Genomic DNA, 115,343 nt, shown 5'->3' on the forward strand with positions numbered 1-115,343 from the left:
CCGCTTTATTCAAATTTATTTAAATTATTGCATCGACCGACTATTTTTTACACAAATAGGGCTGAAAATGTGCGATTTGGTCGATTATTTGCTCAGTTTTATTTTTTTCTTGCCAGTGTAACGGCCTGCAATCAATATATTCACAGTATCCAGTGCCCTCATAGTTTTCATTTCCCCATAAGAGTTGATAGTGAAAGCTGCCCACATAGCCTGCAGCCAAACCGAATTTATAATCGCCCCGACTTTGGGCTTTCAATTGAAAGACAACGTCATCCTTTTCCGAATATTGCCAGATAAATTCTCGCGGTAAATACATGTCACGTCCATTCGGTGTTTGCACCTTTGGATAAACACGGCTGACATCAAAAATCACTTGATGATCATAAAGTACCGAATGTTGTTCATTCGACTGAATTTCAATGCGAGAAAAAATGATGTTATTCCATTGATTTCTAAGTTCGGACAAGATGATCTGAAAGTCTGAATTTACCTGAATAATTTGATAGGTAAAAAAGTGAAAAGCAATAAAAGGTAAATAGATGGCTCGGGCATGTTTTAAAACTCCTTGCGCCTCAATTTGATATTTTTGTTTTTTATAAATGATTTCACCTTCACATTGGCAACGCACATACCAGTAATCCCCGACTCCCCATTGCAAAGCCGAATGGTTTTCAATGTCCTTGCCAATATTTACTTTGAGTTGGCAACTAAATTCTTCATCATTACGCTTAAAATAATAATTAGGGAAATCAACCTGAATATGATCGACATCCAAAAACTGATAACGATCTTGCTCTAATTGACACTGCTCTTTAGCGCTATAACTTTTAAGATGTCCAACAGTGGATAAACTACTGGCAACTAGAACCGTCGCAGTGTCGATTGCAGTCGTAGTAATGGCACTGGCGTTATAACAAATCGGAATACGGGGTTGCCCAATCAGGCTAATGAAATTTAAGTAATGAAAAGGTTCAGGCAAATTGGGCAAGATCAACGCTTGATAGACGATCTTAAATAAGCCTTTAGGCGGGTGAAACGTTAAAGCATCTGACTTATTGAGGTTCAGCTGCTTTAATTGATTGTTATTCATCAATATTGGCATACTGAACCTCCATATTTTAAGTTGTTATTTTGGCATCATTCTTTTTGGCAAATAGTGTCGTTACAAATCCTGAAAGGGCATAAAGGATACAAACAATCAATATCCCTACAGGAATGTTGTACGTGATTGCAGCAAAAATCAAGACCACAGGTAACATCACGACGAAAGGTACACGCTTACGATCCATTTGTTTAAATGAATAGTACTTGATGTTGGAAATCATCAATAAACCCACCGCAACCATGACCACTGAGTTAATCACCTGAATCACAATATCTTTTAAATCAAAGATGAATGGGTAATCACGCCCTACCCAGACCAATGAAATCACGGTCACCGCTGCAAGTGGACTGGCGATACCAATAAAGTACCGCTTATCGACCACACCAATCTGTACATTAAAACGCGCTAGGCGGAACGCTGCACAAGCCGTATAGATAAAGCAGCAGGCTAAACCGATACGTCCCAGATCATGCAAGCTCCAGCTATACATCAAGATCGCAGGAGCAACACCAAAGGCCAACAGGTCAGAAAGCGAATCATATTGCTCACCGAATGCACTTTGTGCACCAATGGCACGTGCTACACGACCATCTAAACCATCCAGCAATGCAGCCAAGAAAATGGCATAAATCGCTTGGTTAAAATTTCCATTCATGCTGGCAATAATGGAATAAAAACCAGAAAGCAGTGCAGCCGTTGTAATGAGATTCGGCCATAAATAAATACCACGGCGTTTCACTTTTTGTCCTTCGTGCGTATGCTCTTCTTCTTCTACTTCAAAAGTGATTCCATCAAAAGAATGATCATCTTTATTTAACTCAGAATCAGGTTTAAGAGAATTTGTCATTATTTTCAATTCCTCGAGAATATTTGGATGTTGATGGGTTATTCACCCACCAACCAACGCACAGCGGCATGTCCACCAGTTTCATTCATACGTAGATGTGGAAATAACCATTGTAATGCTTGATCCGCATCTTCCGAGAATTTCCAAGGCGGGTTAATTACCAATAAACCACAACCATTTAATCCAACTGGCGTGTCATCTGGCCATACACAAATTTCACAAATCAACTGACGGCGAATTCCAGTTTTAAGCATTTTCTTTTCAAAACGCTCAATCATCGCGCGATCTTTAATTGGATACCATACGGCAAATACACCCGTTGGCCATTTTTTATGTGCAGCCTGGAGTATTTCAACCAATTGTGGGAAATCTTTACGCTCGATTTCGTAAGGAGGGTCGATCATGACCAATCCGCGCTTTTCTTTAGGCGGAATAACGCCCATCAGACCTTCATAAAAATCACGTTCATGTAAGCCCGCACGTTTATCGCGAATATTAAAATACAGCTGTTGAAATACATCACGCTGCATTTCAAATATAGTCGCTTTATCCATCTCACGCATGCCTTCAAGAGCAAACCAAGGTGAACCTGGATAAGCACCTTTACCCGAACCTGCTCGCATATCTTCAACAATTTTAAGATATTGTTTTACACCTTCAGGCGCATTGCGTTTAATCGAATCGTCAAGCTTGACCAAACGATGGATACCCGTTAAAAATTCACCTGATTTTTGTGCTTCAGACGTAGATAAATCATATTTACCTGCACCACCATGGGTATCGATATATCGATAAGGTTTATCTTTAGCATTTAAACGAGCGAGTAGTTGAAGCAAAAGTACATGCTTCATAACATCGGCAAAGTTACCCGCATGGAAATGGTGACGGTAATTCATGTTAACAATTATTCCTCAATTCAGCGGGTAGTTTAACATGAAAGAAAAAAGTATTCTTTAGCGTTGATGTGATCGTCTAAAATTGTCCTGTAATCAAACCGATGCCACTGGAGTGCCATGCAAGCAACCTCTTTTCCCCAAGCATTCAATCTTCAGTCTTGGAATTTGGACCACGTCCTGAATGATTTAAATGAATTTGGTTTTGCCTTGATTGATCAAGTGTATTCAGATGAATACGTACATGCACTTGCACATGAATGTAGCGCTCATCTTGCCGAATTCAGAGCAGCAGGGATACAAAATGGCGTAGTCAGCCATATCCGCAGTGATCACATTTTATGGATTAATGAGCAACTCCCCATTGCACAGCAGCATTTACAAACTTTAGAACACTTATCGCAAGCCTTGAATCAGGCCTTCTATTTAGGTATTCAAGAAGTTGAGGCCCATTTTGCCTGTTATAACGCAGGTGAGTTTTATGCTTTGCATCGAGATAATCCACAGCAGAAAAATGACCGAATGATTTCCACCGTGTTCTATTTACATGAATGCTGGCAAGAGGAATGGGGTGGGCAATTACGCTTACAAGATAAGCAGGATCAATGGCATATTATCCAGCCACAACCCAATCGTCTGGCTATTTTTCAAAGTGATGTTTTACACGAAGTGTTGCTTTCCAAACAGCAACGCCTGTCAATCACCGCGTGGTTACGTAGTGGCAGTTCAATCTGGAATAACTAGGCTGTATTGATATTTCAGCCTTTAAATTGCTAAAAACAGCCTTATATACCTCGCATAACTGACGATTTTGGATCAATACATGTCGAATGAAACTAAACAAGTGATTGCTCGAATTGGTGAAACTGACCAACGCTTTTTAGAGGGCAATACACCTGAACTTGCTTTAGAACGTGCAGACCTGCGTTTACAATTGGTCATGCTCAGTCATGTTCGTCAGGAACAACTGCATTTCTTACAAGAAGCAATTGTGCTGCTTGAACAGGCGCGCATCGAATATGAGGAAATGCCGTTAAGCTTATATTTAAATCTGTCGTTATATTTAGCCAAAGCCTATATGATTTATTTCGAGCTGACCAAGGAACAGCGTTTTGCGCTGATCACTCAGCAAATTTTAAAGCCTTTGGCGCACCATGAGCATTTGGATGTCTATTTCTTTTTGGCTTATGCCTCTGCAACCAAACAGGAACAAGCATTAACTCGCCACTGGTTAAAGAAATATACATCTTGCCTAGACCACGATCTGGAGTTACTACAGCTTCATCCTGCGTTTATTCAACTTCGTCAGGAAGACTGGTTTAAAACCCTCATTCAAAATAAAGCTCACTAATGTGAGCTTTATTTTTGCTTGGGCGAATCAATTATCGGGTACTGTCCACATGGAGTTGCTGATTCAGTTCATCAATCACAATCGCCCACTCATCATCTTTATCCCAATGACTCTTGAGAAAATCACGCTGCCCCACACTCCAAAATTCAGCTTCATGCAACTTTTGGTCGGCACTCAGTTGATGAGTTCTCACAAAGTTTTCGATTGCTGCCTCATCTGCTCCAAGCCCGAGTTGCTCAAATAAAAGCTCAAGTGTCGGTTGCTGTTCAAACATTGTTATTCTCCAAGTGATGTCCTTTATCAAAATAATCTAACAGTAAATCACCTAGGTATGCAGCGCTAGGTCCATATTTTCTTGTTGTTTTTTGTTTTAACCAGCATAAAAAAAGCACTCTCATCGAGAGTGCTTTTCAATTTATCCAAAAGATAAATTATTTAACCATGTCAGCAATTGCTGCACGTTCTTCTTCAAGCTCATTCAGCGTGAAGTTGATACGCTCACGGCTGAACTCATCAATTTCTAAGCCTTGAACGATTTTGTATTCACCGTTTTCAGTCGTCACTGGGAAACCGAACATTACGCCTTCTGGAATACCATAAGAACCATCAGATGGAATACCCATGGTTACCCATTTGCCGTTAGTGCCCAACGCCCAATCACGCATATGATCGATTGCAGCATTTGCAGCTGAAGCCGCTGAAGACAAACCACGCGCTTCGATGATCGCAGCACCACGTTTACCAACAGTTGGAAGGAACACATCTTTGTTCCATGCTGCATCGTTGATTTTGTCTTTTAAGCTTACGCCATTTGCAGTTGCAAAACGGTAGTCCGCATACATTGTTGGAGAGTGGTTACCCCAAACAGTCATGTTTTCGATGTCAGAAACTGCCACACCAGCTTTTTGAGCAAGTTGAGTCAAAGCACGGTTGTGGTCAAGACGTAACATTGCAGTAAAGTTTTTCGCTGGAAGATCTGGAGCAGATTTCATTGCGATGTATGCATTGGTGTTTGCCGGGTTACCAACAACCAATACTTTAACGTCACGACTTGCAACTTCATTGAGTGCTTGGCCTTGACCGATAAAGATTTCGCCATTCACTTTTAACAAGTCCGCACGTTCCATACCTGGACCACGTGGGCGAGAACCAACCAATAACGCGTAGTCAGCATCTTTGAATGCAACTTTAGGATCATCAGTCCCGATCATGCCTGCCAATAATGGGAAAGCACAGTCATCAAGTTCCATCATCACGCCTTTAAGCGCTTGTTGAGCTTTCTCAAAAGGAACTTCAAGCAATTGTAAAATTACTGGTTGATCTTTGCCTAACATTTCACCGCTTGCGATACGGAATAATAAGCTATAACCAATTTGACCAGCAGCGCCTGTAACGGCAACACGAACGGGTTGCTTCATGTGATATTCTCCAATGAGATGCGTTTGCACGATTGAACGCTATTATTATTCAATCGAATTATCATAAACGGCAAAGATTGTACTCTAAAGCGAATACAGATGCATGTAAAAGAGAATGAATTTCAACGAAAGTCTAATAGAAAATACAAATCAAACTAGGTAAATACCTAGTAACTGCCTTTAATTGTAAATTCACTTGGACAGCCTGTTACAATATGGCTTGCGCATTGTTTATATTGACCATTTTTCTGATAACACACCCGAATTTCGGTCAAGACCGAATCAAATCTCGATGACTGACAAGTAAAGCGAATTCCATTCGGTGGTAATGAAGGATTCAATTTGACAAATTGCTGTCTAAGATTTTCTTTCTGTACTTCAATCGTATTGGGGCTGGTCAAATCTGCCGGTATTTTCAAACGTTCTGCAAAATTAATAATGGTTCGAAAATATTGGCTGGCATTCATCGGCATACAACCACCCACATCTTGCCATAACTGTATGCGCGCATTTTCATCAGGCATGACACGTGCAACTACTTTTGCCTGCAACGGTGATAACTTGGCCGAGGTTTTCGTTGAGCAATCCCGGTTTAAAGGTACTTCAGGCAATAGGCTGGCAATGGTCAGTGAATAACCTTCCAGACATTTACGTTGCTTTTGTCTTGACGAGTCAAAAGAGCATGCTGCCGGTGTCATTTGTACATGCATGACATAACCAGCAACATCAGGATTACTCGCAGCGTGCGATGGCGCAGTAAAAGAGAAGATTGCAGCACAGCTTAATATCTGTGCCACGCTCATCAACTGCGTTTTGAGTAACTGGATTGATTTCATCAAATGCAAAAACTTCATTGTTTCACTTAAACATCTGGCTGTGTCTTAAGGCCCACTGCGTACCGGAATCGTGCTCATGCGTTTTTCCAACGATTGTGCACCTTGCCCTAATACCACACCATAATGGGTAGCATTGGTCATGACATGTTTTACATAGTCACGTGTTTCCAGTAATGGAATGGTTTCTGTGTATTGATCCGCTGCCATATTCTGGGCATCAGGTTGCCAGCGACGTGCACGATTTGGGCCCGCGTTATAACCTGCTGTTGCCAATACCGCATTACCGCTCAACTGACTTTGAATCATTGAAAGATAATAGGTGCCATAACGAATATTGGTATTCATCTCACTCAAGGCTGCCGGGTTATAAGTTTCACCCATTTGTCTTGCTATCAGTTTGGCAGTGTTCGGCATAATCTGCATTAAACCTCCTGCCCCAACATGAGAACGTGCAGAAGTGACAAAACGGCTTTCTTGGCGCATTAAACCATAGGCCCATGCTGGATCAATACCGGCATTGTAACTATGGCTAGTCACATTGCTACGATGCGGTGTGGCAAAACGATAGGTGTCATTATGCCGCGATGTGGTACGATCAGCGGCATAAATGGCACGATCATACCAACCCATATCATGCGCACGTTTTGCAGCGGCTAAAAGCAGACCATCGTCGTGTTGCAAATACGCTTGACGCACTGCCCAGTTCCATTCACGGTTGGTATAGTTCGCAGGTGCATTCACATCTCTAAGGGCAAATGCACGTCTAAAATGAATATTTTGATTTAAACGCTGTGTATCTTGCGTACTTGGTTGTTCGTTATATGGCTGATGATTATAGCGCTCACCTAAGCGGTCTTTTGCCAACAGGTTATGGTAATCATCGCCACCCTGTGCCAGTTTGCGATAGATCTGTTGCGCTGCCTGTTTTGACCCACCGTCAGAACGTTGCTCCGATGCACGTGCTAACCAATACTGCCAACGATCTTCCTGCTTTTGCGTGACTGACATGGCATCAATCGCACGAATCAAACTTTCCCAAGCGCCAAAGCGAATCGCCTGACGTGCATAAATTTCTGCTTCTTCTGGACTTAATGGATAACCATAACTTTGGTCGTAGGCATTTAGGACTTCACGATTAAAGCCATTTTTCATTACGGTAGTACCACCAACATAACCAATGGTACGATACAAATATTGCTGGACTGGCTGCGGCACACCTTGAGCAGCACGCTGTACATTGCCCAAAGCATTGGTTAAATCGCTATCTGCAACACGGCCTAAAGCAAAAATCAAATAGGCATAATCGGCATCATTTGATTTCGGTGCACTCCACAAATAACCCAATGGATTGGCTTGAATTTGATTGAACTGTGCCAAAGAAAGGTTCAAACCCATGGTTTGAGCAGTGGCAATCGCAGGGCCTGATTGCCCTGCTCGTAGTTGTCCCCAAAGTCTTTGTTGACGATCTTGAGTAGTCATTAAAGGACTAGACAACATCAAGCGACCTAAACCATTACACGCTTCAGGCTGAGAATTAGTGGTAAGCCAAACGTCTTTATATTCAGCAAAAACCAGACTATCGCCTGTTTTGGCACGGACTTGCGCAACAGCACAACTTTCTTCTTGGTCTGGATTGGTGACATAACTCAGTACAGGCTTGGCATCAGCAAAGCTACCAAGTTTGACTTTTTCTTCGACATAATCCGCAGAGAGTTTTTCTGCCATCGCCGATTGTGGATAGCGCTGCGCATAGCTAATAATTGAAGATGCAGGTTGAAAACCCAGATTGGTATTGAGTTTCCAATATTCAGGGTAGTAACCTAAAACATCATTTTGCATTTCAAATTGGTATTGATCGAGCAATGCCGTATTATTGGCATTAGCAGCACGCAATGCATCATTAAATTGTTCATCTAAAGCATAGACAGACGAGCAGGCGATCACTCCCCCCACTGCAATAAAACAACGGAAGCTCTTCTTGTTATTCAATTTATGAGTTAGGGTTGTTCTAAAATCACGCTGCTTTTTCATCTTCATCAATATCTATGCCTAATTTTGCCCAGCCATTATAGTGTAATAAGTCTCGCCTTCCACTATTGTTGTGTTATGTAAATTACTGATTCATATTCATTAAAATTCACACAATTTTATTCACAAACTGTCCATTTTTGTCAGTTTTTTATTCTCTCCGTTCCGTTTAAAATACTGCTATAATCCGCCGTTTATTTAAATCCACCCTGTTTAGGAGCCTGCATGACGGTTCAAACATTCATTCCCAGTGCTGTAAAAGCTGCTTCAGAAAACACTGTTACCCAGCCAATGCACACCGCTGATGTTTCAATCAAGAAATTGTTTATTGAAACTCAAGGGTGTCAGATGAATGAGTATGACAGTCATCGTATGGCAGATTTATTGGGTGATTCACATGGCTATGTGCTGACTGACAATCCAAATGAAGCAGACATTCTGCTGATGAATACCTGCTCAATTCGTGAAAAAGCACAAGAGAAAGTATTCAGTGGCCTAGGCCGCTGGCGCAAATTGAAAGAACAGAATCCCGACCTCGTGATCGGCGTGGGAGGATGTGTTGCTTCTCAAGAAGGTGACAACATTCAAAAACGTGCCCCTTATGTGGATATGGTATTTGGTCCACAAACCCTGCATCGTTTACCTCAAATGCTGGATCAACACCAGGCACAAGTGGAAAAACCAAAGAAAGAAAAAATCAAATTGGTTGATATTTCTTTCCCCGATATTGAAAAGTTCGACTTTTTGCCAGAACCACGTGTCGAAGGCTTCAAGGCATTCGTTTCCATCATGGAAGGTTGCTCGAAGTACTGTTCATTCTGCGTAGTTCCTTATACCCGTGGCGAAGAAGTGTCTCGTCCATTGGATGATGTGTTGGCAGAAATCGCTGGCTTGGCTGAAAAAGGCGTGCGTGAAATCAGCTTACTGGGTCAAAATGTAAATGGTTATCGTGGCGAAACCTTTGAGGGTGAAATTTGTACCTTCCCTGAATTATTGCGCCTCGTTGCAGAAATTCCAGGGATTGGTCGTCTACGCTATACCACTTCTCATCCACTTGAGTTCTCTGATGAGCTGATCCAATGCTATCGTGATTTACCACAGATGGTTTCTCATTTACATCTGCCGGTACAAAGTGGTTCAAATGACGTACTTCAAGCGATGAAACGTAACCACACCATTGATGTCTATATCGATAAAATTGCCAAGTTACGTAAAGTCCGTCCGGATATGCATTTATCCAGCGATTTCATTATCGGTTTCCCAGGTGAAACAGATGCACATTTTGCTGAAACCTTACAGTTCATTAAAGATTTAGATTTCGACCACTCTTATAGTTTTGTCTATTCTAAGCGGCCAGGTACGCCAGCTTCTGACTTACCAGACAGCACGCCTGAGCAAGTGAAAAAAGATCGTTTGGCTCAAGTACAGGAAGTGATTAAACGCTCTAGTATCGATAAAACAGATGCCATGCTCGGTAAAATTGAGCGTGTGCTGATTGAAAAGGTTTCTGATAAAGATCCAAATGTTTTAATTGGTACAGCAGACAATACACGTTTAGTGACATTTATCGGTGATGCCGCGTGGATTGGGCGTTTCGCAGAGATTGAGATCACGGAAATTAAAACTTTAAATTTAGTTTACGGAGAACTCTTGAATCTTGAACCTGACGTGGCGTAATGTAAGGGTATTCCTACAGAGCAACAAAAAGGGTTTATCTTGACTGCAGCGATTCGACGTACAGTAACGTTCCCTGAGATTCAATTGGAACGTTTGAAAAGCATGCTCGGTGCGTATAACGGGCATTTAAAACAAATCGAACAACGTTTAGATGTCAAAATTACTCACCGTGGCGATGCCTTTTATCTCGATGGTGATATAGAAGCGGTCGAAAGAGCCGAAGCACTATTGCAACGGCTCTATCAAGAATCAGAAATTTCCTCACAAATTAGTGCCGATGTGATTCATTTGATGATCCAAGGTTCACAGACAGATCGTGAACTGATGGATGATTCAGATCAGGAGCATACTGGTGTCGATAGCGTTTGGTTACAGACCCGCAAAGGGCGAATTAATCCACGCGGTGCCAATCAAAAACGCTATGTACAACGTATTTTACAAAGCGATATTTCCTTCGGTATTGGCCCAGCCGGGACAGGTAAAACTTATCTGGCGGTTGCTGCTGCGGTTGATATGCTGGAACGCAATGAAATTCAGCGGATCTTACTGGTTCGTCCAGCTGTTGAGGCGGGTGAAAAGCTCGGTTTCTTACCTGGTGATCTTACCCAGAAAATTGACCCCTACTTACGCCCGCTTTACGATGCGCTGTATGAAATGCTGGGCTTTGAAAAAGTCGCCAAACTGATTGAACGTCAAGTGATTGAGGTTGCTCCACTCGCCTACATGCGCGGACGTACCCTGAACCACTCATTTGTCATTTTAGATGAAGCACAAAACACCACTCCTGAACAGATGAAAATGTTCCTGACCCGTTTAGGTTTTGGTTCACGTGCCGTGATTACGGGTGACGTGACGCAGGTTGACTTACCGCGTGGGCAACAATCAGGTTTAGCACAAGCATTACGTGTCCTTGAAAATGTCCATGAGATTCATATCACCCGTTTCCATTCACGTGATGTAGTTCGACATCAATTGGTACAAAAAATTGTTGAAGCTTACGAAGGTTGGGACAGTGAACAGCAACGCCTGTCTGCTGAAGCCCGTGCCGAACGCAAAGCCAAACAAGAAGCGCTGATCGCAGAAAATGATGAGAAAGCGGATGCTCAGTATTAAACAATATTGACCTAATTCGATACTCGGAACCGTCATTCGCAACCTGAGCGAAGATAAACTAAGCGATGCTTTGTCTGAGCGCAAGATGAACAGCTATGCTGTGAAGGAAGGATGCGGATCTGACCTTATAATCATGTAAAATCAGGTTTTACCTACTTTTGCCAAAACAAAAGTAGGTCACGCCGAAGGCTTATCCCAAACATGGATAAGCATGTGGCAGGATTCCACCGTGATCTTTATCTACATTTTTAGATTCAATCTAAGAATGTAGATGTCATTTATATCTAAGGATCTACTTTGAAAATCAATTTAAGTCTTCAACAAGACTTTCAAGCTGCTGAATTGCCACTCAAACGTGGTCAAATCAAAAAAAATATTGAAACTGCACTGCGTCACGTCGGTTTTGATGTCAATTGTGAAATTGGAATTGCCTGTGTTGATCTAGCTGAAAGCCATGAGCTCAATCTGCAATATCGCGAAAAAGATAAACCGACCAATGTACTGTCTTTCCCTAGTGATATTCCGGAGGAAATGCTCAGCTTACTCGATGCAGAGCCTTTAGGTGACTTGGTCATTTGTATTCCTGTGGTTTTACAAGAAGCTGCAGAACAACAAAAAATACCAAGTGATCATTTCACTCATCTACTGGTTCATGGCATTTTACATTTACTCGGTTATGATCATGAAACCAGTGAAGCTGAAGCAGAAGAAATGGAAGCTTTAGAAATTGAAATTCTAAAAAAACTCGGCATTGCCAATCCTTACCAAGCCGATGAAAACTAATTTAGGCTTCTATGTATATCGTTATTTTTAAAGCCACCATCAAACAGCTTGATGCAACTTACTCAGACATGGCTCAGAAGTTGAGAAATAAGGCTCTGAGTGAGTACCACTGTATCAAGTTTGAAGCCTGTAATGAAAATGGCTTTGAAATTGCGTTGTCTTACTGGAACAGTCTTGAAGATATCAAGCAGTGGCAACGCGATGCAGAACATCTGGTTGCTCAGCGCTTAGGTAAAGAAAAATGGTATCAGGATTTTAGTGTCGAAATCTGCACAGTTGAACGTGCTTATTCAAGTCAAAATGGCTTGTGAATAAACGCAAACTTATCCACACATTAAATAAAAAACGGCTAAATCTAGCCGTTTTTTTATTTCTCAAAGTCGAAGAAAGACCAAATGCTCTATGCTACATCACCCTTCAAGAATGCTATTAATGCACTTCAAACTCAGCATCCACAGGATCAAAACGCCAGGTCCGAATAATCCTCAACTCAGAAATATCTTTTTTCATGGCCGCATCAAATGGACCAAAGGGTGCACCACGACGCACAGAAGCCTTTGCCGCCTCATCTAAAATTGCATGACCCGAGCTTTCAATTAAACGAATGGCCCGAATACCCCCTTCAGCATTGAGAATCACCATCAAACGAACCTCACCTGCCAAGTGCTGCTGTTTCGCCTCATCTGGATAGTAACGGTTGCCATAAAGTTCGACTTTTTGACGGAATTTATCCAGATAAGCGGCGGATGCATCTTGCTTGGCTTGAATGCCATCGACGGTTTTAATGCGCTGTTTACGGCTAAAATTCTGTTGGCGTTGTAAATATTGAGCTTCCAAGCTCGCGACCATGGCCGCTTTAGCTTGAAACTGACTTTGTAAATCATCCAAGGTCTTTTTACGTTCACTCTGTTCTGCTTGTTTTTGCCAGCTTAAAACCGTCATCAACACTTTTTCTTCAAATTTTAATTCTCGTTTTTGCTGAATTTTTTCCAGACTTTCTAACTCTTTCTCACCCGCAGTCGCATCGGCTTGCATCGGCGTAGGCATATCACTCGACATCCGATGCGCTTCGCGAAAGTCACCAGAACCGTGTTGATCGGCTTGTGCTAAAAAATCAGCCTCTTTGACTTTTTCTTGGCTCGGACGAACGGTTACTGCAATTTCTTTGGTTGATGTATCAGATGGCGATGGCATGGTAAATTGGATGGCAAGCACAGCAGCATGCATTAGCATCGCTAACAGCACCGCCCCAATAAAAATGGGATCTTGCCACCAAGAAGGAGACAATTCTGAACGAAAATTTATTTTATTCCACATGGTATTTAAGCGACAAAGAATGTCCCATCCCCAACGGTAGCACCGTACAAAACCCAACTAATATTCAATTTTTTACAAAAATGTGATCCACTTATGGTTACAGTGTTTCCATACCATCATTTTATGAAAATGTAGCAATTAATTTTGCTACACTGCAAGTCAGAAATTTATTTTTTATTTTTTAGTGAATACAACGATTGCGGCATTACATGGCTCATCAATTCACTTTCTGGAACAACTTTTATGCAAACGCTAATTTCATCCGTTGCTAAACGTCTACGTAAAGTTTACCAAAAAGCAGAAGAATTCATCGAAGAAGAAAGAGAATTTTCACTTTCCCAAGTTTTTGTAAATGCGACCATGGAGCGTTATGTCACCGAAAATGTTGGCATTATGCAAGACCTGCATGCCGATCTATATGATGGCTGGTTACGTTTATATACCACTTTAGATGTGAAAGGTTTGCATACCACGCTTTCGGTCGATTTGAAGTTGATTCAAATGGAAATGAATCAAAATGTCCAGCTAATGGTATTCGAGCAAATCAGTAACACGCAAGTGATTGAAGCCAAATTCAAAAATATCTTGCAGAAGTGGGGCTTTTATGTCGCGATCTGGTACTACCAAAAATTTCGTGAAGAAGATCCACTCGGTAAAATATTAGAACACTTTGAAGTGGTCAAAGTGAAAGATGACTTGCTTTATCTTGACCTAAACCGCTGGCTGGGTAAAAAAGCCAGCATTATTGAAACGCTGAGCAAAGTCCATGTCAATCGTGCCAGAGTTCGTCCTGCCGAGCTGATTGTTTGGGGCAACGTCAATCTCGCTGCAATTTTATCGCCCTCCAATGAAGATGACCTTGATGAGGATGACTTATCAGACAGTGAAGTCACACCTATCCAGCAAAAAGACGGCAAAAAGTAAATTCGATGCGTTGTGGCATATCTTCAAGGTGCACAATATGCCACTGAAAAATACACATCTTCATGATTTATACGAAAAATTAACACGCGCTTAGTAAAAAACCTGATCTTTTCTACATAATCTACAGGCATAATATCTCTAAATCGTAATGATAAATGAGTGGTTCACTTATCACATCACTCAAAGGATAAAGTGTTATGACAAAGAAATTAATGAAAGTACTGGGTATTACTTCCGCAACCCTTCTCAGTGCAGGCTTATCTAGTCATGCACTGGCAATGGCACCCTTCCAAGCCAGCTATCAATTCAGCTACAACAATAAAAACCTAGGTTCAGCAACACGCACCCTGTCACAGCAAGGCAATAACTGGACCTATCAATTCAGTGCCAAAGCAGGAGGTATCGCCTCTGCTTCTGAAACCAGCCAATTTAGTTTTGCTGACAATAAAATCAACTCCCAAAAATTTAACCGTAGCAGCAAAATCCTGATTCATAGCAATAGCATGAGTATTAATTTCAACCCAAGCACCAAGGTTGTGAATACCAAAAAAGATGATACGGCGCGCTCATTTGCATGGCAGGCTGGAGCGCTGGATGAGCTGAATGCAGAGTTGCAAATCCGTGAGGACTTGAAAAACAATTCGCTGAAAACCAAATATCTGATTGCCGATGCCAAAGCTATTGATGAACGTCGCTTTGTGAAACAAGGTACTGAAAACATCAAGACCCCTTATGGTACATTTAGCACCATCAAAGTGGTGATGCAGCATGATAAACCTGAGCGCAATACGGTGTTCTGGTTAGCACCAAAACTTGACTATTTACCCGTCAAAATGGCGCATAACGATGGAAAATCATCATATGGTCTGCTTTTAACAGGCTATTCAGGTAAAACAAACTAAGCATCTGGTCAATTTTGGCTTGCATTTTTTTTGATGCTTTTTAAAATATGCCTTTGCTTGAACAAGCATCCGTTTAGAGGATTCTCCCGTGTACGCTTTAGAACAGAAAATCTTAAATGAAGGTATCGTTCTATCTGATCAGGTTTTGAAAGTTGATGCTTTCTTAAACCACCAAATCGATCCTGTGTTAATGCAGCTGATTGGTAAAGAGTTTGCCGCTCGCTTTAAAGATGCAGGTATTACTAAAATCATTACTATTGAAGCTTCAGGTATTGCACCTGCAATCATGGCAGGTTTAGAACTTGGCGTTCCTGTCATTTTCGCGCGTAAGTACCAGTCATTAACACTGAAAGACGACCTTTACCGTTCTAAAGTGTTCTCGTTTACCAAACAAACTGAAAGTACCATTGCCATTTCAAACAAGCACATCAGCTCAAGTGATAAAGCACTGGTGATTGATGACTTCTTGGCCAATGGTCAAGCAGCACTTGGTTTAATCGACTTGATTCACCAAGCCAAAGCAGAAGTGGTGGGTGTCGGTATCGTGATTGAAAAATCATTCCAGCCAGGCCGTGACGTACTGCTGGAAAAAGGCTATCGCGTTGAATCCTTAGCACGCGTTAAATCACTGGAAGGCGGCAAAGTTACTTTTGTTACTGAATAAGATTTAAGACCAATCAAAAAAGCGGATGATTACTCATCCGCTTTTTTATTTAACAACAATCCCAGTTATACAGCACTTTGGAAAAATCTCGTTTCTTTAGGTCTTCAGGATGAATAAAGAAATTCCCCACGCCTGAATCTCCCCACATAATCTCGTTTTCCGCATCATCAGTATCCAGCTGGAACAGCAGCACATAATCTTGAACTTTTTCATTATATTGACGTGGATCAGTTTGGGTAAAATAAGGATAACCGCCTAAACGATGCCCACTTGCGGAAGCGACTTCATCATAAGGTTCGATAAAATCATCTTCGAAATCACCACCTTCAAATTGATCTTCAAAATCATAAAGGTCTTCAACCCCTAAAATTTTCGGCGCAAAAGCAAAATCACCCAAACTGATCGACTGAGTGCTTAAAACAAACTCAATCGAGTATTGTCCCGTAAAGGGCAAATACTCATCTTCGCCCAACTGAACTTCAGCGAAGTCTTGTTTTAATTGTGACGCATCCTCAAGCACTTGATCAAAGTACAACACTTTAAAACCCGATTGCTGCTGTTGGTCATCAAAGTTCATTCCATACAGATCATCAGCAGCGATATAGAACTGTAAAATCCCCTGATCTGGGAAATTGGGCAAACTTGGAATTTCGGCAAAATTAAACTGCGCCAATAAAGCCAATGGCTTGCCATTCGAATCGACTGGATAAGTCGCATCCAAAGGCAAATAAGGCACTCCTCCCACCTTGCTTTGCCATACACTCAAATTATCGTTAGCGGTGAGTTGCATGGTGACGGTAGGTTGAATTGTGGCCGAAATTTTTTCTAGATATGGCTGCAAACTATTCGGCAAAGCCTCTGCTTTAAAATTCATTCTGTTGGTGATCACTCTACTTATTTATAGAATCTACTATAAAACAACTAAATAAAATCAGATAGCAGCCAACCTGCTTCCCACGACAAAAGCTGACGCGTAATTGCAGCATTATTTCTGCCATAAATTCTGATAAGATGAGCCCAGGCAAAATCTGCGGTAGGAATGACAATGCGTACATATTTAGACCTTTTACAACATATCTTGGACAATGGCGGCGATAAAGGTGACCGCACAGGCACAGGTACACGTTCAGTATTTGGTCATCAGATGCGTTTTGATCTTTCTAAAGGCTTTCCACTGCTCACCACCAAGAAAGTCCACTTCCGTTCGATTGTGATTGAGTTGCTTTGGTTCCTCAAAGGAGATACCAACGTTCAATATCTCAAAGACAATAAAGTAAGCATTTGGGATGAATGGGCAACTGCTGAGCAAACCGCACGTTTTGGTCGTCCTGAGGGTGAGCTTGGGCCAGTGTATGGTCATCAATGGCGTAACTTTGGCGCAACTCAAAATGAAGATGGTAGCTATCAACAGAATGGTTTTGATCAGATTCAATGGTTGATCAATGAAATCAAGACCAATCCAAATTCTCGTCGTTTGATCGTGTCTGGCTGGAACCCCAATGAAGCAGGCAAAGTGGCCTTACCACCTTGTCATACCTTGTTCCAGTTTTTTGTGCAAGACAACAAACTGTCATGCCAGCTCTATCAACGCAGTGCCGATGTATTCTTAGGTGTACCGTTTAATATTGCCAGCTATGCCCTGCTGACTCATATGATTGCACAAGTCTGTGGCTTAGGTGTGGGGGACTTTGTCTGGACAGGCGGAGATACTCATCTCTATGCCAACCACTTTGAGCAGGCACAATTACAGCTTAGCCGCGAGCCACTACCGTTGTGTCAATTAAAACTCAATCCTGAAATTACCGATATTTTTGACTTTAAATTTGAAGATATTGAAATTGTAGGTTATGAGTCACACCCTGCAATCAAAGCACCTGTCGCAGTTTAAATTGCTTAGTTAGAGAGAATATAAAAATGGCATGGCAAGGCACTGAAGTAGTCCACGTAGTCGCAATGGATAAAAATCACTGTATCGGCAAAGGCAATGCTTTGCCGTGGCATATCTCTGCTGATCTGAAGCACTTTAAAGCCATTACCCAAGGGGGTGTGGTGATTATGGGACGTAAAACGCTTGAGTCAATGGGCCGTACCCTGCCAAATCGCGTAAATTGGGTGATTACCCGAGATCCCGCTTGGCAATTTGAAGGCGTTAAAGTTGCACATAGTATCGAAGCCGCACTCAATGGCGCACTTACAGACGTACAACATTCAGAAAAAGCCGCCTTATTTATTATTGGAGGTGGAGAGATTTTTACTCAAACGCTGGCCATTGCCGATCGTCTCGAGTTGACCCATGTGGATCTGGATGTACAAGGTGATGCACACTATCCAAAAATCTCTGAAGATTTTCATAAAGTAAACTCTGAACAGCACAACGATGAAAAATCAAATATTGCCTTTGAGTTTGCAACCTACCAAAAATAAAAACGGATCGCACTTGCCATGCATAATATTGGATCACGTGAATTTTTTATTGCCTTAGGTGTTGGACTATTACATAGCCTATTTACCTTATTCGTGGTTCTTTCCAGTGTATGGCTCTGTCTTGCCTTATGGATTCAGCAGCCACTCGGCACATTGTTTAGCCGAGTCAGCATTATTCTGTGGAGCCTATTTGCACTCAGTTTGCTTGGTGTTTATGTGAGTGGTCATCTGGTCAGTCGCCGCACCGATATTATCATCTACTGTGTTGCGTTTGCCTGTTCACTGATTTGGTATTTCTCCCTCGAAGCCCGACAAGACCGGGACTGGAACCCTGAGGTTGCCGAACAGCTCAGCTATGAAAAGAATGGTGATCTTGTACAACTCCACAATGTGCGTAATTTTAACTGGCATGCGGATGGCAGCTACGACATTCACTGGGAAAATCGCACAATTGATCTGAATAAAATTACCGGGATCAATGTCATTACCTCCTACTGGATGGGACCACAAATTGCCCACACCTTAGTTAGTTTTGATTTTGTCGATCAAAAACCGTTGGTATTCTCGATTGAAATCCGTAAAGAAAAAGGCGAAGACTTTTCCGCGATTGGTGGCTTTTTCCGTAAATATGAGCTCAGTTTGGTGGCTTCAGATGAAAAGGATATCGTGTATACCCGTAGCAATATTCGCCACGAACAAGTCTACCTCTTTCCAATCAGAATGCCTGCAGCTGAACGCAAAGCCCTGTTTATTGAATATCTGCATAAGGCCGATGAACTGCGTGCAGAAGCCAAATGGTACAACACGCTCACCAGTAATTGCACCACACTGGTCTTTGATATGGTACAGGCCATTAATCCACAACGCTTACCCAAAGATTACCGTTTATTGGCCTCAGGTTATCTCCCCAATTACCTCTATGACTTAAAAGCACTTAATCAAAACTACAGCATGAAAGAATGGTATCGCTTGGCGCATATCAATCCACGCGCCGAACAATATGAGCAGCAAGCCAACCAGAGTAGCGAATATTTTTCAACGGACATTCGTGCCGGGATTCCAAAAAATGAATAATATTTCTACTCATTTTATTAAAAACACCTGAACATTTACAAAAGGATACGCAATATCCTGTTCCACTCCATGTTGTTTTATTCTAATACCAAACATAGAAACACAATGATTTGGACTTAAATTTTATGTTAAAGCCTTTTTTAACAACATGTACTTTGGCAATTGCGGTCGCAATGACGGGCTGTGCAACCACAGAATCGCTCCACACCTCACCGAATGCCTCACAAAAAGAAAGCATCGGCCTCTATAACCGTAATTGGATTGCAACCCAGATCAATGGTGTAGAGATTAAGAGCAATGATCTTTCTGGCAAACGCCCTGCAATTCAGTTCGATGCCAAAGGCAAACGTTTCTTTGGTGCAGACGGCTGTAATCAGATTCAAGGTAGCTTTGAAAGCCAGGGTTCTATCTTACGCCTAGGCCCAATTGCTTCAACCATGATGGCCTGTATCGGCAACGACAACAGCACCCTCTCTCGCCAATATGCTAATGCTTTGGCTAGTACCACAAGCTATGAGCTCAAAGGTCATGAGCTTAAATTCATGGATCCATCAGGCAAGGTTCTGGTGAGCTTTGTTACGGTGATTCAACCACTGCCGTAATTTACAGATCACAATAAAGTAAAAGCTCGTTGCAAACACGGGCTTTTACTTTTTAAGCACTTCGTTTACTTTAATAACATTGTTAAAATTAAAAATTGGGGAGTTGTATGCAACAGGCACTATTTGGTGGTGGATGTTTTTGGTGTGTCGAAGCCGTATTTCTACAACTCAAAGGTGTAGGAAAAGTTGTTAGTGGTTATGCGGGTGGAGTCAGTCAAAACCCGACTTATGAACAGGTCTGCCAAGGCACGACTCAACATGCTGAAGTCGTTCTGATTGATTTTGACGAGCAGCAGATCAGCTATACACAATTGTTGAATGTGTTCTTTACCACACATGATCCAACCACGCTAAACCGTCAGGGCAATGACATTGGAACGCAATACCGCTCTGTGATTTATTACTTCAATGATGAACAAAAGCAGCAAGCTGAGCAGGTGATTCAAAGTCTGGAAAATGAAGGACTAAATATCGTAACTGAGCTCAGCCCAGTACCAACGTTCTACCCTGCGGAAGAGTATCATCAGAACTTCTTTGCACGTAACCCGTCACAAGGCTACTGCAACTTTAGTATTCCGCCTAAGCTGTCTAAACTCCGTGCCAAATATCTTGACCTGCTCAAAGATGAATAAGCATAAAAAAAGCAACTCACCGAGTTGCTTTTTTATGGGCTATGTTGTCTTAGTTTTCACTGACAAACGCAATATCACTTAAACCTGCTTCACTAGCACGCGACATGACTTGTGCAACCGTATCATATTTTGATTCTTTGTCAGCACGTAACTGAACCGTCGGTTTTGTCTCAGCCTGACCCGCTTCCTGGAAACGCTTCTCTAGCTCATCCAAGCTAATGATTTGCGCATCCCAAGCCACTTCACCTTTACTATTAATACTGATGGTAATGGCTTTTGGTGGCGGATCAACAATTTCAGCAGTTGTTTTTGGTAAACTTAATGGAATTGATGGGTTAGCAACCGTTGCTGTGACTAAAAAGATAATCATCAATACCAACATAATATCGATCAGAGGAATGAGATTCATCTCATTCATGCCACTGTCGTGGTCTTCACCCAATTGAAAGCCCATCTTAAGCTTGACCTCCAACTAAACTTTGTTGAGTCGCTTTAGTTTCTGTTTTTGTCGCTGTTTCTTGCTGCAACATGGTATCAATTAACAGGCCATGCGCTTGATCTTGTAAATCATGTGCCAAACCACGGTTAAAACGTACACAAATGTTATAAGCCATTACCGCTGGAATCGCCACTGCAAGCCCTAGCCCCGTCATAATCAAGGCTTCACCTACGGGTGTTGCAACCTGAGCTAAACCAGCCTGTCCGCTTTTACCTACTGCAACCAGCGCATGGAAAATTCCCCACACAGTACCGAATAAACCCACAAACGGTGCCAGTGAAGCAATTGTTCCAAGCACAGAAACGCCTTTTTCTGCTTGAGATTTCTCAGCAGAGATCTGGCGAAGCAAGGCTTGTTCAGCCACAGCTTTACGTTGTTCAAACGATAAAGGTTGTAACTTTGATTTAAGTGCCGCCAGCGCTTGCACAAGTTGGTTATAAGCCTGTTGTTTTAATTGGCGTGTTCCTAAAATGCGCAGAATGAAAATAGTCCACGTTGCAATCGACATTGCTAATAGGATGAAATACAGTGTTTTACTTACTGCATCTGCATGTTGCCAATAAACTGAAAAGTTCATATACGAACTCCTGATTTAATCTGTCGCAAGGACTCAAATTTATTAAGGACTAAGATCAAACGGTTGCTCTGCTCGAATTGGGTAAGCAACACCATTTTCCATATACGGTTTAAATTTCGCACTTCTGACAGCACGTAAAACTTTTTCATCTAAACTCGGTAAACCACTGCTACGAGTTACCCGAGCATTGGTAATTTTACCTTTTTCATCCGCTTCAATCAGTACCATCACGGAACGTGCCTGATTATCTAAATCTTTTGCTGTTACAGATAATTTCGGTGAACGACTCCACTGTACGCCTGAACCACCAATCGATACACGTTTTGGAGATGGATCAGCAGCTGGTTGCGGTTTGGCAACTTCCTGAACAGGTTGCGGTTTTTCAACCACTTTTTCAGTTACTGTTGTCGTAATTTTGGTTTCAACTTTTGGTTCAACCTTGGGTTCAGTTTTCTGAAGCACAGGTTTTGGCGCTTCTTTAACCTGTTGCACCTTTTCAATTTTTTTCGGTGGTGGCAACGGTTTTTCAACAACCTTCACTTCCTTCACTTCTTTTTTAGGTTCAGGCTTTGGCTTTTCTTTCGGTTTTGGTGGTTCTGGCTTAGGTGGCTCTTTAATTTTAACGAACTTTACCTTAAGCGGCTCTTTCTCGACTGGTTTTAACTCAATCGTTTTCATGTGGCTCACCGCCCACAGAACGCCTACATGTCCAATCACAACTGCAACTAAGGCAGCGATGATCTTCTTTTTCATCGGGTGTGGCGTGTTGAATGTAGCAGGAGATTGACTCATAAGAATCTAAGTACCTAATAGATGGTGACGCTTTGAAAAAAACGATTTCACTCATCGGATAGAACAATGAAAGTGCCGTAATAATAAATGAGAAGTGTTTTCATTTGCAACCGTTTTTTCTTGTATATTTGCTAAGCTTTTAAAAATAGACATAAAAAAACATGCCTTTCGGCATGTTCTGTTTAAATAGAATCAAGGCAGCGATTTAGAAAACAACGGTCTTGTTTCCGTCGACAATAATACGGTCTTCTAAATGCCATTTCACAGCGCGCGCCAAGACATTACGCTCAACGTCTTCACCCAATTCACGCAGCTGTTCAACGTTGTAATCATGGCTCACACGTTCTACATCTTGCTCAATGATCGGGCCTTGATCGAGATCAGCCGTGACATAATGTGCTGTCGCCCCAATCAACTTCACCCCTTTCTCATAGGCTTGCTTATATGGATTTGCTCCTACAAAAGCCGGCAAGAATGAATGGTGAATATTGATAATTTTCATTTCCCATTGTGATACAAAGTCCTCACTCAGGATCTGCATATAACGTGCCAAGATCAACAGGTCATTGCCTTGCATCATCTCATTGATCTGTGCATAGGCTTCAACTTTATTGTCTTTATTGACAGGGACCACATGGAATGGGATACCAAAATTTTCAACTGATTCACGTAAATCTGGATGATTTGAAATCACTTGGGTAATTTCACACGGCAATGAACCACGTGCATGGCGCCATAACAACTCCAAGAGTGCATGGTCAACTTTAGAAACCAGAATACCAACTTTTTTCAGTTCACCGACAAAATTTAGTTTCCATTGCATACCATAGCGTTCAGCAACATTTGCAGCAAAGGTCTGCATTAATGCTTCTTTACGCGATTGCAAATGATCAAGTTCAAACTCAACACGCATAAAGTAACGCCCGCCTTGAGCTTCTGTCGCGTACTGATCAAGTGCGGTAATGTTTGCTCCCTGATGATACAAAAAGCTCGATACGGCTTGCACGATCCCCGGCTTGTCTTCACAAGTAATCAGTAATCGTGCTGTGTGGGCTGTAGTCGTGTTCATTTGGTTAATATCACTTATTCGAATCAAATTAAAATCAAGCCGAGCATTCTAACCCTTTTTTGCGGTTGACTAAATAGCTGCTGTCGATCTATTCATCATCATTTTTAAGATTAGATAAACTGGCAAACAAATCTGATGGTCCCAGTGATTTCAGTAATTGCTCATAAGTTTGACGGCTTTCACCCATTAAATATGGACCTTCCAAGAACACCATTTGGCGTAAGGCCTGCCAGACCCACTTTTCTTCAAGACGATTGTTATCGCTAATATGCCCCGACATATATAAGAAGTTGGTCCAGTTAGTCAGTACAATCCACAAGTTGATGATCAAGGCTTCAATTTCCGAGTCAGTCATGTTCATCAAACCGGCATCCACGAAGGCACGATAAATTTTCTGACCCTGCTGCATGACCTGACCAGCAAAACGCGGGTAAATCTTCCGAAAGTCGTCATTATTTTCAACAAGATGATAAACATCACGGTGAATAAAGCGGTAAGCCCAAAGCTGATTACTCAGCACCTGAAAATAACTGATTTTATCGTTGGCATTTAACGGACGATCTGTTGGTAAAGCCAACATTTCCAAAGTTTCAGCCTGATACTGCTGTGCCAGTTCCTTAATAATTTCCTGCTTATTACGGAAATGATAGTACAGATTGCCAGGACTAATCCCCAACTCAGCCGCAATGTGATTGGTTGTAACCGAACGCTCTCCACGCTCATTAAACAACTGCAAACTGATTTGCAAAATTCTATCTTTTGTTTTGTTAGGTTTAGCGTGCGACATTGATTGTAACCATCTATAACATTATCAATAGGTTATAAAACAAACCTATAAAGCGACTTGACACTTTAGAGTATTTACTCTAAAAATTAAAAAATAATAAGCTTTCTTTTGGTCCACTCCTATGAACAGTCAAACAAAAACAACCGCTATGACACCTCATGCTGATGTGAAACGGCTACATGATTTGCTTGAGCAGCAAAAAGCAGCTTACCAACGCCATCCTGTGCCAAGCGCCAAAGAACGTATTGAACGCTTAGCTCGACTTAAAAGTATCTTGGTAAAATATCAAGATCAATTTGCTAACGCAATTAGCCAAGACTACGGCAATCGCGCCGTGATGGAAACCAAAATTGGTGAAGTTCTGACGTGTCTAGAACATATTAAATACTATAGCAAGAACTTAACCGAATGGATGAAACCATCTAAACGCCATATCAGCATGTTACACCAACCAGCAAAAGGGTGGGTAGAATATCAACCGCTGGGCGTGATCGGCATCATTGCACCATGGAATTATCCTTTATTACTTTCATTGGGCCCGTTGATTTGTGCCTTGGCTGCAGGCAACCATGCCATGATTAAAATTTCGAGTGCATCCTCAAACTTTGGCTATGTACTTGAAAATGCATTGGCAGAAGCCTTTCCTCAAGAGTTGGTTGCGGTTGTCAACGGTGGTGGTGTCATTTCAGATGCATTCAGCCACCTTGCTTTCGATAAAATGATTTTCACAGGCTCAACCTCGGTGGGGAAAACTGTGATGGCTGCGGCAGCAGAGAATCTTGTCCCAGTGATTTTAGAATTAGGTGGCAAGTCCCCTGCACTGGTTCATTCGGCCATGAACATTCGTGATGTGGCACAACGTATTGCTGTCGGTAAACTCTGGAATGCGGGTCAAACCTGTGTTGCACCAGACTATATGTTCCTGCCTAAAGGCAAAACTGCCGAGTTCACCAAGCATTATAATGACTTTGTGACCACCATGTATCCAAGCCTACGTGACAATAACGACTATACTTCGATTGTGAATGACAAGCAGTACAACCGACTACAAGGCTATTTGGAAGATGCGCGCGATCAAGGTGCGACCCTTGTTGAACTGAATGCCAAAAATGAATCTTTAACTGAAGTTCGTAAAATTGCACCAACCTTATTAACCGGTGTGACCACGGAAATGGAGATTATGAAGAATGAGATCTTCGGTCCAATTCTGCCTATTTTAGAGTACGAACATATCGAAGAAGCACTTCAATTTATTAATCATCGTCCACGTCCACTGGCTTTCTATTATTTTGACATTGATAGTGCGCGTGCAGATTATGTGGCTAGCCGTACCCATTCAGGGCACTTCGGGATTAACCAAACCCTGACTCATGTGGCACAGGATGACCTCCCATTTGGCGGCATTGGTGCATCAGGTATGGGCAAATATCATGGTAAAGAAGGGTTCTTTAGCTTCTCACATGAACGCTCAATGATGTCGAATCCAGTCAGCCCTAAACTTTACAGTTTAAAATTCATCCTTCCGCCGTATAATAAAGCCACACATAAACTGCTTTTGAAAACACTATTTCGCTAAGCTGGTTAAGGCATGAGCTATCACACCAGTTCATGCCTTGTTTTTACCAAATTCGCTTGTCTTTTAATCGTATTTTTGGTATAAAACGCCCCTTGAATGATTTCATCCGTTTACTTGAATGGCTAGTTGCACGAAATTGTGCTGTATAAACTAGCAATGGAGTTCACCATGTCTAAGGTTTGCCAAGTTACCGGCAAGCGTCCTATCGTTGGTAACAACGTGTCGCACGCAAACAACAAAACCAAACGCCGGTTCGAGCCGAACCTGCACCACCACCGTTTTTGGTTAGAAAGCGAAAAGCGTTTTGTACGTCTTCGTTTAACCACTAAAGGTATGCGTATTATTGATAAATTGGGTATCGAGAAAGTTGTTGCTGATCTCCGTGCTCAAGGTCAAAAGATCTAAGGAGTCTGAACAATGCGTGATAAGATTCGCCTCGTTTCTACAGCTGGTACAGGTTATTTCTATACCACTACTAAGAACAAACGTACTATGCCGGAAAAAATGGAAATCAAAAAATTTGATCCAAAAATCCGTCAACACGTCATTTTCAAAGAAGCTAAAATTAAATAATTTTAGTTCTTTAAAAAAAGCGGCTTCATTTGAAGTCGTTTTTTTTGCCTAAAAAAACAGCCATAATAAAAAACATGAAAGCACGATTTACATGATTTTTTTTGATAAATAAAAAAATTGTCATCAACAAATTCGATTTTAGTTGCTACACTTTATTCGCTGTTTTCTTGGCATGTTTTATGCTCATTTATTTCTACCTTAACCGCAACGATTAAGGAGCTCGAATGCCACATGATGTTGATTTAATTATATTACTTGCTGTTGGTTTTGGTATGGCCCTTATTTTTGGCTATATCGCAGCACGTTTACGCTTACCTCCTTTGATTGGTTACCTCGTTGCAGGCATTATTATTAGTCCAAATACACCTGGTGTGGTTGGTGACATCCAACTCGCTAACCAGTTGGCTGAACTCGGGGTCATGTTCCTGATGTTCGGCGTAGGGATGCACTTCTCCCTCAAAGATCTACTGCAAGTACGCCGTATTGCCTTACCTGGCGCCATTTTGCAAATTGCGGTTGCAACACTGCTCGGTATTGGCGTGTCAATGTTTTGGGGCTGGAGCTTTGGCTCAGCGTTAATCTTTGGCCTCAGCTTATCCTGTGCCAGTACTGTAGTGCTGCTGAAGGCATTGGGAGATCGCGGTTTACTGGACTCGGTGAACGGCAAGATTGCGGTTGGCTGGCTCTTGGTTGAAGATCTGGTGATGGTTCTGGCCTTGGTGCTTTTACCTGCAACAGCCGTGTTACTGGGTGGACAAGCACTACCGGGCACAGATACCTCACAAAGTATCTGGATTACCATTGGCATCACCTTGCTTAAAGTCACAGGCTTTATTGCCTTTATGCTGATTATTGGTAAACGCTTAGTACCAATCATCATGCAATTTGTGGCTCGTTTAGGTTCGCGTGAACTATTCACCCTTACTGTCGTTGCCGCTGCAGTATCCATTGCCTACGGTTCTTATGCCGTGTTTGGGGTTTCAATGGCACTGGGTGCCTTCTTTGCGGGAATGGTGGTCAAAGAGTCAGACTTTAGTCATCGAGCGGAAGAAGAAACCCTCCCCTTACGTGAAATCTTCGCGATTCTATTCTTTGTTTCGGTTGGCATGCTGTTTGATCCGAGCATTTTAGTTGAAGAACCATTACGTATTTTAGCCGTGGTTGCCATCATCATGGTCGGCAAAACGCTAGCAGCCATGGCACTGGTGCTGTTCTTCCGTTACCCGATCAATACCGCCCTGACCGTTGGTGCGAGTTTGGCACAAATCGGTGAGTTCTCCTTTATTTTGGCAACATTGGGCTTATCACTTAGTTTACTGACACCTGATGCTCAAAACCTGATTCTTGCCGGCGCCCTATTCTCAATTACCCTAAACTCATTTGTGTTCTCTGCAATTGAGCCTGCGCAACGCTGGATTCGTGAGCGCTCGCATTTGGCCCGTTTACTAGAGCGTAGTGGTGACCCACTGGCCATGCTCCCAGATGAGGTCGATCAGGCTTACCTGCGCGATCAGGTGGTGATTATCGGCTATGGTGGCGTTGGTCGACGTATCAGCGAAAATCTGATGCAACAGAATATCAAAGTGGTAATTGCCGAAGAAAATCGTGAAATCGTTGAAAAATTGCGTGCCGAAGGCATTGCTGCTGTGAGTGGTGAGGCAACCGAACCGAATGTCTTGATTCAGGCCCACATTCAACATGCTCGTCTGCTGGTGATTTCACCAATGGACATTTTGGATATTCATCGTATTGTCGATATTTCCAAACAGCTTAATCCCGAAATTCAGGTGTTGATCTGCGCAGAAACGAAAGAAGAAGCAGCGGTGATTCGAGAAGAAAATATTGGTGAAGTCTTCTATGCCAAAGAAGAAATGGCTAAGAATATGAGTCATCATATTCTGAACCAGATCGAATTGGCGCATCAGTCAGAAACCCACTAATTCATTGTGGAAACATAAAAAAGCGTACTTCAAATACGCTTTTTTTATGTGTTTGAATTAGCTCAAATGAGTCGGCTGTTCGTCCATGACTTCCGCTTGCCATTGGTTCATCTGCTTTTCTAAAAGACCAAACAAAGCTGCCTGAATCATGTGTTGCGCAACCGTTGGGGTCTGATCACCCAAAATCGCTTTCACTTCATCACTAAACTGAATCTTGACTAAAGGCTCATTTTCTTCAGAACCCGCATTGCGCAAAGCCAGCTCACCACCCTCGAGTTGAACCAATTCAAGAACGGCTTCTTGATTACCAAATAATTCTTTTAACTGTTGCATTGACATAAATTTTCTCCATGCTTCAACATGGTGGCAAAGTATTTTGCGCTCACGTCTTATTTATATAAGTACTGTTGGCAAAGATTTCAAGTCATCTTCAAGATTTGACTTAGAACTCCACCATTTCATTACGAAAACCATCAATTAAATGACTTAACTCGCGATGCCATTCACGTAGAATTTTGGCATCCGGCAACCACGCCTGTGGGCTTTGGGTCACTTTAATAATCAGATTGGAAGAAGTCTCGTTTTCTGGTTCTGGCGCTGTCGGCTCAGGCGCATATTGGCACATACGATAAGCACGCTTCAATTCAGCCACAAAACCATCTTTTGCCAATTGCTGCAACACCAGCACCTCAGGTGACACCTGCCCTTTATCTGCCATGTGCTCTTCAATGGACTTAAAGGTTGGCTGTAAGTCATTGAGACGGTAATAGCGTACCAATTCTTGTAAGAAAGCTAAAATTGCACCATGTAAATGAAACACTGCTGCTTCACGATAAGCTTGTGCCTGCTGGATATGTTCAGTTTGCTCCGCTTGTTGACATGCCAGACGAGCAAAATACAGTTTTTGATTGGTGCGATCAGCATGGTAACGAGCAACACGGGACATAATATTTTCCTTCAAGATCCTTTCGCTTGGATAGCTTAAGATTAAATGCTTTAATGATAAAATCAATATCTTTTGAGCCTGCCCATGCGTCATATTCAACAAGCCATACTGAGCTTAATATGCTGTATGGCTATTCCCGTCTCGCATAGCTGTGAACCTACAGCCTTGGATTGGGACAAGCTCTATGCCGATTACGATCTCAATCATGATCAAATGATTGATCAAAATGAATGGAAACAACTGATTCACTTAAAAGACCAACCCGTTTCTTGGCAGAAAAAAGCTTTCGCAATTGACCCCAACCGAATGAAAATTTTTAAAGCACTCGATCAAGATCATAATGGTTTAATTGACCAACAAGAAATCAACAATATATATGGCTATTTCATCAATCCTTGTCTAGGCTGGGGTTCGACTTGGGGTAAATGAGACAAGGTCCATGAGCGAATCTCAAGGATTTTAAGCCCTTATACAATCCGCTCAGCACTTGGAGCGACAATTCGATAAAGCCTTATATTGCTTGCGCATTTAAACTTAAGCGTTATCTTCTGCTATTTTCACACGGATGCCATAACCTTTGACTTTCAAAGTATTGAGACCTTTCACTGCTTTGATCGCTTCACGTGGATTTGGCATTTCAACAAAACCAAAGCCCTTGGACTTACCTGTTTCAGCATCTTTGACCACCACGCAAGACTCGACTTTGCCATAGGCTTTGAATAAATCGAGAATCTCCGCATCAGTCACGCTACGATCTAAATTACGAACTAAAATTTTCATGCTAAAACCTAAAAGATGATTCATTCTGTCATGGAAGAGTGCTGTATTTACTGCCCCACAACATCAATCAAGAAATTGAATCTGCTTAGTCTAATCGAAATCAATGCCAAAACCTAAATTGATTGCGGTTTGATGCGAACGCTTGGCTTGCGCATAAGCACGTGGGACATCGCGATGGATCTGCGTATCCACTAAATGTTGAGGTAAATCATTTAGAAAATAGCTTTCTATTTTTCTACCCAGTTCATCATATTGATCATGTGACCATAAATTTAAATTTTGTTTGGTCAAAATCAATTCATTCTCGGCACGGGTTAAAGCCACGTACAGTACACGGCGTTCTTCTTCGACATCATCAAAATCACCTTGCGCACGTGCATGTGGATATTGATTGGGAGAGACATGCGGTACATAACAGACTTTTTGTTCCGCTCCTTTGGCGGAGTGGATGGTAATCAACGTCACTAAATCTTGATCAGGGGTTTTATCAATTTCTGACACTGAAATTGGATCGAGCACATACTCTTCTAGAAATTCACCAAGTGAATTGTGTTTGCGTGCCAGTTGCTTGACCAGATCAAAGTCTTTGATCCGACGCGTCCAGTCTTTGGTCTTATAGTTATTTTCTAACTGCTCGTTCAAGGCATCCAAGGCTAAACCAATACAGGCTTCAACATGTTGCTGCAGCACATCCAGTTGCATCAAGATCAAAATTGCCTGTTGTGGTACTTTGCCATGTCGCTCTAATCGCTGACAACGTGCCTCAATATCAGGCAGTTGAATCAGCTCCTGTGCCAACTTGCTGGCACCAACATCCCCTACGCCATCCCACAGCGTCAGAAAACGCATCCAAGCCAAGTCATCCTGCGGATTGACACTGACCCTGAGCAAGCTCAAAACATCTTTAACATGCGCTGATTCTAAAAGCTTCACCCCACCAATAAACCGATAAGGGATATTCGCGGCAATTAAAGCCCCTTCCAAATAGCGACCACTAAAACCTGAGCGCAGTAACACCATATGTTCTGCCCAAGCCGCACCGTGCATATGGCGCCGATTCAAATCTTGGATAATCCAATTGGCCTCTTCAAACTCATTGCTCAGAATATGCAGTTGTGGTTTTAAGCCTGTACCACGATAAGCTTGTAGATGCTTGTCATATTCAATCTGACTTTGATCCAGCAACCAATTGGATAAATCTAAAATGCCTTGCGTAGAACGGTAATTCATTTCTAGCGTCAAGACTTCAGCATCAGCTACACGTTCTTTAAAATGATGGATATTTTCAAAATCTGCACCGCGGAAACCGTAAATCGACTGTGCATCATCTCCTACACAAAACAGTTTCACCTTCCCCACCAAGGGCTGTAAGAGTGCCCATTGCAAAGGGTTGGTATCCTGCATTTCATCGACCAATAGCGCCGAACAGAAACTGGTGACCCACTTCACTAACTCAGGTGAATTCTGCAAATGCACTGCCACGATAGACAGGATGTCATCATAATCGAGAAAATTACGTTCTTGCTTACGTTGCTCGTATGCTTTCATCAACTCGGCAATCTGCGCCTTATACTCCACTGCTTGCGGTAATTGCTCAAGCAAAGCATCCGACAATTTGGTTCTGGTATTGCGCGCATAGGAATAGAGATCGCACAGCTCCGCGGCTTTCGGCAACACATTGCCCTTATCTTTGCCACGCAACAGACGGAACATCAACAATTGATCATCTCGATCAATAATACTGAACTGACTCAGACCAAAAGCAGTTGGGTTGCGACGTAATAGATACATACAGAAAGTATGAAAAGTTGAAGCACGCAAGCCTTTGGCCTGTGATCCCATATGCTGTTCAACACGGGTAACAATTTCACTGGCCGCCCGACGGGTAAAGGTCAAAATTTGAATCTGCTGTGCAGGCAAGCCCTGATCAATTAAATAGGCTGCTCTGGCCACAATGGTCTTGGTTTTACCACAGCCTGCCCCTGCCAAAACCAGACAATTCTGTGCAGCCGTTGTGGCTGCTTGTTTTTGTTGTGGATTCAGTTCATCAATTAGCTTGGCAAGCGTCATACAATCGGTCAATTAGAAATGAACCGCTATTTTAGCAGACTCCAGCGATTGAATTGTTCTCGACTACAAAAACAAAAAGAGCATGTAAATACATGCTCTCAGGTTTAAACCAAGACTTTAGACTGTGGTTGAACTATGCGGCAACTGTTTGATTGCACCTGCAAAAGTAAGATAGTTAATCCCTTGAAACAAAATATCAATCGCAAGGAACATGCCCAACACCCAAAATGGTGAATCAGGCGATGATAAAATCAGAATACCGGTTAATAGAGTCAAGATCCCTGAAAACAGTACCCACCCCCAACCTGAAATCGGTCTCAGGATAAAGGCATTTACGGTACGAATAATTCCGGCAACAATTAAGGCAATGGCCAAGAAACTGGTGAGCACCACCGCAGTAATCACTGGTGTGGTAAAGGCAAAATAACCCGCGGCCAGATACAACACACCAAATAGCGCCCACAACCACCGTGTGCCCCCTTTAAACACCATAAATGCGGCCACAAAATGCAGAATACCACCCAACATCATCAATACACCAAACAACAAGACTGCTGATAATGTTGCAAATGGTAAGGCGGCTAAAAGAACCAAGCCGAAAATCACCAAGAGTACGCCTAAGAACAGATACCATTTACGATCGGCATGCAGTTGGTTGCGAATCAGATCATTACCCACTGTTTTCATCATTATTTACTCTTTTATCATCAATGTTATATCTCTATATTGATCGTGTTTATCCGCAAGTTCTGTATAAGGCATGTTGAAAATTAATGACGGAATGTCAGAAAACAGATGTTTTATTTGATCTTTTTTCAGTTGAATGATTTTTTCAAAGATAGGGATAAGTCAAAACTTATCCACAATTTACTTGATCCAGCCAACTTCTTTTGCAGTCAGTGTACCAATAAGTGTTTGTTCTAAATCATCGGGCATTTTACTTTTATGTTCGGACAGCGCAATCCGTCCACCCATAATTTCAGCTTCGGTTTGCGGATAGAGCGGCTGTTTATCTGCCTGTGCATAGCCAATCGGGAAAATAGGCTCGCCATTGACTAAGTTATATTTGTCAGTCGCGCCAAAACCATGCAGTAACTCATGTACCAATACCACATTATTTTGTTGGGCCTGTTTGACTGAAGCAAATAAATTAACGGAACCGATCCGCCCACGTTCCAACGCAGTGGAATGCTTGAGTTCCCGGCTTTGCTTCGGATCATAGTAATTCAGATACAGGGTTAAACTTGGCGAGCCATCGATCGATTGATGTTGTTTCCATGCATAGAATCTAAACTTTAAACTCCATAGAATATTATTCAGAATACTGGATTGCTCTGACATCTTCGGCGGTGCTTGATTTAACTCACGCCCGATTTCAATGATAAAATAGCTACTCTGTCCGCGATATTGCTGACTATTTTTTTCCAGATATTGTTTCACCCCAACAAAATCATCTTGCTGTAAGTGCTGAATATACTGTTGCGTAGCGGCTGAACCATCGGCATTAATCGGATGCAGCAGAACACGAATCGGCTGATTCCAATCCTGATTCTGATCCCGATAGGCATTGATCGCAACAATCAACAGCACCACCAATAAGCAGGCAATTCGGATATTTTTCCACATGTTGCTCCCCCATTTAAAAACCATTGTTGTTTTTCTTTCTTCAATAAAAAATGCCAGCAATCGCCAGCATTTTTTCAAACTTAAAGGGTTAAGCCTCTACCCATTTTCCATCTTGGAACACCAGACTCCACTTGGTTTGTTTACCTTCAGCGGTCTCTGAACCTACATATTGCGCTTGGTTCTTACGGCTGAATTTCACGACCGTTGGGTTGCCTTCAGGATCCACATCGGGTGCTTGCAACAAGAACTGATATTTCGGATCAAGTTGCTCTGCCACACTGCGTAGTTCAGCGACCTTCGGTGCACGTGTTTCACGAATTTTCGGGAATTTGCTTGCAGCCAAGAATAACCCTGCCGCACCATCACGTAACACAAAGAAATCATCATGTTTAGCAGAACGGAGATGTTCCATTTTGATTGGATCCACACGTGGCGGCGCAGGTTGCCCACTCTTCAATACTTTACGGGTATTGTCACAGCTTGAACAAGCGAAATATGGACCAAAACGCCCTGTCTTCAACTGCATTTCACCATCACATTTATCACATGGAATGGTTGGACCATCATAGCCCTTGATCTTGAATTCGCCTTCTTCAACTTCGTAGCCATCACAATCTGGGTTATTACCACAGACATGTAATTTACGACCACCATCAACCACATAGCTGTCCATTGCGGTACCGCACTTAGGACAACGATGTTTCGACATGAGGTCAGCCGTTTCAGCACCATCATCATCAGACAAAGCAGCCAAAGACTCGACTGGGGTTAAGTTGAGGGTGCCTTTACAACGTTCTTTCGGTGGCAAGTTATAACCTGAGCAACCCAAGAATACGCCTGTCGTACCGGTACGTACCTGCATTGGACGTGAACATTCAGGACACGGCACATCAGGCACTTCCACAGGCTGATTGCGACGCATGCCGCTTTCACCCTGTGCGTTGGTTAAACGATTTTTGAAATCCCCGTAGAACGTATCCAACAGCTCTTTCCAGTTTCGCTCACCCATCGCAACGCGGTCGAGCTGACCTTCTAAATCCGCAGTAAATGCATAATTCATCAGGTTATTAAAACTTTCATCCAGACGGTCAGTGACAATCTCGCCCATCTTCTCGGCAAAGAGACGACGGTTTTCCAGTTTGACGTAACCACGTTCTTGAATGGTCGAGATAATCGCCGCATAAGTTGACGGACGACCAATGCCTTTTTTCTCTAATTCTTTCACCAAAGACGCTTCGGTAAAACGCGCAGGTGGCTTGGTAAAATGCTGACTTGGATCAAGTTTTTCCAGCTTAAGCACTTCACCCACTTTCACCGCAGGCAATAAAATATCATCATCGGACTTGTTGGCCCCGCGCACGCGAGTAAAACCATCAAATACCAAGGTACGGCCTTTGGCCTTTAATTCAACATTTGACGCTTCAACCGTTAAGGTTGAAGACAGATATTCAGCGGGTGTCATTTGACAAGCAACAAACTGACGCCAAATCAAATCATATAAACGCTGTGCATCGCGCTCTACGCCAGCCAGCTTGTCACCGGTTAAGCCAACATCAGATGGGCGAATCGCTTCATGGGCTTCTTGTGCCCCCGCCTTATTGCCGTAACGATTTGGCTTGGCTGGTAAGTATTTATCACCAAAGTTTTGCTGAATATGATTACGCACCATATTCACGGCGTCATCGCTCAAAAACGTTGAGTCGGTACGCATATAAGTAATAAAACCACCTTCATACAAACGCTGCGCCAACATCATGGTTTTCTTGACTGAGAAACCTAAGCGTGTACTGGCCGCTTGTTGTAAGGTTGAAGTGATATAGGGTGCACTTGGATTAACCTTGGTTGGTTTATCTTCGCGTAATGCAACTTTATATTCCGCATCTTTTAATACGTTCAATAACGCATCAGTTTCTGCTTTATTTTTTAGTTTAAGGGTTTTGCCCGCTTGCTTAACCGCTTCAAGGCGAATGTCATCTTTCTTGGAAATCGTGTCTGCAAACACTTGCCAGTATTCTTCAGGGATAAAGGCACGGATTTCACGTTCACGCTCGACCACCAGTTTCACTGCAACCGATTGCACACGACCTGCCGATAATCCACGAGCAATTTTTTCCCAGAGCAATGGCGAGACCATAAAACCCACTACACGATCAAGGAAACGGCGTGCTTGCTGTGCATTAACTCGGTTTAAATCGAGGCGTGTGGGCTGTTTAAAGGCTTCCTGAATGGCATTTTTGGTAATTTCGTTAAACACCACACGATGGTATCGGCTGTCATCACCGCCAATCACTTCTCTTAAATGCCAAGCAATGGCTTCCCCTTCTCTATCCAAATCCGTTGCGAGATAGATGGCATCGGCATCTTTGGCGAGTTTTTTGAGTTCAGCAACCACATGTTCTTTGCCCGGCAGTACTTCATAATGCGCAATCCAGTCATGCTCTGGATCAACCCCCATACGGTTAATCAATGCAGACTGTGCTTTTTCAGCCTTCTGTTCATCGGTCAGTTTGGCGCGGGTTGCGGGCTTCTTTTCAGTGGATTTTGCCCCGCCTCCTGTAGGTAAGTCACGGACATGCCCTACAGATGACTTCACCACGAATTGTGAACCCAAATATTTATTAATTGTTTTCGCTTTTGCAGGCGACTCCACAATCACTAAGGCACGTTTCTTTGCAGCAGATGCGGAAGCTGCTGTGCTTTCTGAAGCAGAGCGTGGAGTTTTCGCCATAATAAATCATTTTTCCTGTGTTCAATCAAATAATTAGCGTTGTGCCAGTTCATGTAAATAAGCTTTCATCGCTTCAAGCTGTGTGGCTTTTAAGTCAGTTTCTTCATCCCAATATAGCCCGACACAGTTTGCCTGCATATCAATAGCATAAACTCCTTTTAATGCAATGGTTAAATCATTAAATTTCTGATCACCTTGCACCACCTGAAGCTTGCCATCAATTACTCTTGCGCGCATTAAACTTAAACGAGCATCTGGAATCAATACACTATAATAGGCCACCATGCTGGCACGCTTTTCCGAGGCCATTGGGATCTTGGTCCATTCTGGCGCGGCAATTAAACGTGGATGCAACCCCATCTTGCGAGCTTGATCACGCATCATGCCCAATGCTTTTTCTCGTGGACTGACACGTAAGCCAAAAATTGAGCCAAGTACAAACAGTACAATCGCAACTGTGATCCAAATTCCAATATTACTCATAAGGCCGTCCAAAACTTCCTTTTATTAGCGTTACATAAGTTGAATCCAAAAGGCAAGTTTTCCTTACATGTAGCTATTCAGGACATTGGTTTAAAATTCAAACTTGAATATATCGCCATAATCTAACCTTATTATTCTAAAGTTTAAAATATTATTCATACCTTAAATACATAATAAATACATCACTTAATTTTGACTGTAAACCATTCATCAAAACAGTCACAGTTTGAATGGCTTAATAATGCGGTGGTTTATCACTCATTGGGTCAAACGGAGCAATACCTTCGGATAAATCTGAAGCCTCGACCCGTTGATAAAGTATCTGCATTTGTTTTTTCAAATCTGCAATCTCTTTGGCCTGAATCGCAAGTTGATCATTCAATTGTTCAACTAATTCATCCAAAAATGCAATTCGGACTTGCAAATCTTCAATGGGTGCGGAAAATGACGCGTGATCATCAAAATTTTGTGGTTTAGTCATTTCAGACCTCATCTGAACTTTTAGGAAACATTATGGCCTATATTACTTTAAGGGATGTCCATCTCGCATTCGGCGGACCTGCCTTACTCGACGGCGCGAACTTTAACCTGGAACGTGGCGAACGAGTCTGTTTAATTGGTCGTAATGGCGAAGGTAAGTCTACTTTATTAAAACTGATTGAGGGAAGCTTGTTACCCGATAACGGTGAAGTTTCGATTCAAAATGGTTTAACTGTTTCAATGTTAGCCCAAGACGTGCCAATGGACTCGGGCAAAGTTGCCGACATCGTTGCCGATGGTGCCGGTGAAGCTGCCATTGTGTTAAAAGAATACCATGAAGCAAGTGATGCCTGTGTCCTCGGTGATATGGATGCTTGCGACCGTATGGGGATGCTACAGCACAAACTGGATCAACTGGATGGTTGGGCATTAGAAAACAAGGTTAACTCCATTCTAAGTAAAATGGGACTTGATCCCAATGCCGATTTAGCCGATCTCTCAGGCGGTCGTAAACGCCGTGTACTGTTGGCGCGAGCCCTGCTCACGCAGCCAGATGTGCTGTTGCTGGACGAACCAACCAACCATTTAGACGTTGAAAGTATCGAATGGCTAGAAAAGTTCCTGCTCGATCAAAACAATCTCACGTTATTATTTATTTCGCATGACCGCTCATTTGTGGACAGTATTGCGACCCGCATTGTCGAACTTGATCGTGGTATTTTACGTGGCTACGAAGGGAACTATTCGCGCTATCTCGAACTGAAAGCACAGCAAATGGAAGCAGAAGAAAAACAAAATGCTTTATTTGATAAAAAGTTAGCGGAAGAAGAGGCTTGGATTCGTCAAGGGATTAAAGCGCGTCGGACCCGTAATGAAGGTCGTGTCCGAGCCTTAAAAGACTTACGTGAGCAGTCTAAAGCCCGTCGTTCACAACAGGGCAAAGTCAGTATGGCAACGCAAGAAGCCAACCGCTCTGGTAAGTTGGTGTTCGAGATTGAAAACCTAAGTGTCGGTTACGACAACAAAGTTCTGATTCATGATTTCTCTGCAATCGTGTTACGTGGCGACCGTATCGGTCTGGTCGGTGACAACGGTGTCGGTAAAACCACCTTGATCAAAGCCATTTTAGGCGAGATCGAACACGGCGGGTCAGTGAAAACTGGTACACAACTGGAAGTTGCCTATTTTGATCAGTTGCGTAATGCACTCGACCTGGAAAAAACCGTGATGGCCAACGTGTCGGAAGGGTCTGACTTTGTCGATGTAAATGGTAACCGTCGTCATATCTATAGTTATCTGCAAGACTTTTTGTTCTCACCAGAACGTGCCCGTACACCGGTTAAAGCCCTATCAGGTGGTGAGAGAAACCGTATCCTGTTGGCAAAACTATTACTCAAGCCATCAAACTTGATCGTGATGGATGAACCAACCAATGACTTGGATATGGTGACACTTGAGTTACTTGAAGAAATGTTGTCTGACTACAAAGGTACTTTGCTACTGATCTCGCATGACCGTGCCTTCATGGACAATGTTGTGACCTCAACTTGGGTATTTGATGGTAAAGGTCAGATTGATGAATACATCGGTGGCTATCAAGATTACTTGGAACAGCGTCCTGACCAAAAAGTAGTTGACCAAAAAAGTGATGTAAAAAAAGCACAAGCCAAAGCTGAAGCAGCAGCACCGAAAAAAGTGAAGCTCAGTTATAAGGATCAGCGTGAGCTTGAACAACTGCCAGCTGAAATTGAAAAACTGGAGACTGAACAAGCAGCATTATCAGAAAAACTAGCGGATGGTTCATGGTTTGTTTCGGATGCCAATGCAGCCACAGCAGCCAGTCAACGTTTAGCAGAAATTGAAGAGTTACTGCTGGAAAAGCTAGAGCGTTGGGACATTTTAGAAAATATGTCGAAAGGCAGCTAAGCAGAGTAAGCATTTATCCTTTCGAGGGTAAATGCTTATTTCCCATATATTCGATTTACTCTAAATTAAAATCATCTTTAATTTGTTGGTAAATATTCAAGTTTTCATCATCAAAACAAACAAAAATCACCTCCTGTACAAACTGGCTTTGACTTAATTCTTTACTGATTGTAGTTAAGGCAATTTGAGCAGCAAGTTGCTTAGGGAAACGATAGATTCCTGTTGAAATATTTGGAAAGGCAACATGCTCCAGTTCCAACTGCTCTGCCAATTTAAAGCAATTCCGATATGCATTTTCGAGCAATCTGGCTTCCTGATGTTGTCCATCTACCCAAGTTGGCCCAACAGTATGAATCACATATTTTGCAGGTAAATTCCCAGCCGTCGTCACCACAGCTTCTCCAACAGCACAGCCCCCTTGCTTAGCACGAATCTTCTGACAATCAGCCAAAATTGCAGCTCCACCCTGCCGATGAATCGCCCCATCAACACCCCCACCGCCTAATAGTGAAGTATTCGCTGCATTGACAATCGCATCGACAACAATTTGAGTAATATCACCTTTTATAATATTGATGCTTTTCAATCTTTTCTCCTTTTATTTTAGCTAAACAATTATAAAAACAAACTTCATTTAATATGACATTTAAAGTCGCCACCCACACTTCATGCTACACTGCTGCAAAATTCAACGTTATTCATTTTTCGCATTTATGAGTCAAAAACAGCCTTATCCCCCTGGCGAATTTCAATGGGAATTTCTCTTACCCAAGTATTGGAAAATCTGGATCGCCATTACTTTTTTAATGCTATTGGCCGTCTTACCTTGGGCAATTCAGTGGCGCTTGGCTCATGGCTTGGCGGCTTTGTGTTGGCGCCTCCTTAAATCACGCCGTAAAACCACACTTCGGAATTTAGAACTCTGTTTCCCAGAGTGGTCTCCTGCGGAAGTTGAAGCACAAGCCAAACAGGTGTTTGTGGATATGATGCTGGGGGTATTTGAAACCCTGAATGCATGGTACTGTCCAAAGTGGTTTAAAGGTCGCCACAGTGTTGAAGGCTTAGAACATATCACCCATGCACAGGCACAAGGCAAAGGCGTATTATTACTCGGTACACACAGTACTTTGCTCGATGCAGGCGGTTATATTTCAGCTCAATACTTTGAACCTGATGTCGTATACCGACCACAGAATAATCCGCTGTTAGATATGCTGATTTATCGTTGCCGCGCGACGATTTATCAACATCAGATTGACCACGATGACATGCGTGGCTTAATTCGTCGCCTCAAAGACGGCGGTGCAATCTGGTACAGCCCAGATCAGGATTTTGGTTTAAAACAAGGCGTGATGGCGCCCTTCTTTGGTGTGCCGGCAGCAACCGTAACGGCCCACCGCCGTTTGTTAAAAATATCAAAAGCCGTCGCAGTTCCCTTGTATTTTTACCGTTATGGCGATATTCGCAATCCGCAATATAAAGTGTTGATTGAGCCAATGGTGGAAAATATGCCAAGTGAAGATGAAGTGGATGATGCAGTTCGCGTCAATCAGATTATTGAAGCACAACTGCGCATCGCACCCACCCAATGGATGTGGTTCCACCGTCGTTTTAAAACCCGTGCCGAAGGTTACGACAAAATTTATTAATGCATTAATGCAAAAAGAGCCGCTTCATTCTTTAATGAAGCGGCTCTAGATTCAATCAAGAACAACAATTAATTCGGGAAAATCACACCGGTATTTAAATCAAAATAGGTTGGCGTGTTGCTATACACTGAACCTAATTTAACATTAATGAACCAGCCTAAATTGCCCTGATCTTGTAAACGATTTTGGACTTCACTTGGCAGATCCAGTTTATAAATCGCATCTGCTTTAAAAACTTTTGATTCAATGCTGGTTGTGCTTTCACTATCGCGTTCAAATAAATAGCCTTTGGTATTGAAGAACTGAATCGCATTGTCCTTATCAATTAGGTGATAACCTTCAGCAGCTTGTTGCTTCAGCAATACATCCAGCTTGGTTGGATTGTCATCATAAAATCCCGCATCGGACTTGGGCATTTCAAAATAACGATAACTATAGGTTCCATTATGGGTACTACTGTTGACACAGGTAGGTACATAGAATGTTCCTGTGGTCGTTCCATTATTGGTAAAAGTACTGCCTGCATAAATTAACTTACAACCTTGCGCTCCGAGTTCATTGAAGGCTGCCAAAATATTGGTGCGATTTGCATTACTATTCAGAATAAAGCGATTATCATAACTATAGGTTACTGATTTTTTGTCGTTTTTCACGAATAGATATTTATAATTATTGCTTGGGTCTTCACCTAATGAAGACTTATAGGCAAAACCAGACTCGCCTTGCTTTTTAATTTCAGCCAACCAGAACAAATAAACATTGGCGACCACATTGGTTTTAACATCCGCAATTTTATAGCTATAGGTATCGGTTGAAGCATTATTTTTTATATATAAATTCTTCGGCTCAGGGAAATCACTATTGGCTTTTTTCACATCCAAAGAGCTACCCGCTAAGGCAAAACCTTGCCCCCCCTGCTCATTGGCTTGCGCCAAGAAGTTTGTCCACGCCGCTTGATTATCGAGTAGACGATAACTTGCGGTTGCCTTAGCCAGCGTCGGTTTTAATAAGCTATAGCCTTCAACATTGGTACGGGTATAACACGTGACAACTTTAGATGGATCGACTGAATCCATATAGGTTTGAATATCTTTGATACTCGCTGTTTCACTCACAGCACACATGCCGTCACCTTTAAAGGCATAAGCTGAAGCAATCCCATTTGGTCGGTAGCGATCACTATATTTCACTCGGTTCGCTGTGGTTGTGCCGCTGGTTTCAGTCGGAGCAATCTCGGTAATCAATGCATCATCTGTAGCAACTGCATAGGTTTTAATGACCGCCCCTGTACAGTCCTGTTTTTCGAACTGACGGGTTTCCGTGGTAAAGCGAACACTATTATCTGAAGCCTTATAGACCGTCAAATTTGAACGACGCCCTTCAAAACAAAAGCCTCCCAACCAAGATCCCACAAAACGATCCGCCACAACAGGCGTTGGAGTCGGTGTTGGGGTTGGCGTGGGAGGCGTTGGGGTCGGTGGTGTCGGCGTAGGTGGTGTTGGGGTTGGTGGCGTTGGAGTTGGGGTTGGGGTTGAATCCCGATCATTATCAGATCCACAACCAACTAAAAGTGCGCAAGTTACGCTAAGTGCAAGTTGAGTCCATATATTTTTCATTGCATCACCCTCTGTGTGATTTTTTCACATATTGTGTATGTGAAAATTTAACACTTTTATTCTTGAGTGCAAATATGTTTATGCGTAAATTAATAACGAAAGGTCAAAATCATTTTGTATGGATGGTTCGAATGTATGGATACTCAACAGAACTTAGCAAGACAATTCAGTGCTTTACCTGAAGCATGGCGTGCATGGTTAGAGGAGAATTTAGCGCGCGGTTGTGCTCCGATCGACTTAGTCAATATTTTGTTGCGTGAAGGTTTAATTGACCTGAATAAAGATTTCTCTACTTCAACACAGGCTGAAGAGCAACATTACAGAGAACTTGAACAGGCCGCAGTAGCAAACCCAACCCAACCCAACAGTGTGTTTCCTCCTGAACAAAAGAAATGGCTGGCTCAGGCGGTACTCGATGGTTTAAGTAAAGCGGATATTTATCAAACTTTAAGCCAACAAGGACTGAGTGAAATTGATATTGCGCTGGAATGGGTGCAACTCAAGCAACATCCTTATTTTCAAATTGCTCAAGAACAACATTTTCTGCTCAAAAAACGCAATTGGCTCTTGGATACCCTCGATCGTTTTGCCCGTTTAAATCCTGACTATCAGCAGATTAAGCGAATTTCAAAACCTACCTTCTCAGAATTTATTCAAGATTATTACAGCCGTAACCTCCCTGTAATTTTGACCGATGCCATCCAACATTGGCCTGCTTTGCACAAATGGTCGCCCCAATATTTCAAACAAACTGTCGGTACACAAGAAGTCGAAGTCCAATTCAATCGGGAACAAGACCCTTTATTTGAACGAAATTCAACTCAACATAAAACCAAGATGCAGATGCATGACTTTGTCGATTTAGTCGAGCAGAGCCAACATTCCAATAATTTTTATATGACCGCAAACAATGCCAAGGCCAGCCACGCCAGTCTGGCAGCTTTGTTTCAGGATATTGATCATTTTCATGGCTATACTGACCATACTCAGGTCTATGATCGTAGCTTCATCTGGTTCGGGCCCAAAGGGACATTTACGCCTCTACATCATGACTTAACCAATAACGTTCTGGTGCAAATTTATGGGCGGAAAAAAGTTACCCTGATTCCAGCCTTACAAACACCGCATCTCTATAATGATGTGGCCGTATTTAGTAGAATTGCCGATCCTCATCAACCCAATTTAGTTGAAGCATTCCCTGATTTTATCCATAGCAATAAAATCGAATGCATCCTGAACGAAGGGGAATCCTTGTTCATTCCGCTGGGTTGGTGGCATTGTGTCGAAAGTCTAGATATTTCGATGAGTGTTTCTTTTACTCATTTTAATATCGATAATGGGGGCGCTGAATCGTTCCCATCTCCAAGCTGATGCTTAAAGTAATTTATGTCGAATCCATTGTTAAGGTGATTTAATGGTCAAACCCGCAGCCCCAGTCATAATAAACAATGAGCAACCTCTGCCGAATGCATCTGGCGTGATTCCACAAGATGCAGAAACCACATTGGAAAGCATTTTTCCAATGATGCAACATATTGCGCGTTGGCTGATTCATTCGGGGGTCGGCTATACTGATTTTGTTGCTGCACTGAAACCGATTTTTTATCAACAGGCATTGGCTGAGTTAGAACGCATCAAACAAAATAAAACCGATTCAGCGGTCAGTTTATTATCAGGGTTACATCGCAAAGATGTCAGTGCCTTTAGACAGCAAGCCAATCAAGCCAGCACTGAAGCCCCTAATTTTGCCATTAGTGTCCCTGCCCGTGTGATTGCACGCTGGATTGCCTTGGATCTTCCTCATCAAATTCCAATCTCTGGTGAGAAAAATAGCTTTGAGGCGTTGGTGAAACATATTTCTACTGAAAAACATCCTCGTTCAATTTTATTCGAATTACAACGCTTAGGTGTCGTTGAGCAAATTGATCAGCAAGTTGTATTACAACAAAATAGCTTTACTCCAGATAATCAGATGCAAGAAAGCAAAGCCCTCTTCTCTGCAAATCTCAGCGACCATTTGGCCGCAGGGGTTGATAACTTTATTAGTGAAAAACCTTTTACCCATCTAGAACAAGCCGTACATGCCGAAAAATTAACAGCAGCATCGGTTGAAGCACTTCGACAGTTGAGTATCCAACTTTGGCAAGACATGGCAAAACAACTCTTAAATGCGGCGATCCAGCATTGTGACCAAGACCAAGAAAAAGATGATGCGGATTATCAATTTCGCTTTGGTGTCTATCAGTACGATACTCAGATAACGCTACAAGTGCCTTATATTTTTAAGGATAAATAACAATGAGAAGCTTATTGCTCGTTACGGTTTCTTTCATTTCAGTGGTTGTGTTAACTGCGTGTGGAGAAAACTTTTCTGTTGCCAATGTCAGTCTGGGTGGGAGCGGTTCCGGTACACAAAAACCATTGCCTGGTGGTGGCAATGGTGGGGGTTCTAATCCTTCGACCGGCGACAAAGATGAAGCTTATGAATATGTGGTCACTGTTCCACAAGAAACCCAAGATACCTGTATGGGAATACAGCGCAATTTGCGACTGATCGATGCAGAGTCAAAACAACCTCTGCCTCTTGGTCATGTTCAGCCACTCAACATCACCCCACTACAAATCGAAATTAAAAACACCACACCGAATTATGTCTATCAATTGACTCCGCTCTGTCGTCCAATTGAATATCAAATTGATCAAACTACAATGTTTCATGGTCAAGCTCTACGGTGTGGCGCAGATCAAGACGAACTTCAAGTCTTGCGTCCATATGAAACACGTATATATGAGCTCGATCTTAACTTTGCACAAACCGAACTTCCCTTCACTGTAAAATATAATGCTTTTTATCAGACTGAATTGCCGAAGAATGATATCCCTTGGGAAAAATGTGATGTAGCCAAAATTACTGTTCCTATTCACAAACGCCGTATTTCAAAAGATATTGGAACAGAGCAACCTCCTATCACACTTCCTGAAGTGCCAAATGGTGAACACCCTGAAATACCGAAGGGAGAAAAACCCGAATAGAATATTGTCATATCACAAAATTAAAACCCGAGTTCTGCATCCTGCAAAACTCGGGTAAATGAGGTTGTGCTTTCACTTTATTTTTATTTTCCTGCGTCCATCGCATGCATCATATCCATGATGACTTTTCCATCTCAGCGTTGCTATCCTTAAACGGAAATCCATTCCTGCATCCTTGTGCTGATGTATTTAGAATAAACCTTTTAGGCATGTCCGACTATTCGTTACAGACTTAAATCTATGTACGAAATAACGTACATTAATTAGTTAAACTTTAAAATCAAGCCATTGCCCAAGTCCCTCTCGGATAACATCAGTTTTGCATGCGTTGCTTATGCGGTTGAGCTAAAGAATCGGTCACTGCTTTCTCTTCTTGTTCAGCCTTTTCAATCCCCTCCTGTATCGCTTCTTGCGCCTCTTGTTCATCCTCAACAGACTGCTCCAACGCCTGTTGCTGCTGCTCAAACACCCGCCCCGTCTGTAAGACCACATATACGGGAAAATGATCTGAACCAATATGAGCGACACGTTTCATTTCCACTAAACCAAAATCAGTGCTATGAAAGATATGATCCAGCGACCATCTCAATAACGGATAATCTGCATGAAAGGTATTTATAAAATAACGCCCGACGCGTGGATCAAGCAAACCACTGATGCGCTGAAATAAACGGGTTGTTCTGGACCACGCCACATCATTTAAATCTCCCATCACGATACAGCTCTGATCAATATCTTTGATCTGATCCCCTACAATCAGCAACTCGGCATCTCTTAAAGTTGAGTCTTTGGCTTCTGTTGGACTCGGTGGTTTGGGATGTAAACAATACAACTGCACTTGTACGCCAGAAGGCAATGTCACCGTGGTATGAATTGATGGAATTTCATCACTCAGAATAAATTTAACTTCCGTATCATTTAAGGGCAAACGACTATACAGGTGCATGCCATATAGATTTTCTAAAGGTACAGGGACACGGAAGGGATAATCAGCTTCAATTGGACTAAGGGCTTGCTGCCACGCTGAATTCGATTCAAGCGTCAGTACCAAATCGGGTTTCAAGCGATTAATCTGCTCAATCAAAAGATGGTATTGATGGTTTGGGGTTAACACATTCGCCACCAGTAAAGAAATTTGTTGCTCAGGATTGAGTTGTGCCTTTTTGACTTTCTTCACCTGTTTGCGCCATAACGGTGTATAAGGCAATACCATTTTGAGTTGATAGGCAATTGCCGCCACCAAGCCTATAAACAGCAACTCGGTACTTAAAGTCCAATTGGGGAGTACAAATAACATCAGAAAAAATACGATGATCCCCAATGCCAATATTTGTAATCTAGGAAAATCTGCTCCTCGAATCCACCATTCATCTCGGGGAATCAAGGACCAAAATGAAAGCCATATCACCAGCACCGCACCAATCTGAATCCCGATCATGTTGTTTTTTCTCTTTGGGGTAGCATACATTTACAATAAAGTTTTCGCTTTATCAATTTTCTATCTAATATAAACAAGTTATTTCACTCAATAAACGCACTGTTTTATTTCAGTAAAGCTTGCAGTTGTGGGCACTTTTGATACACTCAAACCCCTTTTAATTTTTTTACATACCGAGGCACAATGACATGAAAGTAGGTCTGGTCGGTTGGCGTGGGATGGTGGGTTCTGTCCTGATGCAACGTATGGTTGAAGAGAATGATTTTGCTCATATTGAGCCATTCTATTTCTCTACCAGTAATGCAGGTGGTGAAGCACCTTCATTTGGTGGTAAGACTGCCCCAGCACTTATGGATGCAACGGACATTAACAGTCTGAAGCAAATGGATGTCATTTTAACCTGCCAAGGTGGTGATTATACCTCTGAAGTTTTTCCTAAGCTGAAAGCTGAGGGTTGGAATGGTTACTGGATTGATGCAGCATCAACACTGCGTATGGCAGATGATGCGATTATCGTTCTTGATCCAGTCAACTTAAACGTGATCAAAGATGGTTTAGTCAATGGCACTAAAACTTTCGTGGGCGGTAACTGTACCGTTTCATTGATGTTGATGGGCTTAGGTTCACTGTTCCAAAATAATTTAGTGGAATGGGCAACCTCAATGACCTATCAGGCTGCATCGGGTGCAGGTGCGCAAAACATGCGTGAACTGATCACAGGTATGGGCTATTTGTATAACAATACTAAAGAATTATTGGATGATCCTAAATCTGCAATTCTTGATATTGACCGTCAAATCGCAGATTTGCAACGTGGCGAAGGCTTCCCTAAAGCTAACTTTGGCGTGCCACTGGCAGGCTCATTGATCCCTTATATCGACAAACAACTCGAAAGCGGTCAATCGAAAGAAGAATGGAAAGGTCAGGTTGAAACCAACAAGATCTTAGGCAACCAGCAGATCGTTCCGATTGATGGTCACTGTGTTCGTATCGGTGCAATGCGTTGCCACTCTCAAGCGATTACCTTGAAATTGAAAAAAGATGTTGCGCTTGATGAAATCGAAGACATGATTCGTCATTCAAGCCAATGGGCAAAAGTGGTTCCAAATACCCGTGAAGCATCAATGACTGATCTGACTCCTGTTGCCGTTACCGGTACTTTAACTGTTCCTGTCGGTCGTTTACGCAAACTCAATATGGGTAAAGAGTATCTTGGTGCATTTACAGTCGGTGACCAACTGCTTTGGGGTGCTGCTGAGCCACTACGTCGTATGCTTCGTATTCTGGTGGAATACAAGAACGCTTAAGCAAAAAATTGCTAAAAATCAAAAGCCGATCACATTTGATCGGCTTTTTTCATGTGATGAAAGATGAATAATTTACAATTCATTTACATCACGGTAATGTATACTTTTTCCAGACCATAACATCACTTTTTCATGGATCGAGATGACTGTTTATAACAAATTAAAAATTGCCATTTTAGCCATACTTTCATCGCAACATCTTTATGCAATTACACTTGATCCATTACAAATCCAGTCTGCACCTGGTGAATTACTGTATGCGGAAATGGGCTTTCACCAAGCCGATAACAACTCGAAATTAGAGGTGAGTCTGGCAACCCCAGAAGATTTACTGATGCTTGGTGCTGCACATCAGCCCCCCTCTAGTCTTAATTTTTTTACCCGTCGAAATAATCAGGGTGAAGGTGTGATTGTGATCACCTCTTCACGCCCCATGACGGATACCGAACTGAATATTATTGTAAAAATTCAAGAAGGTGGCGCATCTCATTTAAAACATATCCGCCAGCCGATGCGTCAAATTGCAAAAGCACCCTTAGCCAAAAATACCAATGAAAAATCACTGACGCCTCAATTTATTGTCAGTGAAAAAGACATCGCCTTAAATCTACCGGAAAGTACCCGCTTTAATGTCGCAAATGCAGGTCCCCAAGAAGTCAATAAAAAACAAGAAACACTTTTAAATGCCCCATTTGCACTCCCCCCTGTATTAGAAACATCAAAATCTTCTGCATCGGTACCTGAAGTGAGTGCTGTTTCAATTGCCGCACCTGTTCAAGTCCAAACAACCGCACATTCTACAGCTGTACCACAGCCAGCAATGCCAGCCCCAGACAAAGTAAAACAGCAACCAGAAGCAGCCCCTCTCAAGCAAGAAACCGCTCAGACTGCGAATGCTGCAACCCACAGCAAACCCAATACGGCATTGGATGAAGAACTGAAAGCAGCTCCAATCAAGCCAACGGAAACCAAAGAAAAAAATAAAATAGCAGATCAGGTCAAAGAAACGGCCAAAACGGTCAAAAAGAAGACTCCTGCAACCCCAGCACCAGACACTGAAAAAAATCAACAACATGTGGTGCAGCGTAATGAATCGTTATGGAGTATTGCTCAACGTATTGCAGGACAAACGCAGCAGCCTGTTGCTCAGGTGATGAACCAAATCAAACTACAAAATGAGCATGCCTTTATTGGTGGCAATGCCAACCGACTCAGACAAGGTTCTCATTTAAACTTTAATCTTAGCGCAACATCTGCTCAGCAAAATAAAAACAGCAATCAAATTGCAGCACAAACACAGCGTCCTGTCACAGGAAAAGCCAAATATCGTTTGCAACAGGCAGAAATGTCATTGGTTGCAGAAAGTAATCAAGATGCGAGTACTGGAAGTGCCAAAAAAGACACATTACAGCAAAAAACCAGTGCTGACTTATCATTAAAAGTTATGACAGCACGGGAAAAAACCGTTACATTACAAAGAAACGTAACACAGTTAGAATCGGCACTACGTCAGAAGGAACAACGTATTCAGCTGTTAAATGCCCGGCTTGCCGAGTTACAAGATCAGTTGAAAGCGCAGCAACAAACTAAAAAGCCAACACACTAGGTTACGAGAAGATTCTCATAAATTTGCTTAAAAGCGGCTCTATCTTTAAGGGGTATAGATCATGTCAACGATAATTATTGTACTGCTGGTCATTGTACTGGTCGTTGCGATCGTTTTAAAAAAACGTGAAAGCAGTCAAGCCAATACAACACCGAAAAAAGGTGCGACGAAAGCCACTAAAAAAACCGCAACAAAAACGGCTTCACGCACCACGCTGGTTCGTGAGGAGCAAGAACTTGCCCCTCAAGTCACAACTGCAATTTCTGAAAGCCTACGCCAACAACTTGAACAGCAAATTCAAAGTGGTCATTTTCAGTCTGCCGAAGCACAAATCAATCAGGCTTTAAAACAAGATAACTCTCAGCATGAGCTCTATCTGTTTTTATTGGATATCCATTTAAAGCAAAAAGATGATCTCGCAATCGATCAGTTGATCAAGCACATTCATGCCTTAAAACTAGAAGATATTGCACAAGCGGCTGAAACAAAACATCGAGAATACGAACAGAATAAACAACCCGATTCACTCGAATTTAATTTGCCTTCACATAGCTTTCAACAAGCACCTGCTTCACCAGAACCTCAGGTGCAGAGTAAGGTCGCTGACTTCGATGCTTTAGTGCAAACACCCGCAACACAATCATTTGACAACTTACAGTCAGAATATGTTGCTCCCGCAATCGAAGAACCCAAGCCAGCCGAGCCTGTGCCAGAAGTGCAGCCGCTGGACTTTAATTTTTCCTTCGAGCAGAAAACAGCTGTTGAGCCTGCGCCTACGTCTCCTGCTGAAACACCTGAAAGTAAAGCACAGCAACCACTTGAGTTTTCTTTTAACTTAGAACCAACATCGCCCAATACGGAAGAAGCGAAAGTTGAGGAAGCAAAACCTGAACTGGATTTTAACTTTGCCAATTTAGAGCTGGCATCACAACACACTGCAGAAAAAGCACCTGTTGAAGAAGCTGCGCCAAGTTTAGATTTTAATTTTGAACCTGCCCTAGAAAAAACTGAACAACCCGCGCCACTTGAAACAACAGAATTTTCATTTGACCTTGCAGAACCTGCCAAAGTTGAAACACAACCCGAGGTTATCGCTGCTGTTACTGCACCTAGACCTGCCACTACGGTTCACGACCCATTGGCACAGTCATTCCCTGATCTGCAACAGCTTGATGAAGCACAGCTGAATTTAGAACTTGCAGCGCAGTATATTGAACTGGGTGCTTATGACTCTGCCCGAGAATTATTAAAAAACACACCGTCGTTGAATTCAGCGCAACAACAACAGGCAGAAAATTTACTGAATAAAATAGCTTCCTGAATTTGATCAGTCTAATATAAGCAGTCTCTCAGACTGCTTTTTTTATGATGAAAACAATCGCTTTAATTTATATGGGTGGGACGTTTGGTTGTATTGGTGAACCGCTGATGCCAATGCCTGAACACGATTTTTTGCCTTTATTAAGTAAGGTGATTCCGCCTCATTTACAAGTGGAATGTTTTGCTGCACCCAGCATTCAAGACAGTAGTGCATGCACAGCAACAGATTGGTTAAAACTGGTACAACAAATTCAACAATTACAGCTGCAAGGTTTCCATCATTTTGTGATTATTAATGGAACCGATACCTTAAGTTATGCCGCAGCGACCTTAGCACGTTTCCTTGGACACTCTTGCCATGCCATTATTACAGGTAGCCAATATCCCTTATTGAATATTGAAGGCAATGATACCCGCGATTTCACCGACGCCATTGGCAACCTCTATCTCGCATTGGAACAAGTCCTTGCCTTGCCAACGGGCGTTTATCTCGCCTTCCATGAGCAGGTCTTTCATGCACAAACGACGTTAAAAGCCCACACCACTGAATTAGATGCCTTCGTTGGCGTTAAAGCAGAGCAAAGCTGTGATACCGCAGCCGATTCTTTTATTGTCCAAAATGAACACATTGAGCAAGCCGCTCGACTTAGTATCTTGAATCTGATGTTGCAGCCAATCGCAAAAGAACAGCTCATTTTACAGTTAAACAATATTTTACTTGCCCCACCCAACTTTCTCGTCTTACAGGGTTTTGGTACCGGGAATATTGCCGTAAATGACGAAATACTCGAATTATTCGAGGCATGCTATCAAAAACAGTGTCTGCCAATCATCAGTACGCAAGTCACTTTTGGACAACTTGATCAACGCTATGCCGTGAGCTCATGGATTCAATCTGCTAAAGTTTTGGTCAATGATAGTCATAGCCATGCTGATTTGTATGCAAAAGCCTTGCAAATGTATTTAAAATACCCGACCCATGAACAATGGTTCGAACATTGGCATCAACACTAATTTTTGAGGTTAAAACATGCAACGTTATGCAATTGGTATTGAATTTTGCGGTACTCAATACCGTGGTTGGCAAACCCAACAGGCTGGCGTTGTAACTGTTCAGGAAACCCTAGAACAAGTCCTGAGCCGCATTGCCAATGAGCCGATCATTTTGCATGGCGCTGGACGAACTGACGCAGGCGTACATGCAACCAATATGGTGGCGCACTTCGACACCGAAGCCATTCGCCCGGAACAGGGCTGGATTCGTGGTGCCAATAGCCAACTGCCCAAAGATATTTCAATCCAGTGGATCAAGCGTATGGATGAAAATTTCCATGCACGCTTTAAAGCCGTGGCACGCCGCTATCGTTATGTGGTGTATAACGCACCAACTCGCCCAGCCTTAATGTACAAGCAAGTCACCCATCTTTACCAAACCCTTGATGTACAAAAGATGATTGCGGCAGCTGCAAAATTTGAGGGTACGCATAATTTTGAGACCTTCCGCGCGGCAGCCTGTCAGTCCAACCAACCTGTACGCCATGTAAGCCACTGTCGTTTATTCGAGCATGGCCGCTATCTGGTCTTAGATATTCAAGCGGATGGCTTCTTGCACCATATGGTCCGCAACATCATGGGCTGTTTACTTGAAATCGGACAAGGTCAGTATGAAATCGACCATATTGATAGCATGTTTGCCGCTGAAGACCGGACGGCTGCAGGTATTACCGCCCCACCTGATGGCTTATATTTTATTCAGTCTTATTATCCAGATGAATTCGACTTACCACAGCTGCCTTTGGGTCCACACTGGTTGAATCTGTCTGAATAAAAAAAAGCCTTATCAGATCGATAAGGCTTTTTCTTTAGAAGCATTTAACGTTGTTTACGCTTACGATATTCAACAGGTGTTTCATTGGTCCAACGCTTAAAGGCGCGATAGAAAGTACTTGGCTCAGAGAAACCAGTTAAATAGACAATCCGCTCTACACTTTCATTGGTATTCGCCAATAGCTTTTTCGCCAAACGGCAGCGATAATCGGAAAGAATTTGCTGAAAGCTAGTATTGGCTTCACTGAGTTGGGTTCTTAAACGACGTGGCGTGATATTGAGCTGTGCTGCAACTGTTTCTAACGTGGTTTCACCACTTTCCAGTGTTGAACCAATGGCACGGCGTACTTCACCTACCAAGTCATAGCGCGCCAATTCTTGTAATTTTTCAATCGCCAATTGCTCATGCAATTGTAGTAATTCTGGCTCTGCTTGCCACAATGGATAATCCAGCACCGCCGCATCAAAATAAAGGCGGGTTTCTTTTTGTCCTAGACTAACAGGACAGCCATAGACACGGAAGTATTCATCATCCGTCGCGCCTTCATGGAAGTTAAAGTCGATATAAATGGGATGAAACTGCCCTTCAGTAATAAATTTAAAGAAGCGTAAAATGCCTGACATGGCACATTCAGAAAAATGGCGGTTCACCAGATTATCAGGCCAATACTGCTCACCATTACTTAAATAACAGCGACCATCCTCAATCACCAATTTGGCATCAAAGGCATCACTAATCAGACGTTGATAGGCCAAGGCACGTTTCAGGCCTTCACCAAAAGTCTCACTGCTGATAAATAGATGTTCAATCACCTGGCCACGATAAAGCGGTAAGTGTTCACCGAGATGAAGTCCAATATCAGGATCATTACTAACATCCTGTGCAGCAATCCAGAAGGCATTCTGTGCACTTAATGGCGTTCTTGCATTGGTATCTACCTGATTTAATGCAACCCCTGCCTTTGTTAAAATCTCTTCAGTTGGTAATCCTGCTTTACGAATTGCCTGATAACCAAAGCGCAATACAACTGATGCATCTGTTAGCTGACCCACGCAATGCCCTTCCCTGTAGATACGTTATTATGACAATGAACAACAATTTTAGATTAACGTTGATTGACCAAAGTGACAACAATATTCTGCTTATTTTGTTAAAAAAATTCCTAAATTGTCTGACAGTTTCTTTCGGTTAATATCTGACAGCCTCTCACCGACTTGATCTTGTAAATTTTAAATAAATTGACTATAATTTGCGCCTTCCCAATTTGATCATCAGGTAGGCTATGGCCAATAAAGAGGAACTCATTGAGTTCGAAGGCGTTGTCACCGAAACGCTTCCTAATACGATGTTCCGTGTACGTTTAGAAAACGGTCACGAAGTTATTGCTCACATTTCTGGTAAAATGCGTAAACACTATATCCGTATTTTAACAGGTGACAGTGTAAAAGTTGAAATGACTCCTTATGATTTGACCAAGGGTCGTATCACTTATCGTGCGCGCTAAGTCAGATTAGTGAATGCAAAAAAGCCACATTATGTGGCTTTTTTTATTGCGCTTATGCCGATTTATTCACTTAAACGCGTGGTTTTACAGCCGATCGTCTGACACTCACGGATACGCTCCTGTAACCAGTTATTCCGTTCTTGTGTCGTCGTAAGACGGCACTGTACATTGACTGAGCTTCTTTCATCATTGGTGCATTCAGCATCGCGATGGCGAATCCAGGCCAGTTGTGATTTTTTCAAAATTTTTTGTTGTGTTTCATTGAGCTGTTTACGTAATTGCTGATAATTTTTATTTAAATCAGCATCCGCACTGGCATAAATTTTATTGGTACAGTAAATGTCATCATAGGTGTTGCGCGCATTGTCGCAATTATCTGCATAGCTGAATGTTGCGAGAGCCCCACAGATCAAACCAAATATTATTTTGCGCATGAATTTATCCAAATCATTTAGTTATAATTACTATGAAAGCATATTTTTGATCGCTTGAACATTCCCCGAAAGTGGACAAGTTCGTATCTTTTTGTCTTTGCATTATTAGAATGTTCACGTACATTTATCACTGATAAATAGGGAAATTATGATGAAAAATTATAAAATGTATCTCGCTGCTACACTCCTTATCTTGCAGGGATGTGCAACGCCAGGAATGCAATCTGTTCAACTACAGGATTATTTACAACCTTATCTAGGTCAGCCTGCCGACCAGATTCAGCAGAATCTGGATCTTAGAAACTTAGGCTTTCAGACGTTAAAACAACCGCAGAGAAACAATCAAAATTTAATTTTTACCATACTTCGTCCAATTAATATCCCTGTACCAATGAATATGGGGATTTCAGATGGCTCCCGTCTTTCAACTAACATGACTTATGGCCAATCTTATGATGTTAACTTTTACTGCCATATTATTTTCGAGCTTGATCAGCAGCAAATCGCGCGCGCGATTCGTTATGAAGGCAAAGCCTGCTAATCAAAGCAATAAAAAAAACGCAGCTGTTGCTGCGTTTTTTATGATCAGGGCTAGTTAGTTCAATGCCGCAACCACAGCGTCACCCATGGCATCGGTACCCACCTTGGTCATGCCTTCAGACATGATATCTCCAGTACGTAAGCCTTGATCTAAAACCTGCCCCACCGCATCTTCAATGGCTTTGGCCGCAGCTTCTTCGCGGAAGGTATAACGCAACATCATGGCCACTGAAAGTACAGTTGCCAATGGATTGGCAATATTCTGCCCTGCAATATCCGGTGCAGAGCCATGACATGGTTCATACATGCCTTTACCCTGTTCATCCAGTGAGGCTGAAGGCAACATGCCAATTGAACCTGTTAACATTGCCGCTTCATCTGACAAGATATCACCAAACAAATTGCCTGTAACAATCACATCAAACTGCTTAGGTGCACGAACCAATTGCATCGCAGCATTATCCACATACATGTGCGATAACTGGATATTCGGATACTGTGCCTGCTGAAGGTCAGTAACGGTTTGTTTCCATAATTCAGTCACTTCAAGTACATTGGCTTTATCAACTGAACATACTTTGCCACCACGTAATCCCGCCAGCTCAAAAGCCACTTTGGCGATACGCTTAATTTCACTTTCTGAATAAACGTCAGTGTTATAACCTTGCTTCTCACCATTCTCGAGTTCACGAATACCACGCGGTTGACCAAAGTAGATCCCGCCGGTTAATTCACGAACGATCAGAATATCCAGACCAGCAACGATTTCTGGCTTTAGGCTTGATGCATCCGCCAACTGTGGGTAAAGAATTGCAGGGCGTAAGTTGGCGAATAAATTCAATTCACTACGGATTTTTAATAAGCCGCGTTCTGGGCGAATTGAACGTTCGATACTATCCCACTTAGGACCACCAACCGCCCCCAGTAAAATCGCATCGGCTTTTTTTGCCTGCTCACTGGTTACCGCTGGATAGGGTTCACCATGCGCATCAATTGCAGAACCACCGAGTAGCCCATGTTCCCATGTCAAACCTAGATTAAATTTATCATTGACCTTGGTTAAAACTCGTTCAGCAGCAGCTACGATTTCAGGGCCAATGCCATCACCCGCCAAAATTAAAATATGTTTAGACATTTATTGTTCCAGTTTCCCTATGCGCAGCGTTGATACTGCGAGCCGATTAAATCTTTTTCTCAACAAATTCGCCTAAACCTGTGCTGACATCAAAAGGACGGCAGAAACGGCGAATCGTATGTTGCCCTTGTTGTAAATCTACACATAACGGATCAGGCACAGAAACGTTAATTAAACTGCCTGAACGACGTGTTCGGTCTCGGTACATTTTAAAGGTATAGTTCACATGCGGTTTAAATGCATGAATCACATGAAAAGTCTCAGCACGATCAGGAGAAATCGGATAGAAGCGAATCACAACTTCATATTGCTTGGCGGGTACACTCAGGTAAACCTGCTGTTTACGGCTAAATAAGGAACCATGCAAACGTACAATGCCACGTTCCATCGCTTGTTTGCTAATCCGATGATTTTTAGCATCAATGACTGCAATATCACCGATTCGCTCAAACTCACAATTCTCAACACCTGAACAATATAAAGTTGTGTTGTCCGCCTTACTTTCCAATGTGTTTTGTGCGATACGAACCTGATCCACCACATTGGGTGCGTTTTGACATGCAGTCAAAGCCGTCGTAACACCTAGACACAGTAAAATACTGCGAGCGAGTCTTCTTTTCATTATTCAAGCCCAGTCCTCATGTCTTGTTAACATGTAAGCAAAATATTATCCGCTAGCATGTTAACAAGAGTTCAATCTCTGCGCTATGCCTATATTAAAAATGTCCAAAACACAATCTTGTTTCGTTTACCCAAACCTAAGCCTGAATATCTTGAAACACCCATGGACGCGCTTGTTTCGCCTTGGCTTCAAAAGCACGAATATCATCTGCAACCTGTAAGGTTAAGCCAATATCATCCAATCCATTCAATAAACAGTGTTTACGGAAAGGATCTATTTCAAATTGAAAGGCTTCACCTGTCGGGGTTCGTACTTCCTGTGCATCCAGATCGATGGTCAATTGATAGCCTTCGGTCTCGGCACATTCCTTAAATAACTGATCGACCGTTTCCTCAGATAAAATCACAGGTAACATGCCATTTTTAAAACAGTTATTAAAGAAAATATCGGCAAAGCTAGGTGCAATCACCGTGCGGAAGCCATATTCATTCAACGCCCAAGGTGCATGCTCACGGCTTGAACCACAACCGAAATTGCTTCGTGCCAATAAAATACTTGAACCTTGGTAACGCGGTTTATTCAACACAAACTCAGGGTTTTTCGGGCGTTTGCTAATGTCTTGACCCAAATAGCCCTCATCCAAATAACGCAATTCATCAAATAAGTTATCGCCGAAACCTGTACGTTTAATCGATTTCAAAAACTGTTTTGGAATGATTAAGTCGGTATCGACATTGGCACGATCCAAAGGTGCGACAACGCCTTGTTCTATGGTATATTTTTTCATGCTTGTGCTCCCTTAGAATGAACGGACGTCAACAAAATGGCCCGCAATCGCTGCGGCAGCGGCCATGGCTGGGCTGACCAAATGTGTTCGCCCACCATTGCCTTGACGACCTTCAAAATTACGGTTCGAGGTCGATGCACAATGCTCACCTGGTTGTAATTTATCAGCATTCATGGCCAAGCACATTGAACAACCTGGTTCGCGCCATTCGAAACCTGCCTCCAAGAAAATTTGATCCAAACCTTCCTGTTCAGCCTGCTGTTTGACTAAACCAGAGCCCGGCACAATCATTGCCTGTTTAATACTCGACGCCACTTTACGGCCTTTTACCACATCCGCCGCAGCACGAATATCTTCAATCCGCGAGTTGGTGCATGAACCAATGAAAACACGGTCTAACTGAATATCTTCCAAAGCCTGCCCAGCAGTTAAACCCATATATTGATAAGCTCGAGTCCAGTCATTGCGTTGTACATCATCTTTGGCCTGCTCTAATGTTGGCACAGCCTGTGATACTGGAATCACCATTTCTGGAGAAGTTCCCCAAGATACTTGCGGTTCAATCTCTGCACCATTCAATACCACCACCGCATCAAAGACGGCATCTTGGTCTGAATGTAAGGTATTCCAATATTCGACGGCTTGATCCCACTGTTCGCCTTTTGGTGCATAGTTACGGTCTTTCACATAGGCAATGGTTTTATCATCGACCGCGACCATACCCACACGTGCACCCGCTTCAATTGCCATGTTACACACCGTCATACGCCCTTCAATCGACATATCACGGAATACTTGACCACCAAACTCAATGGCATAACCTGTACCACCCGCAGTACCAATTTTGCCAATAATCGCCAACACAACATCTTTAGAGGTTACGCCTTTGCCTAATACACCATCGACACGCACCAGCATGTTTTTCGATTTTTTCTGTACCAAGCACTGGGTTGCCAATACATGTTCAACTTCTGAAGTTCCAATGCCGTGGGCCAAACAACCAAAGGCACCATGCGTTGCGGTATGTGAATCACCACAGACCACCGTCATCCCCGGTAAAGTCAAACCTTGCTCTGGACCAACCACATGGGCAATGCCTTGACGGATATCATTAATCCCAAATTCAACAATATTAAAGCTTTTACAGTTGTCATCTAAAGTTTGGACCTGAATACGAGAAGTATCGTCTTCAATCCCAGCAATGCCCTGTTCGCGCTCTTTTTTAGAAGTTGGCACGTTATGGTCGGGGGTGGCTACATTGGCACTTAAGCGCCAAGGTTGACGGTCCGCAAGTTGTAGACCTTCAAATGCTTGAGGGCTGGTTACTTCATGTAATAAGTGGCGATCAATATAAATTAAGCTTGAACCATCATCACGTTGCTTGACTAAGTGGTCGTCCCATAATTTGTCATATAAGGTTTTGCCTGCCATGTCGTCGCCCTCCATCGTGCTTGCCATCGGACTGGGTATTTTTGATCTTAACTTGATTATAGCGATGCTTTTGCATAAATCTAATTTATCATTTTTATAAATTAACAAACTTTTTGGAATGATAAATTATGCTTTTTAATTACTCTTCCTTTATGAAATTAAAACGATGATAAATCAAGCTGTTCCACTCTATCCTTATTCTTGCATGTGGTTTTTTTAGCCAAATTTAATCAAATCCTCGACTCATTTATAAATTCAATCAGCATAAATCAAAATTTCTTTTTTACATTTTAAATGATAATGATTATTATTTAATTAAATAGCGATTCTGTAGGGTGATCCTCATGTCAAATATTCAACAATTTGTACTCAACAATAAACGGACTTTGAAAAAAACCTTGAGTTATTACATCATGCATATTAGTGTGGCGATGATGGTTGCCTACCTGATTACAGGCAACTGGCTTATGGCAGCCACCTTAAGTTTGATTGAACCCACGGTGCAAGCCTTTGCTTTTTTCTTCCATGAAAAAGTCTGGAATTACTTCTAATTCAAAAATACTGCATATAAAACTAATTTTAAAATCTCCTTGGACAAGCCTGTATGAACCTCGCTGCTTTTGAAGCATTTGTCAAAGTGATGGAAACTGGTTCAATTTCTATCGCGGCAGAACAATTATTTATTACCCAGCCTGCGGTCACCAAACGGATTCATAGCTTAGAAGACTATTTTGGGGTCAAACTGTTTGAATCCGCAGGGCGAGGTATTCAACCCACCCATGCAGCACATTCTCTATTGCCTAAAGTTCGTACATGGCTCAACGAGTTGGGGGAAATCCACCATACCTTGAGTCATGAGCAGGCTCAGGTTCAAGGTCGTTTAAAGATTGGTACCAGTCATCATATCGGCTTGCATCATTTGGCAGAGCCACTTAAAAACTTTGTGCAGCATTTTCCTCAAGTCATTTTAGATGTCCATTTTGTCGATTCAGAACAGGCTCATGAACAGGTCTTGGCGGGTGAACTGGAACTGGCTTTTTTAACCTTACCGCCAGCTGGAGATGACCGACTCAACTATGTCACGATCTGGAATGACCCACTGGTATTTGTGACTGCACCCTTCCACCCCTTAGCCCAGCAAAGCCAACTGAAACTCGAAGACTTAATTGCCTACCCAAGTTTATTACCTGCCGCACAAACCTACACCAGTCAGATTACACTCGCCGAATTTGAAAAAAACAATCTTAAACCCAAAATCACCATGAGTAATAATCCGCTAGAGTCAATCAGGATGCTGGTATCGATTGGCCTTGGCTGGTCAGTCCTGCCGAAAACCTTGGTCAATCGCGATTTAAAACAACTCGATTTAAAACTGAATATGCAGCGCCAGCTTGGTATGGTCTGGCATCCTGCCCGAATTCAGTCCAAAGCCGCTGAAGAACTTGTTCGCATGATGCAGGTGGGCTAATCCCCTCCTCCGCTGCCACAGCTGCTGCAACTACTACAGCTATTGCTGCTACTGCTACAACTCGAAGATGATGAAGATGGCTGAGCCTGCAGATAGTGCATATAATCTTTGGTCATCAATTCAAGATCAAAATACTGGCCATCTTGCCAATTTAAAACCTGATCAACCGCAAAAAGTCGTGGCAATAACAGGGTATTTCTAGGCGGATAAGCATGCAGACCACAACTGACTCGCCATGCCTCAAAAAATTGTTGGGTCTGCTGTTTTGAGGTTGAGCTACCGTCATTGGGCTGATGATGTAAAAATCGGCCTAAGGTTTGCTTACATAGGTCCTGATATTGTTTTGGAAATTCCAGCATGACGTGCCACAAGGCATCAACTGCATCTGAAGGCATGGCATAGGCTTGTTTTCGAATCACATGCAAAGCCAAATAGTCCTTAAAACCAGCCTCGAGCAATTGTTGTTGCTTGAGACTCACCTCTGGATAACGAAATCTAAATCTTTCCCAGAACACAGGATCAAATTTGAATTGATCAATCTTTTGTAATTTTTTAGATTTGGAGCGTGCAATCAAGGCAAGATTCAGCACAATCACTGTCCACATGAACGGCAAGATGACCCAAGCGCTAAAAAACTGTTGCTGCCAACTGTACATGAAGATCAACAGCAAGATCGGAACAGCAATCCATCTGGTTTTGATCATCGGCTGCTGCCGTTTTAACTGTAATAATCCGTCCAGCAAGCGAGCCGTCTGCACGTTCTGATTTATTGTTATTTGCATGCTTTAATCTTAAAAATGAAAGATGACCATCATATGACAAAAAGCGCCCTTTGCAGGGGCATCATTTGTTATCCCCACAGGCGGGTTTGCAGCGACACTTAAAGATCTTGAGCAAGCTGAATCTTGGCATCTGCAATTGCATTCATAAACTGCTGATAATCACTTAAATTACGCTCAGCAGACTGAGTTGCATAATCCTGCAAGATCTGGGTAATGGTATTCCCTTCCCCCAAATAGCCCTTCAATACATCGACGTTACCTGCTTTGGCATGCGCATGAGCCAGCGCAAGACCGCAGCTATCGGCATATTCATAGAAAAATGCTTCATCCATCCCAGAAAGATCAATCGAAATCTTCATATCTCGTAGTTGACGCACTAGATAATGCTGCTGTCCTTCTGTTGAAAAACCTAAGAAGATATCACTTGCCGCCTGCATTAGTTGCTGCCCCCGTACAACCCGCTCACCTTCATGCACAACAGGCTCTGGAAAAAGCGGACTCAAAATCGAAGGCGTCGATTCCTTCATTTGCAAAATCAGCGGATCTCGATCTGCATCTTCAAATAGTGCAATCGCTGCACGTGTCCCAACACTGCCTACACCCACCACCTTGAGTGCGACATCCGTCCGTTGGTAACGATCAAACAGCACTTGTCGATCGTATTTTAGCGAATCACGATATAACTGAAAAAAAGCATCTGCATGCTGACCAAATGGTTCATCCGCTTTGGGATGCCACAATAAGGGTTCATCATCAATAAAATGCCGGAATCCAGATTCACCCTCTTGCTGGGTCAATTTCGGTAATATCGAGGAACTATCACGAGAAGGTGCACTATTTACTTTCTTTTCTAGTTTTTTACGGACTTTTTGATTTTCCGTTTTTTCTAATAAGATCGTCGCATCAATGCGTTCATACCAGATTTGCACAGGAGATAAGGCAGTTTGTTGATCCAGATGCGAGATATAGGCGCTGATCATATTCTGAATGGCTTTCAAGCCTGAACTTTCCTGCAAACCAATCTCTTTCGCTGCAATCACCAGACTGGTCACCAGACGTTTTAAATCCCATTCAAATGGTGCAACCAAAGTTTCATCAAAATCATTAATACCGAATAACAGATTACGCTCTGGGCTGGCAAAACCACCAAAATTACTTAAATGGCAGTCACCACAAATTTGCTGGAATAAGCCAGAATTAGAGGGTTCCCATGCCTGATCGAATAGCATGAGTGCAGGCATTCCCCGATAAAAAGTAAAGGGCGAGACACTCATCCGTTTGGCACGAATCGGTTTAAGTTTCTCCAAACGTCCCTGATTACTCCATTCATAAATAGTCAGTGCCGTGATTGCTTTGGGGCGTTGCGACAGTTGTGCCAGTTGCTCTCTCGGAATTTTTTTACGTTGTGCTTTACCTAAGGCCAAGCCGTCACTCTTGGTCAGTAATTTACCTTGATAACGATGTCTGGTTAAATCGATGCTCTGTTCAGTCCAGAGTTGTTTTGGTAATTTAATGCGTTGTTCTGACATATCACGCTCTCAATCTATTCGTTAATATTTTCTATATTTTTCTAAAATATAATAGGTCATTCAATATTTTTTCTTGTTGTTGATAAATAGCCAAATATTCCCGTTACTCAGGTAATATTTGGCATCCATGCCTCAGCTTATATTGACCAGTCCTGAATCTCCCAAGCCTGCGCTTGTGCCAGTTTTTCCAGACGGTCATCCGGATTGACTGCGATCGCATGCGTCGCATATTCAAGCAGGAAGCGATCATTGATTGAATCCGAGTAAGCCCATGACTCGTTCACCGTTCGCCCAGCCAGCCATTGATCCAAACGTGCGAGCTTGCCCTTTTGATAGCAAGGAATACCTGCTACCTTTCCAGTATATTGCCCATCCTGCACTTCTGCATTGGTGGCAATAATCTCGGTAATACCAAATTCACGGAAAATTGGTGCAGTAATAAAATCACTGGTGGCGGTAATGCCCACAATCGCATGGCCAAGAGCCTGATGCTTTTTAATCGCATCGAAACCTTTGGGGCGCATTTGTGGCCGAATCACCTTCTGCATAAACAACTGATGTAACTCAGTTAAATAAGCATTATCGTGCTGGGTGAGAAATTCAAATACAAATTCATTATAGGCAATCGGGTCAAGCTGCCCAGCTTTATAATCTTCATAAAACTTGTCGTTCATTTGACGATGATGAACTGGATCAACCAAAGCTTCATTGACCAAAAACTCTCCCCATGAATGGTCAGAATCGGTATTTAACAGCGTGTGATCTAAATCAAACAAAGCCAATTGCATAGAATTTCTCGTTTAAACTGAAAATTAAGAAAAAAAATGTAAATCTATCTCCGCTAGTCGATAGAAATTCGTTAAGATCATAGCAATTTTTAAACATTTTACTTTGACCTTTTTCGAGTTGGACAAGAAGAGTGACTGTCCCCGAGATCAAAGTCAACGATATAGATAAAATTTAGGTAGCCAAATGATCGACTCAGAAGGTTTCCGACCCAACGTCGGGATCATTTTGGCAAACGATGACGGACAAGTTTTATGGGCAAAGCGCATTGGTCACAATGCTTGGCAATTTCCACAAGGAGGAATCCAATTTGGAGAAACCCCTGAACAGGCACTTTTTCGTGAACTGAGAGAAGAAGTCGGTTTATTGCCCGAACACGTCCAGATTATAGCGCAAACAAAAGGTTGGCTGCGTTATCGTTTGCCGCATCGGTACATTCGGTCAGATTCAGATCCGGTATGTATTGGACAAAAGCAAAAATGGTTTTTACTGAAGTTAACGGCATCGCCCCATCATATTCAGTTAAACCTGTCAGACCCACCCGAATTCGATGAATGGCAATGGGTGAGTTACTGGTACCCATTGGGTCAAGTGGTCAACTTCAAACGTGATGTTTACCGTAAAGCCATGATGGAATTATGTTTACAATTACCTCAGCGTTAATTGTTGAAAAATCATCATTTTAAGCAATGATTTTTAACAAGAGAGCTGTTATAACTAGGTCTATAACGATTCAATAAATTGGAGTAAACATCCATGTCAAACATGCAGCTCGACACCCTTAGACGCATTGTGCAAGAAATTAATGCGTCCGTCAGTTTGCATGAATCATTGGACATTATGGTCAATCATGTGGCCGATGCCATGCATGTGGATGTTTGTTCTATTTACCTGCTGGACGAACGGAATCGCCGTTATGTGCTGATGGCGTCCAAAGGTTTAAAACCAGAAGCGGTTGGTAATGTCGCCTTAAATGTCGGCGAGGGTCTCGTTGGTCTGGTAGGACAACGCGAAGAAATTGTTAACCTAGACAACGCGCCTAAACACGAACGCTTTGCCTATCTGCCTGAAACAGGCGAAGAGTTATTTAACTCATTCCTTGGCGTTCCTGTGATGTATCGCCGTAAGGTCATGGGCGTGCTCGTGGTACAGAACAAAGAACCTCAAGATTTTAGTGAGGCGGCTGAATCCTTTTTGGTCACACTCTGTGCGCAGCTTTCAGGTGTGATTGCCCATGCCCATGCAGTGGGTAATATCGATGTTTTCCGTAAACCAACGACTGGTTCAACTTATAAAACATTCCAAGGTGTTTCAGGTGCAGGTGGGATTGCTTTAGGCCGTGCTATTGTGCTCTATCCACCTGCTGATCTGACTGTCATTCCAGATCGCGAAGCAGAAGACATCAGTGAAGAATTAGATTTGCTTGATCAGGCGATTGCTGCTGTTCGTTTGGAGATTCAGTCTTTAGATGAAAAAATGCAAGACTCGCTGATGTCGGAAGAACGCGCTTTATTCAGTGTCTTCCTGCGTATGCTAGATGAGAATGCCCTGCCAAGTGAAATTAAAGATCATATTCGTGCCGGCAGTTGGGCTCAGGGTGCCGTACGCAAAGTGATCGACAAGCATGTGGTCCTGTTTGCACAAATGGAAGACGATTATCTGCGTGAACGTGTCTCTGATCTCAAAGACCTTGGTCGCCGAATTTTGGCTTGCTTGCAAGAAAACGATACCAGTCACCGTGAACTGAGCCCAGACAGTATTTTAATTGGTGAGGAAATCAGTACTGCGGCCTTGGTTGAATTGCCCGTGGATAATATTGCTGCGATTGTCACTTCTGAAGGCGCAGCCAACTCCCATATGGTCATTGTCGCGCGTGCGCTGGGGATTCCAACGGTGGTGGGGGTCACTGAATTACCCATCACAACACTGGATGATATCGAGATGATTGTGGATGCCTATCAGGGCCGTGTCTTTGTCAATCCACCACGCCGTTTACGCCAACGTTATAAAGAAGTGCAAAAAGAAGAAGAGCAAATCGCCAAAGATTTAAAGCAATACGAAACCAAAGATGCGATTACCCCAGATGGCGTATCCATTCCGCTATTCGTCAATACAGGTTTGATGATTGATGTGGTGCGTGGTGTACAACGTGGTGCCAAAGGTGTGGGACTCTATCGTAGTGAAATTCCTTTTATGCTACGTGAACGCTTCCCTGGTGAAGAAGAACAACGTGCCATTTACCGTCAACAGCTCAGCCATTTTGCCAACAAACCTGTGATTATGCGCACTCTGGATATTGGTGCGGATAAAGATTTGCCTTATTTCAGTATCGAAGAAGAAAACTCGGCCTTGGGTTGGCGTGGTTTACGCTTCACGCTGGATCATCCTGAAATTTTCTCTGCACAAATTCGCGCCATGCTCAAAGCCAGTATTGGCCTGAATAATTTGCATATCTTATTGCCGATGGTCACCAGCGTCAGTGAAGTTGAAGAAGTGCTGTATCTGCTGGAACGTGACTGGATTGCAGTACAGGAAGAAGAACAGGTTAAAATCACCAAACCGAAAATCGGCATCATGGTCGAAGTGCCTAGTGTGCTGTTACAGATCGATGAGTTTGCTGAATTGGTTGATTTTTTCTCGGTCGGCTCTAACGATTTAACCCAGTATTTACTGGCAGTGGATCGTAATAACCCGCATGTGGCCAACGTCTATTCGCATTTCCATCCATCCATTTTACGTGCGTTAAAACGCTTAGTAGAAGACTGCCACATTCATCAGAAACCCGTCAGTGTCTGTGGTGAAATGGCAGGTGATCCGTTATCAGCAATCTTGCTGATGGCCATGGGCTTTAATACTCTTTCCATGAGTTCGAGCAACATTCTCCGAGTCCGCAAGGCGATTTGTCATGTTCCAATGAGCGACGCCAAAAAACTATTGGATGATGTGCTACAGATGAATAACCCGCTGGTGATTAAAAGCTGGCTGGAACATTATTTCAAAACGCACGGTCTAGCAGATATGGTCAAATCCAACCGTTTGGTGAGTGCATAAAACATCAAGCTTTCAAATACCAAAAGAGCGATTATTTTTTAATAATCGCTCTTTTGGTATGGGGCTGATTTATTATTTTAAATAGATCTGCTGTTTGCTGCGACCTGGCGTGACGCTCGGGAATTTACGATCATAATCAATCACAATCGCATCTTTACCCGTCAAGTTTTTAGCATCCGATTCCCAGGTCACATAATAGCTAATTTCGGCATCATCACGTACAGGGGGCTGAATGCGCTGACGGTGATCTGCTGGAAGGGTAAATTCCACTGAAAATGGCACTTGCGACACTTGTACTTTCTTTTTCTCGATCAAGGTCGCCGGGACATCCGCCATCCGTTTTTCTACGGCGTATAAACTCACAGTACCCTGCTGTTGTGCCACCTGATGTGTACTTGGGCCAATAAACTCAACATTCAATGTTTGTGAAGCATGTACTTTGCTGTGATCGTTATGAGACATCGATGTACAACCTGCGAGAACTGTTAAGGATAACCCGAAGCCCAAAGCTAACTTTTTCTTGTTTTAATCTCTTCTCTAAAGATATACCCAAAATAGCATAACAAATGCTGAAATTCTGATGACTTACATATCTGCTACTGAGTATTATTTTTTTGAAAAAATAATTTAACTACAAATAATTGCATCTATTTGGCCACAGCACCCACCGCCATTCACCACACAGAAAAAACCATTAGAATTAGCTCTACGGGTCTTTTTACATAACTCCAACATGTAAAATAGACATCCTTCAAGAAAAGCATTGTTTTTATTTTACCGAATTCAATCGCCTCTTCAGGTCTAAGCAATACACTAAGTCTTTATTTTTTCATGATCTTTTATCTTTTCTTAACAATTTTCATATCCACAAACACCCAACTCATGTTTAAGATTTAGTCAGCTTCAATCGAATAAAGCATTTATGACATCAACTTTAATCCATTGGAAAAAAAGCTTTCATCAACCTAGAGTAAAAATACAAAGGATGTGAACTCAATCATTGTAAATCGCAACTTAGGCATCTGAAATTTCGATACCCAATTTACATATGAGCCAGTTAAACATTCATATCTTTGAACGGTCAAACAATTAAGGTGACCTAGCTCACAGGTCATCTTGACGGAGATAGAACATGAGCCAAGACGATAAAAAATGTCCTTATAGCCACTTAACTACTGATTTTGGAGCCCCTGTCGTGGATAACCAAAACAGTATGACAGCTGGCGCAAGAGGGCCCTTATTAGCCCAAGATTTATGGCTAAACGAAAAACTTGCTAATTTTGTCCGTGAGGTCATTCCAGAGCGTCGCATGCACGCCAAAGGTTCAGGTGCATTTGGCACGTTCACGGTCACTCATGATATTACTCAATATACCCGCGCTAAAATCTTTAGTGAGATCGGCAAAAAAACAGAAATGTTTGCACGTTTTACCACGGTTGCTGGTGAACGTGGAGCAGCAGATGCGGAACGTGATATCCGTGGTTTTGCTTTAAAATTCTATACTGAGGAAGGGAACTGGGATATGGTGGGAAATAACACCCCAGTATTCTTCTTGCGTGATCCGCGTAAATTCCCCGATTTAAACAAAGCGGTAAAACGCGATCCAAAAACCAATATGCGTAGCGCAACCAATAACTGGGATTTTTGGACTTTGCTACCAGAAGCATTACACCAAGTCACGATCGTGATGTCAGACCGCGGCATCCCTTCGAGCTACCGCCACATGCACGGCTTCAGTAGTCATACCTATAGTTTCATCAATGCAGCCAATGAGCGTTTCTGGGTCAAATTCCACTTCAGAACTCAGCAAGGCATTCAAAATCTGACTGATGCTGAAGCAGGCGAACTGGTTGGTCAAGATCGCGAAAGCCATCAACGTGATTTATTCGATGCAATTGAGCGTAAGGATTACCCAAAATGGACGCTTTATGTACAGGTCATGCCAGAGCAGGATGCAGAGAAAGTTCCATATCACCCATTTGATTTAACCAAAGTTTGGCCACATGGTGACTATCCATTGATCGAAGTTGGTGAATTTGAGTTAAACCGCAATCCTGAAAACTTCTTCCTTGATGTTGAGCAATCTGCTTTCGCACCAAGTAATCTGGTACCCGGCATCAGTGCTTCACCAGACCGTATGCTACAGGCGCGTCTGTTTAACTACTCCGATGCACAACGCTATCGTCTGGGTGTGAATTATCAACAAATCCCTGTTAATGCTGCACGCTGTCCTGTGCATAGCAACCACCGAGATGGTCAAGGTCGTATCGATGCCAACTATGGCGGCTTACCACATTATGAACCTAACAGCTTTGGCCAATGGCAAGAGCAGCCTCAATACAAAGAGCCTCCATTGAAAATCAATGGCGATGCAGATTTCTGGGATTATCGGGAAGATGACAACGATTACTTTAGCCAGCCACGTGCCCTGTTCGAGTTGATGACCCCTGAACAACAAGATGCGTTATTTGGCAATACTGCACGCGCCATGGGTGATGCTTTGGACTTCATCAAGTATCGTCATATCCGTAACTGCTATGCTTGCCACCCTGCTTATGGAGAAGGTGTTGCAAAAGCACTCGGTCTTACGGTTGCAGATGCACAAGCTGCTCGGGAAACCGATCCAGCCCGTCATTTGCCTAGCTTTTTGTAAGTCTTAAATATTGAAATCAAAAGCCATCCTCGGATGGCTTTTTTAATGCCGTTGGGTGACAATTTATTTAATCTCTTATTAGAAAAATAACCATGCAAAAACCATTACAGCAACTGATTCTAAGCCATAACATCATCCTGTTCGATGCAGTGTGCGTACTCTGTTCAGCTTGGGCAGATTTTATGATCAGGCATGATCAACACTACCAATTCAAATTGGTATCGGTACAATCCAGTTTAGGACAACAGCTCCTTGCCTATTGCCATCTTCCTACTGATCACTTTGAAACGATGGTTTTATTGGAAAATGGTCAATGCTATACCGAATCAACTGCTTTTCTCCGTATCATTCAGCGCCTCGATTTTCCGTATTCCAGTTTGAGACATGCCCGTCTTGTGCCTAAAACCATCCGAGATTTTGCTTATCGATGTGTCGCATTAAATCGTTATCGCCTTTTTGGTAAAACTAAACAATGTTATGTGGTGACTCCAGATATTCAGCAACATTTTCTCTTGGATGAGGTTGTCGCATGAATAGCGAAAAACAGACTATTCAACAGATCTTAACGTTTTGTCAGTGGGTGATTGGCAGCCTTTGGATTTATCAGGGATTAATGCCGAAGTTAATTTTTCAGGTGCCAGATGAACAATATCTTTGGCAACAACTCAATATCGCGCCATCTTATATGGCATGGATGATTTCACTTTCAGGTCTCGCCGAAATCATTGTTGGTAGTCTTTTTTTCTGGATCCAGCATAAATATTTGCACTTGCTCAGTATCATCAGCCTAATTGGCTTACTTATTTTGGTTTTACTGATTTATCCAGACAAGATTTATCAGGCGTTCAATCCTGTTGTCATGAATATTGCGTTGGCAAGTCTTTCGGTGATTTCACTTCACTGTATTCAAGCACTACAACATGCTAAGCCCGAATAAAGTGTCCTTCACGGATACAGTAAAAAGGACTCACCAGTTTGGAGGAAGATTTCATGGCCTGCTGCAGTTCATGCTCGGGGGCATCCCGATCTTCATCGGTCAACTGAAAGGTACGGTAATGAATTGCCAGTGAACGATGGGCATGCAAATCCAGATGAGCGTGAAATGCATCCTGCGGATTCATATGCACATAACGCATCAGCAACCTTGGCTCATAAGCCCCGATCGGCAATAAAGCCATTCTGGCATCGCCATAACGTTCATGAATGTGTTTAAAGTGTCCTGAATACCCGGTATCCCCTGCAAAGAAACAATGTCCTGTTTTGGCAAGTAAAGAAAATCCCCCCCACAAGGCGCGATTCTGATCTCGTACACCTCGCCCAGAAGTATGCTGTGCAGGTGTATAGGCAATCTTTAATTCATCATGAAACGGGATTTCCTGCCACCAATCCATTTCGATCACATGTAAATGCTTCGGCATGTAATACGCATTGCCCAGCCCCGTATAAATTGGCATTTCGAATTTTTGATGTAGCCAGTCTAAAGTCGCCAAATCCATATGATCATAATGATTATGGCTCAGCAATATGCCATGAATCGTTGGCAGATGTTCAAGCGCAATCCCTGCGGGGCAAACACGGCGCGGGCCATTGCCCTGTTTCGGGCTGACATATTCACACCAGACGGGATCGGTCAGGAAATTATAGGGGCCAATTTGAATCAGAACAGTTGCATGCCCAACAAACCAAATCTGCCAATCATTGAGATCCGCATGTGGACGGTTTTGTGGCAACTCCAGCATTTGATTACGCAGGTTGGACTCATGGTTATGATCTATCTTCCAGGTAGAAGACTGACGTGTCGCTAACCATTTTAATAAGCCTTTACGATCAAATGGGGTTAAAGGTTTTTCCAGATTATAAAAACGATCAATCCCACAGTGATCAGAAGCCTCATGCGGAAAAGGAGGTTTTGCCCAAGTATGGCTCAAGCAAGATTGTGTCGGCAATTGGTAGGTTAATGTCGGCTTATCTTTCATGTATTTCTTCTTTGCTGGAATCGTATTGCATGAGGTTGCTAAGGTTATTTCGCGTTTAAATCCTAGAGATATTTTGATGCGCGAGTCTTTAAAATCATGATGATTTTTCTACTATTATCGCCTCATTCCAGATTCCTGTAACTGGTCTCTGATCCTAACATAAGCTTATTAGTTATGCTGATTTTCTCCCACAGAGTCAACACAATTTTACCGAACTAATAAGGCTTGATGACAATTCGGTTCAAATTTAAAAAAATGAATACTCTATCTATTTTAATATTTTATAAAAAAGCATATTGTGTATAAAATCATCTTAGCCATAATGCGCCCATCGCATGATGTTCTATTCAGCATAACCAAAAGAACAATAAGACACTTCTGGACCCGTCTTATGGAATTACGTCATTTACGCTATTTCATTACCGTTGCTGAAGAACTGAGTTTTAGTAAAGCAGCACTGAAACTACACACAGCACAGCCCTCACTTAGTCAACAAATTAAAGATCTCGAAAATGATGTTGGTGTACAACTGTTGCACCGGACCAAACGAAAAGTTGAACTTACCGATGAGGGGCAAGTTTTTCTGGAACAGGCTCGTTTAACCCTGATTCAAGCGGAGAAAGCCATCGTCATGGCGCGCCAAGTTGCTGCTGCTAAAGCTCAATGTTTAAGCATTGGTTTTGTTCCCTCGGCAGAAATTCGTATTTTCCCTTATCTATTACCACGCTTGAGGTTCAAATTGCCGAAACTGCAGATTCGAACGCTCAACCTGAAAGAACGGGATCAGATCAGCAAACTCAAAAAAGGTGATTTGGATATTATTTTTATTAATCAAAAATTCGAAAATGAGACTTTTGCAAGCCAATTGGTTTTTAAAGAACCGTTGCTGTTCCTGCTTCCCAAACAGCACCCTTTGGCCCAATGTGTAAACATTGACCTCGCGCAACTGCACAACCTCCCCCTCACGATTTTGACCGCTAAGCTTTCCCCCGCTTTGGCGCAAAGCATTACCCAGTACATTAAGCAGCAACAGATTCATTTTCAATGTATAGATGAAGCCGCAACCATCGCTGAAGCGATTCAAATGGTACAATCAGGTCGACACTGTGCCATTTTGCCTGCCTATATCCAAGCCTTAGCCACCGAGCACGTTGTTATTGGTCATTTAAGTCATGCACTTCCATATCTGGAGGTCTATATGAGCTATCAAAGACATGAACCGAGTCTCGCAATAAAGCAATTACTGACCGAAATCAGCCGTATCTTTGCATTAGACAGCTCATCCACACGTAAACGGACTATTGTAAAATAAAAAAAGCCGAGTTCAGTCGGCTTTTTAGCGCTACACGGACTTAGACATTGCTAAAGAATGCAGCAAATTTTTGGTAGCTTGGACGCTGTTTAACATTATTTAGATAATGTTCAATCGCAGGATGAGATTGAACGTCACCCATTTTCAATTGCCAAAATAACATAGCAGCAACCGTGACATCGGCGGCCGTAAATTGCTGACCACATAAATAGGGATCAACCTCACTTAATCCTTGCAGCAAGGCATTATAGGCATCTTGATAATCGCCATATCCCACCGATACTTTCTGATCTGCTGCCACTTCAACACCCAACTTTTTATTGGTCGATGCTGCTTCCCACGGGCCAGAGATAAAGAACAACCAGCGATAATATATCCCACGTTTAGGGTCATCCAGTGCTGGTGCCAAACCTTTTTCGGCAAATTTATCGGCCAAATACGCACAAATTGCATCTAACTCATATACAACAATATCACCATCCACCAGTACAGGCACTTTGCCAAAGGGATTAATTTTTAGATATTCTGGAGCTTTCATTTCGGTTTGGAAAGCAACTTCAATACGTTCACATTCAATGCCCAATTCAATGAGCAACCAGTCAACCACGACGCCACGCGAAAAATTATTGGTATAAAGTTGAAGAGCCATTTTGATATTTCCTTGTTTGTTGGTCTTATTTCAATTTAATCGTGTTGTTTGTCAGTTTTTGTCAGTAGTCGAACGGCACACCTCCTGTGTCCACCATTGTTGAAAAAGATGTTGTTTGAATTGTGGATAGAGCTCTTGGCTCAAGGTTAATTGCTGTATACGATCAATCCTAAAATGACGAAACCCTTGGCGTAATTCACACCATGCTGCCAACACAATCCGATCATTAAAATAGCCCAGTGCGAAAGGCCATAAAGTACGGGAACTAATTCGTTGCTGCTCATCCGCATAATCGACAACGATTTTGACTTGCTGACGAATCGACAATCTGACTTGCTCCACCAAGGTTTCATTCACGGGTAACCAGACATTGATGGATCTTAAAGTGGTTTGTTGCAGTAAATGCTGACAATGTTGAGGCAAAACGGCATTCAGTTTGGCCAATACCGACGTTGAAGCCGACTTCAATGCCAGATCAGGAATGTCATTCAGCCAGTTTAAAGCCAAATAAATCGCTTCAATTTCAGTTTCATTCAGTGTCATTGGCGGTAACAAAAAATCTTGTTTGAGCTGAAAACCCAAACCCGCTGCCGCATCAATCCCAACCCCCTGTTCACGTAGGCTTTCGATATCACGATAGACACTACGCTGACTAATCTGCAAACGTTCTGCCAAGACCTGCGCAGTCACGGGATAACGGTATTCGCGGAGCAGCTGTAATAAATGAAGTAAACGGATTGAACGACTCATACGGTCCCTATTGTTATTATGTAGAAAGGGAAAGTAGACCTCCCCCTCCTTGTCCTTTCATCTGATTTGAAGCGCTTAACTTTCAGTTAAAGCCGCCACATTGAGCACACGCTGCAAATACACATGCAGATCTTGAACCGTATGCGCGACAGTTAAGGGCTGATATTGCTGCAAAGTCTCAATACTATGCACCCCATAACTGACCCCGATCCGTGGCATCTTCAGGTTTTGCGCCATTTCCAAGTCATAACTGGTATCACCCACCATAATCGCACGATCAGCTGCCACATCCAGTTCAGTCAAAATCTCCTGCAACATCAAGGGATCAGGCTTGGATTTGGTTTCACTGGCCGCTCGGGTAATATCAAACAGCGCAAGACTATTGGTTTGCACGAGCACACGATCTAAACCTTTACGACTTTTGCCTGTGGCAACTGCGAGTTTTAAACCTTGTTGCTTTAAATCAGCCAATAACTCGGCCACACCGTCAAACCAGACATCACTTTTCGAGTTTGCCACATAGTGATCGGCATAACACTGCAATATATCTTGGTGTAAATCTGGAACTTGTGGAAACAGAATTTGCATGACTTCAGGCAAACCCAAACCGATGATACTTTTGGCCGCCTCATCGGTCAGCGGTTGTTCAAACTGTTGCGCCGCATATTGCAAACTTGCCACAATTTGCCCAACCGAATCGAATAAAGTGCCGTCCCAATCAAAAATCACCAACTCGATATTTGGACTCATTTCTGTTTTCTCAACTGTTCAATCACCTGCTGCATATCCTCAGGCATTGGCGCTTCAATACTTGGATAATTGGGGATATCCAAACGCATGGCATGTAAGCACAAACGACGTGCTTCCGGACCTGTATAGGCCGTGTTATGACCATATTTATCATCTCCAACCAGAGGATGACCAATACTGAGACCATGCACACGAATCTGGTGAGTACGTCCCGAGAGTGGTGATGCATGGATCAAAGTTGCTGATTTAAAACGTTCAACGACTTTCCAGTCGGTTTTACTTGGCTTGCCTTCTTTGGTCACACGCACACGACGTTCGCCATTGGCCAATTCATAACGCAGTAAAGGCGCATCAATCATCTGCCGGTCTAAACTGACCTGTCCTTTCACAATTGCGGCATAGGTCTTTTGAATTTTATGTTCACGCAGTAAGTCCTGTAACAGTTTTAAGGTACTACGCTTTTTACTGATCATCACCAGCCCCGAGGTATCACGGTCAATACGATGGATCAGCTCTAGATACTTTTTGCCTGTGGCTGCACGTAGGGCCTCAATCAGACCATAGGCCACACCACTTCCCCCATGCACGGCAATGCCTGATGGCTTATTGACCACCAGTAAACCTTCATCCTCATACACCACACGGCTCAGTAAACTTTGCGCCACATCATCGCTCACGGGTGCAGCCGTTTCATCCTTTTGTTCATAGCGGATTGGGGCCACCCGAATCTGGTCACCAATATTCAAACGGGTTTCTGCTTTTATTCTTTTTTTGTTTACGCGTACTTGTCCTTCACGAATCAAACGATAGATTCGACTCTTCGGTACACCTTTTAATCGGGTGAATAAAAAATTGTCTATTCGCTGCCCGTCTTGATGCTCATCCACGTCAAACCAAGTGACACTTTGCCATTGTTGTGTAGAATTCATACGCTCGATTTATCCAAGATTTGCTAAATATGATTAAAAAATGATCATTTAGCTAAGTTATTTCACAAGAAACCTAAACTTAGCCCATAGGCAGATGCTGCAAGGTTTGATATATTCAGCGCACGGATACCGCCGTAAGTGAGCATCAAATCAGAAATTTTATTTAGATAAAATTTTAAATCGATGAGATATTCACCCACAACTCGGATAGGTCCTAAAGAATTATGCCGACGCCGAAGGCTTATTATATCGGCAAAATGGCAAACTGTTGCGTTTAATTGTGCATCAGCACATACAGTTTGTTCAGAAAAAATATGTCGCCAGCAATTTGCTGGTTATTAAACGTAAACTGATCCACATCAGACAATTTGCTCCCTGATGTCGCATTCAGGCTAAAGCGTTGATGCATTGGAACTGCCAAGCAGAGATACGATGATCATTCCGTATCAAGACTTCCAGATGGATCGACTTCAATGCTTAATGACAGTGAAAGTCACCATCCAATGCACCGCTCACCCGCCAGTGAAGCGTACAGGTAACTTTGATTATGTCGGATCTAGTGATATTTCTCAGATGTAAGACATGCCATGAAATATCAACAGATTCAAGATTGAAGCAATATTGCTGACATCGAAATAACCGAATCAAAACCCCAGCTGGATATTTACAGCCAGTGGTCTTAGAACTTCCTACACAAAGTTGCTTCTGAGTCTTGATCGCGCCAATTTGATGTTTGCTCAACAATATTGGGCTGATTGTTTGTGTGCATCACTATTAGGTGTCACACCCATGAAACGTATGTTGATTAATGCAACCCACGCCGAAGAAGTTCGCGTTGCACTTATCACTGGTAATCGTCTTTACGATTTTGATTTAGAAAATCGTACACGCGAACAAAAAAAATCAAATATTTATAAAGGTCATGTCACTCGCGTTGAGCCATCTCTAGAGGCGGTTTTCGTTGAGTACGGCGCACAGCGTCAAGGCTTTTTATCAATGCGAGAAATTGCAAACTCGTACTTCAAAGCTGACCCTCGTCAAACTTCAAACATCCGTGAACTCATTACTGAAGGTACTGAATTACTGGTTCAAGTTGAAAAAGAAGAACGTGGCAACAAAGGCGCTGCGCTTTCTACTTTCATTTCCCTTGCTGGTCGTTACTTGGTTCTCATGCCAAATAATCCGAAAGGTGGTGGTATTAGCCGTCAGATTTCAGGTTCAGTCCGCGAAGAACTGAAAGAAATTTTAGCATCTTTAAATGTACCGCGTGGCATGAGCGTAATCGTTCGTACCGCAGGGATTGGTCGTACTCAAGAAGAACTACAACTCGACTTGCAACACTTACTTGACCTTTGGGCACAAATCCAAGGTTCAGCAAGCTCTGGCCCATCGCCAATGTTGGTACATCAAGAAGCAGGTGTAGTGACACGTGCGATCCGTGATTATTTACGTGATGATGTGGCTGAAATCCTGATTGATAGCGAACAAGCCTATAACGAAGCGTACAATTTCGTAAAAGCCGTGATGCCGCGTCAACTGGACAAGTTAAAAACCTATACCTTGAATGAGCCTCTATTTGCTCACTTTGGGATTGAAAGCCAAATCCAGACCGCTTATGAACGTGAAGTTAAACTTCCATCTGGTGGTTCAATCGTGATCGACCAAACCGAAGCTTTGGTTTCAATCGATATTAACTCAGCGAAATCAACCCGTGGTCACGATGTTGAAGAAACTGCGTTAAACACCAACTTAGAAGCAGCCGAAGAAATCGCGCGTCAACTGCGTTTACGTGATATCGGCGGTTTGGTGGTGATCGATTTTATCGACATGACCAAAGACCGTAACCAACGTATGGTTGAAGCGAAATTACGTGAAGCGACACAAAGCGATCGCGCACGTATTCAGTTCGGCCAATTATCACGTTTTGGTTTGATGGAAATGAGCCGTCAACGTTTACGTCCTTCTTTAGAAGAAGCGACTGGTTACGTTTGCCCACGCTGTCATGGTACGGGTATGGTGCGTGACTTACGTTCGTTGTCACTTTCAATCATGCGTAAGGTTGAAGAAATTGCTTTACGTGAACGCCAAGGTGAAGTTCAAGTTGAAGTGCCTGTTGAAATCGCAGCGTTCTTATTGAATGAAAAGCGTCACAGCCTAGTGTACTTGGAGCAGACTTCAAATGTTCGTGTGACGGTATTACCGCATCCACACCTTGAAACACCACACTACCAAATCCAGTTCAATCCAGATGGTTTTGCACCTTCAAGTTATGAACGTACTGAAGCTACCCGCTCTAGCGAAAAAGAATTGGGTTATGAATCTTCAGACTGGCATTTGGAAGATGCAGAGCATCACCATGCACCTGCTGCGCAAAACCAAGCTGCTGCACCACAGAAGAAAGGCGCTGCTCAGCAACAGGCCGCTCAAGCAAAACAACCACAAGTAAGTACGCAAAAGTCAGCTAGCCCTTGCGCTTGGTTAGAGAACCTGTTTGTTCAAAAACAAGCACAAACCACTGATCAATCCCGTTCTGCACAAAATGCAGCGGCAGCGATTGAACAAATGGTGAATAACGGTGCAGTAAGCCGTGGCCAGTTTGGTCAGGTGAACGTACCTGTTGTTCCTGAAACTGCTGCACCAGCGGCAAACAATGCCTATATTTCACAGAATCCTGTGAAACAGGAAACGCGTGAGCAGTTTGAGAAAGACGAAAAACCACATCGTCCGAATCAAAACCAGAAGAAGCGTAAGCACAAAGAGCAACGTGAACAACACGCACATGCACATGCACATGAACAACAAAACCAAGTGCATGAAGAAGTGGTTCAGTTGTCACGTCAGGAACAGCGCCAAGAGCAACGTGAACTGAAACGTCAACAAAAACGTCATCAGTCGCAAGAGCCTCAAAACCAGCAACAGCATCATGATGCAGCTCAAGGCAATGAGAATGCGCCATTGCCACGTCGTGATCGTAATCAACAACGTCCAAATCGCCCAAATCGTCATCGCGATCAAAGCGTGTTAAACGAAGCTCCTGCTACCACTGAAGCACCAGCGAATCCACAACAAGTCAAAGTGGATGTGGTGGATGCACCTCGTGCAGAACCGATGAACACGGCATTAATCGTGAACATTGACCAAGGTCAAAGTGAGATTGTTGCACTGAATCCACAACAAGCTACTACACCTAAAGCAAAGGCTGAGGTTGCCCCTGCTGTTGTTGAAAAAGCTGAAACAAAACCTGTTGCACATGCAGAACCTGTCGTTGCGAAAGAAGCACCAGCTGCGGTCGCAGAAGACGCGGTTCAAGCACCCGTAAAACGTGCCAGCAATGATCCGCGTTCGCGTCGTCGTCAACGTGGTGCTCAAGCATCTCAGAAAGCCGCTGCACCAAAAGTTGCACCATCGCAAATTCCAGCGTTGGGTCAATACACATTAGGTAGCTTGATTCGTCATGTCTATGGTGAAGACTGTACCATCTTGATTGAGCAGTTTGGTTTAATCACGACGTTTAACCGTGCCCTACAAAAGTTTGCTGAGCAATATGCAAGCACTCTCGCTGTAGAAACAACGGTTGCAGAAGAAAAGCGTCCTGTAACACGTGATGCTGAACTTCCAAGCAAAAAAGTAACCGAAGAGGCTGAACCAGCGCCTGTGTTAGCATTAACACCGCCTGAAGCAGCAAGCATTCGTGTTGCCAATGACCCACGTGAACGTCGTCGCTTGGCAAAACTTGCCGCTGAACAAGCAAAAGAAGCTCACATTGCCTCGACTGCTGCTCCAGCAGCGGCTGAAAACACAGAACCGAAAGAAGAAGTGAAGAAAGTCGAAGCTGTCGTTGCAGAAGAAACTATCGCTGTAGCACCAGAACAACAGCCATTGGAACTGGCCAATACAGATGCTGCTCCAGCAGAAGTACCGCCAGTTGAAACGGTTGAACCTGCTGTGGTTGCTGAAGTTGAGCCTGTTGTCGAAGCAGCAACTGAAGCCGTTGAAACAGATCAAGCTGTAGAAAAAGCAGAATCTGTTGCAACCGAGGCAGATTCGGAAGATGAAGCAGCGAAAGCGGAAAAAGAGAAATCGAGCCGCCCTCGCCGTCCGCGTGGCCGTCCACCGAAAAAAGCAACAGCCAGCAATGAGTAATTTGCTAAATTGCACTCAATAAGGCTAAGCCTAGTCATTTCGGTGACTAGGCTTTTTTGTTATTTTGTCAAATTAGGTTGATTGCTCTAGGGACTTACCATTACAAAACAGCATCAACGACAATGGTGTGAATGGTTGTGTTCTTACGGATAGCCATTTTTGGATTGATCGAAAAATAAACAGGATTGATATGAGCCAGACTACGCAGACCGATATTATTACCCTTGGTGATGTCGCTACTCGACTTCCAAACTTCATCACTAAAGTACCTCATATCCTTAATGGTCTTAAACAGGCATATTTACGAACGCCATCTTCTCCCGCAGGTCTAGGGATTGCCTTTGAAAAAGCAGTCAAGCGCAACCCTCAAGGCATCGCACTGTTATTTGAAGATCAAAGTTACAGTTACCAGGCGCTAAATGAATGGGCAAACCAGATTGCACATTACTATTTGTCACTCGGTGCGAAAAAAGGTGATGTGATTGCGGTGATGGTTGAAAACCGTCCTGAACTGATCGCCAGCATTGTTGCTTTAGCAAAAATCGGGGTAACCATTGCCCTCGTCAATACTTCTCAGGTGGGTAAAGTTCTCGCACATAGCATAAACTTGGTCAATCCGATTGCTGTGATTGCCGGTGAAGAAGTGCGTGCCGCCATTGATGAAGCACGTCAAGATTTAAAAGTTGCCCAAGATCGTTTTCACTGGTTTGCCGATCAGGAAACCCGTAAAAATGCAGGTACAGCACCAGAAGGCTACGTCAATCTAGCGCTACAAATTGACCAGTTTCCGAAATTTAATCCATCGACCACACGTACCGTAACCGGTAAAGATGGCTTGTTCTATATCTACACCTCAGGCACCACGGGTTTGCCAAAAGCCGTGATTTTTACCCACAGTCGCTGGACACTTGCTTATGGCACCTATGGCCATATCCTGAACTTAGGTAAAGATGATGTGATGTACGTGACCCTACCGCTCTATCACGCAACTGGTGTGGTGGTGTGCTGGTGTGGTGTCATTGCCGGCAGTTCAACCCTGGCGGTACGTCGTAAATATTCAACCAGTGCGTTCTGGAAAGACGTACAGAAGTTTAATGCTTCTGCGATTGGTTATGTAGGTGAGCTCTGCCGTTACTTAATCGATGCACCAGCAACTGAACAAGATCGTGCCCATCGTGTCACCAAAATGATTGGTAATGGCATGCGTCCAAATATTTGGAGCAAGTTCAAAGAACGCTTTGGTGTCGAAGAAGTACTCGAACTGTATGCTTCAAGTGAAGGAAATATAGGCTTTAGCAATATCTTCAACTTTGACAATACGGTTGGCTTCTCTCCAACCCCGTATGCCATCGTTGAATTTGATAAAGAAAAGAATGAGCCAGTCCGTGACAAGAAAGGCTATTGCAAGAAAGTGAAAACCGGTGAAGTCGGCTTACTTATTGGTAAAATCACCAGCCGCTCTCCATTTGATGGCTATACCGACCCTGAGAAGAACAAATCTGTGATCTTGAAAGATGTCTTTACTCAAGGTGACTCATACTTCAACACTGGTGACTTGGTTCGCGACATCGGTTTCCGTCATGCCCAGTTTGTGGATCGCTTAGGTGATACCTTCCGCTGGAAAGGTGAAAACGTTTCGACCACCGAAGTTGAAAACATGGTCTGCGAATATGAAAAAATCGCTGAAGCCGTGGTCTACGGTGTTGAAATTCCAAATACCAATGGCCGTGCTGGTATGGCCGCGATTACCTTGGTCGACGGTGCAGAACTCAATGATGCGGATTTAAGCGAAATGGTCAACGTATTCAAGAAATGCTTGCCCTCTTACGCAATTCCAGTGTTCCTACGTGTTCAAGAAAAAGTCGAAACCACAGGTACATTTAAATATCAGAAAAATAAACTGAAAGAAGATTCGTTTAATCCAGACAAAACTTCTGAACGTTTGCTGGTTTTATTACCAGGTGCAAATCGCTATTCTGATGTAAATGCTGAGATATTTGACAATATTCAAAGCTATCAGTACCGTTTTTAGTTTATTTTTTAGCTAAACAAGAGGAAATCGTGCTTTTTATAAACAATCATGCAGATGTTTTTAAATTTCCTCTTGTGTTAGCTGAATAAGTTGCTAGAATACGCAACATCAAAACGAAGACGCATTTAGAACCAATTAGTTTCTGTTGCGTAGCATGTTTAAACACTTGCTTATGGGTCGTTAGCTCAGCTGGTAGAGCAGCGGACTTTTAATCCGTTGGTCCCGCGTTCGAATCGCGGACGACCCACCATCTTATGTTTTGATCTTCCTGAAAAGGATTGATAACCGAAAGTTATCAAGATTTGTAAGACTACGCGCTTTGCTTGTCTTGCAATAATTTTAGAGTGTTACTCTAAAATTCTTTCAGGGTCGTTAGCTCAGCTGGTAGAGCAGCGGACTTTTAATCCGTTGGTCCCGCGTTCGAATCGCGGACGACCCACCAAATTCTAAAAAGCCTCATCTTAGTTGATGAGGCTTTTTTATTGTCTACTTAATTTCTTTCAGAAAAATGACTATAGCATTTCAATCGCCTGAAGCATCCATGCTGCAAGCATCACGATAGTTTAATTATAGAAATTCTTCTAAAACCGAATTTAAAAAGATATGCCCCTGCTCAGTACAGGCGATCCGACTCGGATCAGCAAGCAATAATTTTTTCTGGCGTAATGGTTTAAGCCGTGCTTCCAACTCACTCAAATCCAATCCGGTACGCTGGGTATAAAGTTCAGCAGCAACGCCTTGATTTAAGCGCAATGCATTCATCATAAATTCAAAGGGCAATTCGTCTGTCTCGATACGCTTCATTTGCACATGTTCCGCAGGCACTTTGGCTAAATAATCCTTCGGCAAGCGGGTTTTCTGAAAACGATAAACGCCATCTGGTCGGGTAACTTTGCCATGAGCACCTGCACCAATCGCCAAATAATCTCCAAATTCCCAATAATTTACATTATGTGCTGATGGCTTTTCCTTACGCCACGCTGAAACTTCATAATTCACATAACCATTGGCTTTTAAATAGGTCTCACCTTGCGCCTGAATATGCTCCAAAATTTCATCTTGTGGCAATACAGGTTGAGTACGGAAAAAAACGGTATTCGGCTCAATGGTAAGTTGATACCAGCTAATATGCGTTGCACCCTGCTCCACAGCCAATCTAAGATCCGTTAACGCCTGTTGTTCCGTCTGTTGGGGCAAGCCATGCATGAGATCGACATTTACGCGCTCAAAGCCAGCCTGACGCGCCTGTTGAATGGCATCCAGTGCATTATTGGCTGAGTGGATACGACCGAGTCGCTGTAAATGTTCAGGATCAAAACTTTGCACCCCCAGTGATAAACGATTAATACCCACCGCCAGATAATCGGCAAATGGATCATGTTCCACCGTACCCGGATTGGCTTCCAAGGTAATTTCACAATCGGTTTCAAAGTCTAAACGAGCTTTAAGTTGATCAAACAGCCATTGATAACCTTGCGCAGAAATCAGTGACGGCGTCCCCCCACCAATAAATACACTATGAATGGCTCGACCTTGTGCCATTTCAATCTGCGTCTCAAAGTCAGCCACCAACGCAGCCAAATATTGCTGCTCCAGATCTATCGACAATTGTCCATCGGGAACAGCGTGCGAATTGAAGTCACAATAAGGACATTTACGTACGCACCATGGCATGTGGATATACAAGGACAGTGGGATATTTGCAGGATTTAACAGACTCAAGATACAAGCTCAATGAAAGAACTTGATCATTTTAACATGACTCGACTCGGCACGGTTGCAGCTTCAATATTGCATACGGCTTATCATCTCGGGTTTATTCAGTTAGACTGAAAGCATAAAGAACAATTAGACCGATAATATGATGAAAATTTCCAGCCAGTTGCTATTGATTCTGCCCCTTGCTTTAGGGATCGGGATTGCAATGGCTTTTCAGACGGCAATCAATGCACAACTTCGCGAATATCTGAATTCTCCGCTACAAGCCGCCTTACTTTCTTTTTTTATTGGCACCCTGATTCTGGCCCTTCTGGTTTATTTTCAAACTGCAAGCAAACCTAGTTTAACGGAACTTTCACAGATCCCCTGGTTTCTCTGGCTGGGTGGCTGCCTCGGGGTTTATGCAATCAGCATGAGCATTTATACTGCACCCAAACTCGGATTTTTAACCTTCTCGGGTTTGGTTATTTTTGGACAGTTGGTGATTTCCATGTTCATTGATCACTTTGGCTGGTTAGGTACTGAAAAAACACCGATTAACTGGCAACGCCTGTTGGGCAGTATTGTGATTTTTATTGGTGTTTTACTCACACTACAACGCTAATCCCCCATTTTAATAAGAGTATTTTTTGTGTCCCATGTCACAACCAAGCGCTTTGAACTGAAACAGCTGTTCCATTTGATGTTTCCAATCCTGATTACCCAGTTTGCCCAAGCTGGATTAGGTTTAATTGACACAATTATGGCGGGGCATTTGTCTGCCACTGATTTGGCTGCAATAGCCGTGGGTGTTGGTCTATGGATTCCCGTCATGTTGTTATTTGCAGGGATTATGTTAGCAACCACCCCTTTGGTAGCTGAAGCCCGTGGTGCAAGAACCCCTGAAAAAATTCCAACCATTGCCCGCCAGTCCTTATGGGTGGCTGTGATTCTCGGGATTGTAGCAATGTTGATTCTGCAAGGTATGCCCATGTTCCTGCCACTATTGGGCGTACCTGAAAGCTTAATCCCGAAAGCAAGCCTGTTCTTACATGCGATTGGCTTTGGTATGCCTGCCGTGATGATGTATGCGGCGCTACGCAGTTATTCTGAAGCATTGGGGCATCCCCGCCCCGTGACCGCAATTAGCTTGATTGCCTTATTGGTCTTGATTCCGCTGAACTTTATTTTTATGTATGGCTTTGGGCCAATCCCGGCATTGGGCAGCGCAGGCTGTGGTTTTGCAACAGCGATCTTGCAATGGCTGATGTTTATCACTTTGGCCACTTATATTTCCAAAGCCAAAGCCTATCAACAGGCACCGATCTTCACCAAATGGGAAAAACTTGATCCCGTTTGGATTAAACGCATTTTAAAACTGGGTTTACCAATTGGTCTGGCGGTATTTTTTGAGGTCAGCATTTTTAGTACTGGAGCGATTGTACTGGGTCCGCTCGGTGAAAATGCCATTGCAGCCCATCAGATTGCCATTTCAGTCACCTCACAACTGTTTATGATTCCGTTGTCCTTAGCGATTGCCTTGACGATTCGTGTTGGCATGTATTATGGCGAACAAAACTGGCATGCGATGCGTCAAGTACAAATTGTAGGACTGATCACTGCCACGATCTTTGCGGCCTTGACCATGACTCTAATTGCACTTGCGCGTCCCCATATCGTGGCGATCTATACCACGGATATCAACGTGATTCCTGTAGCGATGTACCTGCTCTGGTTCGCGATGGCGTATCAATTGATGGATGCATGGCAAGTCAGTGCAGCAGGTTGTTTACGTGGTATGCAAGACACTCAGGCCCCGATGTGGATTACCTTAATGGCCTACTGGGTCATTGCTTTCCCAATCGGCTTATATCTGGCGCGTTATACCATTTGGGGGGTGGCAGGCGTTTGGCTCGGCCTGATCCTTGGTTTAAGTATTGCCTGTGTATTACTGATCGGCCGTTTATATTTAAATAATAAACGTTTAGCACAACGTGCCCTCAATACATAAAAATTAACCTGCATTGAGCGTTACTGATTCAGGGCAGCATGGACGCTGCTCTTAAACTCATCCTCTCATTCAATACCTCCATTTCCCCCCTTCACAGCATACTTACATCACTTAACATTTTGGTATAGGCAATTTAAGTTTTGTCGCCTATGATCAAAGCATCACTTTGAAACTGGATCACCCGAGGTCAAGTCCATATGGCAAAACATGCAAGCTCTCCCAGTAAGCGTTTTTTCAAACTGGCTGGCATGACCGCAAGTATTGCCAGCAAAAGCGTTGCCAACTCCATCCGCAATCTCACCGCAGATGAAGAACAAAAAAATGCAGCGCGCAGCAAACTGTTTCAAGATATTGGTTTACAGATTGCAGACACCTTGGGTGAGATGAAAGGCGCAGTGATGAAAGTCGGGCAAATCGCCTCGCAATATAAGGATATCTTCCCACCAGAAGTGGCGAAGGCGATTGCTAAATTGCAACGCCAAGCCCCCGCCATGCCTTTTACAGCCATTCAGCAACAAATTGAAAAAGAGTTGGGCAAACCGTTAAACCAGATTTTTAGCTCTTTTGAAACAGAACCCTTTGCGGCGGCTTCAATTGGTCAGGTCCATCGCGCGGTGCTGCCGAATGGACAAGCTGTGGTGGTGAAAGTGCAATACCCCGGGGTGGATCAAGCCTGTGAAAGTGATTTAAAACAGGTCCGTCTGGCTTTACGCTTAATGGGTGTATTAAAGATTGATAAAAAGCTGCAAGATCAACTATTTCAGGAAATCCAAGACAGTTTATCTGCCGAACTGAATTATGAAATCGAAGCACAAAACTTAGAGGTCTTTAAAACCTTCCATGAAAAGCTAGATGATCAGATCATCATTCCGACTGTATATAAGGATTATTCATCACGTCGGGTGCTGACCCTGAGTCTTGAACAGGGTGAATCGATTGAAACCGCCAGCACATGGTCGGTGGAAACCCGTAATCAAATCGGTCGTCGCCTGATTCGGGCCCTAGGGCAGGAAATGTTTTTCTTGAAACGGTTCCATTGTGACCCACATCCAGGCAATTTTGCTTTCCGTGAAGATGGTAGCGTGATTATTTATGATTATGGCAGCGTTAAGACCCTTTCACCTGAAATCATTCAGCACTTTAAAGCACTGGTCAATGCCGCTCGCCAAGAGGATATTGCTCAACTGGAAGATTTACTGGTTGAACTGCATTCGATTGCCGAGAAACAAAAATTCCCGACTGAACTGTATACACAATGGATTGAAATCCTGTTACGCCCGTTAAGCACCCATTATGACTTTGCCGAGAACTCATCACATCACGATGGCATGCTGTTGGTGAAAAAATCGTTAAAATACTGGGATGTGTTTAAGCCTTCCCCAGATACCTTAATGGTCAACCGAACCATTTCAGGGCATTACTGGAACCTGATCCACCTCAAAGTACATGATAATCTCAATGATTTATTTGAAGAACTGGTTCCGAACTAAACGTCATAACAATGCCAATCAGATGATTGGCTTTTTTATTTCAGTTATATTCAATAACTTAATCAATTAATAGGCTTATACAAAGCTCCATTTTCCATACTTGCTGATTCATTTTTTACACATAAATTCCAAAAAAACTTGAAATGAATAAGATTGACGGCATGTATTGTTATGTTATAACATTTCTATAAACAATAGGAGTCCTTCAAAATGCGTAAAGATATCCACCCCGCTTATCAACAAGTCTTGTTTCACGATACCAATGCCGATGCTTATTTCTTGATTGGCAGTACGCTTCAGACCAAACAAACCAAAGAATATCAAGGTCAGGTCTATCCTTACGTTACCCTTGATATTTCCAGTGCTTCGCATCCGTTTTATACAGGTGAAGTTCGCCAAGCCAGTAATGAAGGCCGCGTCGCAAGCTTTAACAAACGCTTTGCGCGTTTCAACCGTAAAGGTTAATTTTCATTTAAGTTTCACACATTAGGCTGTAAGCATTAGAAGTCTAAGACTATCTCTCCTCCACTTAGACTTCTTTTTTTATGCCTCCCTTTCAAGAATCTGCCTTGGCCTGCCCCAGCACACCAAATTCAATCGGCGTTTTGACATAAAACAAAGAAATTTCTTTGTTATTTAAATAGTCCAATAATTCTGCCGCCTGTTGATTACTGACCGCAAACTGAATCTGTAAAGGACGATCAGCCAACTCAAAAAAACTGGCGGAATGCAATAAGCCTTGATGGTCAATTCCTTCTATGCCTGCCAGTACCGTGGCGCCACGTAAATTCATCTGCTTCGCCACAGCCAATAACCATTCACTCATCGGTTGTCCCTGATAAGTCCGATTTTGTGCCGTGTAAAAACTCAGTAAAAATCCATTCATGGTCATTACTCCAAAGTTATGCAGCACTGAGCCATTGATGCAAACTCATGCCTAAAATGGTAAACAGCAATGACCCAATCACATGAATCAGAATCGCTGCACAGGCATAGCCCAACTTACCACTTTGTAATAAGGCAATAATCTCGGCAGAAAAGGTCGAAAATGTGGTTAATGCACCGCAGAAGCCTGTAATCACAAACAGTTTGTAATTTGGACTCAGTGAGCTTTGAGAAAAGTAAGAAATTGCAAAACCAATAATAAAGCCACCGACAAAGTTAACTGTGACGGTTCCCAAGGGAATATTAGGAAAAATTGGATTCAGCTTTAGCCCCAAAAACCAGCGCAACCATGCGCCGAGTACCGAGCCTAAAGCAATAGAGAGTAAAGGATAGTACATGACTTACTCCAAATACAGCGTTGGAGCTAAAACAATATTCAGCATGGATTTATAGCTATTTTTTTGAGGATTATTCATTTGCGAACTCCAAAAGAGGAACAGAGCGCGCACAAACCTACGTCCCTGTTCAGGGTAACGTAGGCATCATTAGCCACAATGGCGGTTTGTAATAGGAGGAATGCCATCTCCTTTGTTTTAAAATAACATAATTTTTAGACAACTCAATCGCTGTTTTCGCACTTTAAAGGGTTGTGTATAAACATAAAGTTATCCACAACTTAGCTCTTCTGCGGCACAACTTGCTCGCCAATCACATAAAAATCCAGTTCTGGTACGACAAAAGCAAAGGCTTCCGCATCAAGGTCCACCCCAAATTGTTGTAACAATTGAGGGGCCTGTAATGAAGTAATTGCAGCAGCTTGTATCTGTTGAAACTGAACCGGCATCATCAACCAAGAATTGAACGGCTTCCTCCCATGTGGAAAATAGACACTGCCATGCAGCAGGTAACTGTTTTTCACCTTTGATTTGCACATCACTCTTCAAGGAATAATGATCATCAACACTCATTTCAGTATGAATCACTTGCTCATCCCGTTGATGCTGAAACGTCGATGCATATTGTGCTGGCATTACATCACTGGCCAATCGGCCACCCATCACATATAAGGCTTGATCAACGATCACCTGTTCAAAGATCACGGTCTTGGGCTGTGAGTCATCCAGATAAAAGCGCCAGTTACTTTGCAGAGGGGAAGGCATAAGCTGACGTAACTTGCCGAGGAAAGCAAAACCAAAATGCTGATGCTGATACGTCAAAATGGTAAAAATGGTTTTGCCGTCTTTTTCCCATAAAGTCACAGGGTCTGGATAACGCTGCCGAACCTGCTCGACATCGACCAACCAAGACAAGTAAACGATATTGCGCACCTGACTTTGTAGAGGCATAAACGGCAATATTCGCATGATCATACGGCGGAGTTGCAACAGCAAACCACAACTTAAAATAGGCGCTAAAATGCGAAGCACAGCGTTGGATATTGATAACTTTAAACGATGTCTATTCATTATTATTCAATAGATTAATGTTGTGTTTGAGCATAAACCGCTGAATCGACGACGTCTAGTTCAAATCGCTCCCAGCTTCTATTCTACAGTTTCAATGTTATGATACTTGCCATTGATTCACTCAACATGGAATTTTTGAAATGGCTCAAAGCTTATTGGCACACCTTAAAGATGGCACGGCAAAATTTGCAGACGTCTTGGCATTTATCGAAGCTCGTTATCAGCATACACCAACCGCTTTTCAAAATGGCGCACAAACGAATGCTGCGACTGAAAATCAAGGCAGCGCAAAAGTATTCAGCTTTGCTCAAATTGAAGGTCTCAATCAAGCGGAGACCTTAAGTTTATTTGCTGAGCATTATGCCTCTGTACTGGCAACACCTGAAGCCACCGACCATCAGAATATCCGCCAGTTTATGCAACATGGCTGGGATGGCATCAAATTTGAAGGCCAAGCTTTAGCTGCAAAATAAGAAAAAAGGAGGCTCAAGGCCTCCTTTTTTGCTTTAATGTTTTAAGCTTCAGGGGCGTGACAATTTTCGTAAGTCCGTGGTGAGGCTATAAAAATCTCCACCCATTTTGCCGACACTCTGAAGTTGTTGCTGATCAATCATTTGACCATTCCACAAACGGTCATCGACATAAATTGATTTCACATCCAGTAAGGCGACAGTTCCACCTAATGGAAGCGTACTCAGCTGAATGACTTCCCTTAACTGGCATTCGTAGCGAACAGGCGCATGCTTTACCGCTAACGCTGCAACTGCATGGCTGGGTTCAGACGCAATCTCAGCAAAATCAAATTCGCTTTGCCCTGGGGGCAATAAAGCACAGGATAAATTCATCTTTTCAAGCAAGTCAGTATGGGCAATATGCACCACACACTCTTTAGTCGCAATCAGATTTCTGATGGTGTCTTTATCCTGCCCATTTCTTGGATTGACTTGTGAATACCACAGAATAGGTGGATTGCAACTGGCAACATTAAAAAAGGAATAAGGCGCAATATTGGCCACCCCATCCACCGATAGCGTACTGATCCATGCAATCGGCCGAGGCGTAATCCCTCCGACCAAAAGTCGGTAGATCTCATTGGGCTCTAAATCAGCAGTTTCAAAAATCATCGCAAAAATAAATCCGATTTAAGGACGTTCAGCATATTGTGGTAAATCATCAGCGATACAATCCCATTCTGCTTTAGAAGCCGCAAAAATATGCATGCTTGGTTTTTGCTGTAATGGCGTATCTAAAGTCCCGATACGTAGACGATAATGCGCTGGTGTATCGGTCTTGATACTCATAATCGGCGAACCACATTCTGCACAGAAACAACGTTGTGTCGTTTCAGTCGACTGAAACTTTTTCAGTAAATGCTCACCTTGGGTAATCTTGAAATCACTAATTTTAATCGGTGCATTAGTTGCAAAAGCCGTGCCGTTTGCTTTACGGCAGCGCTGACAATGGCACTGTATGATCTCGCCGATTTCACCATGAATCTCATAATGAATTCCATCACATAAACAACTGCCACGATACACGGGTGAAGCTTGAGACATATCCCTATTCCTGATGAGTATTTACTCAAAACTAGCATTTTTAAACGCCGTATAACAAGGTAAATATGCTCAAGCAATGCAATGACATTTTCATGCGCTTTGCTCAAACTGAACGGGCTACCTTATCGCCTCACTCAACTGATCAAGGCAGAAAATACCCCAATGATCATCACGTAGAACAGGATCGGTAAGCCTAAAAACCAAAATTTTGCCCATCCATTGGTCTTAAACACCTGAGTCGCACCGCGATAGCTGACCCAACACGATAAGAATAAAAATGGAACCGGAATGAATCCTAAAAAAGTCGAGTAGTTATAGGCGTCCAAATAATTTGGATATAACACGGTTTGAATCGCCGTTGTAATCACAATCGGCAGTACAAAGACCAAGGATTGCAATACATACACATGTCGAGCAAGCTGCGGATCAGCCTCTTTTGCACCAGAAAACTGTAATCTTTTTTTATACCACCAACCTTGAATCAACCATGTAATCACGGCAGAAATAATTCCGATGCCCAACACCCATAACCAGTAACTCAACCATGATGCCGTAACCCAATGGATCAGTGGTCTAATCCCACCTGTTTCAGCACTCAATATTTTTTGATCAACCCGATCCATGACCCCAACGATACCAATCAAATAAGCTGCAAAAATGATGCTTTTATGATGGTAAATCGTAGACTGAGCAAAAAATTTCTGAGGTTGGAAAAACAGGCGGAATAAGTTGCTCAATTGAAATGGTTTGATGATCTCGTTGTTTTGTGTTCCCACCGTTGGTTCTATATTCATATACCCTCTCCATCATGTGATTTAGATTATTTTTATTAATGCGCTATGGCTCATCACCTATGAAAAAACATGGCATGATCTTATTCGATAAAAGCATGCACCCCTTCTGCTGCTGCACGTCCAGTGGCGAAACAGGCCGTCAGTAAGTAGCCTCCTGTCGGTGCATCCCAATCCAGCATTTCACCACAGCAAAAGACTGAAGGATTAGATTGCAATTGCAGTTGTGGAGATAAGACCGCTTGCTTTACCCCTCCCGCACAGCTAATCGCTTCTTCAATGGGACGAAACCCCTCTAAAGGAATACACAGCTGCTTGATCTGCTGAGCCATTTGCTTGGCATCCGACCATAGGTTTTTTGCCACGATTTCACGTAGCAAATTAATTTTCACCGTATCCAGACCTGCTTTACGCCATAGATTGGTTAAGGATTGCTTTCTATTGCCCTGTAATTTCTTTTCTAATTGCTCAAGACTCAGGTCTGGGAGTAAATCTAAATGGAGTTGCAGCGTTTGCTGTTGTGCTATCTGCGCTCTTAGCTCACGACCCAATTTATAAATCACACCACTTTCAAAACCATAATAGGTAATGATGATATCGCCATGTGTCTGCTGTTCAGGTCTGACCCATGCATTGACACGTTTTAAAGGTTGGCCAAAGCACTCCTGCATAAATGGCGACCATGTTTTCAGCACGCCTGCATTACTGGCTTGGAACGGCTCAATTTCATTTTTTGAGAGCCATGGCTGCCATGCCCCATCACTGCCTAACTGCGACCATGATACTGCGCCACAGGCCAAAATAATCGCATCATAAGTTACACTAAAGCGCTGAGTTTGGTTCTCAATCGTGAGTTGATTTTCAGATAAATCCACACAACGATGACGATAATGGAACTTCACCCCATCGGCCATTAAACGTTTCAGCCATGCACGTAGTAATGGGGCTGCTTTCATTTCAACTGGAAAAATCCGACCTGAACTGCCGACATAGGATTCAATGCCCAAGCCCTGCATCCAGTCCTGAATCCACGTTGCATCCCATTGCCTGACCCAAGGCGCTAACCATTGCGTCTGATCATAACGTTGTATAAACGCCTCAACAGGCTCAGCATGGGAAATGTTTAACCCCGTTTTGCCTGCCATTAGGAACTTACGTGCCGCCGAAGGTTTCTGTTCAAACACATCGATTTCATAATCATATTGACTGAGGACTTCAGCAGCCATCAGACCTGCTGGGCCAGCACCAATAATCGCAACACGTTTAGGCATCAGACTGCTCTTGTGCATTTTGTCCTTGCAACGGCGCAAAATCATCAAAGCGGGTGGTATAACCTTCTGGCTTGCGAATAATCAACTGTTGGCACAGTTCGTCTCGCTCCAGATATTTAATTTCAAAATGGGTTCGCGCAGAGTCTGCAGCAATTTTTTGCTTCTCATAGGGCAGTTTCCACAGTTCAAGTAACTGCTGCTCAGCTTCATCAATATATTCAGGAATATTACTTGCGAGTGTAATCGTGCCATTCGGCTGAAGGCGTGAAAGTAAAAATTCGAAGAATGGCATGTTTAACCAGCGCTGTGCGGGATTATGCGGCTCTGGATTCGGATACAGAATAAAGAACTGTTCCACTTGTGCAGGGAACAAGGCATGCACCACCCAAGGCAGTGCATCGGCATGAATCGGGTGCAGGTGCTCACGTGGTTCTAATTGATGCTGCTTCTGCATCGCCACAAATTTTTCTTTGGTTCGCTCAATTGCATACAACGTGTTATGTGGATTTTGCCCGATAAAGAGTAAGGCATGTTTACCTTTGCCCGCCCCAATTTCAACGCAAATTGGCGTATTGGGAATGGCAATAAAATCACGAGGGGCTTGCATACGTTGTGCTTGAAATTGACGAATCGACATAATCTCATCAAACTATCTAGAAATCGGCATAAGTCTAACAACTCACCTTACTTTTGCCTAATCTATTTATTTTATGTTTTAGGAATTTTCTATGCCACGTACATTTCCTTGCCCCCGTTGTGGTGAAGCCAGCACTTGGGAAGGTAACGAATTTCGTCCGTTTTGCTCAGAACGTTGCAAGTTGATTGATCTTGGTGCCTGGGCCAGCGATGAATACAAACTCCCAACTCAGGATGCACCCCAAGCAGATCTCAAACGCCATGAAGATGATTATGAAGATTAATCATCTTCTTCTCTGTAGCTAAGACCAGATTCGATTCAACACATTTAACCAGTTGTTCCAGCAGATTTTCTCAATCAGTGCAGCTGAATAATGACGCTGTTGCATGGCTGCAACCAGCAGAGGTAAACCTGCCACATCCTTCAACTCGTTACTGACCAGCGCCCCATCAAAATCTGAACCCAGCCCAATATGATCTTCTCCGAGACGATCCATCATATATTCCAGATGATCAAGGATTAACTCTAATGGCGTATCTGCATTTCGCTGTCCATCGGCACGCAAAAATGCCACATCAAAATTCACCCCAACCATACCTTGGCTGTCACGGATCGCGTTGAGTTGTCTATCAGTTAGATTGCGTGCCTGCGGGCAGAGTGCGTGCGCATTGGAATGCGTCGCGATCAGAGGTTGCTGTAAAATATCCACCGTGTCCCAGAATGCTCGTTCATTCATATGTGACACATCCACCAGCATTTTTTTCTCGGCGCAGCGTTTGATTAATGCTTTGCCTTCGGTCGTTAGTCCCTCACCGGTATCAGGTGAATGCGGAAAACGGGCATTTAAACCATGTCCAAACCGGCTGACCCTATTCCATAAAGGGCCAACACTGCGCAGACCTGCTTGGTAAAAGACATCGAGCAAGTCAGGGTTGTACTGTAAGGCTTCCGCACCTTCCATATGCAGCACCATGGCCAGTTTGCCTTGTATACGGCAATCCTGAATCTGTTGCACCGAAGTACACAGTTGAATCTGCGCCGAAGCCAGAACCATTTGTTGTGCCAGCCCGAGTTGTGCCAAGCAAATCTGCTCCATCTGCTGTTGGCTAAAATCATCGGCCTGAAGCTCAAATAACTTATCAGGATGATGTTGTTTGACATAGGCAAAAGGCGGTAGAAAAATCGCAAACATACCCCCGACAAAACCTGCTTGCTGGCAGCGCTTTAAATCAAGTTGTCCTGCCAACTGCGCATGCGTAAAAGCCTGCACAGGATCAGTTGCATCGCTGAGCCATAAGCGGGTCAGTAGATCATTATGCCCGTCAAAAACTGCAACCTTGTGGTGATTCAAGCCATACGTCATGACCCAGACCCATCGCTCAGACTGTGCACCGGAATTTTTTGTTGAGCTGATAATTGTTTTGAGTTTCTACTATTGCGGAATACCAGTTGAGCCAATGCGACATCTTGTTCACTTTCACGGCGTGCTTGCTCAATCAGATGATGGTACGCAGATTTACCACATACTGGATCGGCATTGGCAGCATCACCCGTCAGCATATAGGCCTGACAACGGCACCCCCCAAAGTCTTTCTGCTTGTCCGGGCAACTACGGCAGCTTTCTGGCATCCATGCATCACCACGGAAATGATTAAAGCCAAAGGACCGGTACCAAATCTCTGACAAGGTATGATCACGGACATTCGGAAAAGCAATCGGTAACTGCCGTGCTGCATGACAAGGCAGCGCCATACCGTCTGGTGCCACCGTAAAGAAGATTTTGCCCCAGCCGTTCATACAGGCTTTAGGCCGTTGTTCATAATAATCAGGAACCACAAAGATCAACTTACACGGATGATTTTGCTGACGAAGTTTGTCACGATAGGCATTGGTCACTTGCTCTGCACGTGTCAACTGCGCTTGTGTCGGTAACAGGCCTTGCCGATTTAAAAAAGCCCAGCCATAGAACTGGCAGATGGCCAGTTCAACCGTGTCGGCATTCAGTTCTAAGCACAATTCAATAATCTGTTCAATCTGATCGATATTATGCCGATGGATCACAAAGTTCAGTACCATCGGATAATCATATTGCTTGACCAGACGGCACATCTCATATTTTTGTGCAAAGGCATGCGTCGAACCTGCCAAAGCATCATTAACCACGGGATCACTGGCCTGAAAACTGATCTGGATATGGTCTAGACCAGCCTGTTTGAGTTGGGCGATACGTTGTTCTGTCAGTCCCATCCCAGACGTGATCAGATTGGTATAAAACCCTTTTTGGTGGGCATAGGCAACCAATTGCTCCAGATCTTGTCGAACCAAAGGTTCCCCCCCTGAAAAGCCCAGTTGAACTGCACCCATCTGGCGTGCCTGATCAAACACATCACACCATTGCTGCGTGGTCAGCTCATTTTTATGTTGGGCATAATCCAAAGGATTGGAGCAATAAGGACATTGCAACGGGCAACGATAGGTCAACTCGGCCAAAAGCCAGAGCGGTAAGCCAATGCCCTCGGTCATCGTAAATCGATCCAGTAATGTTGTTGGGCAACCTGCATATAATCGACCACATCCTGCTCGATTTCGGCAAGATCCCCAAATTGCTGTTTTAACTGCGTAATAATGGCAGAAACCGTTTGCTGTCCATCAATATGTTGTCCAATGGCGCCAGCACTGTCATTAAGCTTGATCATGCCTTCCGGATATAAAATGACAAAGGCATTTTGGGCAGGTTCAAACTGAAAACGGTAGCCTTGGCGCCAAGTCGGTATCTGATTTAAATCAAAAGCTGGATTAGTCACGAAATAGCCCCTTATGCCAAACAGGTTGTGATGTTACGGTGTGATACGGCGCTTGCTCATGCACATAGGCCAAAGTCAGTGCATCCAAAATACTCCACAGAATATCCAGCTTAAACTGCAAGATTTCCAACATACGCTGTTGTTGCTCATACGTTGTGAAGGACTCTAGGGTAATACTCAGCCCATGCTCCACATCACGACGTGCCTGACTTAAACGCGAGCGGAAATATTCATAGCCCTGATCATCAATCCACGGATAATGTTGTGGCCATGAATCAAGCCGTGACTGGTGGATTTGTGGTGCAAACAATTCGGTTAGGGAACTGCTGGCTGCTTCGCGCCATGACGCCCGGCGGGCAAAATTGACATAGGCATCCACAGCAAAACGCACCCCCGGCAAAACCAACTGTTCCGAAATGACCTGCTCACGGGTCAGACCTACGGCCTCTGCCAAACGCAACCATGCCTCACGACCGCCACCATCAGGATATTCACCATCCTGATCAAGCATACGTTGGATCCATTCCTGACGGACGCGCTGATCTGGGCAATTGGCCATAATCGCCGCGTCTTTCAGGGGAATATTAATTTGATAATAATAGCGATTGGCAACCCAAGCTTGAATTTGCTGCTGAGTCGCTTTGCCTTCATACATCATCACATGAAAAGGATGGTAGATATGATAATACTGACCTTTGTCCAAAATGGCCTGTTTAAACTGTTCTACACTTAAAACTGCTGTTGCTGGCATCAACATCCCCTTAAAGTTCGATCTGCATGCCATCATAGGCAACTTCAACAGCATTGGCCTTGAGTTCAGCCAATTCAGCCGAGTTTTCGTTTAAAATCGGATTGGTATTGTTGATATGAATCAGGACTTTGCGTGGTCGACTCAATTGCTTTAAATACGATAATGAGCCGCCTTCACCACTGATATATAAATGACCCATTTCGCGGCCGGTTTTGGTTCCCACGCCCGTTTGTTGCATTTCATCATCCGACCAGAGCGTACCATCAATCATGACACAATCAGACTGCTGCATAATCTGCATGATTGGCTCATCAATCTTTCCAAGCCCCGGCGCATAGAACAATTGTTTCTGTGTTTTATGATCCTTGATTATCAAGGCAATATTGTCACCTTCATGCGGATCATGACGATGTGGTGAATATGGAGGCGCTGCACTTTGAATCACCCAAGGTATAAACTCCAACGTCTCAAAACCAGCAATCTTAAATGCCTGTTGAGGGTCAATCTTCTGGTAGCGTAGTCCGCCATTCCAGTGCTTGAGCATATTAAAAACCGGAAAGCCTGTACTCAGGTCCTGATACACCATCTCGGTACACCAGACATTTATTGGGCAACCTTCCCTCAAGCTTAAAAGACCCGTGGTGTGATCCAGTTGGCTGTCCATCAAGATCACATCACGAATCCCGGTATCTCGTAATTTTCGGGCTGGCTGAGCGGCCTTAAAAGCAAATAATTGCTGACGAATATCTGGCGAAGCATTTAACAAGATCCAGTCTATGCCATTTTCAGAAAGGGCAATGGATGATTGTGTGCGTACTTTGGCTTGAATACGACCTGTACGAAGACCATGACAATTGGGGCAATTACAGTTCCATTGCGGAAAGCCTCCACCAGCAGCGGAACCTAAAATATAAATATACATAAAGATGATTTCTTATTAGAAAAAGATAAGCCCTAGACGTGACTAGGGCTTAGTATAAATTTTGTGATAAAGCATTAACGAACTTCGAAGTACATGGTCACTTCGAATCCAATACGAACATCGGTAAAAGCAGGTTTCGTCCATTGCATAAAATCGTCTCCAATCTGTTTTCATCGTATAAAAATAAACGACATGTTCAATTTGAATAAAACGTTCACGATTTGATTCTAATTAAAAAAGGTGAATTTGTAGACATTCCCAGTCAAAGATATTGTTCGATAATTGTGAGTTTTTTCTACGCTTCGGTATCTTTTCTTGTTATGCCTTCTGTTCATATTCAGTCATGCCAAGCAGTAGAAGATTTATTATGCGCACTGCACATGATTTATTGGTTTAGCAATAAAAACCGCTAAGCGTGCTTCATCGAAAAAATAGCACTATGCCTACCGCGAAAACAGACCTCTGTATAAAACAAACATTATACAGAGGAACATTACGACTAAACTTAACCAGCCTTGCTTGCCACAAAAGGATTGCATTGCTTTTCATAGCCAATGGTACTCATCGGTCCATGGCCTGAAATAAACTGGGTTTCATCGGGCAAGCTAAAGCATTCACGCTGGATTGAATCCAATAACTGCTGATGATTGCCTTTTGGGAAATCAGTACGACCAATCGACCCTTTAAACAGCACATCCCCCGTCCACAATAACCCATGCTTGGCATTATAGAACATGACATGGCCTGGGGTATGACCTGGCGCAAACCGCACCTCAAACTCATCCTCACCCAATGTTAATACTTCACCACCTTCGAGCCATTGATCCACTTTAACTGGCTGTGGAATGGGGAAACCATAACGCGCTGAGACTTCCTGAATCATGTCCAACCAGAACTGATCCTCTTTATGCGGGCCAATCACTGGGATTTTCCAAGTTTCAGCCAATTCGCCCACAGCTCCAGCATGATCAAGATGCCCATGGGTTAACCACAGTGCCTTGACCTTTAAACCCAAAGCCTCGACTTCTTTTTTCAGCACTGCTGCATCACCACCGGCATCAATTAAAACAGCGTCTTTACTGTCACTATCCCATAAGATTGAACAATTTTGGGCGAATGCAGTAACAGGGACAATTTTGACTTGCAGCATAGAAACCTCTGGCGAAATAAAGCGTCGATTTAACGATGGGCTAAGGTATGGGTCAGTGCGTCAAGATTAGCCTGAACCAGACTCGCAAGCAAATCTATATGTGCCTGATCCGTATTCAAAGCAGGAATATAGGCATAATCACCTCCACCTGCATGCTGGAAAATCTCTTTATTTTGCATCGCCAGCTCTTCCAGCGTTTCCAGACAGTCTGCGGAAAAGGCTGGACTAATCACCTGAACCGATTGTACTTTTTGTTCCCCCCATTGTTGCAATAGCTGATCGGTATAGGGTTTCACCCACTCTTGCTTACCAAAGCGGGACTGAAAGCTAATTGCCCATTCATCATCGCCCAAATGCAAAGCCTCAGCGACCAATCGTGCCGTCACACGACAACGATCTGCATAGGGATCGCCTTTATCGGCATAGGGCTGCGGAATCCCATGAAATGACATCAGTAGTTTTTCAGGCTTGCCGTGTTTCATTTGATAATTCAGCACACTATCAGCTAAGGCCTGAATGAACATCGGATGCTGATAATAATCTTTAATCAGGGTCATCCCGGGTAAATGACGTTGCTGTGGAATCCACTTGGCAAAGGCATCATATAACGGTGCCGTCGAAGTTGCCGAATACTGAGGGAAAAGCGGCAGTAGAATAACATGTTCTTGTGGGGTCTGCGCCAGTTGATCAAGCACCGCAGTAATCCCTGGTCGACCATAGGTCATGGCCGGAACAACAGTAAGATCAAACTGATGATTTTCTTGTTCTAAACGCTGTTTGATCAACACACTTTGTTGCAACACAATTTCACGCATCGGCGAGTCATTCGACCAGACCGAAGCATAGGCTTCAGCCACACGTTTTGGGCGGAAGGTCAGCACAAATAGATGCAGGATGATCCACCAAAGTAATTTGGGAATCTCAATGACACGTGTATCAGATAAAAACTGCTTTAGAAAGCGTCGTACAGCTGGCACAGTGGCTTCATCCGGTGTTCCTAGATTTGCCAGAATCACCGTCACTTTGGGTTTTTGTGTCGCTAACATAGACCGCATCCGCTTTTCATTGAATTCATTCAATTACTTTAGCAGTTTTGACGCTTTTTTCTAAATTGGATTAATGCATGGTCTTAAACTGAAAAACCCGATTGCTATCCAGCACATTACTTTCCAACAGCTTCTGCCCTTTCGCCGTCAATTGCCACAGCATACGTTGGCGATCATCTCGTCCCGTCGGCATAATCCATTCATTTTGGCGCATTTGCAACTTGATCTCATGCAAAGCACGAATATTGACTTGTGCACGAGATACTGCATGAGCTCTCGGCATTTCTTTACGTGCGTCCTCCAAGCCCGTCTCATTTAAATATTCATTTATTTTCTTTGAGAAGAATTCTTCAGGTGTCGGGATCACAAAGGCTGAACCCAAGACATTAAGCAATTGCGCCCATGTCATTTTACGATGTGGTTTAACTTCCTTAAAGTTCCCATCCTGATAGGCATGCATACGATATTCAAAGGAGTACAGCTCATGCATTGAAACTTTGGCGACACTGGTCAGCGGGTCTGCTTCACGATTGCCCAACTCAGTTTCCAGTTGTTTGACTTTGGCACGCAAGGCATCAATTTCATCACGCAATACTTGCGTGTTTTGTGGACGCACCCACCCCACCACAGGGTAGCGCTCCAACATCTGCGGCATGCTTGAACGGACAGCAAGTTCCAAGTCTCTTAACGTGCGATAACAAAAGACTTGATCCACTTCATGTTGTAACTGCTTTCTAAACTCTTTGAATTTTTCTTTGAGTTCAACTTTGGGATCATGCAACTTGGCATCCCGTGATTCTGGATCTTCATGCATGAACACAATCACAGGCTTCTGTTTGGTCATGGCATAAATATATTCCAGATGCATATAACCCACACCTGAAACCGACTGTTCACCGTACTGACTCCCCAACAGAATCACCACATAATCACAATCATCTATCTGGCGTCGTGCAATAGAAGTACTTAACGGCGTGCGCTGTTCCAAGCCCCAAGATAGGAACCCCATTCCCACCAGAGTTTGTGCCAAAACCGCTCGCTCTGGTTGCATTTCATTACCAGAGGTAGAAACAAAGACTTGATAACGAGTATCTTGCATAGGCGAAGCCCCAATTCATTTATCAATAATATCAAGTATGCATCTTGATTTTTATTAACAGCTAACCCCAACTCAATCTATAAAAATGGTCCGATTAGTGATTTTCCATCCCAATATCGTCCAAATTTTGAATCTTCCATGTTAATTGTTCTGAGATAAGGTGCTGTAAGACTGATTCCAACTCTACAGCATTGTTACCACTGACATAACATTCAATACGTGTAATATTATGACGTATTTTGTCACATAATAACCCATTTTTAATTAAAATATACGCGGTTTGTCGCGCAACTGCTTGTCCAGAATCAATTAATTTTAATTTTTCATCAAAAATCTGACGAATCGCATCTTTTAAGAAGGGATAATGAGTACAACCCAATACTAAAAAGTCGGCACCTTGCGCCACCACAGGCTGTAAAATCTGTTGCAACACGTCCAAACAAGCAGCACTCATCTGTTGTCCAGCTTCAACAAAAGGCACCAATTCCAGATTGGTCACCGTCAATACTTGAACCCCCGCAGGCTGTGCAAAGTTTGCCATCACATCTTTAATCAGTTGCCCACGGAAGGTTGCAGGCGTTGCCAATACCGCGACAACTTTCGATTGGGTTTGAATCACCGCAGGTTTTAAGGCTGGGACTAAACCCACAATCGGAAAACGCTCGCCATAGTGTTCACGTAAATAGTCCAGACTGAATGCAGACGCAGTATTACAAGCAACCACCGCAATTTTACAGCCTTGACGATACAGCCATTCAATTGCTTGGGCCGTCAGTTGGCGAATTTCCTGATCTGAACGTGCCCCATAAGGCACATGCGCTGTATCGGCATAATACAGAATGCGCTCATTGGGTAAATGGCGGGCAATTTCTTGTGCAACCGACAATCCACCAATTCCTGAATCAAAAACACCAATGGGCGCATCAGCCGATGCATGTGGCATTGGATTAAGTAAAAGAGGCAACGATTGGACAGCGGTCATACACACACAGGTACTAGTTTATTTGCTCTTTTAAGCTTAAACCTCAGGTGCTTAAATGCAAGACTAAATCACCACTTTTTAATGTTAAAACCGCCTCACCTTGCGCATTTTCTGACAAACTGCCGTAGTTGACGAGATGATAAAAACTCTGACGTTGAATCAAGGCATTGATGCCAAATCGAACGTGCACATAAGGTCGTAATTCACCCTGATATTCGCGCATAAAAACCGGATGCGCTTCATCGACAATCACCACATCCTGATTGCTGGTAGTCAGTTGCAAATAGGTCTTGCCTTCAATCTCGACCTGATCGGCCTGATTGATCAATAAAGGCTCATCTTCAACCTCAATTTCAATCTGTTCAACCGGGGTTTTGAGGTAGAATTTGCCATCTTCTTTCCAGAGCACCTTGGTGAACAGGTCGAGAAGCGCTTGGCGTTTGACCAATTGACCTTCGTGCCACCATTCGCCATTGGCTTTTACGCGTAAATCCATTTTGCCGCAATGCTTTGGGTGCCATTGCTCTAAAGGGGGAATTGACCTTTTGTGACTTTGCTGTACATCTTTTATGTATTGTGCAATGTCCATTAAGTTTTTATCATCAGAAAACACGATTTTTCCCTTATTTTGAAAAGAGCTTGGTGGAGAATCATTTTCATTTATCATAGTTTATGCCTTGCTGACGAGAAAATATGACCACTCAGCCAATTGGCGAGATCAAGGATTAAAACTATACTATCCCAAACGTTTGCAAGCACAATACTATCATTTGTGTTTGGCAATTCAGAACACTCATGGCAGCACCGAATCGCAATATTACGGTTGCCACCCCTAAAAATATGAGGAGTCCTACATGGAACACATCGAACGTGAAGCGATGGAGTTTGACGTAGTGATCGTAGGCGCAGGCCCTGCGGGTTTATCTGCTGCGATTAAAATTCGTCAATTAGCGATTGAAAACAACCTGCCTGATCTTTCTGTTTGTGTTGTTGAAAAAGGCTCTGAAGTAGGTGCACATATTCTTTCTGGTGCTGTACTTGAACCACGTGCCATGAATGAATTATTTCCGAACTGGAAAGAAGAAGGCGCACCACTAAACGTACCTGTGACAGGTGACGAAACATATTTCTTATTGTCTGATACCAAAGCACAAAAAATGCCATATTGGATGGTGCCAAAATCTATGCACAACGAAGGAAACTATGTAATTTCCTTAGGTAACGTTGTACGCTGGTTGGGCCAAAAAGCGGAAGAACTTGAAGTTTCAATCTTCCCAGGCTTTGCTGCTGCTGAAGTGCTTTATCATGAAGATGGCACAGTAAAAGGCATTCAAACAGGTGATATGGGCATTGGCAAAAATGGTGAGCCAACGCATAACTTCACGCCTGGTTATGAACTACATGCCAAGTACACTTTATTTGCTGAAGGCTGCCGTGGTCATCTCGGTAAACGTCTGATTGCAAAATATAATCTTGATAAAGATGCTGATCCACAGCACTACGGTATCGGGATTAAAGAACTTTGGGAAATCGATCCTGCAAAACATAAGCCAGGCTTGGTAATGCACGGCGCAGGTTGGCCTTTGTCTGAAACTGGTTCTTCTGGTGGCTGGTGGTTATATCATGCTGAAAACAACCAAGTGACTTTGGGTATGATCGTGGATTTATCCTATGAAAATCCACACATGTATCCATTCATGGAAATGCAACGTTGGAAAACACATCCAACCATCAAGCAATTCCTTGAAGGCGGCAAACGTATTTCTTACGGCGCACGTGCTGTGGTGAAAGGCGGCTTCAATGCATTGCCTAAACTCACCTTCCCGGGCGGTTGCTTGATTGGTGATGATGCTGGTTTCTTGAACTTCTCAAAAATCAAAGGCTCACACACGGCAATGAAATCAGGCATGTTATGTGGTGAGGCAGTATTCGAAGCAATTGCGGCGGGCGTGGCCAAAGGTGGTGATCTTGCGATTGCACGTGTGCTTGAAGGCGAAGACCACTTTGACAAAGAACTGACCGCTTATACTGATAAATATAACAACTCTTGGTTAAAAGAAGAGTTATATAGCTCGCGTAACTTTGGCCCAGCGATGCATAAATTTGGTCAATGGATTGGTGGTGCGTTTAACTTTATCGATCAAAACATCTTTAAAGTGCCATTCACTTTGCACGATCTTAAACAAGACTTTGCAGTGCTTAAAACCGTGGATGCTTCTACGTTTAAGCCAAACTACCCAAAACCAGATGGCAAGTTGACTTTTGATCGTTTATCTTCTGTATTCGTATCTAATACCGTACATGAAGAAAATCAACCTGCTCATTTGAAGTTAACTGATCCTTCAATTCCAGTGAACGTGAACTTACCGAAATGGGATGAGCCAGCTCAACGCTACTGCCCTGCAGGGGTTTACGAAATCATGGAAAATGATGACGGTTCTAAACGCTTCCAGATCAACGCAGCCAACTGTGTTCACTGTAAGACCTGTGATATTAAAGATCCATCACAGAACATTACTTGGGTAACACCTGAAGGTGGCGGTGGTCCGAACTATCCGAATATGTAATTCAAAATGAAAAAATCCGAGTTTAGACTCGGATTTTTTATGCTTTCCTTTTATTTGGCTGAAACGACACTTAACCCTTCTGGACCAAATAACGATATTCCGTATTGCTGTTTTCATCCAGACTTTCTTCTTTTAATACCAACTCATGCCCAAGATGCATACAAAATTTTGGAATATCCCATGATGTAGACGGGTCTGTAGCCAATACCTCAACAATATCACCCGACTTGGCTTTGCGAATGGCTTGATGCAACATCATCACAGGTTCGGGGCAACGTAAACCTCGCGTATTGATTTGAACAGCAGGAAGTTTTGGTTGGTCAGACATCATAAAACTCAAATATTCGAATTTTCACATTTTAGCATAATCCGCTCATATAAAAATCATCTACTCTATTTTGGGAAACTGTACGTTTTTTACATAGTATTATTGGTGCATCTGCGCTTTATCTTCGGTATGATGAAAATCATCTAATTGATATAGAGAGTCTTTAGGAAAGATCATGGTCGAGGAATCCAGTCCGTCGTGGGGTATGCGTGGCTTAAGAAAATGGTTAGGTACCGCACCAGAAACCCGTGATGAATTACTCAAGTTAGTTCAAGACTCACGTCGCTTTTTAGAGCCAGATACTGTTGCTATGCTTGAGGGTGTTCTCGATCTGCCAGCAACCAAGATTCGAGAAGTCATGACACCGCGTACAGCAATCATCAGCTTGCAAGAAGACGATCAATTACTCGATATTCTGGATGTACTGATTGATTCTGCACATTCACGCTTCCCTGTATTTTCAGCAGATCAAAGCGATAATGTCGTGGGTATCTTATTAGCGAAAGATCTTTTGCCATTTTTAACCGAGCGTAATGTCAAAGTCGATATTCGTTCATTGATGCGTCAGCCTGTTTTCGTGCCGGAAAGTGCACGTTCAGACCAAGTGCTACGCATGTTAAAAAATACCCAAACCCATATTGCGATTGTGATTGATGAATATGGTTCAACCGCGGGTTTGGTCACTTTGGAAGATATTCTCGAAGAGATTGTGGGTGAAATTGAAGATGAGCACGATATTGCCGATGAAGAAGCACTCTATATCGTACCAGACAATGACCCAACCACAGCCAATACCTGGATTGTGCAGGCACTTACACCAATCGAACACTTCAACACTATTTTAGATGCAGATTTTTCTGACGATGAAGTTGAAACTATGGGCGGCTTACTGCTGCAAGAGATTGGTTTAGTGAGCGATTTACAAGGTCAAACCATTGAGCTTGGAGATTGGCAATTTACCATTATTGAAGCAGATGCACGCACCATTCATCTGATTCGAGCTGTCCGTCAATGAGAACCTATTTTGAGAAGCTGTTAAATTCATCTCAGACACAAACGCAGCTTCCTTTTATTTTTCCACTATTGATTGCACTCATTTCGGGTGCAATCTTTAGTTTAGCTCTGGCCCCTTATTATTTTTGGTGGCTTGCGATTTTATCGCCTGCATTACTGTATGCAGTATTGCGTCAACGTAGTCCACGCCAGGCTTTTGCACTAGGTTGGGCTTACGGTTTTGGTCTATGGTTTGTCGGCGCATTTTGGCTCTATACCTCGATCCATACCTATGGTGACACCAATGCCTTTTTAAGTGTGTTGATGATTGTCATTATGGCCGCCGCAATGGGCTTATTTACTGCCTTTCAAACGTGGTTGTATCGCCGCTTTTTCCCTGAAACACCACTGACCTTTGCCCCACTCTGGGTATTATTCGAATGGGCGAAAACCTGGGTCTTCACTGGTTTCCCGTGGTTGTTTGCAGGTTATGCTTTCACCGAACGTTTACTCGATGGTTATGCACCCCTCTTTGGTGTCTATGCCGTTTCATTCGTCGTGATCGTATTGGCCTGTGCTTTGGTCGAAATCCTCAATCGCCGCTGGTTTTGGGCCATTCCTTCGGCACTGCTGATTATAGGTGCTTGGGGAGCTGGATTTATTCAATTTGTGCAACCTAAAGCAGCCAAGCCGCTGAGTGTGTCTTTGATTCAAGGCAATATTCCGCAAGACCTGAAATGGTTGACCGAATACCAGATTAGAACCTTAGAAATCTACGCGACCCTCACCCGTGCTGAATGGGGCCGTGATCTGATTGTCTGGCCAGAATCATCGATTCCGATGTTCCAGAGTGATATTCCTGAGTTCCTGGATGGCATGGCGGCACAAGCCAAAAAAACCGATACTGCTTGGGTAACAGGTATTCCTTATTGGGATATGGCCAAATCACAGCAAGTCGGTGAACCGCTGTATTACAACAGTATTATGGCCTCAGGGAGTGACTCTTATGGCTTGTATAAGAAACAACGTTTAGTTCCTTTTGGTGAGTATATTCCATTGTCTGGTGCGCTGAAATGGGTACTGCCAGCTCTGCAAAATGATGTTAGCATGAGCGGGTTCTCACGTGGTGAATCCGATCAAAAACCTTTAATAGTAAAAGGCCATGCTCTTGCAGCGGCGATTTGTTATGAAGTGGCTTATCCCAACCTGACCCGTCGTAATGCATCTCACAGTGACTTTTTAATTACTGTTTCCAATGATGCTTGGTTTACGGGAACTGCAGGCCCTTGGCAACATCTGCAAATGGTACAAATGCGTGCCAAAGAAAATGGGCGTTGGTTTATTCGCGCCACCAATACAGGTGTAACTGCGTTTATTGACCAGAATGGTCATATCGTAAAACACGCTCCTATCGATCAAGAAGCAGTTCTCCGTGGCGAGTTACCGGCCATGCAAGGGCAAACATTGTATAATCGTTTAAGCGATTACCCAATCTTGCTTTTCTCTCTGCTGTTATTGATTGTTGGCTGGATCTATCGTCCACGTAAAGTCAATATTACTTTTAAATCACGTCGATAAATTACAGCAACTTTGTACCCAGAGGAACATCAAACTCTGGGACACAAAGTGCAACATCCCCTTCGGCATTATGAAAACCTGTGACCAGACATTCTGACTGAATTGGCCCAATTTGTTTTTTTGGAAAATTTACTACGGCGACCACCAGCTTTCCGATTAAATCATCAGGCTGATACAACTTGGTAATTTGCGCACTGGATTTTCGAATCCCCAGGTCCTCACCAAAATCCACTTGTAGAATATAAGCAGGTTTTCGGGCTTGTTTAAAGACCTCCGCTTGAATGATCCGTCCAACCCGTAGTTCAACTTTGCTAAAATCATTCCATTCGATCTGTTGCATCTCTTTTATTCTCTTTTGGTTAAGTTCCGTTTGCAGCATAGGCGATCTAGCATCTTTAATAAACAGGCTAAATTTTTATTTGAAGTTAGGACAATTTCTATACACAAGAGTGTGCCGAGCTCATTCCAATCGATTAAAGCGTGTCAAAAACAAGTCATAAAAAAACGTAGAACTTGGGTCTACGTTTTTATTCAATATCTCTGGCTTAGAAATTCATCGATAATTGCACCGATATATAGGCCACGAGACTCGATAAGAATAGCATCGGAATATATCTGTAGGCTTTAAATAAAAGCTGTTCATCGTTAGCAATCAGCTTATGATTGATCCAGACACTAGTTTTTAAAGCACTTAAAAAACACAACACAAACCATGCACTCAACAAGCTCATGGCAAAAAAGCCGATCATGATTTGACTGCTGCCTTCCGACGCTTGCCACACGCTTAAAGCACCTTCACTAAAAGGCAATAGGCTTAAGATGAGCAATACAGATTTAAGCATTGCCCAATGAAACTGATTCAGTTCATCTAACACAAAAAATGCTTTCATCTGATCTCCACAACTTATTTCAAGGGTCTGAATTTATTATGCAAAGCTTTGACCAGAAGAAAAAGCCTATTTTTCTGCATCACTTCTTTTTCTTGTAACTATTAAATATGGAAATAATTCTTATTATAACTCTCAAATCTTTAATATTTTATTTATTCTTTATTTTACAATAAGTTGATTAAATATTTATAATTAAGAAATATTATCACTTCACTCTCGATTTATTTAACTCAACAGTGAAGTAATATTTTTATTCAAACATTATGGCTGATAGTAAATATCGGCATCGTTACCTTCGCCACCTTCTTTACCATCTGCACCAAACGAATATAAATCATATGGACGACCTTCACGACCGGGAATGACGTACTGTAAATCATTGTCCCAACTGTCCTTTGGATAACCCCCTTTAACATACCCCCCTGGCAACCAATTTTTTGCAGAAGCAGGTTGATGGACCAACGCATCCAACCCGCCATCTTGCATTGATGGATAACGACCATTGTCCAACTTATATTGATCCAATGCTCCAGCAACACCTTTTAAGGTAATTTGCGTGGTATCGACTTTGGCTTTTTCACCACGGCCCATCACATTCGGAACAATCAGTGCAGCCAAAACACCTAAAATGACAATAACAACCATCACTTCAATAAGGGTAAATCCTGAGGCACGATTCATTCGAGCAACGCACGAACGTGCCGCAAGAGAAGAAGCTATGCTTTGAGTGCAAGTATTCAAGCTATGTCCAACATTTTGTTTATCCATTGAATTATTCATATTCATCTCTCTCATGTCACGCATCAAATCATATTGTTCATATTAATAATTGGCAACATTACCGCAATCACAATCACCAATACAATTGCTGCCATAAAAATCAGCATCAAGGGTTCAAGTAAAGCCAGCAAAGTTGAAATAAAGGTAGTCACTTCACGGTCCTGCATGGTGGATGCGCGATCGAGCATGCGATCCAGCTCACCTGACGCTTCACCACTTCGGATCATTTGTACCATCATTGGGGGGAAATAACCGCAACGCTCCAATTGTGTTGCCAAATTACCACCTTCTGTTACACGCTCCATTGCCACTTCGATGGCATCACGAATCACCCAGTTATTACTGACTTCCGCCCCAATCCGCAGAGCTTCAACCAGAGGCACACCAGAACGAGTCAGAATCGATAAGGTACTGGCAAAACGTGCCGCATTTATACCACGCGAAAGTTTACCAAATAGTGGCAATCTGAGCGTTAATCGGTCAAATGCATAATGCCCTGCAGTGGTTCGGAGGAAACGGGTAAATAAAATGACTGCAACAAAGGCAAGAATAAGCATGCCAATCCAGGTATGCCGGATAAAGGCACTGGCTTTCATCAAAGCAACCGTAATCCAGGGCAATGCTTCTTTGCTTTGCTCAAAGGTTTTGACGATTTCTGGTACCACATAGGTCATCAAACCCATCACAATTCCGAAAGACATCAGCATCAGGACAATCGGATAGATCATCGCGCCTTGAACTTTCTTCTGCATGGCAAAGCGGTTTTCAGTATAGTCGGATAACTGATCCAGAATCAGATCCAGATGGCCTGAGCGCTCCCCTGCAGCGACTGTTGCAATATACAACTCAGGAAAACGGCCTGATTGCTGCATACTTTTTGCCAATGAATGTCCTTCTAAAACCTTGGAACGCACGGCACTCAACAAGTTTTGAACATGTGATTTTTCACTTTGTTTACTGACCGCACGCAATGCTTCTTCGAGTGGAATCCCTGCCGCCACCAATACGGAAAGTTGACGGGTCATCAGAGCCAGATCATAGGCACTGAAGCTTTTTTTAAACCATGAACGCTGTTGTTGTTTGTCTTTTTGCTCAACCGCATCGACCGCAATCGGTGTCCATGCTTTATCACGTAACTGTTGGCGAATTTGGCGTGCGGAATCCCCTTCCAGCACACCTTTATGTTGCTTTCCAGAAGCATCAATAGCTGTAAATTGATAAGCAGGCATGGTTCTGTTCTAATTGTCCCAAAATAGTAGTCGTTAAGTTGCATCCGTGTATGGGATGAGGAACCTTGTTCCACAAGAAATTCATCGACATATTGCACAGCACTTTAGCATAATTCTATGAGATGCAGTCATGCCTTATTTAAGTTGTTTGAAGCGACCATACAACTCAAAGGCTACAAATATCAACCAACACTTTAATGAATGAAGCCGCTATGCCGATCCAGAATTCTAACGCAATCCTTTACCGTATCCGAGTTGCCATACCTGTCTACCTGTATGACACCTTTGACTATACGGTCAGTGCAGAGCAATATGCTCAAGCACAGGTGGGAGCACGCGTTGCCATTTCTTTTGGACGGCAAAACCTCGTGGGAATTATTACCGAAAAGGTTGATCCAAACCAAGCGTTTACAGGGCAGTTCAAACTTAAAGCCATTACCGAACTTCTCGATGAAGAAGCCATTTTAGACCAACAAGTTTTAACTTTGTTGACATGGTCAGCCCAATATTATCAATTTCCGATTGGGGAGGTGATGCAAAGTGCCTTACCGACCTTATTGAGACAGGGCCGTGCCTTAGATATCCTGTTTCATTTATGGAAGATCACTCCTCATGATGATCCCAATACCTTATTAAAGCGTTCCCAAAAACAATATGATGCTTATCAGGTTTTAAAACTTCATCCACATGGTGCCACTGAAAATGTGCTTAATCTCAGTGGTGTCGAAAGCTCAACTCTAAAAGCATTAGAAAAAAAGGGACTGGTTGAATGTTGTCTGGAACCGCATGATTTCACGCCGACCCCTGTGCAACTGGCACAAGTGCCTTTGACTGCGAACGAAGATCAAAAGAAAGCGATTCAACAGATCCTCAAAGCACAGCATCATTATCAGGCCTTCTTACTTGATGGCTTGACGGGTAGCGGTAAAACTGAAGTTTATCTGCAAGTCATGTACGAGGTACTCAAACAAGGTAAACAGGTTCTGGTTCTGGTGCCTGAAATTGGCCTCACCCCGCAAACGGTCGCGCGTTTTAAATCACGTTTTCATTGTGATGTAGCCTTACTACATTCGGGCTTAAATGATTCAAAACGTTTACAGGCATGGCAACATGCACAAACGGGCAAAGCCTCAATTATTATTGGCACTCGTTCTGCGATTTATACCCCACTGCCACATCTAGGCTTAATCATTCTGGATGAAGAGCATGATCTATCCTATAAGCAGCAAGAAGGTTTCCGTTACCATACCCGTGATGTGGCCTTATATCGTGGCTATTTGCAAAACTGTCCCGTGATCCTTGGTTCTGCCACCCCCAGTATCGATAGTTATCATTTAGTGGAGTCAGGCAAGTTACAGGTACTCGAACTGAATCAGCGTGCTGGCGTCGCGGTACTGCCCAAGATATATGTCGTCGACTTAAAAATTGCCAAAAAGCAGCATGGTCTGAGCCAGACTTTAATTGAACAGATCAAGCACACTCTAGAACGTAAAGAACAGGTACTGATCTTTTTAAATCGACGTGGTTATGCCCCCATCCTGATGTGTGAAAGCTGTGGCTGGCAAGCCAATTGCCCGCATTGTGATGCGCATTTTACCTTACATTCGCAGCCCTACCATTATTTGCATTGTCATCATTGCGGCACCATCAATCGTCTTCCCGACCATTGCCCTGCATGCCAGAAACAAAGTCTAAAAACCATCGGTGCAGGAACAGCAAAACTTGAAGAGCACTTACAAGAATTATTTCCTCACAATGACGTGATTCGTGTTGATCGTGACAGTACCAGCCGAGTCGGCAGCTGGCAGAAGATTTATGATCGCATTCAGCAAAATAAGCCGAGCATTTTGTTGGGCACGCAAATGCTGGCCAAAGGTCACCATTTCCCACATGTGACACTTGTTGCGATTCTGGATATAGATGCAGGTCTGCTCAGTGTCGACCCGCGTGCACCTGAACGGACTGCACAGCTGATTGTGCAGGTGGCAGGGCGCGCTGGACGTGGCGAGCATAAAGGCAGTGTCTATTTACAGAGTCTACGTCCTGATCATCCGATGTTGACCACCTTAATCGAGCATGACTACCGTACTGTGGCCAAACAAATGCTGACGGATCGTAAAATCGCCATGCTCCCCCCTTATCGCTATGCAGTTCTGGTTCGGGTCGAATCTAAAGATCGTGACTATAGCCAGCAGTTCCTTGCTGATATAGCCCAACAGTTAAGGGAAATGACAGGCGATTTGGTTGATATCTGGGGGCCAATCCCTGCCCCGATGGAACGCAAAGCAGGACGTTATCGCGCGCATATGGTGATTTTGTCTGCTGATCGAGCAAAGCTGCACTTTTATTTACGGCAATGGTGGCAACAAGTGGTACATTTACCTCGTCAGCACCAACTGAGACTTTCGATTGATGTTGATCCCCAAGAGTTTAGCTAAAAACCAGCTTTGAGCTAACTCAAATAAGCGCAGGTTTCTGGATATCATCTATTCAGATCATATTTTTAACCGCGACTCATTTGAGTTAGTCTAGACAGAATAGAAAAATTGAGGCATTCAATGTCTTTACTGCTCCCGATTATTTTTTTACTGGCCGCGACTTTAATTTTTGCGCCCTTGGCCAAACGCTATGCCTCGACCACTGTTTTGGGTTATCTCATTGCAGGGCTTTTGCTTGGTTCCAGTGTTTCTGGCCTGATTGATGATGCTCAACTGATCAGCCAACTACTGCATTTCGGCATGATGACTGTCATGTTCTTTATCGGTTTTGCTTTTCGCCCCTTACAACTCTGGGCAGAACGTCGGACTGTACTCAAAAACAGTGGCGTACAATTTGTCATCATTAGCCTACTAATCACCAGTATCTGTTTCCTCCTGTTCAATGAGGTGCTGCTCAGTCTGATTCTGGGAGGAGCTTTAGCCCTCTCTGCGCTGTTCCTCCCGCAACAACTTTTACAGCAAAAACAACAACTCAATAGCAACCTAGGTCAAGCAACTTTAGCCAGCTTACAGTTTCAAGCTTTGCTTACTGTGCTGCTGATTGCCCTGTTTCCGCTCTTGGAGGATACCTCCTCGACACAACATGGTATTGCCTACTTTGCGGCAATCATTGCCACCATTTCAGGATTATTCCTCGCCAGTCGTTATGTCGTTCGTCCCTCATTTCGTTTCTTGGCCCGTAAAAACAGTATCCATCTCATTCCTGTACTCAGCTTATTGATCCTGCTTACAGTGATCTTGATCATGGATATTCTCAACATTCATCTATTGATTGCTGCATTTTTAGCAGGATTATTACTCGCCGAAACTGAATTTAAAACTGAAGTTGAACGCATTCTCGAACCCTTTAAAGATGCTGCCATTGGATTGTTTTTTCTGGCGATTGGCTTAGGCCTATCCTTGAATCCCTTAAGCCAAACCCCACTGCTGATCTTGGCCTCAATTTTTGGTCTGGTTTTGATTAAGGCAGTGATCATTGGCGCAATCCGCTATTACCAACAACGTCTTGCCAAGCCGAGTATCCTGTTAGCCATCACGTTGGCACAAAGTGGTGAACTCAGTTTTATTCTGCTCAAGTTGGCAGAAAATGAAAAATTACTCAGCACAGCGTTATTAGAATCAACCTTTCTAATTATCTTGGGTTCGATGCTGCTCACCCCGTTGCTATATACATTATTTGATCGAAAAATTTTGCCAATGCTGCAACAGAATAAAGTCGCTGTAACTGATACCGCAGCCGATGTTCCACAACATCCAATTCTCATCATTGGATTTGGTCGTTTTGGACAAGTCATCGCGCGCGCCTTACATGCGCAGGGCAAACACTTTAGTGTGATCGATAGCAACCAACCTGATGCTGATTTTATTCAACAATACGGGCATCGTTTTATTGATGCCGATGTGACTCAAGTTGAGAAC

The 115,343-nt window shown here is 43.1% G+C and carries 118 protein-coding genes, 2 tRNA genes, 1 pseudogene and 1 riboswitch (1 of these 122 running past the window's edge); of the genes and pseudogenes, 55 read left to right on the forward strand and 66 right to left on the reverse strand.

The features are described 5' to 3' along the window. Positions 1-40: 40 nt before the first annotated feature. The 3 genes from Aba26S_RS02305 to Aba26S_RS02315 are packed head-to-tail and all read right to left on the reverse strand — an operon-like array spanning position 41 to position 2,848. On the reverse strand, positions 41-1,102 hold the full coding sequence (locus Aba26S_RS02305) for a DUF6670 family protein (protein ID WP_005239812.1): 1,062 nt from the start codon (positions 1,100-1,102) through the stop codon (positions 41-43). A gap of 16 nt (positions 1,103-1,118) precedes the next feature. Further along, the gene (gene pssA, locus Aba26S_RS02310) at positions 1,119-1,952 is read right to left on the reverse strand and encodes a CDP-diacylglycerol--serine O-phosphatidyltransferase (protein ID WP_043969966.1); all 834 of its coding nucleotides are present in this window, start codon (positions 1,950-1,952) and stop codon (positions 1,119-1,121) included. 38 nt (positions 1,953-1,990) lie between these two features. Next, entirely contained in the window at positions 1,991-2,848 is an 858-nt protein-coding gene (locus Aba26S_RS02315) for a 23S rRNA (adenine(2030)-N(6))-methyltransferase RlmJ (protein WP_005239816.1), read from the reverse strand. A gap of 117 nt (positions 2,849-2,965) precedes the next feature. On the opposite strand from Aba26S_RS02315, the gene Aba26S_RS02320 reads away from it, so the two are divergent. Together Aba26S_RS02320 and Aba26S_RS02325 are read left to right on the forward strand one after the other, a co-directional pair. Beyond that, positions 2,966-3,589: a 2OG-Fe(II) oxygenase gene (locus tag Aba26S_RS02320; RefSeq protein ID WP_005239817.1), complete on the forward strand. Its 624-nt coding sequence runs from the start codon at positions 2,966-2,968 to the stop codon at positions 3,587-3,589. Between the two features lie 79 nt (positions 3,590-3,668). Then, positions 3,669-4,196, forward strand: coding sequence for a hypothetical protein (locus Aba26S_RS02325; protein WP_043969968.1), 528 nt, complete (start codon positions 3,669-3,671; stop codon positions 4,194-4,196). A 31-nt stretch (positions 4,197-4,227) separates the two neighbouring features. Here the strand turns inward: Aba26S_RS02325 and Aba26S_RS02330 are convergent, their stop codons facing one another. The 4 genes from Aba26S_RS02330 to Aba26S_RS02345 all read right to left on the reverse strand — a co-directional run bounded on the left by Aba26S_RS02330 (position 4,228) and on the right by Aba26S_RS02345 (position 8,487). Further along, the gene (locus Aba26S_RS02330; protein ID WP_005239821.1) at positions 4,228-4,470 is read right to left on the reverse strand and encodes a DUF2789 family protein; all 243 of its coding nucleotides are present in this window, start codon (positions 4,468-4,470) and stop codon (positions 4,228-4,230) included. Positions 4,471-4,627: 157 nt separating this feature from the next. Continuing rightward, positions 4,628-5,614, reverse strand: a complete 987-nt coding sequence (locus Aba26S_RS02335; protein WP_005226708.1) for a malate dehydrogenase — start codon at positions 5,612-5,614, stop codon at positions 4,628-4,630. Positions 5,615-5,781: 167 nt separating this feature from the next. Continuing rightward, complete coding sequence (locus tag Aba26S_RS02340; RefSeq protein WP_005239824.1) at positions 5,782-6,450, reverse strand: hypothetical protein; 669 nt, start codon at positions 6,448-6,450, stop codon at positions 5,782-5,784. Positions 6,451-6,495: 45 nt separating this feature from the next. Then, entirely contained in the window at positions 6,496-8,487 is a 1,992-nt protein-coding gene (locus Aba26S_RS02345; protein WP_005239825.1) for a lytic transglycosylase domain-containing protein, read from the reverse strand. 216 nt (positions 8,488-8,703) lie between these two features. Here Aba26S_RS02345 and miaB point away from each other — a divergent pair, with 216 nt between their 5' ends. The 4 genes from miaB (at position 8,704) to Aba26S_RS02365 (ending at position 12,362) form a co-directional block, all read left to right on the forward strand. Beyond that, entirely contained in the window at positions 8,704-10,155 is a 1,452-nt protein-coding gene (gene miaB, locus Aba26S_RS02350; RefSeq protein WP_005239826.1) for a tRNA (N6-isopentenyl adenosine(37)-C2)-methylthiotransferase MiaB, read from the forward strand. Positions 10,156-10,194: 39 nt separating this feature from the next. Then, a complete protein-coding gene (locus tag Aba26S_RS02355; RefSeq protein WP_005239827.1) occupies positions 10,195-11,268 on the forward strand; it encodes a PhoH family protein in 1,074 nt (357 codons plus the stop codon). Between the two features lie 297 nt (positions 11,269-11,565). Further along, on the forward strand, positions 11,566-12,051 hold the full coding sequence (gene ybeY, locus Aba26S_RS02360) for an rRNA maturation RNase YbeY (RefSeq protein ID WP_005239828.1): 486 nt from the start codon (positions 11,566-11,568) through the stop codon (positions 12,049-12,051). Between the two features lie 11 nt (positions 12,052-12,062). Beyond that, positions 12,063-12,362 carry an antibiotic biosynthesis monooxygenase gene (locus Aba26S_RS02365; protein ID WP_005239829.1) on the forward strand — a complete coding sequence of 100 codons (300 nt, stop codon included), beginning with the start codon at positions 12,063-12,065 and terminating at the stop codon, positions 12,360-12,362. Positions 12,363-12,480: 118 nt separating this feature from the next. Here Aba26S_RS02365 and Aba26S_RS02370 read toward each other — a convergent pair whose 3' ends face one another. Continuing rightward, on the reverse strand, positions 12,481-13,368 hold the full coding sequence (locus Aba26S_RS02370) for an energy transducer TonB (protein ID WP_005239830.1): 888 nt from the start codon (positions 13,366-13,368) through the stop codon (positions 12,481-12,483). A gap of 243 nt (positions 13,369-13,611) precedes the next feature. Between Aba26S_RS02370 and Aba26S_RS02375 the strand changes: the two genes are divergently transcribed. From Aba26S_RS02375 to Aba26S_RS02385, 3 genes are all read left to right on the forward strand, one after another. After that, positions 13,612-14,292 (forward strand): hypothetical protein, encoded by a 681-nt coding sequence (locus tag Aba26S_RS02375; protein ID WP_005239832.1) that lies wholly within the window; start codon positions 13,612-13,614, stop codon positions 14,290-14,292. Between the two features lie 197 nt (positions 14,293-14,489). Then, complete coding sequence (locus Aba26S_RS02380; protein WP_005239834.1) at positions 14,490-15,194, forward strand: DUF3108 domain-containing protein; 705 nt, start codon at positions 14,490-14,492, stop codon at positions 15,192-15,194. Between the two features lie 88 nt (positions 15,195-15,282). Further along, positions 15,283-15,858 (forward strand): xanthine phosphoribosyltransferase, encoded by a 576-nt coding sequence (locus Aba26S_RS02385; protein WP_005239835.1) that lies wholly within the window; start codon positions 15,283-15,285, stop codon positions 15,856-15,858. 49 nt (positions 15,859-15,907) lie between these two features. On the opposite strand, the gene Aba26S_RS02390 is transcribed toward Aba26S_RS02385, so the two are convergent. Beyond that, the gene (locus Aba26S_RS02390; RefSeq protein WP_005239836.1) at positions 15,908-16,732 is read right to left on the reverse strand and encodes a YwqG family protein; all 825 of its coding nucleotides are present in this window, start codon (positions 16,730-16,732) and stop codon (positions 15,908-15,910) included. A gap of 171 nt (positions 16,733-16,903) precedes the next feature. Between Aba26S_RS02390 and thyA the strand changes: the two genes are divergently transcribed. The 5 genes from thyA to msrA all read left to right on the forward strand — a co-directional run bounded on the left by thyA (position 16,904) and on the right by msrA (position 20,590). Next, complete coding sequence (thyA, locus tag Aba26S_RS02395; RefSeq protein ID WP_005239837.1) at positions 16,904-17,746, forward strand: thymidylate synthase; 843 nt, start codon at positions 16,904-16,906, stop codon at positions 17,744-17,746. A gap of 26 nt (positions 17,747-17,772) precedes the next feature. Further along, entirely contained in the window at positions 17,773-18,282 is a 510-nt protein-coding gene (locus tag Aba26S_RS02400; protein WP_005239838.1) for a dihydrofolate reductase, read from the forward strand. A gap of 18 nt (positions 18,283-18,300) precedes the next feature. Beyond that, positions 18,301-19,356, forward strand: a complete 1,056-nt coding sequence (locus tag Aba26S_RS02405; protein ID WP_005239840.1) for a DUF4105 domain-containing protein — start codon at positions 18,301-18,303, stop codon at positions 19,354-19,356. Between the two features lie 125 nt (positions 19,357-19,481). Continuing rightward, on the forward strand, positions 19,482-19,958 hold the full coding sequence (locus tag Aba26S_RS02410; protein ID WP_005239842.1) for an META domain-containing protein: 477 nt from the start codon (positions 19,482-19,484) through the stop codon (positions 19,956-19,958). 107 nt (positions 19,959-20,065) lie between these two features. Continuing rightward, positions 20,066-20,590 (forward strand): peptide-methionine (S)-S-oxide reductase MsrA, encoded by a 525-nt coding sequence (gene msrA / locus Aba26S_RS02415; RefSeq protein ID WP_005239844.1) that lies wholly within the window; start codon positions 20,066-20,068, stop codon positions 20,588-20,590. A gap of 49 nt (positions 20,591-20,639) precedes the next feature. On the opposite strand, the gene Aba26S_RS02420 is transcribed toward msrA, so the two are convergent. The 5 genes from Aba26S_RS02420 to Aba26S_RS02440 form a co-directional block, all read right to left on the reverse strand. Beyond that, entirely contained in the window at positions 20,640-21,044 is a 405-nt protein-coding gene (locus Aba26S_RS02420) for a biopolymer transporter ExbD (RefSeq protein WP_005239846.1), read from the reverse strand. Position 21,045: 1 nt separating this feature from the next. Then, positions 21,046-21,666 carry a MotA/TolQ/ExbB proton channel family protein gene (locus Aba26S_RS02425; RefSeq protein WP_005239848.1) on the reverse strand — a complete coding sequence of 207 codons (621 nt, stop codon included), beginning with the start codon at positions 21,664-21,666 and terminating at the stop codon, positions 21,046-21,048. A 42-nt stretch (positions 21,667-21,708) separates the two neighbouring features. Continuing rightward, complete coding sequence (locus Aba26S_RS02430) at positions 21,709-22,458, reverse strand: energy transducer TonB (RefSeq protein ID WP_005239850.1); 750 nt, start codon at positions 22,456-22,458, stop codon at positions 21,709-21,711. Between the two features lie 205 nt (positions 22,459-22,663). Beyond that, on the reverse strand, positions 22,664-23,527 hold the full coding sequence (gene purU / locus Aba26S_RS02435; RefSeq protein WP_005239854.1) for a formyltetrahydrofolate deformylase: 864 nt from the start codon (positions 23,525-23,527) through the stop codon (positions 22,664-22,666). An 88-nt stretch (positions 23,528-23,615) separates the two neighbouring features. Further along, a complete protein-coding gene (locus Aba26S_RS02440; protein WP_005239855.1) occupies positions 23,616-24,314 on the reverse strand; it encodes a TetR/AcrR family transcriptional regulator in 699 nt (232 codons plus the stop codon). A gap of 121 nt (positions 24,315-24,435) precedes the next feature. Between Aba26S_RS02440 and Aba26S_RS02445 the strand changes: the two genes are divergently transcribed. The 4 genes from Aba26S_RS02445 (at position 24,436) to Aba26S_RS02460 (ending at position 28,403) form a co-directional block, all read left to right on the forward strand. Continuing rightward, on the forward strand, positions 24,436-25,890 hold the full coding sequence (locus tag Aba26S_RS02445) for a coniferyl aldehyde dehydrogenase (RefSeq protein WP_005239858.1): 1,455 nt from the start codon (positions 24,436-24,438) through the stop codon (positions 25,888-25,890). A 168-nt stretch (positions 25,891-26,058) separates the two neighbouring features. Next, the gene (rpmB, locus tag Aba26S_RS02450) at positions 26,059-26,295 is read left to right on the forward strand and encodes a 50S ribosomal protein L28 (RefSeq protein WP_004649871.1); all 237 of its coding nucleotides are present in this window, start codon (positions 26,059-26,061) and stop codon (positions 26,293-26,295) included. Positions 26,296-26,307: 12 nt separating this feature from the next. Then, entirely contained in the window at positions 26,308-26,463 is a 156-nt protein-coding gene (gene rpmG, locus Aba26S_RS02455) for a 50S ribosomal protein L33 (RefSeq protein ID WP_003654787.1), read from the forward strand. A 224-nt stretch (positions 26,464-26,687) separates the two neighbouring features. Continuing rightward, entirely contained in the window at positions 26,688-28,403 is a 1,716-nt protein-coding gene (locus tag Aba26S_RS02460) for a cation:proton antiporter (RefSeq protein WP_043969975.1), read from the forward strand. Between the two features lie 57 nt (positions 28,404-28,460). Here the strand turns inward: Aba26S_RS02460 and Aba26S_RS02465 are convergent, their stop codons facing one another. After that, positions 28,461-28,742: a hypothetical protein gene (locus Aba26S_RS02465; protein WP_005239863.1), complete on the reverse strand. Its 282-nt coding sequence runs from the start codon at positions 28,740-28,742 to the stop codon at positions 28,461-28,463. Between the two features lie 103 nt (positions 28,743-28,845). Further along, positions 28,846-29,349, reverse strand: coding sequence for a DUF6586 family protein (locus Aba26S_RS02470; protein WP_004655987.1), 504 nt, complete (start codon positions 29,347-29,349; stop codon positions 28,846-28,848). Between the two features lie 84 nt (positions 29,350-29,433). On the opposite strand from Aba26S_RS02470, the gene Aba26S_RS02475 reads away from it, so the two are divergent. Next, positions 29,434-29,778 (forward strand): EF-hand domain-containing protein, encoded by a 345-nt coding sequence (locus Aba26S_RS02475; protein ID WP_005239864.1) that lies wholly within the window; start codon positions 29,434-29,436, stop codon positions 29,776-29,778. A 105-nt stretch (positions 29,779-29,883) separates the two neighbouring features. Here Aba26S_RS02475 and Aba26S_RS02480 read toward each other — a convergent pair whose 3' ends face one another. From Aba26S_RS02480 to Aba26S_RS02510, 7 genes are all read right to left on the reverse strand, one after another. Then, entirely contained in the window at positions 29,884-30,129 is a 246-nt protein-coding gene (locus Aba26S_RS02480; protein WP_004655993.1) for an RNA-binding protein, read from the reverse strand. A 90-nt stretch (positions 30,130-30,219) separates the two neighbouring features. Beyond that, positions 30,220-32,199: an ATP-dependent helicase gene (locus Aba26S_RS02485; protein ID WP_005239867.1), complete on the reverse strand. Its 1,980-nt coding sequence runs from the start codon at positions 32,197-32,199 to the stop codon at positions 30,220-30,222. A gap of 117 nt (positions 32,200-32,316) precedes the next feature. Next, positions 32,317-32,889 carry an HdeD family acid-resistance protein gene (locus Aba26S_RS02490; protein ID WP_005239869.1) on the reverse strand — a complete coding sequence of 191 codons (573 nt, stop codon included), beginning with the start codon at positions 32,887-32,889 and terminating at the stop codon, positions 32,317-32,319. 177 nt (positions 32,890-33,066) lie between these two features. Beyond that, a complete protein-coding gene (locus Aba26S_RS02495) occupies positions 33,067-33,825 on the reverse strand; it encodes a hypothetical protein (RefSeq protein ID WP_005239879.1) in 759 nt (252 codons plus the stop codon). Positions 33,826-33,913: 88 nt separating this feature from the next. Then, positions 33,914-36,553 (reverse strand): type I DNA topoisomerase, encoded by a 2,640-nt coding sequence (gene topA / locus Aba26S_RS02500; protein WP_005239880.1) that lies wholly within the window; start codon positions 36,551-36,553, stop codon positions 33,914-33,916. A 33-nt stretch (positions 36,554-36,586) separates the two neighbouring features. Continuing rightward, complete coding sequence (locus Aba26S_RS02505; protein WP_005239881.1) at positions 36,587-37,036, reverse strand: hypothetical protein; 450 nt, start codon at positions 37,034-37,036, stop codon at positions 36,587-36,589. A gap of 235 nt (positions 37,037-37,271) precedes the next feature. Beyond that, on the reverse strand, positions 37,272-37,517 hold the full coding sequence (locus tag Aba26S_RS02510; RefSeq protein WP_005239882.1) for a SlyX family protein: 246 nt from the start codon (positions 37,515-37,517) through the stop codon (positions 37,272-37,274). A 32-nt stretch (positions 37,518-37,549) separates the two neighbouring features. Here Aba26S_RS02510 and Aba26S_RS02515 point away from each other — a divergent pair, with 32 nt between their 5' ends. Beyond that, positions 37,550-39,442, forward strand: a complete 1,893-nt coding sequence (locus Aba26S_RS02515) for an ATP-binding cassette domain-containing protein (protein WP_005239883.1) — start codon at positions 37,550-37,552, stop codon at positions 39,440-39,442. 55 nt (positions 39,443-39,497) lie between these two features. Here the strand turns inward: Aba26S_RS02515 and Aba26S_RS02520 are convergent, their stop codons facing one another. Beyond that, positions 39,498-40,028: an O-acetyl-ADP-ribose deacetylase gene (locus Aba26S_RS02520; RefSeq protein WP_005239884.1), complete on the reverse strand. Its 531-nt coding sequence runs from the start codon at positions 40,026-40,028 to the stop codon at positions 39,498-39,500. Positions 40,029-40,155: 127 nt separating this feature from the next. Between Aba26S_RS02520 and Aba26S_RS02525 the strand changes: the two genes are divergently transcribed. Then, positions 40,156-41,091, forward strand: coding sequence for a lauroyl acyltransferase (locus Aba26S_RS02525; RefSeq protein WP_010589771.1), 936 nt, complete (start codon positions 40,156-40,158; stop codon positions 41,089-41,091). Between the two features lie 68 nt (positions 41,092-41,159). On the opposite strand, the gene Aba26S_RS02530 is transcribed toward Aba26S_RS02525, so the two are convergent. After that, positions 41,160-42,707: a PT dipeptide repeat lipoprotein gene (locus tag Aba26S_RS02530; RefSeq protein WP_043969979.1), complete on the reverse strand. Its 1,548-nt coding sequence runs from the start codon at positions 42,705-42,707 to the stop codon at positions 41,160-41,162. Between the two features lie 135 nt (positions 42,708-42,842). Here Aba26S_RS02530 and Aba26S_RS02535 point away from each other — a divergent pair, with 135 nt between their 5' ends. The 3 genes from Aba26S_RS02535 to Aba26S_RS02545 are packed head-to-tail and all read left to right on the forward strand — an operon-like array spanning position 42,843 to position 45,740. Beyond that, complete coding sequence (locus tag Aba26S_RS02535) at positions 42,843-44,078, forward strand: cupin-like domain-containing protein (RefSeq protein ID WP_005239888.1); 1,236 nt, start codon at positions 42,843-42,845, stop codon at positions 44,076-44,078. Positions 44,079-44,121: 43 nt separating this feature from the next. Then, positions 44,122-45,003: a DUF6502 family protein gene (locus tag Aba26S_RS02540; protein ID WP_005239893.1), complete on the forward strand. Its 882-nt coding sequence runs from the start codon at positions 44,122-44,124 to the stop codon at positions 45,001-45,003. Between the two features lie 2 nt (positions 45,004-45,005). After that, the gene (locus tag Aba26S_RS02545; RefSeq protein ID WP_005239895.1) at positions 45,006-45,740 is read left to right on the forward strand and encodes a hypothetical protein; all 735 of its coding nucleotides are present in this window, start codon (positions 45,006-45,008) and stop codon (positions 45,738-45,740) included. 313 nt (positions 45,741-46,053) lie between these two features. Here the strand turns inward: Aba26S_RS02545 and Aba26S_RS02550 are convergent, their stop codons facing one another. Continuing rightward, positions 46,054-47,178 carry an endonuclease/exonuclease/phosphatase family protein gene (locus tag Aba26S_RS02550; RefSeq protein ID WP_005239897.1) on the reverse strand — a complete coding sequence of 375 codons (1,125 nt, stop codon included), beginning with the start codon at positions 47,176-47,178 and terminating at the stop codon, positions 46,054-46,056. A 188-nt stretch (positions 47,179-47,366) separates the two neighbouring features. On the opposite strand from Aba26S_RS02550, the gene asd reads away from it, so the two are divergent. From asd to truA, 5 genes are all read left to right on the forward strand, one after another. Then, positions 47,367-48,485, forward strand: a complete 1,119-nt coding sequence (asd, locus tag Aba26S_RS02555; RefSeq protein ID WP_005239899.1) for an aspartate-semialdehyde dehydrogenase — start codon at positions 47,367-47,369, stop codon at positions 48,483-48,485. A 142-nt stretch (positions 48,486-48,627) separates the two neighbouring features. Further along, entirely contained in the window at positions 48,628-50,091 is a 1,464-nt protein-coding gene (locus Aba26S_RS02560; RefSeq protein ID WP_005239901.1) for a hypothetical protein, read from the forward strand. Positions 50,092-50,152: 61 nt separating this feature from the next. Continuing rightward, entirely contained in the window at positions 50,153-51,412 is a 1,260-nt protein-coding gene (locus tag Aba26S_RS02565) for a hypothetical protein (RefSeq protein ID WP_005239902.1), read from the forward strand. Positions 51,413-51,456: 44 nt separating this feature from the next. Next, complete coding sequence (locus Aba26S_RS02570) at positions 51,457-52,425, forward strand: asparaginase domain-containing protein (protein ID WP_171248916.1); 969 nt, start codon at positions 51,457-51,459, stop codon at positions 52,423-52,425. Between the two features lie 16 nt (positions 52,426-52,441). Beyond that, complete coding sequence (gene truA, locus Aba26S_RS02575; RefSeq protein WP_005239904.1) at positions 52,442-53,239, forward strand: tRNA pseudouridine(38-40) synthase TruA; 798 nt, start codon at positions 52,442-52,444, stop codon at positions 53,237-53,239. A 44-nt stretch (positions 53,240-53,283) separates the two neighbouring features. Here the strand turns inward: truA and Aba26S_RS02580 are convergent, their stop codons facing one another. Beyond that, the gene (locus tag Aba26S_RS02580) at positions 53,284-54,291 is read right to left on the reverse strand and encodes an AraC family transcriptional regulator (RefSeq protein ID WP_005239905.1); all 1,008 of its coding nucleotides are present in this window, start codon (positions 54,289-54,291) and stop codon (positions 53,284-53,286) included. Positions 54,292-54,521: 230 nt separating this feature from the next. Here Aba26S_RS02580 and infA point away from each other — a divergent pair, with 230 nt between their 5' ends. Beyond that, on the forward strand, positions 54,522-54,743 hold the full coding sequence (infA, locus tag Aba26S_RS02585) for a translation initiation factor IF-1 (RefSeq protein WP_001284370.1): 222 nt from the start codon (positions 54,522-54,524) through the stop codon (positions 54,741-54,743). Between the two features lie 62 nt (positions 54,744-54,805). Here infA and Aba26S_RS02590 read toward each other — a convergent pair whose 3' ends face one another. After that, on the reverse strand, positions 54,806-55,177 hold the full coding sequence (locus Aba26S_RS02590; RefSeq protein ID WP_005239907.1) for a lysozyme inhibitor LprI family protein: 372 nt from the start codon (positions 55,175-55,177) through the stop codon (positions 54,806-54,808). Positions 55,178-55,328: 151 nt separating this feature from the next. On the opposite strand from Aba26S_RS02590, the gene Aba26S_RS02595 reads away from it, so the two are divergent. After that, positions 55,329-55,718, forward strand: a complete 390-nt coding sequence (locus Aba26S_RS02595) for a hypothetical protein (protein ID WP_010589773.1) — start codon at positions 55,329-55,331, stop codon at positions 55,716-55,718. A 54-nt stretch (positions 55,719-55,772) separates the two neighbouring features. Here Aba26S_RS02595 and leuB read toward each other — a convergent pair whose 3' ends face one another. The 4 genes from leuB to leuC form a co-directional block, all read right to left on the reverse strand. Beyond that, complete coding sequence (leuB, locus tag Aba26S_RS02600) at positions 55,773-56,852, reverse strand: 3-isopropylmalate dehydrogenase (protein WP_005239910.1); 1,080 nt, start codon at positions 56,850-56,852, stop codon at positions 55,773-55,775. 46 nt (positions 56,853-56,898) lie between these two features. Beyond that, a complete protein-coding gene (locus Aba26S_RS02605) occupies positions 56,899-57,474 on the reverse strand; it encodes a hypothetical protein (RefSeq protein WP_005239912.1) in 576 nt (191 codons plus the stop codon). Between the two features lie 136 nt (positions 57,475-57,610). Further along, positions 57,611-58,261 (reverse strand): 3-isopropylmalate dehydratase small subunit, encoded by a 651-nt coding sequence (leuD, locus tag Aba26S_RS02610; RefSeq protein WP_005239913.1) that lies wholly within the window; start codon positions 58,259-58,261, stop codon positions 57,611-57,613. 12 nt (positions 58,262-58,273) lie between these two features. Further along, positions 58,274-59,692, reverse strand: a complete 1,419-nt coding sequence (leuC, locus tag Aba26S_RS02615) for a 3-isopropylmalate dehydratase large subunit (protein WP_005239915.1) — start codon at positions 59,690-59,692, stop codon at positions 58,274-58,276. Between the two features lie 338 nt (positions 59,693-60,030). Between leuC and Aba26S_RS02620 the strand changes: the two genes are divergently transcribed. Then, a complete protein-coding gene (locus Aba26S_RS02620) occupies positions 60,031-60,243 on the forward strand; it encodes a DUF2061 domain-containing protein (protein ID WP_227501348.1) in 213 nt (70 codons plus the stop codon). Positions 60,244-60,296: 53 nt separating this feature from the next. Then, positions 60,297-61,160, forward strand: a complete 864-nt coding sequence (locus tag Aba26S_RS02625) for a LysR family transcriptional regulator (RefSeq protein ID WP_005239919.1) — start codon at positions 60,297-60,299, stop codon at positions 61,158-61,160. Here the strand turns inward: Aba26S_RS02625 and Aba26S_RS02630 are convergent. The 3 genes from Aba26S_RS02630 to Aba26S_RS02640 form a co-directional block, all read right to left on the reverse strand. Next, positions 61,157-61,942: a hypothetical protein gene (locus Aba26S_RS02630; protein ID WP_005239927.1), complete on the reverse strand. Its 786-nt coding sequence runs from the start codon at positions 61,940-61,942 to the stop codon at positions 61,157-61,159. The genes Aba26S_RS02625 and Aba26S_RS02630 overlap by 4 nt on opposite strands. Before the next feature lie 98 nt (positions 61,943-62,040). Beyond that, positions 62,041-63,471, reverse strand: a complete 1,431-nt coding sequence (locus Aba26S_RS02635; RefSeq protein WP_005239929.1) for a DUF2252 domain-containing protein — start codon at positions 63,469-63,471, stop codon at positions 62,041-62,043. A gap of 137 nt (positions 63,472-63,608) precedes the next feature. Next, positions 63,609-64,259: an HAD family phosphatase gene (locus Aba26S_RS02640; protein WP_005239932.1), complete on the reverse strand. Its 651-nt coding sequence runs from the start codon at positions 64,257-64,259 to the stop codon at positions 63,609-63,611. 184 nt (positions 64,260-64,443) lie between these two features. On the opposite strand from Aba26S_RS02640, the gene Aba26S_RS02645 reads away from it, so the two are divergent. Beyond that, complete coding sequence (locus Aba26S_RS02645; RefSeq protein ID WP_004656060.1) at positions 64,444-64,920, forward strand: RNA pyrophosphohydrolase; 477 nt, start codon at positions 64,444-64,446, stop codon at positions 64,918-64,920. A 93-nt stretch (positions 64,921-65,013) separates the two neighbouring features. Next, complete coding sequence (gene ptsP / locus Aba26S_RS02650) at positions 65,014-67,308, forward strand: phosphoenolpyruvate--protein phosphotransferase (protein WP_005239933.1); 2,295 nt, start codon at positions 65,014-65,016, stop codon at positions 67,306-67,308. A gap of 72 nt (positions 67,309-67,380) precedes the next feature. Here ptsP and Aba26S_RS02655 read toward each other — a convergent pair whose 3' ends face one another. Then, positions 67,381-67,770, reverse strand: coding sequence for a hypothetical protein (locus Aba26S_RS02655; protein WP_043969983.1), 390 nt, complete (start codon positions 67,768-67,770; stop codon positions 67,381-67,383). A 670-nt stretch (positions 67,771-68,440) separates the two neighbouring features. Between Aba26S_RS02655 and Aba26S_RS02660 the strand changes: the two genes are divergently transcribed. From Aba26S_RS02660 to Aba26S_RS02670, 3 genes are all read left to right on the forward strand, one after another. After that, on the forward strand, positions 68,441-69,961 hold the full coding sequence (locus tag Aba26S_RS02660; RefSeq protein WP_005239937.1) for a catalase: 1,521 nt from the start codon (positions 68,441-68,443) through the stop codon (positions 69,959-69,961). 92 nt (positions 69,962-70,053) lie between these two features. Further along, positions 70,054-70,494: a thiol-disulfide oxidoreductase DCC family protein gene (locus Aba26S_RS02665; RefSeq protein WP_005239939.1), complete on the forward strand. Its 441-nt coding sequence runs from the start codon at positions 70,054-70,056 to the stop codon at positions 70,492-70,494. Continuing rightward, positions 70,491-70,898 carry a DoxX-like family protein gene (locus tag Aba26S_RS02670; protein ID WP_005239941.1) on the forward strand — a complete coding sequence of 136 codons (408 nt, stop codon included), beginning with the start codon at positions 70,491-70,493 and terminating at the stop codon, positions 70,896-70,898. Before Aba26S_RS02665 ends, Aba26S_RS02670 begins: the two co-directional genes overlap by 4 nt. Here the strand turns inward: Aba26S_RS02670 and Aba26S_RS02675 are convergent. Continuing rightward, positions 70,885-71,937 (reverse strand): MBL fold metallo-hydrolase, encoded by a 1,053-nt coding sequence (locus Aba26S_RS02675; RefSeq protein ID WP_005239943.1) that lies wholly within the window; start codon positions 71,935-71,937, stop codon positions 70,885-70,887. The genes Aba26S_RS02670 and Aba26S_RS02675 overlap by 14 nt on opposite strands. 391 nt (positions 71,938-72,328) lie before the next feature. Here Aba26S_RS02675 and Aba26S_RS02680 point away from each other — a divergent pair, with 391 nt between their 5' ends. Next, positions 72,329-73,249, forward strand: a complete 921-nt coding sequence (locus tag Aba26S_RS02680; RefSeq protein WP_005239946.1) for a LysR substrate-binding domain-containing protein — start codon at positions 72,329-72,331, stop codon at positions 73,247-73,249. 40 nt (positions 73,250-73,289) lie between these two features. On the opposite strand, the gene Aba26S_RS02685 is transcribed toward Aba26S_RS02680, so the two are convergent. The 4 genes from Aba26S_RS02685 to Aba26S_RS02700 form a co-directional block, all read right to left on the reverse strand. Continuing rightward, positions 73,290-73,898, reverse strand: a complete 609-nt coding sequence (locus Aba26S_RS02685; protein WP_005239948.1) for a glutathione S-transferase family protein — start codon at positions 73,896-73,898, stop codon at positions 73,290-73,292. 51 nt (positions 73,899-73,949) lie between these two features. After that, positions 73,950-74,648, reverse strand: a complete 699-nt coding sequence (locus Aba26S_RS02690) for a YafY family protein (RefSeq protein WP_005239951.1) — start codon at positions 74,646-74,648, stop codon at positions 73,950-73,952. 75 nt (positions 74,649-74,723) lie between these two features. Continuing rightward, positions 74,724-75,398, reverse strand: coding sequence for an HAD-IA family hydrolase (locus Aba26S_RS02695; protein ID WP_005239953.1), 675 nt, complete (start codon positions 75,396-75,398; stop codon positions 74,724-74,726). Beyond that, positions 75,395-76,327, reverse strand: coding sequence for an RluA family pseudouridine synthase (locus Aba26S_RS02700; RefSeq protein ID WP_005239955.1), 933 nt, complete (start codon positions 76,325-76,327; stop codon positions 75,395-75,397). The genes Aba26S_RS02695 and Aba26S_RS02700 overlap by 4 nt, the downstream gene beginning before the upstream one ends. Before the next feature lie 432 nt (positions 76,328-76,759). Between Aba26S_RS02700 and Aba26S_RS21080 the strand changes: the two genes are divergently transcribed. From Aba26S_RS21080 to Aba26S_RS02725, 5 genes are all read left to right on the forward strand, one after another. Next, positions 76,760-76,906 (forward strand): hypothetical protein, encoded by a 147-nt coding sequence (locus Aba26S_RS21080; protein ID WP_004637771.1) that lies wholly within the window; start codon positions 76,760-76,762, stop codon positions 76,904-76,906. A 210-nt stretch (positions 76,907-77,116) separates the two neighbouring features. Continuing rightward, positions 77,117-80,470, forward strand: coding sequence for an Rne/Rng family ribonuclease (locus Aba26S_RS02710; protein ID WP_043970008.1), 3,354 nt, complete (start codon positions 77,117-77,119; stop codon positions 80,468-80,470). Between the two features lie 190 nt (positions 80,471-80,660). Then, positions 80,661-82,502, forward strand: a complete 1,842-nt coding sequence (locus Aba26S_RS02715) for a long-chain-acyl-CoA synthetase (protein WP_005239959.1) — start codon at positions 80,661-80,663, stop codon at positions 82,500-82,502. A gap of 174 nt (positions 82,503-82,676) precedes the next feature. After that, positions 82,677-82,752: transfer RNA gene (locus tag Aba26S_RS02720), tRNA-Lys, on the forward strand. A gap of 116 nt (positions 82,753-82,868) precedes the next feature. Then, positions 82,869-82,944 (forward strand) — tRNA-Lys (locus tag Aba26S_RS02725). Between the two features lie 125 nt (positions 82,945-83,069). Here Aba26S_RS02725 and hemW read toward each other — a convergent pair. Next, positions 83,070-84,224 carry a radical SAM family heme chaperone HemW gene (hemW, locus tag Aba26S_RS02730; protein ID WP_005239961.1) on the reverse strand — a complete coding sequence of 385 codons (1,155 nt, stop codon included), beginning with the start codon at positions 84,222-84,224 and terminating at the stop codon, positions 83,070-83,072. Positions 84,225-84,363: 139 nt separating this feature from the next. Here hemW and Aba26S_RS02735 point away from each other — a divergent pair, with 139 nt between their 5' ends. From Aba26S_RS02735 to Aba26S_RS02750, 4 genes are all read left to right on the forward strand, one after another. Next, the gene (locus Aba26S_RS02735; RefSeq protein WP_005239963.1) at positions 84,364-84,825 is read left to right on the forward strand and encodes a DMT family transporter; all 462 of its coding nucleotides are present in this window, start codon (positions 84,364-84,366) and stop codon (positions 84,823-84,825) included. A gap of 27 nt (positions 84,826-84,852) precedes the next feature. Then, a complete protein-coding gene (locus tag Aba26S_RS02740) occupies positions 84,853-86,211 on the forward strand; it encodes an MATE family efflux transporter (protein ID WP_005239965.1) in 1,359 nt (452 codons plus the stop codon). Between the two features lie 197 nt (positions 86,212-86,408). Next, positions 86,409-87,701, forward strand: coding sequence for an AarF/ABC1/UbiB kinase family protein (locus tag Aba26S_RS02745; protein ID WP_005239967.1), 1,293 nt, complete (start codon positions 86,409-86,411; stop codon positions 87,699-87,701). A gap of 210 nt (positions 87,702-87,911) precedes the next feature. Continuing rightward, on the forward strand, positions 87,912-88,166 hold the full coding sequence (locus tag Aba26S_RS02750; RefSeq protein WP_005239968.1) for a type B 50S ribosomal protein L31: 255 nt from the start codon (positions 87,912-87,914) through the stop codon (positions 88,164-88,166). Between the two features lie 91 nt (positions 88,167-88,257). Here the strand turns inward: Aba26S_RS02750 and Aba26S_RS02755 are convergent, their stop codons facing one another. The 3 genes and pseudogenes from Aba26S_RS02755 to Aba26S_RS02770 form a co-directional block, all read right to left on the reverse strand. Next, the gene (locus Aba26S_RS02755; protein ID WP_005239969.1) at positions 88,258-88,587 is read right to left on the reverse strand and encodes a DUF190 domain-containing protein; all 330 of its coding nucleotides are present in this window, start codon (positions 88,585-88,587) and stop codon (positions 88,258-88,260) included. A gap of 16 nt (positions 88,588-88,603) precedes the next feature. Beyond that, positions 88,604-88,984 carry a fluoride efflux transporter CrcB gene (gene crcB / locus Aba26S_RS02760; protein WP_004802433.1) on the reverse strand — a complete coding sequence of 127 codons (381 nt, stop codon included), beginning with the start codon at positions 88,982-88,984 and terminating at the stop codon, positions 88,604-88,606. 131 nt (positions 88,985-89,115) lie between these two features. Then, positions 89,116-89,182, reverse strand: a riboswitch (Fluoride riboswitch). A gap of 80 nt (positions 89,183-89,262) precedes the next feature. After that, positions 89,263-90,052, reverse strand: a pseudogene (locus tag Aba26S_RS02770) (DUF2071 domain-containing protein). Between the two features lie 140 nt (positions 90,053-90,192). Here Aba26S_RS02770 and Aba26S_RS02775 point away from each other — a divergent pair. Next, complete coding sequence (locus Aba26S_RS02775; protein ID WP_005239971.1) at positions 90,193-90,525, forward strand: HopJ type III effector protein; 333 nt, start codon at positions 90,193-90,195, stop codon at positions 90,523-90,525. A 48-nt stretch (positions 90,526-90,573) separates the two neighbouring features. Here the strand turns inward: Aba26S_RS02775 and Aba26S_RS02780 are convergent, their stop codons facing one another. The 5 genes from Aba26S_RS02780 to Aba26S_RS02800 all read right to left on the reverse strand — a co-directional run bounded on the left by Aba26S_RS02780 (position 90,574) and on the right by Aba26S_RS02800 (position 94,307). Then, a complete protein-coding gene (locus Aba26S_RS02780) occupies positions 90,574-91,176 on the reverse strand; it encodes a flavin reductase family protein (protein WP_005239972.1) in 603 nt (200 codons plus the stop codon). Between the two features lie 18 nt (positions 91,177-91,194). After that, complete coding sequence (locus tag Aba26S_RS02785; protein ID WP_005239973.1) at positions 91,195-91,608, reverse strand: GFA family protein; 414 nt, start codon at positions 91,606-91,608, stop codon at positions 91,195-91,197. Between the two features lie 134 nt (positions 91,609-91,742). Next, on the reverse strand, positions 91,743-92,402 hold the full coding sequence (locus tag Aba26S_RS02790; RefSeq protein WP_005239974.1) for a hypothetical protein: 660 nt from the start codon (positions 92,400-92,402) through the stop codon (positions 91,743-91,745). An 80-nt stretch (positions 92,403-92,482) separates the two neighbouring features. Next, on the reverse strand, positions 92,483-93,670 hold the full coding sequence (locus Aba26S_RS02795; RefSeq protein ID WP_005239975.1) for a TIGR03862 family flavoprotein: 1,188 nt from the start codon (positions 93,668-93,670) through the stop codon (positions 92,483-92,485). Beyond that, positions 93,663-94,307, reverse strand: a complete 645-nt coding sequence (locus Aba26S_RS02800; RefSeq protein WP_005239976.1) for an SAM-dependent methyltransferase — start codon at positions 94,305-94,307, stop codon at positions 93,663-93,665. Before Aba26S_RS02800 ends, Aba26S_RS02795 begins: the two co-directional genes overlap by 8 nt. Positions 94,308-94,398: 91 nt before the next feature. Here Aba26S_RS02800 and Aba26S_RS02805 point away from each other — a divergent pair, with 91 nt between their 5' ends. Further along, a complete protein-coding gene (locus Aba26S_RS02805; protein ID WP_005239977.1) occupies positions 94,399-94,590 on the forward strand; it encodes a DNA gyrase inhibitor YacG in 192 nt (63 codons plus the stop codon). An 18-nt stretch (positions 94,591-94,608) separates the two neighbouring features. On the opposite strand, the gene Aba26S_RS02810 is transcribed toward Aba26S_RS02805, so the two are convergent. From Aba26S_RS02810 to Aba26S_RS02860, 11 genes are all read right to left on the reverse strand, one after another. Continuing rightward, positions 94,609-95,670, reverse strand: a complete 1,062-nt coding sequence (locus Aba26S_RS02810) for a dipeptidase (RefSeq protein WP_005239979.1) — start codon at positions 95,668-95,670, stop codon at positions 94,609-94,611. Further along, on the reverse strand, positions 95,667-96,830 hold the full coding sequence (gene pqqE, locus Aba26S_RS02815) for a pyrroloquinoline quinone biosynthesis protein PqqE (RefSeq protein ID WP_005239981.1): 1,164 nt from the start codon (positions 96,828-96,830) through the stop codon (positions 95,667-95,669). Before pqqE ends, Aba26S_RS02810 begins: the two co-directional genes overlap by 4 nt. Then, positions 96,827-97,111 (reverse strand): pyrroloquinoline quinone biosynthesis peptide chaperone PqqD, encoded by a 285-nt coding sequence (gene pqqD, locus Aba26S_RS02820; RefSeq protein ID WP_005239983.1) that lies wholly within the window; start codon positions 97,109-97,111, stop codon positions 96,827-96,829. Before pqqD ends, pqqE begins: the two co-directional genes overlap by 4 nt. Further along, positions 97,104-97,862, reverse strand: a complete 759-nt coding sequence (pqqC, locus tag Aba26S_RS02825) for a pyrroloquinoline-quinone synthase PqqC (RefSeq protein WP_005239985.1) — start codon at positions 97,860-97,862, stop codon at positions 97,104-97,106. Before pqqC ends, pqqD begins: the two co-directional genes overlap by 8 nt. Before the next feature lie 10 nt (positions 97,863-97,872). Further along, positions 97,873-98,784: a pyrroloquinoline quinone biosynthesis protein PqqB gene (gene pqqB / locus Aba26S_RS02830; RefSeq protein WP_005239987.1), complete on the reverse strand. Its 912-nt coding sequence runs from the start codon at positions 98,782-98,784 to the stop codon at positions 97,873-97,875. Between the two features lie 74 nt (positions 98,785-98,858). Further along, positions 98,859-98,933: a pyrroloquinoline quinone precursor peptide PqqA gene (gene pqqA, locus Aba26S_RS02835; RefSeq protein WP_009514286.1), complete on the reverse strand. Its 75-nt coding sequence runs from the start codon at positions 98,931-98,933 to the stop codon at positions 98,859-98,861. Between the two features lie 356 nt (positions 98,934-99,289). Next, complete coding sequence (locus Aba26S_RS02840; RefSeq protein ID WP_005239989.1) at positions 99,290-99,934, reverse strand: MBL fold metallo-hydrolase; 645 nt, start codon at positions 99,932-99,934, stop codon at positions 99,290-99,292. Between the two features lie 29 nt (positions 99,935-99,963). After that, positions 99,964-100,980: a ferrochelatase gene (gene hemH / locus Aba26S_RS02845; protein WP_005239991.1), complete on the reverse strand. Its 1,017-nt coding sequence runs from the start codon at positions 100,978-100,980 to the stop codon at positions 99,964-99,966. Positions 100,981-101,050: 70 nt separating this feature from the next. After that, on the reverse strand, positions 101,051-102,079 hold the full coding sequence (locus Aba26S_RS02850) for a DUF4062 domain-containing protein (protein WP_005239993.1): 1,029 nt from the start codon (positions 102,077-102,079) through the stop codon (positions 101,051-101,053). A 94-nt stretch (positions 102,080-102,173) separates the two neighbouring features. Beyond that, complete coding sequence (gene murI / locus Aba26S_RS02855) at positions 102,174-103,061, reverse strand: glutamate racemase (protein ID WP_005239996.1); 888 nt, start codon at positions 103,059-103,061, stop codon at positions 102,174-102,176. Positions 103,062-103,104: 43 nt separating this feature from the next. Next, positions 103,105-103,728: a DUF1285 domain-containing protein gene (locus tag Aba26S_RS02860; protein WP_005239997.1), complete on the reverse strand. Its 624-nt coding sequence runs from the start codon at positions 103,726-103,728 to the stop codon at positions 103,105-103,107. A 187-nt stretch (positions 103,729-103,915) separates the two neighbouring features. Here Aba26S_RS02860 and Aba26S_RS02865 point away from each other — a divergent pair, with 187 nt between their 5' ends. After that, the gene (locus Aba26S_RS02865) at positions 103,916-105,628 is read left to right on the forward strand and encodes an electron transfer flavoprotein-ubiquinone oxidoreductase (protein ID WP_043969987.1); all 1,713 of its coding nucleotides are present in this window, start codon (positions 103,916-103,918) and stop codon (positions 105,626-105,628) included. 70 nt (positions 105,629-105,698) lie between these two features. Here the strand turns inward: Aba26S_RS02865 and tusA are convergent, their stop codons facing one another. Beyond that, a complete protein-coding gene (tusA, locus tag Aba26S_RS02870) occupies positions 105,699-105,956 on the reverse strand; it encodes a sulfurtransferase TusA (RefSeq protein ID WP_005239999.1) in 258 nt (85 codons plus the stop codon). Positions 105,957-106,131: 175 nt separating this feature from the next. On the opposite strand from tusA, the gene Aba26S_RS02875 reads away from it, so the two are divergent. Continuing rightward, entirely contained in the window at positions 106,132-106,971 is an 840-nt protein-coding gene (locus tag Aba26S_RS02875) for an HlyC/CorC family transporter (RefSeq protein WP_005240002.1), read from the forward strand. Next, positions 106,968-108,527 (forward strand): apolipoprotein N-acyltransferase, encoded by a 1,560-nt coding sequence (lnt, locus tag Aba26S_RS02880; RefSeq protein WP_005240005.1) that lies wholly within the window; start codon positions 106,968-106,970, stop codon positions 108,525-108,527. Before Aba26S_RS02875 ends, lnt begins: the two co-directional genes overlap by 4 nt. A 1-nt stretch (position 108,528) precedes the next feature. Here the strand turns inward: lnt and Aba26S_RS02885 are convergent, their stop codons facing one another. The 4 genes from Aba26S_RS02885 to gspF form a co-directional block, all read right to left on the reverse strand. Then, a complete protein-coding gene (locus tag Aba26S_RS02885; protein ID WP_005240007.1) occupies positions 108,529-108,867 on the reverse strand; it encodes a tRNA-binding protein in 339 nt (112 codons plus the stop codon). A 205-nt stretch (positions 108,868-109,072) separates the two neighbouring features. Further along, positions 109,073-109,417, reverse strand: a complete 345-nt coding sequence (locus tag Aba26S_RS02890; protein WP_005240008.1) for a hypothetical protein — start codon at positions 109,415-109,417, stop codon at positions 109,073-109,075. 261 nt (positions 109,418-109,678) lie between these two features. Further along, on the reverse strand, positions 109,679-110,221 hold the full coding sequence (gspG, locus tag Aba26S_RS02895) for a type II secretion system major pseudopilin GspG (protein ID WP_005240009.1): 543 nt from the start codon (positions 110,219-110,221) through the stop codon (positions 109,679-109,681). After that, a complete protein-coding gene (gene gspF, locus Aba26S_RS02900) occupies positions 110,221-111,426 on the reverse strand; it encodes a type II secretion system inner membrane protein GspF (RefSeq protein ID WP_005240010.1) in 1,206 nt (401 codons plus the stop codon). Before gspF ends, gspG begins: the two co-directional genes overlap by 1 nt. 212 nt (positions 111,427-111,638) lie before the next feature. On the opposite strand from gspF, the gene Aba26S_RS02905 reads away from it, so the two are divergent. Next, positions 111,639-113,864, forward strand: coding sequence for a primosomal protein N' (locus tag Aba26S_RS02905; protein WP_010589778.1), 2,226 nt, complete (start codon positions 111,639-111,641; stop codon positions 113,862-113,864). Between the two features lie 120 nt (positions 113,865-113,984). Beyond that, positions 113,985-115,343, forward strand: the 5' portion of a protein-coding gene (locus Aba26S_RS02910; protein WP_005240015.1) for a cation:proton antiporter. Its footprint extends 468 nt past the window's final position; the window shows 1,359 of its 1,827 coding nt (coding positions 1-1,359); the start codon lies at positions 113,985-113,987; its stop codon lies beyond the right edge, outside the window.

The sequence above is a fragment of the Acinetobacter sp. NBRC 110496 genome (assembly GCF_000876115.1).
Taxonomy (GTDB): Bacteria; Pseudomonadota; Gammaproteobacteria; order Pseudomonadales; family Moraxellaceae; genus Acinetobacter.

Coding starts and splice junctions, on each gene's coding strand:
- Aba26S_RS02755 (WP_005239969.1), bottom strand. CDS start 88,587: ATGAATGGATTTTTACTGAGTTTTTACACGGCACAAAATCGGACTTAT.
- Aba26S_RS02485 (WP_005239867.1), bottom strand. CDS start 32,199: ATGACGCTTGCCAAGCTAATTGATGAACTGAATCCACAACAAAAACAA.
- Aba26S_RS02530 (WP_043969979.1), bottom strand. CDS start 42,707: ATGAAAAATATATGGACTCAACTTGCACTTAGCGTAACTTGCGCACTT.
- rpmG (WP_003654787.1), top strand. CDS start 26,308: ATGCGTGATAAGATTCGCCTCGTTTCTACAGCTGGTACAGGTTATTTC.
- lnt (WP_005240005.1), top strand. CDS start 106,968: ATGAGAACCTATTTTGAGAAGCTGTTAAATTCATCTCAGACACAAACG.
- Aba26S_RS02470 (WP_004655987.1), bottom strand. CDS start 29,349: ATGTCCCGTGTTGCTCGTTACCATGCTGATCGCACCAATCAAAAACTG.
- Aba26S_RS02345 (WP_005239825.1), bottom strand. CDS start 8,487: ATGAAGATGAAAAAGCAGCGTGATTTTAGAACAACCCTAACTCATAAA.
- Aba26S_RS02800 (WP_005239976.1), bottom strand. CDS start 94,307: ATGTCGATTCGTCAATTTCAAGCACAACGTATGCAAGCCCCTCGTGAT.
- Aba26S_RS21080 (WP_004637771.1), top strand. CDS start 76,760: ATGATCATTCCGTATCAAGACTTCCAGATGGATCGACTTCAATGCTTA.
- Aba26S_RS02510 (WP_005239882.1), bottom strand. CDS start 37,517: ATGACTAAACCACAAAATTTTGATGATCACGCGTCATTTTCCGCACCC.
- Aba26S_RS02315 (WP_005239816.1), bottom strand. CDS start 2,848: ATGAATTACCGTCACCATTTCCATGCGGGTAACTTTGCCGATGTTATG.
- Aba26S_RS02325 (WP_043969968.1), top strand. CDS start 3,669: ATGTCGAATGAAACTAAACAAGTGATTGCTCGAATTGGTGAAACTGAC.
- Aba26S_RS02885 (WP_005240007.1), bottom strand. CDS start 108,867: ATGCAACAGATCGAATGGAATGATTTTAGCAAAGTTGAACTACGGGTT.
- Aba26S_RS02780 (WP_005239972.1), bottom strand. CDS start 91,176: ATGATTTTTGAAACTGCTGATTTAGAGCCCAATGAGATCTACCGACTT.
- Aba26S_RS02425 (WP_005239848.1), bottom strand. CDS start 21,666: ATGAACTTTTCAGTTTATTGGCAACATGCAGATGCAGTAAGTAAAACA.
- msrA (WP_005239844.1), top strand. CDS start 20,066: ATGCAACAGGCACTATTTGGTGGTGGATGTTTTTGGTGTGTCGAAGCC.
- Aba26S_RS02735 (WP_005239963.1), top strand. CDS start 84,364: ATGATGAAAATTTCCAGCCAGTTGCTATTGATTCTGCCCCTTGCTTTA.
- pqqC (WP_005239985.1), bottom strand. CDS start 97,862: ATGCCAGCAACAGCAGTTTTAAGTGTAGAACAGTTTAAACAGGCCATT.
- Aba26S_RS02685 (WP_005239948.1), bottom strand. CDS start 73,898: ATGGCTCTTCAACTTTATACCAATAATTTTTCGCGTGGCGTCGTGGTT.
- Aba26S_RS02410 (WP_005239842.1), top strand. CDS start 19,482: ATGTTAAAGCCTTTTTTAACAACATGTACTTTGGCAATTGCGGTCGCA.
- Aba26S_RS02430 (WP_005239850.1), bottom strand. CDS start 22,458: ATGAGTCAATCTCCTGCTACATTCAACACGCCACACCCGATGAAAAAG.
- Aba26S_RS02840 (WP_005239989.1), bottom strand. CDS start 99,934: ATGCTGCAAGTCAAAATTGTCCCTGTTACTGCATTCGCCCAAAATTGT.
- Aba26S_RS02370 (WP_005239830.1), bottom strand. CDS start 13,368: ATGTGGAATAAAATAAATTTTCGTTCAGAATTGTCTCCTTCTTGGTGG.
- Aba26S_RS02905 (WP_010589778.1), top strand. CDS start 111,639: ATGCCGATCCAGAATTCTAACGCAATCCTTTACCGTATCCGAGTTGCC.
- Aba26S_RS02305 (WP_005239812.1), bottom strand. CDS start 1,102: ATGCCAATATTGATGAATAACAATCAATTAAAGCAGCTGAACCTCAAT.
- Aba26S_RS02680 (WP_005239946.1), top strand. CDS start 72,329: ATGGAATTACGTCATTTACGCTATTTCATTACCGTTGCTGAAGAACTG.
- Aba26S_RS02640 (WP_005239932.1), bottom strand. CDS start 64,259: ATGCAATTGGCTTTGTTTGATTTAGATCACACGCTGTTAAATACCGAT.
- Aba26S_RS02775 (WP_005239971.1), top strand. CDS start 90,193: ATGGCTCAAAGCTTATTGGCACACCTTAAAGATGGCACGGCAAAATTT.
- Aba26S_RS02405 (WP_005239840.1), top strand. CDS start 18,301: ATGCATAATATTGGATCACGTGAATTTTTTATTGCCTTAGGTGTTGGA.
- Aba26S_RS02875 (WP_005240002.1), top strand. CDS start 106,132: ATGGTCGAGGAATCCAGTCCGTCGTGGGGTATGCGTGGCTTAAGAAAA.
- Aba26S_RS02570 (WP_171248916.1), top strand. CDS start 51,457: ATGATGAAAACAATCGCTTTAATTTATATGGGTGGGACGTTTGGTTGT.
- Aba26S_RS02320 (WP_005239817.1), top strand. CDS start 2,966: ATGCAAGCAACCTCTTTTCCCCAAGCATTCAATCTTCAGTCTTGGAAT.
- truA (WP_005239904.1), top strand. CDS start 52,442: ATGCAACGTTATGCAATTGGTATTGAATTTTGCGGTACTCAATACCGT.
- Aba26S_RS02465 (WP_005239863.1), bottom strand. CDS start 28,742: ATGTCAATGCAACAGTTAAAAGAATTATTTGGTAATCAAGAAGCCGTT.
- Aba26S_RS02550 (WP_005239897.1), bottom strand. CDS start 47,178: ATGATCGGGATTCAGATTGGTGCGGTGCTGGTGATATGGCTTTCATTT.
- Aba26S_RS02330 (WP_005239821.1), bottom strand. CDS start 4,470: ATGTTTGAACAGCAACCGACACTTGAGCTTTTATTTGAGCAACTCGGG.
- Aba26S_RS02605 (WP_005239912.1), bottom strand. CDS start 57,474: ATGAAAAGAAGACTCGCTCGCAGTATTTTACTGTGTCTAGGTGTTACG.
- Aba26S_RS02440 (WP_005239855.1), bottom strand. CDS start 24,314: ATGTCGCACGCTAAACCTAACAAAACAAAAGATAGAATTTTGCAAATC.
- gspG (WP_005240009.1), bottom strand. CDS start 110,221: ATGCGTGACATGAGAGAGATGAATATGAATAATTCAATGGATAAACAA.
- Aba26S_RS02715 (WP_005239959.1), top strand. CDS start 80,661: ATGAGCCAGACTACGCAGACCGATATTATTACCCTTGGTGATGTCGCT.
- Aba26S_RS02795 (WP_005239975.1), bottom strand. CDS start 93,670: ATGCCTAAACGTGTTGCGATTATTGGTGCTGGCCCAGCAGGTCTGATG.
- Aba26S_RS02445 (WP_005239858.1), top strand. CDS start 24,436: ATGAACAGTCAAACAAAAACAACCGCTATGACACCTCATGCTGATGTG.
- Aba26S_RS02515 (WP_005239883.1), top strand. CDS start 37,550: ATGGCCTATATTACTTTAAGGGATGTCCATCTCGCATTCGGCGGACCT.
- Aba26S_RS02380 (WP_005239834.1), top strand. CDS start 14,490: ATGACAAAGAAATTAATGAAAGTACTGGGTATTACTTCCGCAACCCTT.
- Aba26S_RS02790 (WP_005239974.1), bottom strand. CDS start 92,402: ATGAATATAGAACCAACGGTGGGAACACAAAACAACGAGATCATCAAA.
- ptsP (WP_005239933.1), top strand. CDS start 65,014: ATGTCAAACATGCAGCTCGACACCCTTAGACGCATTGTGCAAGAAATT.
- asd (WP_005239899.1), top strand. CDS start 47,367: ATGAAAGTAGGTCTGGTCGGTTGGCGTGGGATGGTGGGTTCTGTCCTG.
- Aba26S_RS02865 (WP_043969987.1), top strand. CDS start 103,916: ATGGAACACATCGAACGTGAAGCGATGGAGTTTGACGTAGTGATCGTA.
- leuB (WP_005239910.1), bottom strand. CDS start 56,852: ATGTCTAAACATATTTTAATTTTGGCGGGTGATGGCATTGGCCCTGAA.
- Aba26S_RS02670 (WP_005239941.1), top strand. CDS start 70,491: ATGAATAGCGAAAAACAGACTATTCAACAGATCTTAACGTTTTGTCAG.
- Aba26S_RS02375 (WP_005239832.1), top strand. CDS start 13,612: ATGCAAACGCTAATTTCATCCGTTGCTAAACGTCTACGTAAAGTTTAC.
- Aba26S_RS02625 (WP_005239919.1), top strand. CDS start 60,297: ATGAACCTCGCTGCTTTTGAAGCATTTGTCAAAGTGATGGAAACTGGT.
- leuD (WP_005239913.1), bottom strand. CDS start 58,261: ATGAAAAAATATACCATAGAACAAGGCGTTGTCGCACCTTTGGATCGT.
- Aba26S_RS02785 (WP_005239973.1), bottom strand. CDS start 91,608: ATGTCTCAAGCTTCACCCGTGTATCGTGGCAGTTGTTTATGTGATGGA.
- tusA (WP_005239999.1), bottom strand. CDS start 105,956: ATGTCTGACCAACCAAAACTTCCTGCTGTTCAAATCAATACGCGAGGT.
- Aba26S_RS02810 (WP_005239979.1), bottom strand. CDS start 95,670: ATGACGTATGGCTTGAATCACCACAAGGTTGCAGTTTTTGACGGGCAT.
- Aba26S_RS02630 (WP_005239927.1), bottom strand. CDS start 61,942: ATGCAAATAACAATAAATCAGAACGTGCAGACGGCTCGCTTGCTGGAC.
- Aba26S_RS02675 (WP_005239943.1), bottom strand. CDS start 71,937: ATGAAAGATAAGCCGACATTAACCTACCAATTGCCGACACAATCTTGC.
- leuC (WP_005239915.1), bottom strand. CDS start 59,692: ATGGCAGGCAAAACCTTATATGACAAATTATGGGACGACCACTTAGTC.
- rpmB (WP_004649871.1), top strand. CDS start 26,059: ATGTCTAAGGTTTGCCAAGTTACCGGCAAGCGTCCTATCGTTGGTAAC.
- purU (WP_005239854.1), bottom strand. CDS start 23,527: ATGAACACGACTACAGCCCACACAGCACGATTACTGATTACTTGTGAA.
- pqqB (WP_005239987.1), bottom strand. CDS start 98,784: ATGTATATTTATATTTTAGGTTCCGCTGCTGGTGGAGGCTTTCCGCAA.
- Aba26S_RS02695 (WP_005239953.1), bottom strand. CDS start 75,398: ATGAGTCCAAATATCGAGTTGGTGATTTTTGATTGGGACGGCACTTTA.
- Aba26S_RS02475 (WP_005239864.1), top strand. CDS start 29,434: ATGCGTCATATTCAACAAGCCATACTGAGCTTAATATGCTGTATGGCT.
- Aba26S_RS02700 (WP_005239955.1), bottom strand. CDS start 76,327: ATGAATTCTACACAACAATGGCAAAGTGTCACTTGGTTTGACGTGGAT.
- Aba26S_RS02335 (WP_005226708.1), bottom strand. CDS start 5,614: ATGAAGCAACCCGTTCGTGTTGCCGTTACAGGCGCTGCTGGTCAAATT.
- pssA (WP_043969966.1), bottom strand. CDS start 1,952: ATGACAAATTCTCTTAAACCTGATTCTGAGTTAAATAAAGATGATCAT.
- Aba26S_RS02645 (WP_004656060.1), top strand. CDS start 64,444: ATGATCGACTCAGAAGGTTTCCGACCCAACGTCGGGATCATTTTGGCA.
- Aba26S_RS02665 (WP_005239939.1), top strand. CDS start 70,054: ATGCAAAAACCATTACAGCAACTGATTCTAAGCCATAACATCATCCTG.
- Aba26S_RS02635 (WP_005239929.1), bottom strand. CDS start 63,471: ATGTCAGAACAACGCATTAAATTACCAAAACAACTCTGGACTGAACAG.
- Aba26S_RS02590 (WP_005239907.1), bottom strand. CDS start 55,177: ATGCGCAAAATAATATTTGGTTTGATCTGTGGGGCTCTCGCAACATTC.
- crcB (WP_004802433.1), bottom strand. CDS start 88,984: ATGTACTATCCTTTACTCTCTATTGCTTTAGGCTCGGTACTCGGCGCA.
- Aba26S_RS02660 (WP_005239937.1), top strand. CDS start 68,441: ATGAGCCAAGACGATAAAAAATGTCCTTATAGCCACTTAACTACTGAT.
- Aba26S_RS02480 (WP_004655993.1), bottom strand. CDS start 30,129: ATGAAAATTTTAGTTCGTAATTTAGATCGTAGCGTGACTGATGCGGAG.
- topA (WP_005239880.1), bottom strand. CDS start 36,553: ATGGCGAAAACTCCACGCTCTGCTTCAGAAAGCACAGCAGCTTCCGCA.
- murI (WP_005239996.1), bottom strand. CDS start 103,061: ATGACCGCTGTCCAATCGTTGCCTCTTTTACTTAATCCAATGCCACAT.
- miaB (WP_005239826.1), top strand. CDS start 8,704: ATGACGGTTCAAACATTCATTCCCAGTGCTGTAAAAGCTGCTTCAGAA.
- Aba26S_RS02495 (WP_005239879.1), bottom strand. CDS start 33,825: ATGTGGAAAAATATCCGAATTGCCTGCTTATTGGTGGTGCTGTTGATT.
- Aba26S_RS02535 (WP_005239888.1), top strand. CDS start 42,843: ATGGATACTCAACAGAACTTAGCAAGACAATTCAGTGCTTTACCTGAA.
- Aba26S_RS02540 (WP_005239893.1), top strand. CDS start 44,122: ATGGTCAAACCCGCAGCCCCAGTCATAATAAACAATGAGCAACCTCTG.
- thyA (WP_005239837.1), top strand. CDS start 16,904: ATGCGTACATATTTAGACCTTTTACAACATATCTTGGACAATGGCGGC.
- Aba26S_RS02595 (WP_010589773.1), top strand. CDS start 55,329: ATGAAAAATTATAAAATGTATCTCGCTGCTACACTCCTTATCTTGCAG.
- Aba26S_RS02655 (WP_043969983.1), bottom strand. CDS start 67,770: ATGTCTCATAACGATCACAGCAAAGTACATGCTTCACAAACATTGAAT.
- Aba26S_RS02365 (WP_005239829.1), top strand. CDS start 12,063: ATGTATATCGTTATTTTTAAAGCCACCATCAAACAGCTTGATGCAACT.
- Aba26S_RS02400 (WP_005239838.1), top strand. CDS start 17,773: ATGGCATGGCAAGGCACTGAAGTAGTCCACGTAGTCGCAATGGATAAA.
- hemH (WP_005239991.1), bottom strand. CDS start 100,980: ATGTTAGCGACACAAAAACCCAAAGTGACGGTGATTCTGGCAAATCTA.
- Aba26S_RS02505 (WP_005239881.1), bottom strand. CDS start 37,036: ATGAGTAATATTGGAATTTGGATCACAGTTGCGATTGTACTGTTTGTA.
- Aba26S_RS02490 (WP_005239869.1), bottom strand. CDS start 32,889: ATGATGAAAACAGTGGGTAATGATCTGATTCGCAACCAACTGCATGCC.
- Aba26S_RS02340 (WP_005239824.1), bottom strand. CDS start 6,450: ATGAAATCAATCCAGTTACTCAAAACGCAGTTGATGAGCGTGGCACAG.
- Aba26S_RS02750 (WP_005239968.1), top strand. CDS start 87,912: ATGCGTAAAGATATCCACCCCGCTTATCAACAAGTCTTGTTTCACGAT.
- Aba26S_RS02805 (WP_005239977.1), top strand. CDS start 94,399: ATGCCACGTACATTTCCTTGCCCCCGTTGTGGTGAAGCCAGCACTTGG.
- Aba26S_RS02690 (WP_005239951.1), bottom strand. CDS start 74,648: ATGAGTCGTTCAATCCGTTTACTTCATTTATTACAGCTGCTCCGCGAA.
- pqqE (WP_005239981.1), bottom strand. CDS start 96,830: ATGACCGAGGGCATTGGCTTACCGCTCTGGCTTTTGGCCGAGTTGACC.
- Aba26S_RS02890 (WP_005240008.1), bottom strand. CDS start 109,417: ATGAAAGCATTTTTTGTGTTAGATGAACTGAATCAGTTTCATTGGGCA.
- gspF (WP_005240010.1), bottom strand. CDS start 111,426: ATGCCTGCTTATCAATTTACAGCTATTGATGCTTCTGGAAAGCAACAT.
- Aba26S_RS02390 (WP_005239836.1), bottom strand. CDS start 16,732: ATGAATTTTAAAGCAGAGGCTTTGCCGAATAGTTTGCAGCCATATCTA.
- Aba26S_RS02545 (WP_005239895.1), top strand. CDS start 45,006: ATGAGAAGCTTATTGCTCGTTACGGTTTCTTTCATTTCAGTGGTTGTG.
- Aba26S_RS02525 (WP_010589771.1), top strand. CDS start 40,156: ATGAGTCAAAAACAGCCTTATCCCCCTGGCGAATTTCAATGGGAATTT.
- Aba26S_RS02710 (WP_043970008.1), top strand. CDS start 77,117: ATGAAACGTATGTTGATTAATGCAACCCACGCCGAAGAAGTTCGCGTT.
- Aba26S_RS02460 (WP_043969975.1), top strand. CDS start 26,688: ATGCCACATGATGTTGATTTAATTATATTACTTGCTGTTGGTTTTGGT.
- Aba26S_RS02420 (WP_005239846.1), bottom strand. CDS start 21,044: ATGGGCTTTCAATTGGGTGAAGACCACGACAGTGGCATGAATGAGATG.
- Aba26S_RS02565 (WP_005239902.1), top strand. CDS start 50,153: ATGTCAACGATAATTATTGTACTGCTGGTCATTGTACTGGTCGTTGCG.
- Aba26S_RS02560 (WP_005239901.1), top strand. CDS start 48,628: ATGACTGTTTATAACAAATTAAAAATTGCCATTTTAGCCATACTTTCA.
- Aba26S_RS02860 (WP_005239997.1), bottom strand. CDS start 103,728: ATGATAAATGAAAATGATTCTCCACCAAGCTCTTTTCAAAATAAGGGA.
- infA (WP_001284370.1), top strand. CDS start 54,522: ATGGCCAATAAAGAGGAACTCATTGAGTTCGAAGGCGTTGTCACCGAA.
- Aba26S_RS02850 (WP_005239993.1), bottom strand. CDS start 102,079: ATGCAAGATACTCGTTATCAAGTCTTTGTTTCTACCTCTGGTAATGAA.
- Aba26S_RS02745 (WP_005239967.1), top strand. CDS start 86,409: ATGGCAAAACATGCAAGCTCTCCCAGTAAGCGTTTTTTCAAACTGGCT.